We start from the raw sequence: 110472 nt of genomic DNA, 5'->3' as shown, positions 1-110472 counted from the left end.
GCCGCGAGACGCCGGTAGAGGTGGACTTCAGCCAGATCGAGGAGATCTGATCTGTCCCATTCCCAAGGCTCCCGCTTTGTGTTAGTATCAATGCGGTCGCGCTCCTGCGCGACCCTTTGGTGTGCGGACCCCGGTCCGCAGTGGGAGGGCGCGCTATCTGCGCCCGCCGTACCACACAACTTAAGGAGGAATCACCGTGGCGAAGAAGGTCACAGCGCTGATCAAGCTGGCTTTGCCGGCCGGCAAGGCGACCCCGGCGCCGCCCGTTGGCCCGGCTCTGGGTCAGCACGGCGTCAACATCATGGCGTTCTGCAAGGAGTACAACGAGCGGACCAAGGATCAGGCCGGCCTCGTGATCCCGGTGGAGATCACCGTCTACGAGGACCGCTCCTTCACCTTCATCCTGAAGACGCCGCCCACCTCCGTTCTGATCAAGAAGGCACTTGGCATTGAGACGGCCTCCGGGAACCCCAAGGCCCAGAAGGTCGGCAAGCTGACCGATGCCCAGGTTGAGGAGATCGCCAAGATCAAGATGCCCGACCTGAACGCCAACGATCTGGAGGCCGCCAAGCGCATCGTCCGCGGCACCGCCCGTTCGATGGGCGTCGAGGCCTAAGGGGCACGGCCTTGGCTTGTGGGAGGCTGCTCCCTGCAGCAGCCGAATCGCATTCAACCACAAGGAGGAAGTACGCAATGCCGAAGCGTGGCAAGAAGTACCTCAGTGCGGCGCAGCTGGTCGACCGCACGAAGCTATATGATCCGGTGGAAGCGCTCGAGCTCGTGAAGAAGACCGCCAGGGCCAACTTCGACGAGACGATTGAGGTGGCGTTCCGGCTGGGCGTCGACGTCCGCCATGCCGACCAGCAGATCCGCGGCGCCGTGGTGCTGCCTGGCGGCACCGGCAAGGAGGTGCGGGTGCTCGTCTTCGCCAAGGGTGACAAGGCCAAGGAGGCGGAGGCGGCCGGGGCTGACTTCGTCGGCGCCGAGGACCTCGTCGCCAAGATCCAGGAGGGCTGGCTCGACTTCGACGTCGCCGTGGCCACGCCTGACATGATGAGCATCGTCGGTAAGCTGGGCCGTATCCTCGGCCCGCGCGGCCTCATGCCGAACCCGAAGACCGGCACGGTCACCTTCGACGTGACCAACGCCATTCGGGAGATCAAGGCCGGTAAGGTGGAGTACCGCACCGACAAGAGCGGCATTGTCGCGGCGCCCATCGGCAAGGCCTCGTTCGACGTGGACCGGCTCGCCGCCAACTTCAGGGCGCTGGTGGACGCCCTCCTGCGGGCCAGGCCGGCGGCGGCGAAGGGCCAGTACATGAAGTCGATCACCGTCTCCTCGACGATGGGGCCCGGCATCAAGATCAACCCGGCGCGCGTCACCGCGATCGCCGAGAAGTAACCTAAAGCAAAGATCAAGGGGCCTGCCCTGCGGGGCAGGCCCTTTCGTCGTTCGCCGGGGTCTATGTCGAATCGGGTCGATAATGTATTGCAAGTGTGACATCTGCGCGATACTATCGAAAGCGATGCTGAGACGCGACAAGGCTCGCAATTTCGGTGTGCGGTACCAACGGGAGGTGTAAGGCGGACGTGGACAAGCAGGAGATTCGGCAGCGGCTGGAGAGCCTGGTCGACCGCTGGATGAAGGCCACCCCGGCCGAGCGGATGCTCATCATCCAGGAGAAGATCCGGCTGGAGGAGATGCTGGAACAGTACGAGGGCTAGACGGCTAAGCCGGAAAGATGGCCCTTGACGCAAGCGCAGCGGGTGGTTATAATTCCACCTGTGCCTGAACTCCACATGACCGTAGACAGCAGGTGCCGCAAGGCCTAAGTGGTGGCACGCCAGCCTGCCGAGGTCGGAAAGCGTACCCCCCCGGGGTGCGCGCGTCTGGGCATTGCTTGCCGCAGACCTCCGACTGGCTATGGTCGGAGGTCTTTCTTCATGTTCCGGCAAGGAGGTGAACTGACTTGCATCATGGCCGTCATCACGCCATCCGTCCCGAGAAGCAGCAGGCGGTTGCTGAACTGAAAGAGGCGATGGGCAAGGCCAAGAGCGTTGTCTTTGCCGACAACAACGGCCTGACGGTCGCCCAGGTGACCAAGCTGCGCCGCGAGCTGCGGGCGGCCGGGGGCGAGCTGAAGGTGGCCAAGAACACCCTGATCGGCATTGCCGCCAGGGAGTTGGGGATCGAGGGGCTGGATCAGTATCTGCACGGCCCCACCACGGTGGCCTTCTCCTATGAGGACGAGGCTGCAGTGGCGAAGAAGATCCGCGAGGTCTTCGCCAAGGAGCGCGACCCGAAGTTCGTCGTCAAGGCCGGCATCCTGGAGGGCAAGGTCATCGACGCCGCAGGCGTCAAGGCCCTGGCCGACCTGCCGAGCCGTGAGGTGCTGCTCGCTCAGGTCCTGGCCGGGATCCAGGCTCCCCTGCAGGGCGTGGCCGGTGCCATCAATGGCCTGCTGGCCAGCTTTGCCTATGCCCTCGATGCGCGCATCCGCCAGCTGGAGGGCGCCGAGGCGTAACCGTACAGCGGAAGTTCAATTTCATTCAAGTATAAGGAGGTTCCCCACATGTCCAAGGCTGCAGAGGTTATCGAGATTATTAAGGGCATGACCGCCCTCGAGCTCAAGGAGCTCAAGGAACTGTTCGAGGAGACCTTCGGCGTGACCGCCGCCGCTCCGGTGGCCGTCGCTGCCGCCGCTCCGGCCGCCGGCGCCGCTGCTGCCCCGGCCGCCGAGGAGAAGACCGAGTTCGACGTGATCCTGAAGGCCGCCGGCGCCAACAAGATCGCCGTCATCAAGGTCGTGCGCGAGCTGACCGGCCTGGGCCTGAAGGAGGCCAAGGACCTGGTCGATGGCGCTCCCAAGCCGGTCAAGGAGAAGGTCTCCAAGGCCGATGCCGAGGCCGTGGCCGCCAAGCTCAAGGAGGCCGGCGCCGAGGTCGAGGTCAAGTAACGCCGATCGCGAAAGGAGGGTTGGGGCCGACGCTCTGGCGTGCCCCAACCCTCTTTGTATTCTGCGTGCAGGGTCGTCATTGCTTGACAGCGGTTCCCTGGCATGGTAACATGATAACTTGCCACCAAAGCGTGGACGGGACGACTTTCTCCCGTATCCTGACTCGGCCCGCCCGGCTCCGCCCGTTGGACGCAGCCACGGAACGCAGTGCGTACGCATACCGTTCGGCGTTGCGGATACGAATAGAGAATGTCGTCCTGGAAATGCCGTCCACGGACGGCAGATCGATGTGGTGGTACTTTTTCTTTTTCGCACCGGGATACGATTTCTCCTGCTGGAGCAGGGAATCCGGCAGGGGAGTTTCACATACATCGAGCGCTTCCGCGGTGGGCACTTCCAGACGGGGAGCTTCTTGATGGCCACCAAACAGAAGTGAGGAGGCCTGGACCGCATGCCGAAGATCGTGCAAGCTGGCAGGAGACAGCGGCTCAGCTTTGCCCGGATCGATGAGATCCTGGAGATGCCGAACCTCATCGAGCTGCAGCACAACTCCTATCAGTGGTTCCTGCGCGAGGGCCTGCAGGAGATGTTCAGGGACATCTCGCCCATTCAGGACTTCACCGGCAACCTGGTACTGGAGTTCCTCGACTACAGCCTGGGCGAGCCCAAGTACTCCATAGAGGAATGCAAGGAGCGGGATGTCACCTATGCGGCGCCACTGCGCGTGCGCGTCCGGCTGATCAACAAGGAAACCGGCGAGGTGAAGGAGCAGGAGGTGTTCATGGGCGATTTCCCGCTCATGACGCCTACGGGCACCTTCATCATCAACGGCGCGGAACGGGTGATCGTCTCCCAGCTGGTCCGCTCTCCGGGCGCTTACTTCTCCGAGCAGATCGACCCGTCGGGGAAGAAGCTCTACTTCGCCACGATGATCCCGAACCGGGGCGCCTGGCTGGAGTTCGAGTCGGACGTCAACGACGTGCTCTACGTGCGCGTGGACCGCACCCGCAAGCTTCCCGCGACTATTCTACTGCGGGCGCTGGGTTATAGTTCCGATCAGGAGATCATCCAGGCACTGGGTGACGCGGAGCAGGTGCGCCGCACCCTGGAGAAGGACGGCACCGAGTCGGAAGACGAGGCGCTGATCGAAATTTACAAGCGGCTGCGCCCGGGCGAACCGCCCGCGGTGGACAACGCCCGGCAGCTCCTGGAGGCGCTCTTCTTCGAACCGAAGCGGTATGACCTGATGAACGTGGGCCGCTACCGGCTCAACAAGAAGCTTGCCCTCCGGCGGCGCATCGTGGGCACGAGCACGGTGGACCGCGTGGTGCACCCCGAGACGGGCGAGGTCCTGGCCGAGGCGGGCACCCAGATCGACAAGCGGCTCGCGGAGAAGATCGACGCCGCGGGCATTGACGCGCTGACGGTCCGGCTGCGGGACGGCTCGACGGTGCGGGTCGTCTCCAACGGCCAGCCCGACATCAAGACCAAGATCATCACCCGGCAGGATATCGTCGCCATCGTGAATTACATGATCACGCTGGCCAAGGGCCTGGGCAGCGTCGACGACATCGACCACCTGGGCAACCGGCGTGTGCGCTCGGTGGGCGAGCTGCTCCAGAACCAGTTCCGCATCGGTCTGGCACGGATGGAGCGCGTGATCAAGGAGCGCATGACCATTCAGGACGTGGACATGATCACGCCCCAGGCGCTGATCAACATCCGCCCGGTGGTCGCCGCCGTGAAGGAGTTCTTCGGCTCCTCGCAGCTCTCCCAGTTCATGGACCAGACCAACCCGCTGGCGGAGCTGACCAACAAGCGCCGCCTCTCGGCCCTGGGCCCGGGCGGGCTCTCCCGGGAGCGGGCGGGCTACGAGGTGCGCGACGTGCACACCTCGCACTACGGCCGCATGTGCCCCATCGAGACGCCTGAAGGTCCGAACATCGGCCTCATCGGCGCCCTGGCGACCTACGCCCGCATCAACGAGTACGGCTTCATCGAGACGCCGTACCGGAAGGTGGACCACGAGACGGGCCGGGTGACCAACGAGGTCGTCTACCTCACGGCGGACGAAGAGGACGAGAACGTCATCGCCCAGGCGAACGAGCCGCTGAACCCGGACGGTACCTTCGTCCGTGACCGCGTCACCTGCCGTTACCGGGACGAGATCCTCCAGGTGCCCCCGAACCAGGTGGACTACATGGACGTCTCGCCGAAGCAGGTGGTCTCCATCGCCACGGCTCTGATCCCGTTCCTGGAGAACGACGACGCCTCCCGCGCCCTCATGGGCTCGAACATGCAGCGCCAGGCCGTGCCCCTGCTGCGCACTGAGGCGCCGTACGTGGGTACCGGCATGGAGTACCGATCGGCGTTCGACTCGGGCGTCTGCGTGATCGCCGAGAACGACGGCGTCGTGCTGCGCGCCACCGCCTCGGAGATCGTGGTCCAGTACGACGACCTGCAGGTCAAGAAGTACAAGCTGACCAAGTTCACCCGCTCCAACCAGGGCACCTGCATGAACCAGAAGCCCATCGTCCGGCCGGGCCAGCGGGTGCAGAAGGGCGACGTCCTGGCCGACGGGCCCTCCACCGACAATGGCGAGCTGGCCCTGGGCCGCAACGTCCTCGTCGCGTACATGTGCTACGAGGGTTACAACTACGAGGACGCCATCATCATCAACGAGCGGCTGGTGCGGGAGGACGTCTTCACCTCGATCCACATTGAGGAGCATGAATGCGAGGCCCGCGACACCAAGCTCGGCCCCGAGGAAATCACCCGCGACATCCCCAACGTCGGCGAGGACGTGCTGAAGGATCTGGACGAGCGCGGCATCATCCGCATCGGTGCGGAGGTGCGGCCGGGCGACATCCTCGTGGGCAAGGTCACGCCCAAGGGCGAGACCGAGCTGACCGCCGAGGAGCGGCTGCTCCGGGCGATCTTCGGTGAGAAGGCCCGCGAGGTGCGCGACACCTCCCTGCGGGTTCCCCACGGCGAGTCGGGCATCGTGGTCGACGTGAAGGTCTTCACCCGGGAGAACGGCGACGAGCTCTCGCCCGGCGTGAACCAGCTGGTGCGCGTTTACATCGCCCAGAAGCGCAAGATCAGCCAGGGTGACAAGATGGCCGGCCGGCACGGCAACAAGGGCGTCATCTCGGTCATCGTGCCCGAGGAGGATATGCCCTTCATGCCCGACGGCACGCCCATTGACATTATCCTCACGCCGCTGGGTGTGCCTTCCCGGATGAACATCGGCCAGATCATGGAGATTCACCTGGGCTGGGCAGCCAAGACGCTGAACCAGTACGTGGCGACCCCGGTCTTCGACGGCGCCGACGAAAAGGACATCCGCGAGATGCTGCTCCAGGCCCACCTGCCGCCCACGGGCAAGACGGTGCTCTACAGCGGCAAGACCGGAGAGCCCTACGACAACGAGATCACGGTGGGCTACAAGTACATGCTGAAGCTGCACCACCTGGTGGACGACAAGATCCACGCCCGCTCCACCGGCCCGTACTCGCTGGTTACCCAGCAGCCGCTGGGCGGCAAGGCGCAGTTCGGCGGCCAGCGCTTCGGCGAGATGGAGGTCTGGGCGCTGGAGGCGTACGGCGCCGCCTACACGCTTCAGGAACTGCTCACCGTCAAGTCCGACGACGTGGTGGGCCGCGTGAAGACCTACGAGGCCATCGTCAAGGGCGAGAACGTGCCCGAGCCCGGTGTGCCGGAGTCGTTCAAGGTGCTGATCAAGGAGCTCCAGTCGCTCTGCCTCGATGTGAAGGTGCTGGACGAGAACGGCAACGAGATCGAGCTGCGCGAGCTGGACGACGAGGACATGACCGGCCGCGACCTCGACATCCCGACCTTGGGCGGCGAGGAGTTCCCGGCGCCCGAGGCCAAGCAGCCGGCGGCTGAGGCGGCCGAGCCCGCGGAGGAGGAGCCGGTGGCGGAGGAGAGCGAGGAAGAGGAGTTCGACGACGCGCCGCTCAACCCCGATGAGCTCGAGAAGGTGGCCGGCGCTCTGAAGAACGCGGCCCGTTCGCTCCCCGGCGACCTCGGCGGCGGTCGGGGCACGCTTCCCGAGGAGGACGACCTCGATGAGGAGGCGTTCTTCGAGGGCGAGGACGGGGTTGCTGACGAGGATGAGTTCGAGCCGGCGCCTGCTCGCCGGAAGGGCGCGGCCCGGCGCCGCCGCGGGGCGCTGGCCGACCTGGACGACGACTTCGGTGCGGATGAGTTCGATTCGGCAGCGTCCGACGACGATGAGGACGACCTCTTCGGAGGCCGGGTGCGCCGTCGCCGCCAGGACGACTTCGACGAGGACGATGAGTAGGGGAGGATGCTGAACGATGCTCGACGTCAACTACTTTGACTCCATCCGTATCGGGCTGGCCTCTCCTGAACGCATCCGGCAGTGGTCCCGCGGCGAGGTGAAGAAGCCGGAGACCATCAACTACCGCACCCTGCGGCCCGAGCGGGAGGGCCTCTTCTGCGAGAAGATTTTCGGCCCCACCCGCGACTGGGAGTGCCATTGCGGCAAGTACAAGCGGGTGCGCTACAAGGGCATCGTCTGCGACCGCTGCGGCGTCGAGGTCACCCGGGCGAAGGTGCGCCGCGAGCGCATGGGCCACATCGAACTGGCCGCGCCCGTCTCCCACATCTGGTACTTCAAGGGGATCCCCTCCCGCATGGGGCTGATCCTCGACATCAGCCCCCGTGCGCTGGAGAAGGTGCTCTACTTCGCCGCGTACATCGTGACCGACCCCGGCGACACGCCGCTGATGGAGAAGCAGCTGCTGACCGAGAACGAGTACCGGGAGTACCGGGAGAAGTACGGCAACCGGTTCAAGGCGGGCATGGGCGCCGAGGCCATCAAGGTGCTCCTGCAGAAGCTCGACCTCGATAAGCTCGCGGCCGAGCTCCGCCACGAGCTGAAGACCGTCTCCGGCCAGCGCAAGATCCGGGCCATCCGCCGGCTCGAGGTGGTGGAGGCGTTCCGCAAGTCGGGCAACAAGCCGGAGTGGATGATCCTCGACGTCATCCCGGTGATCCCGCCCGACCTGCGGCCGATGGTGCAGCTGGACGGCGGCCGGTTCGCCACCAGCGACCTGAACGACCTCTACCGCCGGGTGATCAACCGGAACAACCGCCTGAAGCGGCTGCTCGACCTGGGCGCGCCGGACATCATCGTCCGCAACGAGAAGCGCATGCTCCAGGAGGCCGTCGACGCCCTGATCGATAACGGTCGCCGCGGCCGCCCGGTGACGGGTCCCGGCAACCGGCCGCTCAAGTCGCTCTCCGACATGCTCAAGGGCAAGCAGGGCCGCTTCCGCCAGAACCTGCTGGGCAAGCGCGTCGACTATTCCGGCCGTTCGGTTATCGTGGTCGGCCCGCACCTGAAGCTGCACCAGTGCGGCCTGCCCAAGGAGATGGCACTGGAGCTCTTCAAGCCCTTCGTGATGAAGAAGCTGGTCAACGACGGCTACGCGCACAACATCAAGAGCGCCAAGCGCATGGTGGAGCGGGTGCGGCCCGAGGTCTGGGACGTGCTCGAAGAGGTCATCAAGGAGCACCCCGTGCTCCTCAACCGGGCCCCCACCCTGCACCGCCTGGGCATCCAGGCCTTCGAGCCGGTGCTGGTCGAAGGGCGTGCCATTCAGATCCACCCGCTGGTCTGCACGGCGTACAACGCCGACTTCGACGGCGACCAGATGGCGGTGCACGTGCCGCTGTCGGCCGAGGCGCAGGCCGAGGCCCGCGTGCTCATGCTGGCGGCGCACAACATCCTGAACCCCAAGGACGGCGCCCCGGTCATCACGCCGTCCAAGGACATGCTGCTGGGTTCGTACTACCTCACCCTGGCGAAGCCGGACTCCGAGCCCAAGATGCGGTTCTCCCACCCGCATGAGGCGCTCATGGCGTACAACGACGGGCTGGTGGAGCTGCACGACTGGGTCGAGATTCGCTTCCCCGAGCCCCCGAAGGACCTGGAGCCGGGCTCGGAGGAGTGGTGGGAGCATCCTGACAACTGGAACAACGCCTCCGGCAAGCGCATCAAGACCACCATCGGTCGCATGATCTTCAACGAGGTCCTGCACCCCAAGCTCCGCTACCGCAACGTGACCGTGGAGAAGAAAGAGATGGGCAAGATCATCGACGAGGCCTATCGGAAGCTCGGCACGGTGAAGACGGCGGAGCAGACCGACAAGATCAAGGACCTGGGCTTCGAGTACGCCACCCGTTCGGGCGCTACCATCGCCATCTCCGACATCCGGGTGCCGGCCAAGAAGGCCGAAATCCTGGCGGAGGCGGAGAAGCAGGTCGAGGTCGTCGAGCGGAACTACAAGCGGGGTCTGATCACCAACGACGAGCGCTACCAGCGGGTCATCGCCATCTGGTCGAGCGCCAAGGACGAGGTGACCAAGACCCTGGTGGACACGATGGACGACTTCAACCCGGTCAACATGATGATGAAGTCCGGCGCCCGTGGTAACATCTCGCAGATCACGCAGCTGGCTGGTATGCGCGGCCTCATGGCCGACCCGTCCGGCAAGATCGTCGAGCTGCCGGTGAAGGCCAACTTCCGCGAGGGCCTCACCGTGTTGGAGTACTTCCTCTCCACCCACGGCACCCGCAAGGGCCTGGCCGACACGGCCCTGCGCACGGCCGACTCGGGTTACCTCACCCGGCGCCTGGTGGACGTGGCGCAGGACGTGATCGTGCGGGAGGAGGACTGCGGTACCACGGCCGGCATCACCTGGACCGAGGAGGTCGACGCCAACGGCAACGTGATCGAGCCGATCCGGCCGCACATCGTGGGCCGTGTGGCGCTCAACGACATCGTCCACCCCGAGACCGGCGAGATCATCGTCTACGCCAACGAGATGATCGACGAGGAGCTGGCCGACGCGATCGAGGCTGCCGGCATCAAGGAGGTCACCATCCGCTCGGTGCTGACCTGCCGCACCCGCTACGGCGTCTGCCGGGCCTGCTACGGCCGGAACCTGGCCACCGGCCGGCTGGTGGACGTGGGCGAGGCAGTGGGCATCATCGCCGCCCAGTCCATCGGCGAGCCGGGCACCCAGCTTACGATGCGTACCTTCCACACCGGCGGCGTGGCCGGCGAGGACATCACCCAGGGTCTGCCGCGCGTCGAGGAGCTGTTCGAGGCCCGCAAGCCCAAGGGCCAGGCGATCATCGCCGAACTGGACGGCGAGGTCTCCATCACCGAGCAGAAGGGCCGGCGGGAGGTCACGATCACCTCGGACGACGGCGAGGCCATCACCTACTCCATCCCCTACGGCGCCCGGGTCAAGGTGCGCCAGGGGCAGAGGGTCGAGGCGGGCGATCCGATCACCGAGGGTTCGATCAACCCGCACGACCTGCTGCGGGTGAAGGGCCTGCGCGGCGTGCAGCACTACCTGCTGCGTGAGGTGCAGAAGGTCTACAACCTGCAGGGCGTGGACATCAACGACAAGCACATCGAGATCATGGTGCGCCAGATGCTGCGCAAGGTGAAGGTGGAGGACCCCGGCGATACCGAACTGCTGCCGGGCGGCCTCATCGACATCTTCGACTTCGAGGACGAGAACGAGCGGGTGATCATGCAGGGCGGCCAGCCCGCCGTCGCCCGGCCGGTTCTCCTCGGCATCACCAAGGCCTCGCTGGCCACCGACTCCTTCCTCTCGGCGGCCTCCTTCCAGGAGACGACCCGCGTGCTCACCGACGCGGCCATCAAGGGCAAGCGCGACCCGCTGCTCGGCCTGAAGGAGAACGTGATCATCGGCAAGCTGATCCCTGCCGGCACCGGCATGGGCCGGTACCGCGGCATCAAGGTGTACACCGAGGACGAGATCTACGCCGAGCACCTGGAAGGCGCGGACGACTAGGCGCTGTCATGAGGGCAATAAGGCCCGGCTGCCCACTTGGGCAGTCGGGCCTTTCCCTGTGGAGAGGGGCAGCGGGCGGCCCCTCAGCGGGACACGAAGCGTTCAGCAAACGCCAGGAGATCCTCCAGGGCAACGGTGCCGGAGTCGAACGTCACCTCCACCATCGTATCCGTATCCGGGACGGCGACATCGACGCGGGTCACGATCCAATCCTCTATCGAGGCAGACTCCGCGGTGAGCCGCCAGGTTTCATCCTCGAGCGCAGGGAAGAACGGATGCGTCTGGAGCACCTCGTCCACGCTCACGGTGGCCTCCTGCAGCAGACTCTCAGAAGGCGGACGGATGGCCAACGCAGCGTGGGCAGTCGATCCGCCAGCGTGCCGGAGTCAACCGAGATGCGCAGCGAACCGGAGAGGAGGCTCGCGAACGCATCCTGCACCGTCGGCACGGTAAAGACGCCCAGCCCGACCGCCAGCACGGCGGCTGCGATCGCAACGCGGGCGGCGACCCGGCGGCGGGCGAAAGCGCACCTCTGCGTGAGTGCAGCCCGCACGACTTCGGTGGGGCGGTCGAACTCGCGGGGAAGTGTGCAGCGTGCCCCCGCGTCAGCCAGCAGTGAACGAACGGTCTCCTCATGCACGTGCCATCCCTCCTGGAACTCCCAGCGGTCGGAGCAGGGACCGCGTGACCTGGGGTTCGCTGATTCGCTGCTCCAGCGCGCGGCGGGCCCAGTTGAGCCGGGACTTGACCGTGCCGGGGCTCACGCCCAGTACCGCCGCCATCTCGGCCTCGGTCGGCCCTTCGAAGTAGCGCAGGACGATGACGGCGCGGTGATCCGGCGCCAGTTCCTGAATCGTCGACCAGAGTTCCCTGCGCTCCTCCCGAGCCAGCAGCGCCGCCTCCGGGGTCGCGGCGTCGGCGGGATCGGGCAGGGGAAGAGCGGCTTCCCGCCTGCGCCTTCGGGTCTGGCGGATCGCTTCATTGACGACGATGCGGATGAACCACGCGTAGAATGGGCCTCCAGTCCTGAACTTCCTTAGCGACAAGTAGGTACGCACGAGCGCCTCCTGCAGCGCATCTCGGGCGAGTTCCTCCTGCTGGGTGATCAGGCAGGCGGTCCGGTACGCGCGGGGAAGGTAAGGCCGGACCAGGTAGTCGAACGCGCTCTCCGTACCCGCCCGGGCCTGCTCGAGCAGCGTGGCCTCGTCCTCCACGAACCCACCGCCTCCACTTACCCTGGTCTATGTGCGGTCACCTCATATACCCTGCTTGTGGGACCAAGGTTCCCAACAAGATGGACTCGCCCTTGCGTTCTGCGACATTTTTCGCTACCATTGCTCTGCGTTTTGGGCGGACTGTCGCCGCAGACCCTGCGACGCCGGCGGCGCTGGGCGCGCAGGGCCCTCTTGTCAGGCAAAGGAGGCGCGACTTGAGCGACCACTACTACACCCACCGTCCCGGCGCGGCGCACGATGAGACAAGCTTCGACACCACCCTGCGCGGCATGGGCTTCCGCTTTGTCACAGACGCGGGCGTCTTCTCCCGCGACCGCGTCGACTTCGGATCTCTACTATTAATAGAAGCAATGCGGGTGGGCCCGGCGGACGTGGTGCTCGACCTGGGATGCGGCTACGGTCCCATCGGTGCCGTTGCGGCCCGGCTGGCGCCGCAGGGCTACATCTACATGGTCGACGTCAACGAGCGGGCGGTGGAGCTGGCCCGGCGGAACCTGGCCCTGAACGGCATCCGCAACGCTGAGGTCCGGGTGAGCGACGGGTTGGAGGCGGTGCCGGGCATCGTCTTCGACACCATCCTGACCAATCCACCGATTCGGGCCGGGAAGCAGACGGTGTACAGACTGCTGGACGAGGCGTACGCGGCGCTCCGGCCCGGCGGTGCGCTGTGGGTGGTGGTGCAGAACAAGCAGGGCGCCCCCAGCATGAAGCGGAAACTGCAAGAGCTCTTCGGCAACGTCACCGACGTGGCCCGCAAGGCCGGATACCACGTCTTCCGGGCCGAGCGGCAGGACGTGCCGAAACTGGGCGATTGAGGGCGAGCGGACGCAGAAAAGCCCGCTGACGCTGACTGGGCGCGGGTTTTTCTTGACTCGCGTTCAGGGCCTGAGTACAATATGAAAGTGTGCCTGAGCAGGAGGTTTTTGGGGCCATGAACTTGGAGCGATTGAAAGCCGCGCACAAGAAGACCATCGGCACCAAACAGACTGTAAAGGCCATCGCCAAGGGTCGGGCCCGGGTCGTGTACGTCGCCAGGGACGCCGAGGAGCACGTGATCCGCGGCGTGATCGAGGCGGCGAGGGAGAAGGGCCTGGAGATCCAGGAGGTTGAATCGATGGTGGCACTGGGCAAGGCCTGCGGGATCGAGGTTGGCGCAGCTGCTGCCGCAATCCTGGAGGGATAGCCCGCCACCCTTCTGATGACCATCCTGATCGCGGAAGGAGGTGCGTTCTGTGCCAACCATTAACCAGCTCGTCCGTCAGGGCCGCAAGCGGGTCAGCGAGAAGTCGGCCAGCCCGGCGCTCAAGGGGAACCCCTTCAAGCGGGGCGTCTGCACCGTGGTGAAGACCACCACGCCCAAGAAGCCGAACTCGGCGCTCCGGAAGATCGCCCGTGTCCGTCTCTCCAACAACATCGAGGTCACGGCGTACATTCCGGGCATCGGCCACAACCTGCAGGAGCACTCCGTGGTGCTCGTCCGCGGCGGCCGCGTGAAGGATCTGCCTGGCGTCCGCTACCACATCGTCCGCGGCGCCCTTGACGCCGCCGGCGTGGCCAACCGGATGCAGGGCCGCTCCAAGTACGGCGCCAAGAAGGCCAAGGCGAAGAAGTAATCCGGCCGGGGGCGGCGAGAGTAACCGAGACCCTTCGGCGAAGTACGGAGACGGGATGCGTTGGAAGGCGCCCCGCCGACTCACCGCCCAGAGTTAGTGGAAAGAAAGGGGTACACCTATGCCGCGTCGCGGTCACGTACCGAAGCGCCAGGTGCAACCGGATCCGATTTACAACTCGGAACTGGTCACCAAGGTCATCAACAAGATCATGCTGCACGGCAAGAAGTCGCTTGCCCAGCGCATCTTCTACAATGCGCTCAACCGGGCCAGCGAGAAACTCGGCAAGGAGCCGATGGAGGTTCTGGAGGGCGCCCTCAAGAACATCATGCCGGTGCTGGAGGTCCGGCCCCGCCGGGTGGGCGGTGCCACCTACCAGGTGCCGATGGAGGTTCGCCCCGACCGTCGTCAGGCTCTCGGCATTCGCTGGCTGGTCAACTACGCACGCGCTCGTGGGGAGCGCACGATGGAAGAGCGGTTGGCCGCTGAGTTGGTGGATGCGTACAACAACACCGGCGGTGCTGTGAAGAAGCGCGAAGAGGTCCACAAGATGGCTGAGGCGAACAAGCCGTTCGCGCATTATCGCTGGTAACGGTTCGATGGGCATTTCGTCGCAAAGGGGGGGTGTCTGATGTCTCGGCAGGTAACGCTGGATAAGCTCCGCAATATCGGGATCATGGCGCATATTGACGCCGGCAAGACGACGACGACGGAGCGCATCCTGTTCTATACGGGCCGCACCCACAAGCTGGGCGAGGTCCATGAGGGCGCTGCCACCATGGACTTCATGGTGCAGGAGCAGGAGCGCGGCATCACCATCCAGTCCGCCGCTACAACCTGCAGCTGGAAGAACCACCGGATCAACATCATCGACACGCCCGGACACGTGGACTTCACGGTGGAGGTTGAGCGTTCGCTTCGCGTTCTGGACGGAGCGGTGGCCGTGTTTTGTGCGAAGGGCGGCGTGGAGCCGCAGTCCGAGACGGTGTGGCGTCAGGCCGACAAGTACGGCGTTCCTCGCCTGGCCTACGTCAACAAGATGGACACCATCGGCGCGGACTTCTTCCGGGTCATCCAGATGATGAAGGACCGCCTGCACGCGCGGCCGGTGCCCATCCAGCTGCCCATCGGCGCAGAGGATACCTTCAGGGGCATTGTGGACCTGGTTCGCAACGTCGCGATCGTCTACTATGACGACCTCGGCAAGGATATTCGCGAGGAGCCGGTTCCCGAGGAGATGCGGGAGCTGGTGGAGCGGTATCGCACCGAGATGATCGAGGCGGCCACTGAGGCGGACGACGCCCTGATGGAGAAGTACCTGATGGGCGAGGAGCTCACCGTCGAGGAAATCAAGACCGCCCTGCGCAAGCTGACCGTAACCTGCCAGATCACGCCGGTCTGCTGCGGTTCCTCCTACAAGAACAAGGGCGTCCAGCCCCTGCTGGATGCGGTGGTCGACTTCCTGCCTTCGCCGCTGGACATCCCGCCGATTCAGGGCGTGGACCCCGAGACCGGTGAGCCCGCCGAGCGAAAGGCCGACGACAACGAGCCTTTCTCCGCGCTCGCGTTCAAGGTGGTCACCGACCCCTATGTGGGCCGCCTGTGCTTTATCCGCGTCTACTCCGGGCGGCTGCAGGCCGGCAGCTACGTGATGAACGCCACCAAGGGCAAGCGTGAACGGGTCGGCCGCCTGGTGCGGATGCACGCCAACCACCGCGAGGACATCGACGCGGTGGAGACCGGCGACATCGCCGCCGTCGTGGGCCTGCGGGATACGGGCACCGGCGACACGCTCTGCGTGGACAGCGCTCCGATCATCCTCGAGTCGATGGAGTTCCCCGAGCCGGTCATCGAGATGGCCGTGGAGCCCAAGACGAAGGCGGACCAGGATAAGCTCGGCCAGGCCCTGATGAAGCTGGCGGAAGAGGACCCGACCTTCCGGATGTACACCAACCAGGAGACCGGGCAGACCATCATCGCCGGCATGGGCGAGCTGCACCTGGAGATCATCGTCGACCGGCTCCAGCGGGAGTTCAAGGTTGGCGTGAACGTCGGCAAGCCGCAGGTCTCCTACCGTGAGACCGTCCGGACGCGGGTCGAAAACGTCGAGGGCAAGTTCGTCCGCCAGACCGGCGGTCGCGGCCAGTACGGCCACTGCGTCATCAACCTGGAACCGGGCGAGCCGGGCAGCGGCTTCGTCTTCGAGAACAAGATCGTCGGCGGCGTCATCCCGAAGGAGTACATCGCACCGGTGGAGCAGGGCATCCGCGAGGCCATGCAGAACGGCGTTCTCGCCGGCTTCCCGGTGATCGACGTCAAGGTCGAGCTGGTCTTCGGCTCCTACCACGAGGTCGACTCGTCGGAGGCCGCCTTCAAGATCGCAGGCTCCCTTGCCTTCAAGGCCGCCGCCCAGAAGGCCCAGCCGGTACTCCTTGAGCCGTACATGAAGGTCGAGGTGACCGTGCCCGAGGAGTACATGGGCGACGTGATCGGCGACCTCAACGCCCGGCGCGGCCGCATTGAGGGCATGGAAGCCCGGTCCGGCGCACAGGTCATCCGTGCGCAGGTGCCGCTGGCCGAGATGTTCGGCTATGCGACCGATCTTCGTTCCCGGACCCAGGGCCGTGGCGTCTACTCGATGCAGTTTGACCACTACGAGGAAGTGCCTCCGAACGTGGCCAAGCCGATCATCGAGAAGGCCCAGGGCAAGGCATAGATCCCTTGACAGAACGGATGTAAGGAGGAGTATCCACCCATGGCTAAGCAGAGGTTCGAGCGTACCAAGCCGCACGTGAACATCGGCACCATTGGCCACGTCGACCATGGCAAGACCACGCTGACTGCGGCGATCACCAAGGTTCTGGCCGAGAAGGGCAAGGCCCAGTTCGTCGCTTATGACCAGATCGACAAGGCCCCCGAGGAGCGGGAGCGCGGCATCACCATCAACACCGCCCACGTGGAGTACGAGACCGAGAAGCGGCACTACGCCCACGTCGACTGCCCGGGACACGCTGACTATGTGAAGAACATGATCACCGGCGCGGCCCAGATGGACGGTGCGATCCTGGTCGTCTCCGCCGCTGACGGCCCCATGCCGCAGACCCGTGAGCACATCCTGCTCGCCCGCCAGGTGGGCGTGCCCGCCATCGTGGTCTTCCTCAACAAGTGCGACATGGTCGACGACGAGGAGCTGCTCGAGCTGGTGGAGCTGGAGGTCCGCGACCTGCTGAACCAGTACGAGTTCCCGGGCGACGAGATCCCCTTCATCCGCGGCTCTGCCCTGAAGGCCCTGGAGGGCGATCCCAAGTACGTCAAGGCCATCGAGGAGCTCATGGACGCCGTCGACAACTACATCCCGACGCCGCAGCGTGACGCCGACAAGCCGTTCCTCATGCCCATCGAGGACGTCTTCACGATCACCGGCCGCGGCACCGTCGTGACTGGCCGTGTCGAGCGTGGCAGGTGCAAGGTTGGCGACACCGTCGACATCGTCGGCCTGCGGGAGGAGAAGCGGACCACCGTCGTCACCGGCCTCGAGATGTTCCGCAAGGTGCTGGACGAGGTCGTCGCGGGCGACAACGTTGGCGCCCTGCTGCGCGGCATCGAGAAGAAGGAGGTCGAGCGCGGCCAGGTTCTGGCGAAGCCCGGCTCCATCCACCCGCACACCAAGTTCGCCGGCGCCATCTACGTCCTCACCAAGGAGGAGGGCGGCCGTCACTCCCCGTTCTTCAACGGGTACCGTCCGCAGTTCTACTTCCGGACCACCGACGTCACCGGCACCATCAAGCTGCCCGAGGGCGTCGAGATGGTCATGCCTGGTGACAACGTCGAGATCCAGGTGGAGCTGATTCACCCCATCGCCGTCGAGGAAGGCCTCCGGTTCGCCGTTCGTGAGGGCGGCCGCACCGTTGCCTCCGGCCGGGTCACCAAGATTTTCGAGTAATCAGCGGATATGCGGGCCTCGCCCGGGGGGCTGGCACTACGGCCGCCCCCCGGGTTTCGGGCCCGGGTGATTCGGGAGCAAAACGTTCCCACAGAGGAGGGAAGTCATCGTGGCCAAGCAGAAGATCCGCATCAAGCTGCGGGCCTTCGACCACAAGATCCTCGACAGCTCCGCCGCGAAGATTGTCGAGACGGCTACCCGGACCGGCGCAACGGTCAGCGGGCCGATTCCGCTGCCGACCGAGAAGAACATCTACACGATCCTGACCGCCCCCAACGGCGAGAAGGACATCCGTGAGCAGTTCGAGATGCGCACCCACAAGCGGCTGATCGACATCATCGAGCCTGGTTCGAAGACCGTCGAAGCCCTGATGAAGCTGGATCTCCCGGCAGGAGTGGACATCGAGATCAAGCTGTAAGTCGGGAGGATCGCAGCTCCCGCCAGGCCGGCAGGAAGGCCTGCGGTATCAATCATGTCGCCGGGACCGGGATGGCCTGTCCAAAGGCGGCTGGGCCGTAAGGCTGCTCCGCACGGGGTCAGCCTGACCCCGACCTCTCCCGGATCCTTGCGACCACTGATGTGGAGGTGGCTTCTGTGCAGAAAGGCATCCTGGGCAAGAAGCTGGGCATGACCCAGATCTTCGCCGAAGACGGGAAGATCATCCCCGTCACTGTGGTTGAGGCTGGACCCTGCGTCGTGGTGCAGAAGAAGACGGTGGCCACGGACGGCTACAACGCCGTGCAGGTCGGCTTCGACACCATCCGTGAGAAGCTGGTCAACAAGCCCCTGAAGGGGCACTTCGCCAAGCACCAGGTCCAGCCGACCCGTTATCTGCGGGAGCTGCGCCTGGACGATGTGGAGTCGCTCAACGTGGGCGACGTGATCAAGGCCGACATCTTCGCCGAGGGCGAGCTGGTCGATGTCACCGGTATCTCCCGTGGCAAGGGTTACGCCGGCGGCATCAAGCGGTGGAACTTCTCCCGCAGCTTCATGGCCCACGGCTCGAAATATCACCGGGGTCCCGGTTCCCTTGGCCAGCGCGCCTGGGCCCGCGTGCCGAAGGGCCGCAAGCTGCCCGGCCGGTTGGGCGGTGAGCGGGTAACGGTGCAGGGCCTGCGCATCGTCAAGGTCGACCCCGAGAAGAACATCATCCTGATCAAGGGCGCTGTTCCCGGCGCCAAGGGCTCGCTGATCACCATCCGCGACTCCGTGAAGGCCGCCAAGAAGGCCCGCTAGTCGTTCCGAAAGGAGGAGCAGACATGCCGAAAGTGGCCGTTTATAACAAGGAAGGCGCCACCGTCGGGGAGATCACCCTTTCGGACGCCGTGTTTGGGGCCGAGGTGAACCCCGGTCTTCTGCACGAGGCCGTGCAGATGTACCTCGCCAACCAGCGCCAGGGCACGCATGATACGAAGACCCGCGGCGAGGTGCGGGGTGGCGGCAAGAAGCCCTGGCGCCAGAAGGGCACCGGTCGTGCGCGGCAGGGCTCGATCCGCGCACCGCAGTGGCGGAAGGGCGGTATCGTGTTTGGCCCGCATCCGCGCGACTACGGCTGGAAGATGCCCAAGAAGGCTCGCCGGGCAGCGCTGCGGCAGGCGCTCAGCGCCAAGGTGAAGGCCGGCGAACTGATCGTCGTTGATTCCTTCGATCTGGAGGCGCCCAAGACCAAGGAGGTCGTCGCCCTCCTCAAAAACCTGAAGGCGGAAGGCAAGGCCTTTATCGTGACCGCCGAGGAGAACATCAACGTCTACAAGTCGGCCCGGAACATCCCCGGCGTGCGCGCCAACGCGGCCCGCAACCTCAACGTCTACGAGGTGCTGGCGTCCGACAAGCTGGTGCTCACCCAGGACGCCGTGGCCAAGGTTGAGGAGGTGCTGGGCTGATGGAGGCTCGTGACATCATCCTCAAGCCGCTCATCTCCGAGAAGAACATGGCCAAGATGAGCGAGGGCAAGTATGCCTTCAAGGTTCGCCTGGACGCGAACAAGACGGAAATCAAGAAGGCGATTGAGGAGATCTTCGGCGTCACCGTCACCGCAGTCAACACGATGCGCGTGAGGGGCAAGATTCGTCGCCAGGGCAAGTACGTCGGCCGCCGTTCCGACTGGAAGAAGGCCATCGTCCAGCTCAAGGAAGGCGACAGCATCAAGGTCTTCGAGGGCCTGTAAGGAGGGTACACGATGGGAATCAAGCATTATAAGCCCACCTCCCCGGGTATCCGCCAGATGACGCGGCACACCTTCGAGGAGCTGACCACGGACAGGCCGGAGAAGTCCCTGCTGCAGCGCCTCACCCGGAAGGCTGGGCGCAACGTCTACGGCCGCATCACGGTCCGGCACCGCGGCGGCGGCCACAAGCGGATGTACCGGATCATCGACTTCAAGCGCAACGAGTTCGACGGCATGCCGGCCACGGTGAAGACGATCGAGTACGATCCGAACCGGACCTGCCGCATTGCGCTCATCCAGTATCCCAACGGCGTGAAGCGGTACATTCTCCACCCGGTGGGCCTGAAGGTCGGCGACACCGTGGTCACCGGTCCGGACGCCGACATCCGGGTGGGCAACGCCCTGCCGCTGGAGAACATCCCCGTTGGCACCCTGGTGCACAACGTTGAGCTGTACCCCGGCCGCGGCGGACAGCTGGTCCGTGCCGCCGGCGCTGCGGCGCAGATCATGGCGAAGGAGGGCGGTTACGCCCTGCTGCGGCTCCCGTCCGGCGAGCAGCGCAAGGTGCTGCTCCGGTGCCGGGCCACCATCGGCCAGGTGGGCAACCTCGAGCACGAGAACATCGTGATCGGCAAAGCTGGCCGCAAGCGCCACATGGGCTGGCGTCCGACCGTCCGCGGTTCCGCCATGAACCCGGTGGATCACCCGCACGGCGGTGGCGAGGGCAAGGCGCCGATTGGCCGTCCGAGCCCGGTGAGCCCGTGGGGCAAGCCGACCCTGGGCTACAAGACCCGCAAGCCCAACAAGAAGTCTGACCGGCTGATCGTGAGCCGCCGCAAGAAGTAGGGAAGGGGTGTAAGCTGAATGGGTCGTTCACTCAAAAAGGGTCCGTACATCGACCCTTCTGTTGAGAAGAAGATCCTCGCCATGAACGCCAAGGGCGAGAAGAAGGTCTTCAAGACGTGGGCCCGTGACTGCACCATCTTCCCCGAGATGGTCGGGCATACGATCGCGGTCCACAACGGCAAGACCCACGTCCCGGTGTACATCACCGAGGAGATGGTTGGCCACAAGCTGGGTGAGTTCGCTCCGACCCGGACCTTCAGGGGTCACGGTGGGGACGAGAAGTCCAGCCGTGTGAAGTAACACCTGGCCCTTGAAAGTCTGAGTGAAGGAGGTTAACACACGTGGAAGTCAAGGCCAGCGCTCGTTATGTACGCATCGCCCCGCGCAAGGTGCGTGTGGTGATCGACCTCGTTCGTGGGAAGAGCGTGAACGAGGCCCTTGCGCTTCTGAAGTTCATTCCCAAGCGTGCTGCCGTGCCGGTCGCGAAGGTGATCGCCAGCGCCGCCGCCAACGCCGAGCACAACTACAACCTCAACAAGGATAACCTGATCATTTCCAAGGCGTTTGTCGATGAGGGTCCCACGCTGAAGCGCTACCATCCGCGGCAGCGGGGGCAGGCCTTCCCCATCCTGAAGCGCACCTCCCACATCACCGTCATGGTGAAGGAAAAGGAGGCTAAGTAGCAGTGGGTCAGAAAGTACACCCGAAGGGCCTCCGCATCGGCATCGTGAAGGACTGGGACACCCGCTGGTATGCGGATAAGAAGAACTTCAGCGACCTGCTGGTGGAGGACGTCAAGATCCGGAAGTTCATCAAGAAGACGCTGTACACCGCTGGCGTCTCCCGCATCGAGATCGAGCGGGCGGCGAACCGCATCAAGGTCATCGTGCACACCGCCAAGCCGGGCATGGTGATCGGCCGTCAGGGCCAGGGCATCGCGGATCTGCAGAGCAAGCTGGCCGCGATGACCGGCAAGCAGATCTCCCTGGACGTGAAGGAGATCCGCATGCCGGAGCTGGATGCGCAGCTGGTGGCCGAGTCCATCGCCCAGCAGCTGGAGAAGCGCATGTCCTTCCGCCGTGCGATGAAGCAGGCGATTCAGAAGGCCATGCGGCTCGGCGCCAAGGGCGTCCGCATCGTGATCAGCGGCCGCATCGGCGGCGCCGAGATCGCCCGCACGGAGCGGGCCTGGGAGGGCACCGTGCCGCTGCACACCCTTCGGGCGGACATCGATTACGGCTTCGCAGAGGCCGATACCACCTTCGGCAAGATCGGCGTCAAGGTCTGGATGTACGTCGGCGAGGCCGCGCAGCAGGCGGCGCAGGCCGAGCGGCGGGGCGACCGGCGTGAGCGCGGCGGGCGGCGCGCGGGCCGTGGCGGCCGCGGCGGCCAGGGCGCACAGCGGATGAGCCGCGAGGAGAGGGCCGCCGCAGAGCGCGCGGCGATCGCTGCGGGCCCGAAGCCCGTCAACCGGGAAGGAGGGCATAGCTAGTGCTTGCACCGAAGCGCGTCAAGTGGCGCCGCGTCCACAAGGCGGTCGCCAAGCTGAACAAGGGCCGCTCCAAGGCCGGTAACGAGATCGCTTTCGGCGAGTACGGGCTGCAGGCCCTGGAGCCTGCGTTCATCACCGACCGGCAGATCGAGGCTGCCCGTATCGCCATGACCCGTTTCATCAAGCGCGGTGGTAAGGTCTGGATCAAGATCTTCCCGCACAAGGCCCTGACCCGCAAGCCGCTGGAAGTTCGTATGGGTTCCGGTAAGGGCGCCCCCGAGGTGTGGGTCGCCGTCGTCAAGCCCGGTCGCATCCTCTTCGAGCTGGCCGGCGTGGACGAGGAGACGGCCCAGGAGGCCATGCGGCTGGCGGCGCACAAGCTGCCCATCAAATGCAAGTTCGTGAAGCGGGAGAAGCCCGCAGTGGCTGCCGCTGTTGAGACGGGTGGTGAAGCCAATGAAGGTTAAGGAAATCCGTGAGATGTCCACGGAGGAGATCAAGGCCAAGGTGGCCGCCCTCAAGGAGGAGCTCTTTAACCTCCGGTTCCAGTTGGCAGTCAACAACCTCGAGAACACCGCACGTGTGCGCGAGGTCCGCAGGGCCATCGCCCGCTGCAAGACCGTCATCCGTGAGCGCGAGCTGAAGCTGGGCGCGGGCGGCCAGGGGGAGGTTAAGGCATGACTGCAGAGCGCAATCTCCGCAAGACCCGTGTAGGCGTGGTCACCAGCGACAAGATGGACAAGACCGTCGTGGTTGCCGTTGAGACCCTGGTCCAGCACCCGCTCTACAAGAAGCGCATCCGTCGGACCAAGAAGTTCAAGGCCCATGACGAGCAGAACCAGTGCAAGGTGGGCGACAAGGTCCGCATCATGGAGACCCGCCCGCTCTCCAAGGAGAAGCGCTGGCGCGTCGTGGAGATCATCGAGCCGGCGAAGAGAGTTTAGCGTCTGAGGCCAGGTCAGCGAGGTCTTGAAGGGCGGCCGGCTCCGTGGCGGCACCGCCGGCACGGGGAGCAGGCTGACCCGGGGAGAAACCGGCTGGCTCATGAGAGGAGGTTTCGGCCATGATCCAGGTTCAGACTCGCCTCGCGGTCGCCGACAACACCGGCGCCAAGGAGCTGATGTGCATCAAGGTGCTCGGCGGGTCGTGGCGCCGTTACGCCAACATCGGCGACGTCATCGTCTGCTCCGTCAAGGAGGCCAGCCCCGGCGGCGTCGTCAAGAAGGGCGAAGTGGTCAAGGCCGTGGTTGTGCGGACCCGCAAGGGCCTGCGCCGCGAGGACGGTTCTTATATCCGCTTCGACGAGAATGCTGCCGTAATCCTGAAGGACGAGAAGGAGCCCCGGGGAACCCGTATCTTCGGCCCTGTGGCGCGCGAGCTGCGCGACCGCGAGTTCATGAAGATCATCTCCCTTGCTCCTGAGGTTCTCTAATCGGGAGGGGGTAGCAAGAGATGCATAACGGCAAGGTCCACGTGAGGAAAGACGAGGTCGTCGTCGTCATCAGCGGGAAGGACAAGGGCAAGCAGGGCAAGGTTCTGCGCGTGCTGCCCAAGGAGAACCGCGTGGTGGTCGAGGGCGTGAACATGGTCAAGAAGCACACCAAGCCTTCTGCCAAGAACCCCAACGGCGGCATCATCGAGATGGAGGCGCCGATCCACGCCTCGAACGTGATGTCGCTGGAGAAGATCGAAGCCAAGAAGGCTAAGAAGCAGCAGAAGGGCTAACCGGGAGGAGCCCGAGAAAGGAGGCTTGTGGCACTTGGCCATTCTGAAGACGAAGTACCAGGAAGAGGTCGTTCCTGCACTTCAGAAGCAGTTTAACTATCGCAATCCCATGCAGGTCCCGCGGCTGGAGAAGATCGTCATCAACATGGGCGTCGGCGAGGCCGTACAGAACCCGAAGGCGCTGGACGCCGCCGTGGGTGACATCGCTGCCATCACCGGCCAGCGGCCCGTCATCACCCGGGCGAAGAAGTCCATCGCGAGCTTCAAGATCCGCACCGGCATGCCGATCGGCTGCAAGGTCACGCTGCGGGGCGACCGCATGTGGGACTTCCTGGAGAAGCTGATCTACATCGCGCTCCCCCGTGTGCGCGACTTCCGGGGGGTCTCTCCCAAGGCTTTTGACGGCCGGGGGAACTACGCTCTGGGCCTGAAGGAGCAGCTGATCTTCCCCGAGATCGACTACGACAAGGTCGACAAGATTCGGGGCATGGACGTGATCATCGTCACGACGGCAAAGACCGACGAAGAGGCGAAGGCCCTGCTTGCGGGGCTTGGCATGCCCTTCGCTGACCGCTAGGGAGGGACGAGAGTGGCAAAGACTTCGCTGAAGGTCAAGGCGGCTCGCCCGCAGAAGTACGCCGTTCGCTCGTACCACCGCTGCAAGCTCTGCGGCCGTCCCCGCGCCTACATGCGGAAGTTCGGCATCTGCCGTCACTGCTTCCGGAAGTTGGCGCACGAGGGTCAGATCCCCGGCATCCGCAAGGCCAGCTGGTAGGAGGAGAATCGGGCAGGGGAGCCGGGCACCGGCGCCGCCCTGGTGAGCCACGGAGGCCCGGTGGATTCAGCCGGCGAGCACGCAACCTCCACGCCGGCGGTGCGAGGGGCGTTCCCTCGCAGATCTGGCTCCAACCGTCCGATCTTGAAAGGAGGAAACATACATGGTCGTCTCCGATCCGATTGCCGACCTGCTGACCCGAATCCGGAACGCCACCACGGCCTACCACGACCGTGTCGACGTTCCCGGGTCGAAGATGAAGCGGGCTATCGTGCAAATTCTGAAGGACGAAGGCTTTATCCGTGACTTCGAGTGGATCGACAACGGCCACCAGGGCACGATTCGGATCTACCTGAAGTACGGTCCCAATAAGACGAGGGTCATTTCGGGTCTGCGGCGCATTTCCCGGCCCGGCCTGCGGGTATACGCCAAGCGGGATCAGATCCCGCGCGTGTTGGGTGGCCTCGGCATCGCCATCCTGTCGACTTCCAAGGGCGTCATGACCGACAAGCAGGCCCGCCGGGAAGGCGTCGGCGGCGAGGTTCTCTGCTACATCTGGTAAGGAAGGAGGTGCTGCCGTGTCTCGCATTGGTCGGACTCCGATTCCGATTCCCGCGGGGGTGGAGGTCACCATCGACGGCTCCGTCGTGCGCGTGAAGGGGCCCAAGGGTGAGCTCACCCGCAAGTTCCACCCCGACATGAGCATTTCGATCGAAAACGGCGCCCTCCACGTGTCCCGTCCTTCCGATGAGCGGGAGCACAAGGCGCTGCATGGCCTGACCCGCACCCTGATCGCCAACATGGTGGAGGGTGTCACCAAGGGCTATTCGAAAGCGCTGGAACTGGTCGGTACGGGCTACCGTGCCGCCAAGACCGGCCAGACGCTCACCCTGACGGTCGGCTACTCGCACCCGGTGGTGTTCAACCCGCCGCAGGGGATTGAGTTCCAGGTCCCGGCCCCCAACCAGATCATCGTGTCTGGTATCGACAAGGAACTGGTCGGCCAGATTGCGGCCAACATCCGGGCCGTCCGGCCGCCCGAGCCGTATCTCGGCAAGGGCATTAAGTACGTCGGCGAGCACATCCGGCGCAAGGAAGGCAAGACCGGTAAGAAGTAGGGGGGTGACCGAGGATGATCATCAAGCAGGATCGCAACAAGGCGCGCCGGGTGCGCCAGCTGCGGGTGCGGAAGACCGTCCACGGCACGCCCGAGCGGCCGCGGCTTAATGTCTTCCGTTCGAACCAGAACATCTATGCCCAGGTGATTGACGACACGGTCGGCCGGACGCTGGTTTCCGCCTCGACCCTCGACCCCGAGGTCAAGGCCCGGCTGCAGGGCGCCAGCGGCGGCAACAAGGCTGCCGCTGCGATTGTGGGCGAAGTGATCGCCAAGCGTGCACTGGCGGCAGGCGTGACGAAGGTGGTCTTCGACCGTGCCGGGTACCTCTACCACGGCCGCGTCGCCGCCCTCGCTGAGGCCGCCCGCGAAGCCGGCCTGGAGTTCTAAGTCGAGGGAGGGAAACACGAACGTGGCTCGCAACGAGAGCAATCAGCCCGAACTGAAGGAGAAAATGGTCGACCTCCGGCGCGTCGCGAAGACCGTGAAGGGCGGCCGGCGCATGAGCTTCTCCGCCGTGATGGTCGTTGGCGACGGCAACGGGCGCGTGGGCGCCGGCCTGGGCAAGGCGGCCGAGATTCCCGAGGCCGTGCGCAAGGGCACCGAGGACGCGAAGAAGCACATGATCACGGTGCCCCTGAAGGGCACGACCATCCCTCACGAGGTCATCGGTGAGTTCGGCGCCGGCAAGGTGCTGCTGAAGCCTGCCTCTCCCGGTACCGGCGTGATCGCCGGCGGTGCCGTTCGTGCGGTGCTGGAGGCCGCCGGTGTGCGGGACATCCTCACCAAGAGCCTGGGCTCCAACAACGCGGCCAACCAGGTACTCGCCACGATCGAAGGCCTGAAGCAGCTCAAGAGCGCGGAGGAAGTCGCGAAGCTGCGCGGCAAGGCTGTTGAGGAGATCCTCGGCTAGAGGAGGGTGGAGACCATGGCTGGCACGTTGAAGATCACGCTGAAGCGCGGCCTGGCCGGGCGGAACAAGCAGGTGGTCGCCACCTGCAAGTCCCTGGGCCTGACCAAGCTGAACAAGACGGTGGAGCGGCCCGACAACCCCGCCGTGCGCGGCATGATCGCCCGCGTGGCGCACATGGTTGAGGTGCAGGAGGGCTAGGGCCACACGAAGACCAGAACGCGGACGGCGCCGGTCCGTGCCGGCGCCCCCTGTGATAGCCCAGACGAACTGAGGTGACATCGGATGAAACTGCATGAGCTGGCTCCGAACCCCGGTGCCCGCCAGGAGCGCAAGCGCAAGGGCCGCGGCATCGGTTCCGGCCTCGGGAAGACCGCCGGAAGGGGCCACAAGGGCCAGAACGCCCGCTCTGGCGGCGGCGTCCGCCCGGGCTTCGAAGGCGGCCAGATGCCGCTGATGCGGCGGCTGCCCAAGCGGGGCTTCTCCAACGCACCGTTCAAGGTTACGTACCAGGTGGTCAACGTCGCCGACCTCGAGCGGTTCGAGTCGGGCACTGTCGTTACTCCGGAACTGCTGCATGAGAGCCGAGTCTGCAAGGGTGCGGTGAAGGGCGTCAAGATCCTGGGCACGGGCGAGCTCACCAAGGCCCTGACCGTGCGGGCCCACGCGGTGAGCGAGTCCGCAAGGCAGAAGATCGAGGCCGCGGGCGGAAAGGTTGAGGTTATCGGAGAAGCCACCGAAGAGGTGAAGTAACAGCCATGAGGATGCTGGAGACGCTGCGCAGTTCGCTGCGGCTGCCGGGCCTGAGGAAGCGCCTGCTCTTCACCATCGGCATGCTCGTGCTCATTCGGATCTGCGCGCATATTCCCGTCCCTGGGGTGGACCTGGATCAGCTTGCGAGAGTGTTCGGAGCGGGCGGCCTTTTCCAGTTCTTTGACATCTTCGCAGGCGGCGCCTTCTCCAAGTTCGCGATCGTCGCGATGGGCGTGACCCCGTACATCAACTCGTCCATCATCATGCAGCTGCTCACCGTCGTGATCCCGCGGCTGGAGGAGCTGCAGAAGGAGGGCGAGGAAGGCCGGAAGAAGATCCAGCAGTACACGCGCTACGGTGCGGTGGTGCTGGGCCTCGTGCAGGCCTTCGGCATCGGTTACGCCCTGAAGAACTCTGGCGCCTTCCTCCACAACAACTGGACCACCCTCTTCGTGATCATGGTGAGCCTGACGGCGGGCACCGCCCTCGTGATGTGGATCGGCGAGGAGATCACGGAGAAGGGCATCGGCAATGGCATCTCGCTGATCATTTTCGCAAACATCGTCACCCGGCTGCCTTACTCCATTGGCAGCGAGATCCAACTGCTTCAGGCCGGCCAGCACAACATCTTCCAGCCTCTGGGCGTGGCTGTGATCGCCCTCCTCATGGTTGTCTTCGTGGTGATTATCAACGAAGGCGTACGGAAGATTCCGGTGGAGTACGCGAAGCGTGTCGTCGGCAGGCGTGTGATGGGCGGGCAGCGGACTCACCTGCCCATCCGCATCAACCAGGCCGGCGTGATCCCGCTGATCTTCGCCTCGTCGCTGATGTACCTCCCCATTACGATCGCACAGTTCGTCCCGTACTCGAAGTTCGCCATGTTTGTGGGGAAGTACTTTGATACGCGCTCTGCCTGGTTCATGCTGATCAACGCGTTGCTGATCATCTTCTTCACGTACTTCTACACGGCGATTACCTTCAACCCGGAGACCGTCGCCGATAACATCAAGAAGAACGGCGGGTTCATCCCGGGCTACCGCCCGGGCAAGCCCACCGCCGAGTACCTGGAGCGGATCTCCAACCGGCTCACCCTGGTGGGTGGTCTGTTCCTGGCGGCCGTCACCATCCTGCCGATTACCCTGATCGGTCTGCTGGGCGTCCAGAACGCGTACATCGGCGGCTCCTCGCTGCTCATCGTCGTCAGCGTGGCGCTGGAGACCGCCAAGCAGCTCGAGGCCCAGCTGGTCATGCGGCACTACCAGGGATTCATGCGCACCTAGGTACGTGTTGACGCGCAGAGGACCGGGCCGTCCCGCAGGGGACGGAACCGGTCCTCGCGGGTACGGCCGATGCCGTCCCCCGGCCCACCCGGCCCCCGGGGTGCGGGGCGGACCTGCGGGGGCGGCGCGGACCCGCCCGCAGGGGGCTCTGAGGAGGAGAGGGAACGGATGCACATTATCCTGATGGGACCTCCAGGTGCCGGCAAGGGCACGCAGGCTGCAAGGCTGGCCGAGCAGGAGGTCATTCCGCACATCTCGACCGGCGACATCTTCCGGGCCAACATGCAGCAGGGGACGCCTCTGGGCAAGCTGGCCAAGGAGTACGTCGACGCCGGCAAGTACGTTCCCGACGACGTCACCAACGCAATGGTCAAGGAACGGCTGGCGCAGCCCGACTGCGTGAAAGGCTTCATCCTGGATGGCTACCCCCGTACCCCCGACCAGGCCCGTGCACTGGAGGGGATGCTGGCCGACCTGGGGCTCACGCTCGACGCCGTGATCAACATCGCCGTCCCGGACGAACTGCTGGTGGACCGCGCCGTGGGGCGGCGGGTCTGTCGCTCCTGTGGCGCTACCTACCACGTGAAGTACAATCCCCCGTCCCGTGAGGGCGTTTGTGACCGGTGCGGCGGTGAGCTGTACCAGCGCAGCGACGACCAGGCGGAGAAGGTGGCCGTGCGGCTGAGCCTCTACCACAACCAGACCGCGCCGCTGCTTCAGTTCTACGCCGAACAGGGGCTGGTGAGGACCGTAAACGGCGATCAGCCGATGGAGAAGGTCACGGCAGACATCAAGGAGGCCGTCAAGGGCAACCGATGATCATCCGCAAGACGACCCGCGAGATCCAGCAGATGAAGGAGGCCGGGCTGATCGTCTGGCAGGTGCACCAGGAGCTGGCGCGGGTGATCGAGCCGGGAATCACCACCCGGGAGCTCGACGCCCTCGCCGAGCGGCTGATCCGCCAGGCCGGCGGCATTCCGACCTTCAAGGGTTACCACGGCTACCCGGCGTCGATCTGCGCCTCGGTCAACGAGGTGGTGGTCCACGGGATCCCCGGGGACCGGAAGCTTGCGGAGGGCGATATCATCGCCATCGACCTCGGGGTGACCTACGGCGGCTGGGTAGGCGACTCGGCGTACACGCACCCCGTCGGGAAGGTGTCGCCGGAGGCCGCCAGGCTGCTGGAAGTCACACGAATCGCGCTTGAAAAAGCGATTGCCCGGTGTTATCCTGGCAATCGGCTGGGAGACGTGGGCCACGCGGTGCAGTCGTACGTAGAGTCCCAGGGCTTCAGCGTTGTTCGCGACTTTGTGGGCCACGGCGTGGGGGCGCGGATGCACGAGGACCCCCCGGTTCCCAACTACGGCCAGCCTGGCACCGGCGTGCTGCTGCGCCCCGGGATGGTGCTGGCCATCGAGCCGATGGTGAACGTGGGCACCTGGGAGGTGCGGGTGCTCGACGACGGGTGGACCGCGGTGACAGCCGACGGCAGCTACTCGGCACACTTCGAGCACACGGTGGCGATCACGGAGAACGGCCCGGAGATTCTCACCAAGCCGTGAGGAATAGTTTCCCGGTTTCGTGCTATAATAATGATATTGCTCTCTGCGTGCGAACCCACTTTCGCTTGGGAATACGGAGGTGCACGTCGGTGGACCAACCGGGTCTAAGGCCCGGCGCCATTGTGCGATCTCTGGCCGGACGCGACCTGGGATCCTTATACGTCGTGGTGCGAGTGCTGGACGAGCGGTTCGTCGCGGTGGCCAACGGTGGGCGGCGGACGGTGGCCCGCCCGAAGCACAAGAATCGGCGGCACCTGGAGGTGCTTGGTTGGGCGGATCCCTCCCTGGCTCTCCGACTGGAACGAGGCGCCAAGGTCACCGACGAAGAGATCGCGAAGGTCCTGGACGAAATTCCTGGGGAGAGCCTGTGAGGAGGGATGATATCCGCGTATGTCCAAGGACGATGTGATCGAGGTTGAGGGCACCGTTGTGGAGCCACTGCCCAACGCCATGTTCCGGGTGAAGCTGGCCAACGGACACCAGGTGCTCGCCCACGTGTCCGGCAAGATTCGCATGAACTTCATCCGGATCCTTCCAGGCGACCGGGTGACGGTGGAACTGTCGCCTTACGACCTCACTCGTGGTAGAATCGTATACCGGTATAAATAGATCGGCCCACGGAAGGCCGGTTAACCGACTTTTCCTTTTTCCTTTTTGGTCTGCATCCCTGCGCTTGACATGGACCGCACACGGCCAGAGCGAGCGCGTAAAGAGAGGAGGGGCTGCTCGTGAAGGTTCGCCCGTCGGTGAAGCCGATCTGCGAGAAGTGCAAGATCATCAAGCGGCACGGTCACGTGATGGTGATCTGCGAGAACCCGAAGCACAAGCAGAAGCAGGGGTAGGGTACGGAGGCGTGCGCTTCGCTAACCGTACGGCGGCCCCGCAGACCAGTGAAGTTTTTGCCTGTCTTGGGCTGGCGCACCTCTTGCGGACGTAAGGGGGAGCACCGGCATTTCCGCATGGGCTCGAGGTTCGGACACTGCCGGGAGGCGTGCAAAAACCGGGCTGGAACCCGGCGGCCTCGCCGTCAGGGAGCGGCTGGTGGCCGAGGTCCCTCTTCCCTCGCCACTTTTCCTGCGGCGTCGTCGCTCCGGGACGGGTCGTGCATTTTCTTTCAACTTCGTGTTTCCGATTTGAGGAGGGTTTTTCAGGACAATGGCGCGTATCGCAGGTGTGGACCTGCCCCGTGACAAGCGCATTGAGGCTGCCTTGCCGTACATCTACGGCATCGGCTGGTCGCTTTCCCGTGAGATCCTGCAGAAGACGGGTATCGATCCGAACATCCGCGTCCGCGACCTGACCGAAGAGCAGGTGGCCAAGCTTCGCGAGGTCATCGACCACGAGTACAAGGTCGAGGGCGACCTGCAGCGTGAAGTGCAGATGAACATCAAGCGGCTGATCGAGATCGGCTGCTATCGTGGCCTGCGGCACCGCCGTGGCCTGCCGGTGCGCGGCCAGCGCACCAAGACGAACGCCCGGACCCGGAAGGGCCCGCGGCGCACGGTCGCCGGCAAGAAGAAGGCCGGCAAGTAAAGGGAGGGACACGGCTAAATGGCAAAGCGTGCCGTTCGTACCAAGCGGAAGGAGCGGAAGCACGTCGACAAGGGCGTGGCCCACATCCGTTCTACTTTTAACAATACCATCGTAACGATCACCGACATGCAGGGGAACGCCCTCGCCTGGGCGACCTCCGGCTCGATGGGCTTCAAGGGCTCGCGGAAGTCCACGCCGTTCGCTGCGCAGATGGCGGCCGAGAAGGCGGCCAAGGACGCGATGGAGCACGGCGTGCGCGAGGTCGAGGTCCTGGTGAAGGGGCCGGGGTCGGGCCGTGAGGCGGCCATCCGCCAGCTGCAGGCCGCTGGCCTGGAGGTCACGACGATCAAGGACGTGACCCCGATCCCGCACAATGGCTGCCGTCCGCCGAAGCGGCGCCGGGTGTAGGAACAGGAGGGAAGTAGCAAGACATGGCGCGATACACTGGAGCCGTCTGCCGGCTGTGCCGGCGGGAGGGCGTTAAGCTCTACCTGAAGGGCGAGAAGTGCTACAGCGACAAGTGCCCCGTTGTGAAGCGGGCGACCCCGCCCGGTCAGCATGGCGTGGCCCGGCGCAAGCAGTCGGAGTACGCCCTGCAGCTGCGTGAGAAGCAGAAGGCCCGTCGGTTCTACGGCGTGCTGGAGCGGCAGTTCGAGCGGTACTTCGAGATGGCCAGCCGCAAGAAGGGTGTCACGGGCGAGGTGCTCCTGCAGCTCCTGGAGCGGCGGCTCGACAACGTGGTGTACCGGATGGGCTTTGCCGCCAGCCGTGCGGAGGCCCGCCAGATCGTGAAGCATTCCCACATCGAGGTCAACGGCCGCAAGGTCAACATCCCCTCTTACCTGGTGCGTGAGGGCGACGTTGTGGCTGTGCGCGAGTCCTCCCGCGACCACAAGCGGCTGAAGGAGGTCGTCGCAGCCGCATCGCGCACGGTGCCGGCCTGGCTCTCGGTCGATCCCGAGGCCATGCGGGGCACGGTTCTGCGCCTGCCCAATCGTGACGAGATCGACGCGCCGGTTCAGGAGCAGCTCATCGTCGAGTTCTACTCCCGGTAATAAACGCGTCGGTTGCGCGGGCCGCGGCCCTCGTCTCGGCCGCGGCCGGGGAGCGGATCTAAGATCTGGGGCGGTGGCGTAGGGCGCTCACAAGTGAGTGAGACAGGGAATTGGGGGTATCTACCAGATGATCGGAATGGAAAAGCCCAAGATTGAGACCGTAGTGCTCGCCGAGGACAACAGCTACGGCAAGTTCGTGGTGGAGCCTCTGGAGCGCGGCTACGGCATCACCCTTGGCAACTCGCTGCGGCGAATCCTGCTCTCTTCGCTGCCGGGCGCTGCAGTTACCTCTGTGAAGATCGACGGCGTGCTGCATGAGTTCTCCACGATCCCCGGCGTGGTCGAGGACGTGACGGATATCATCCTCAACCTCAAGCAGCTGTCGCTCCGGATGCACAGCGATGAGCCGAAGATTCTCCGCATCCAGGCAGAGGGCGAGGGTGAAGTCACCGCTGGGGAGATTCATACGGACGCCGACGTGGAGATCCTCAACCCGGACCTGCACATCGCCACCCTGGACAAGGGCGGACGGCTGATTGCCGAGATCACCGTGGCCAAGGGGCGGGGGTACGTGCCGGCCGACCAGAACAAGACCCCCGACATGCCCATCGGCGTAATCCCCGTCGACTCGATCTTCTCCCCCATCCGCCGCGTGAACTACACCGTCGAGCACACCCGCGTCGGCAACCGGACCAACTTCGACAAGCTGACCCTGGAGGTCTGGACGAACGGGGCCGTTCGCCCGGACGAGGCCTGCTCGTGGGCGGCGAAGATCCTGAAGGAGCACCTTGAGCTCTTCATCTCGCTGACCGAAGACGCCGACGAGATCGAGTTCATGCAGGAGAAGGAAGACGACGACCGCAACAAGCTGATGGAGATGACCATCGAGGAGCTCGATCTGTCGGTTCGTTCCTACAACTGCCTGAAGCGCGCCGGCATCAACACGGTGGCGGAGCTCTGCTCCAAGACAGACGAAGAGATGATGAAGGTGCGCAACCTGGGCAAGAAGTCGCTGGAAGAGGTCAAGACCAAGCTGGCGGCCTTCGGCCTCAGTCTGCGGCAGTCCGACGACTAGCCCCGAAGCGCTTTCATCTGGACAGGATAGGGGTGAACGAGAAAGATGGCTCATTATCAGAAGCTCGGTCGCGATAGCTCCGCACGCAAGGCGCTGTTCCGGGCTTTGGTGACGGCCTTGTTCGACAAGGAGCGGATCGAAACGACCGAGGCCAAGGCGAAGGAGGTTCAGGCCATCGCCGAGGAGATGATCACCCTCGCGAAGCGCGGCGACCTGCACGCCCGGCGGCAGGCTCTGGCTTACATCTACGACGAGTCGGTGGTCACCAAGCTGTTCCAGAACATTGCCTCCCGGTATGCTGACCGCAACGGCGGTTACACCCGGGTGATCAAGGCCGGCGTCCGGAAGGGCGACGCAGCCCCCATGGCGATTCTCGAACTGGTCTAAGCCAACTGGTGCGATACGCCCGGGCGCGCAAGCGCCCGGGCGTTTCAACGAGACGGGAGGGAGATGTGTCGTGGCCGATCCTTACATCGTGGTCGAGCAGGTCACCTACGCCTACGGGCGGGAGGACGGCACCGACGGCGCTCCGGTTACCCTTGCACTGGACGGCGTGGACGCCGTTGTCCGGCGAGGCGAGTTCCTGGCCGTGCTCGGCATGAACGGTTCGGGGAAGTCCACCCTGGCCCGGCACCTCAACGCCCTCCTGCTGCCCCGCACCGGCAGGGTGCTGGTGGACGGCCTCGACACCCGTGAGGAGCACAACCTCTGGCCCGTTCGGGACCGGGTGGGCATGGTCTTCCAGAACCCGGACAACCAGATCGTCGCGGCCGTGGTCGAGGAGGACGTGGCCTTCGGCCCCGAGAACCAGGGGCTGCCCCCAGAGGAGATCCGGGTGCGCGTCGCCGAGGCCCTGGCGGCCGTCGGCATGACCGCCCACCGTCTCCGGCCGCCGCACCTTCTCTCGGGCGGCCAGAAGCAGCGGGTGGCCATTGCCGGGGCGCTGGCCCTCCGTCCGGCCTGCCTGGTGCTGGACGAGCCGACGGCGATGCTCGACCCTTCCGGGCGGACCGAGGTGCTCGAGGTGGTGCGCCGCCTCAACCGTGAGCTGGGCATGGCCGTGGTCTGGATCACCCACTTCATGGAGGAGGCCGCCGTGGCCGATCGGGTGATCGTCATGGCCCGGGGGAAGGTCCAGATGGTCGGCACCCCGCGCGAGGTGTTCAGCCAGGCGGAGCGCCTGCGCGAGCTCCGGCTGGACGTGCCCCCTGCCGTGCAGGTGGCCGAGCGGCTTCGGGCCGACGGGGTTCCGCTGCCGCGTACAATACTGACGCTGGATGAGCTGGTGGAGGCCTTATGCCAATTGTCTTCGAAGGGGTAAGCCACATCTATCAGCCCGGAACGCCGTTCGAGTGGAAGGCGCTCGAGGACGTCACGCTCACCATCCCCGACGGCGAGTTCTGGGGCATCATTGGTCCGACAGGATCGGGCAAGTCGACCCTGATTCAGCACATGAACGGCCTCCTCCGGCCGACCAGCGGCCGCGTGCTGGTGGACGGCATGGACCTCGCCGACCGCTCCACTGACCTGCGGAAGGTGCGGCAGCGCGTGGGCCTGGTCTTCCAGTACCCGGAGCACCAGCTCTTCGGCGAGACGGTCTTCGAAGACGTTGCCTTCGGACCGCGCAACATGCGCCTGGACGCCGCCGAAGTGGAGCGGCGCGTGCTGTCGGCCCTGGAGCGGGTCGGGCTGCCCGCCGACATCAAGGACCGTTCGCCTTTTGGCCTCTCGGGCGGCCAGGCCCGCCGGGTGGCCCTGGCGGGGGTCCTCGCCATGGAGCCGCGGGTGCTGATCCTGGACGAGCCCACGGCTGGTCTCGATCCGCAGGGGCGGGCCGAGATCCTCGATCTCGTGGGCACCTTCCCGGCGCTGGGCATGACCGTGATCCTCGTCTCTCACTCAATGGATGACGTGGCCGAGCGGGCCGACCGCGTGCTGGTGATGCACCGGGGCCGGGTGCACATGGTGGGCACGCCCCGGGAACTCTTTGCCCGCCGGGCTGAGCTGGAGGCCATCGGGCTGGGCGTGCCCGCGGCGGTGGACCTCGCGGACAAGCTCCGGGCGCGCGGCTGGGATCTGCCGCCCGACATCGTCACGCTGGACCAGGCGGTGGAGGCCATCAAGGCGGCCTTGCAGGCGAGGGGAAAGGGGGCTGACCGGCGGTGACCTTTCAGGGCGTGACCATCGGCCAGTACTTCCCGGGCAATTCCCTGCTGCACCGCATCGATCCCCGGGTGAAGATCACCGGGGTCCTGCTCCTTTCGGTGGCCATCTTCCTGCCCCGCGCCTGGCCCGGTTATCTCGCCAGCATCCTGTTTACCCTGATCCTGGTTGCCCTCTCGCGGGTCCCCCTCCGGCTGATTCTGCGGGGCCTGCGCCCCATTCTGATCTTCCTGGTGATCACCGCGGCGTTCAACCTGTTCCTTACGCCGGGCGAACCGCTCTTCCGCCTCGGGCCGCTCACGGCCACGCGGGACGGCCTGGTGATGGTGGGCGTCACCACCACCCGCCTCCTGCTCCTCGTGATCATCGCCTCGCTGCTCACGCTCACCACTTCGCCGATCCGGCTCACCGACGGGCTCGAGCGGATGCTGCGGCCCCTCCGGCCCATCGGCGTTCCGGCGCACGAGCTGGCCCTGATGATGACCATTGCCCTGCGGTTCATCCCCACGCTGGCGGAGGAGGCCGACCGCATCATGCGGGCCCAGCAGGCCCGTGGCGCCAGCTTCTCCAGCGGCTCCCTCATGGCGCGGGTGCGGAGCCTGGTGCCCGTGCTAGTGCCGCTCTTCGTGGCCGCCTTCCGGCGGGCGGATGAGTTGGCCACGGCCATGGAAGCCCGGGGGTACCGGGGCGGCGACGGCCGCACGCGGATGTACGAACTGGTTTTCGCGCCCCGGGACGGCGTCGCCCTGGCCGTGCTGGTCGGGTTCGTCGTCCTCGTCGCGGTCCTGCGCCTGACCGGCTTGGGCTAGGCTTGCCCGGGGCAGCCAGCGTTCCGCAGGGGAGGTGAGGGTGTGCAGTCGGTGAAGCTGACGATCGCTTACGACGGCACGGCTTATGCGGGCTTCCAGCGGCAGCCCAACGCGGTGACGGTGCAGGAGCGGCTGGAGGAGGCGCTGCGCGCCGTCACGGGCGAGCCGGACCTGCGCATCGCCTCCGCCGCCGGCCGCACCGACGCCGGCGTTCACGCCCGGGGTCAGGTGGTCCACGTGCGCACCCAGTCTACCAACATCCCCATCGACCGGTGGCCGGCCGCGATGAACAGCCGGTTGCCCGACGACATCGCTGTCGTGGGTGCGGCGCTGGTGCCGCCCGAGTTCCACGCCCGCTACTGGGCGCGGGAGAAGCGGTACCGGTACACCTTCCACATCTCGCCCTATCCCTCGCCGCTGACCCGCCTCTACGCCTACCACTGGCACCGCCCCGTGGATGTGGCGGCGATGCGCCGCGCGGCGGAGCTGCTGGTGGGCCGGCACGACTTCGCCGCGTTCCGCGCCACCGGGGGATCGGCCCGAACGACGGTGCGGACGATCACGCGGCTCACGCTGACGCAGGACGGGCCGTTGCTCTACCTGGATGTGACGGCTGACGGCTTCCTGTACAACATGGTGCGCATCATCGCCGGCACCCTGCTGGAGGTGGGCGCTGCCCGCCGCACCCTCGCGGAGGTCAGGAAGGCCCTGGAGACCGGCGAGCGCCGGTACGCGGGGCGCACGCTGCCTCCCCACGGCCTCTGCCTGGAGGAGGTCATCTACGGCGACGGCCCGGGCCGTCCGCCGTGGTTGGCTCAGGACGCCGATGACGAGGAATCGTCGTCTTGACGTGGTTTCGCCACCAATGTATACTAAAGGCTGTTGACCTCGCAGCCACTGGAGGCAAGGGGTTAAGACCAGGAGCGACCTGGACCTCACGCCTTCCCCCCGAGTAGGGCGTGTACGCCAGGCGCCGACCGATGCCATAGATGCCCCTCAGCGATCCATCTGCCGTAGGAGGGAATCCAGTGAGCACTACATTCATGGCCAATCCGCAGAATATCGAGCGGAAGTGGTACGTGGTTGACGCCGAGGGCAAGACTCTCGGGCGGTTGGCCTCGCAGGTCGCCGCTATTCTGCGTGGCAAGCATAAGCCGACTTTCACCCCGCACGTGGATTGCGGCGATTACGTCATCATCATCAACGCGGACAAGGTCCAGGTCACCGGCAAGAAGTTCGCCGAGAAGGTTTACCTGCGCCATTCCGGCTATCCGGGTGGCCAGAAGGCCATCACCTTCGAGCGGATGATCGCCACCCACCCCACGCGCGTCCTCGAGCTCGCCATCAAGGGCATGCTTCCCCACAACCGGCTCGGCCGGCAGATGTACCGCAAGCTCAAGGTGTACGCCGGTCCGGAGCACCCGCATGCGGCGCAGAAGCCCGAGCCGCTTGAGCTCTAATCGAGAGGAGGCGTGTTGATCGATGTCGACGCTGACGCAGTACTGGGGTACCGGCCGCCGGAAGAACGCCATCTGCCGCGCCCGCCTGGTGCCTGGCACCGGCAACTTCGTGGTGAACGGCCGCACCCTTGAGGATTACTTCGGCATTCAGACCCTGCGCATGCTGGTGGAGAGCCCCCTGGCCCTCACCGGTACGACGGGGAAGTTCGACGTGTATCTGAACGTGATCGGCGGCGGAATCTCCGGCCAGGCTGGCGCTTGCCGCCACGCCATTTCCCGGGCCCTGCTGAGGTTTGACCCGTCGCTCCGCCCCGTCCTCAAGCAGGCTGGCTTCCTCACCCGCGACCCGCGGATGAAGGAGCGCCGCAAGTACGGCCTGAAGAAGGCCCGCAAGCGCCCGCAGTTCTCCAAGCGTTAGAACCGGACAGGCCCGTGGCGCCAGATCGCCACGGGTCTTTTTCTGTCCGATGGCGGCCGCCGGGGTGGGCACCACAGGAGACGAGCATTTCAGACAAGCCGGCGCATACCTTTCTCCGCAGGGGGGAGGCTTGTGCGCAGGTCAGTGTGGACCCAGGTCCTGCTGCTGGGCCTGGTCGTTCTCGTCGTGGCGGTTGCGCTTCACTCGGCCTGGAGGGGGATGAGGGCGCTGCGCCAGCAGGCGCAGGAGCCGGAGGCGCCGGCGAAGGAGCCGGGGCCGCTGGCCGGCATGGTGATTGTGGTGGACCCCGGACACGGCGGGTGGGACCCCGGTGCGGTGGTGGACGGCGTGCGGGAGAAGGATCTCACCCTGCAGGTGAGCTTCTTGCTGAAGGAGCAGCTGGAGGCGCGGGACGCCACGGTGATCCTCACCCGCGACAGCGACCGGCACTACTCCCGCTCCGTGCGGGAGGACCTCCAGCAACGGGTGGCCCTGGTGCAGGAACACCAGGCCGACCTGTTCCTGTCGCTGCACGCCAACAAGGACCGATGCAACTGCTGGGGCGCCCAGACCTTCTACCAGAAGGGCGGACTGCCCGAGGCCAAGATCCTGGCCATGGCGATTCAGAACCGGCTCCGGGAGCTGACGGACACGACCCGCTACGCCCTGCCCGGCGACTACTTTGTGCTGCGCAACACGGAGGTGCCGGCAGCCATCGTCGAGATGGGGTTCCTCTCCAACCAGACGGAGCGGGAAAAGCTGCAGCAGCCCGAGTACCAGAAGATCGTCGCCCGCGCCATCGCCGAGGGGGTGGAGGCCTATCGCCGGCACATCACGGAGCAGCCGGGGTTGGTGCCCGAGAACCCGGCCGATCCGGGGCGGTGAGCGAAGGGCGAGTGAGCGGTGCGCACGGCAGTGAGTTGTGGGCAGCGAGAGTGGCAGTGGCTTGTGGGCGGTGTCACCCGCGGTGGGCGGCAGACGGCCCGCACGGTGAGGCGGCGGCGAAGCCGGGGTCGGCGGGGGTCGCGAGGCGCATGTGGCCACCGGGTGAGCGACGCCAGGAGGCAACCGTGGGGCGGCAGAGGGCAACGGCAACCCGTGAGAGGTGAGAGGGGCGAAGGAATCGCGGTGTGGCGCCTCGAAACCCCAATAGAAGTTGTACCAGTATCCAGGGGAGGCGCCGCCGTTGCTCCGCAATCTGAACTATGGCTGGATCGACGTGATCACCTCGGGTACCATGTACGCCGGCAAGACCACAGAGCTGATCCGACGGGTCAGGACCTACATCCTCGCCAAGCGCACCGCGGTCGTCTTCCAGCCCCGGATGGCCCGGCGGTACACTGACGAAGAGGTCGTCGAGACGCACGACGGCCTGCGCTTCGAGGCCGTCCTCACCGACAACCCGCTGGAGATTCTCTGGTACGCCGAGATGCACAGGCCCAACGTGATCGCGATCGACGAGGCGCAGTTTTACGATGAGTCGCTGGTGGACACCGTGCAGGAGCTGGCCAACCGCGGCCATTACGTGATCATCGCCGGGCTGTCGCAGACTTCGGAGGGGAAGCCCTTCGGCTGCATGCCCCAGCTGCTCGCCCTGGCCGACAGCATCACGACCCTCTACGGCGTCTGCGTGGTGTGCGGTGAGCCTGCCACCAAGCCTTTCGCCAAGCAGGCCAAGACGGAGGACGTCCTGGTCGGCGGCGGCGAACAGTATGAGGCCCGCTGCCGCAAGTGCTGGCTCGAAGGTCGCCGGCAACGGGGCGAGTTGTGACCCTGCCACCACAGGAGGCCCGCCAGGCGGGCCTCTTCTGTTGACCCTACACCGTCTTGATGAACTTCAGGCCGTACGAGTATGGCCCCACGTCGCAGGGGCCCTCGTAGTGGAACCCCGTGGCGGTGAACTCCGCCACCACGTCTTGCGGTTCGACCCGCTCGGCCAGAGGCGGCCCTTCCGGGGTCGCCTCTGTTTTCCAGTCCACCAACAGGCAGACACCTCCGGGCCGGAGGATGCGCTTCACCTCTCCCACGAACAGGGAGGCCGGGTCCACCTCGTGGTAGACGTTCACGACCAGCGCGGCGTCGCAGACCTCGGTGGGCACCGGCCATTCGTCCTCCTCCTCGGCCAGCACGGCCACGACGTTGTGCAGCCCCGCCTGCTGCACCCGCCGTGCCAGCAGTGCGAGCATCTCCGGGCTGAGGTCGATGGCATACACGCGGCCTTCCGGAGGCAACCGACGAGCCGCCTCCAGCGCAAACCAGCCCGGCCCGCAGCCCACGTCGGCCAGCGCGGTGTACCGTTCGAGGTCCAGGTGGCGGAGCACCTGCTCCGGATCTTGCCAGCGGCGCCGGCTCTCGCCGAGGAGCCGCAAGGCATCTTCGGGATCAAAGCGGCGGGCCACGGTGGATCACTCCTTGTCAAGCAGGGTGACACGGAGGGTGAGCGCCTCCGGAAAGCGGGGCTGTCGCGGCGGACCTGCGCACAAATAGCCGGATCGGCCAGCAGGCGCCGAAGCAGGTGCCCGCCTCAGCAGGAACGGCTGCAGTTTAGACGAAACTGAGGGGCAGAACAGAATGGGAGGGACTCGCATGCCTCTTTCCCCTGGCCTCACCGCCGAGGCGACGACGAAGGTGACCCCGGAGAACTGCGCCAGCGCTGTCGGCAGCGGCGGCGTTGCCGTGTTTGCCACACCCATGATGATCTCGCTGATGGAGCAGGCGGCCGCCCGGGCGGTGGCACCGCACCTGGCCGAAGGCGAGACCACCGTGGGGACGCTGGTGAATGTGCAGCATCTGGCCGCGACCCCGCCGGGGCTGACCGTGCGGGCCGTGGCTACGCTCGAGCAGGTGGAGGGCCGGCGACTGGTCTTCCGTGTCGAGGCGTTCGACGACCGGGAGCGTATTGGCGCCGGCACGCACGAACGGTTCATCGTCAACACGGCCCGGTTCCTGGCACGGGCTGGCGAGAAAGCGTTGCCTTGAACCCTTTAACGTGCTAAACTTTCACCCAAGCCGGCTCACGCTGCGGCATGGCCAAACCACGAACTCGCCACCCGCCAGACACCGCTCACCGCCGCCCGCTGCTCAAGGGCTCGCAGCTCACCACGCCCGGCTCACAACCCCAACGGGAGGTGTCTACCTTGACCGGGACTGCCTATCGAATTGCGTGTCTCCCTGGCGACGGGATCGGCCCTGAGGTGATCCGGGGGGCGGTCACGGTGCTGGAGGCAGCCGCAAAGGTCTACGGCTTCACACTCGAGTTTTCCGAGCACCTGGTGGGCGGAGCCGCCTACGACGCGGTGGGAACGCCTTTCCCCGACGAGACCCGGGACGCCTGTGACGCGGCGGACGCCATCCTTTTCGGCGCGGTGGGCGGGCCCAAGTACGACGGGCTTCCCTGGGAGTACCGCCCGGAGGCGGCGCTGCTGGCCATTCGCAAGCGCTACGACTTCTACGCCAACCTCCGTCCGATTCTGCTCTACCCACCCCTGAAGGATGCCTCGCCCCTCAAGAACGAGATCATCGGCGGCGGCGTCGACTTCATCATCGTGCGTGAGCTGGTCGGGGGCATCTACTTCGGCGAACCCCGGGGCATCACCACGCTCCCGGACGGCACGCGCCGGGGCGTGAACACCGAGGTGTACACCGACGCCGAGATCGCACGCATCGCCCGCATGGCGTTCACCATCGCCCGGGACCGGCGGCGCCGCGTCACCTCCGTCGACAAGGCGAACGTGATGGAGGCCGGCCGGCTCTGGCGGACGGTGGTCGACGAGGTGGCCCGGGAATTCCCCGACGTGGAGGTGGAGCACCTCCTGGCCGACAACGCGTCGATGCAGATCCTGCGCCGGCCTGGCGACTTCGACGTGATGCTGGCCTCCAACCTGTTCGGCGACTTCCTCTCCGACGAGGCGGCGATGCTCACGGGGTCCATCGGCCTCCTGCCGTCCGCCTCGCTGGGCGAGGTCAGGAACGCGCACGGCCTGCCGAAGGGCTTCTACGAGCCCATCCACGGCTCCGCCCCGGACATCGCGGGGAAGGGCCGTGCCAACCCTCTGGCTGCCATCCTGTGCGGCGCCATGATGCTGCGCCACTCCCTGGGACAGGCTGAGGCCGCGGCTGCCGTGGAGCGGGCGGTCGCCCGGGCGCTGGAGGAGGGCCTCCGCACCACCGACATCCGGGTGCCCGGCACGGCGGTCCTGGGCACCATGGAGATGGCCGCCGAGGTCGCCCGGCGGATCGGCTGATGAACGCAAGCAGGCCTCCCGGGGTTGCCGGGGGGCCTGCGTTGTGCCTGCGACGGGAAAGCGCCTGGCGGAGGGCCGGCTAGGCCTGCGCCGCCTCGTTCTGGGCCTTCTCCCCTTGCTTGCGTGCCTGCACCTGTTCGAGCAGCCCGGGAATCGACTCCACGATCTTGTCGATGGCGCCCCCCTTGTGCAGGGGGAGGACCGAGACGTCGCCGTCCCGGATCACGATCACCGCCCGGGCGGAGAGTCGGGCGCCACCGCCGCCACCGCCGCCGCTGCCCCCCTGCCGCTCGTCGTGGCCCTCGCCGCTGCCGGCGCCGAAGCCGAAGGTGATGTCGATCACCGGAATCAAGGTCACCGCGCCGACGGTGACGGGCTCCCCTACCACCGTCTTGGTGCTCAGGTGCTTCTCCAGGGTCTCCGTCACGACGCTCAGGAATTCCAGTGGCATGTCAGGATCCTCCTTGCATTAGGATTTGCCGAATGGGCCGGAATCGAATCTGGCCGACCAGGTAGTTCCAGATCTCCCGCCTCCGCAGTACCCGCCAGGCGATGATCAGTAACCGGAAGCCGTACAGGCTGCCGGTGAGTTCCGCCCAGCCCACCAGGCAGGGGCGGGAGAAATCGGGGCTGAGCCGCAGCGAGCGGCCGAGGCCGGTGCCCCAGCGCACGGCCTCGCAGAAGCCGGTCACGGAAGGGTCGCTGAAGCCGTAGGTCAGCTCGCCGGCCGCAGTGGTGCCGAGGGAGCGCCAGAACCGGCCGGGCAGCCGCGCCAGTTCCTGCACAACGGCCTTCAGCAGGGCGGGACTGGGGCGCCGCCCCGGCCGCCTCCGCGCTCTCCGCCCGGGCGTGCCCCGCCGCCTCCACCGGCCAGGCCGCCGCGCGGCCGCTCCCCGGCCGCCACCCTTGAGCGGGCGACCCAGCAACCGCACGTCCCACTGCACCGGCGCCCCGTGGTTCCAGGCAGCCGCCACCGCCAGGTTCAGCACCCCCCACCGGAGGCGCAGCCGGCCCTCCGCGCTGCCTGTGAGAGCATCCTCCCCGTCTGCAGCTGCGAGATCCGCCTCGGCCCGCAGGCGGAACCGCCAGGGCACGAACAGCAGCGTGAGCCCGAGCAGGGCCAGCAGACCCAGCAGCACGAGCAGGGTCCACAGCAGAACCGTCGCCAGGGTTCCGAGCAGTACCGGCAGGTCAACCTCCCCCTTCCCGCCGTAGCAGGCGCCTCAGCGCACGGTGGCCGGCCCGCAGGAGTCCGCCGGCCCCGGCGTGGCCCAGGCTGCCGACGGTCCGGAGGGGCCGGACGACCGCAGGGTTAGCCGTGAGCCAGAGCAGCGCGAGACCCAGGGCACCCCTCCCGGGCGCATGCGACGCCTGCAGCCGGCGGTGTTCCGCCAGCAACCGCTCCGCCAGCGCGTCAGGGTCCAGGGACGATGCCGGAGTCGGCTGTACGGGGCGGCTCAGGTCCCAGCAGAGGGCCTTGAAGGTGGCTGCCCTCCGGCGGCAGGAGGGGCAGGTCTCCAGGTGCGCCTCCACCACCGCCGCCTCGGCGGCGTGGAGGGTGCCGTCAATGTAAAGCTGAACCAGGTCGTCGCTGCACTGCACGGGCGGTCACTCCTCCTGGACGGCCAGGCGGGCCCTGAGGAACCGCCTGGCCCTGAACAGGTACGTCTTCACGGTGCCGACGGGAAGTTCGGTGAGGCGGGCAATCTCCTCATACGAGAGGTCCTCCTGGTGGCGGAGGGTGACCACCACCCGCCACAGGGGGGGCAGGTCCGCCAAGGCCTGCCGCAGGTCCAGCAAGGTCCAGGCTGGCTCTGATGCCGGCTCGGCCACCAGGGCCGCTTCCGGCAGGTGGTCCAGCGGCAGGTGCCCCCGCCGCTGCTTGAGCAGGGTGAGCGCCAGGTTGGTCGTGACCCGCCTCAGCCACGGCCACAGCGGGCGGGAGGCGTCGAGCGAGTCGATTGCGCGCACGGTGCGCAAGAAAACCTCTTGCGTAAGGTCCTGCGCGTCCTCCCGGTTCTGGACGAAGGCGTAGGCGGTGCGGTAGACTCTCTCCTGATAGGCTGCCACCAGGCGAGTGAACCCCGCCGCATGGCCTTGTCGGCAGAGTTCGATGATCGTCGAATCCCGGTCCATCGGCGGGCCTCCCATCTGGTGCTCTACTCTCCACTACTGTCCATCCAGCCAGAAAGTTTCAGCGGATGGGCAGCGCACCGAAGGAGTCGAAGTGAATGCTCATCGCGGTGTACCTGGCGGCGATCGTGGCCGCTAACCTGACTGTAGCCTACTTCGGGCCGTATTTCAGCATCCTCAACTCGTTCCTCTTCATCGGTCTCGACATCACCAGTCGCGACGCCTTGCACGAGCGCTGGGAAGGCCGGCACCTGTGGCTCAAGATGGCCCTGCTGATCCTGGCCGGCTCGGTGCTCTCGTGGCTGCTCAACCGTTCGGCCGGACGGATCGCCCTGGCCTCATTCGTCGCCTTTGCCGCCTCCGGTTCGGCGGACACGCTGGTCTACCACCTGTTGCGGCACCAGTCCAAGCTCCGCCGGGTGAACGGTTCGAACGTTGTCTCGGCCGCCGTGGACTCCATCGTCTTCTCCTCCGTGGCCTTCGGCACCCTCATGCCCGACGTCGTGGCGGGGCAGTTCCTGGCCAAGGTGGCAGGCGGCTACGTGTGGGCCTTGCTGCTCAGCCGGTTGCTCTGGGGTCGGGAGCAGGTCCAGGAGCGCTGATAGAACCCTAGGGCTCCCGCCCGACCGTAGGGTAGACCCCCTAGGTAGAAAGATCTACATCCCCCTCGACAGCGTGAGATTCTTCTGCTATATTTGAAAGACAACAGAATCATAACAACGGGAGAGGTGTGGGGGATGCGCTACCTGAGCGGCTGGATGTATGCGGTGGGGGCCCTGTATCTGCTCATGGCATTCCTGTTCAACCCGTTGCTCGTCTCCGTGGCCCTCCCGACCGTCGGAGTAGATCTGGAGCCTGGCGGCCAGAAAGTACTGGCAGACGGGGTCTTCTTCATCGGGGCCATCGTGGCGGTCCTGGGCGTCTTCCTGCTGCGAGGGGCGCGTCAGCCCCACCTGAACCGCGAACTGGTCAAGCTGGCCATCTGGGTCGAGTTGATCGCGGGCCTGGTGCTCAACATCTACCTCGCCCTGCGCGGGTACGGGCATCCGCTGGCCCTGGTGGCTTTCGGCCTCCTGCACGGTGCGATCGCGCTGGTGGGGCGGCATGCCCTCATCACCTGCCGCCGGCACCTCACGGCTGTCAAACCGCTCAAGCGGGCGAGCTGACCGGCTGGTCCACAGCACAGAAACGTCCCCATCACCCCCGAAGGCGTGCGGCCTTCGGGGGTTCTCGTTCCTGACGGAAAAGTCCGGTGGGCCCTCTGAAACGCGCGAAGGGCTCGCCCCCGTCTGAGGTGTAGGAGGGGATGGCCGGCGAGACGCTTGCTCGCTGCCGCGCTGCCCGCGGCTCTGCTGGCGGGATGCGGTGGTCTTGGTGCGGTCGAGCCGACGGTGCGCAAGGCCGGCCCGCCCGCGGTGGACGATCGCCTGAGTGCGGCCTCGGTGGGTGGCCTCCCCTGTGAGCGCCAGCCTGGTCCTGACCCTGATGGGCGGCGCCCGCGGCGAGACGCCGCCGTGGCGAACGCGGTCTGCGGCGGTGGCGCAGGCTGAGTTCGGAACACGGGAAGGAACCGACAGGATCAACGCCTGGGCGGCTGAGCAGACCCGGGAAAAGATTGAAAAACTACTGGAGGAGACCCGGCCTGACACGGTCATGGTCCTGGCCAGCGGGCCCTACTTCCGGAGCGCCCGGAGCGAGCCCTTCAACCCGGCGCTGCCCCGGCCCGGCACCTTTGCCCCCTCTTCGGCGACGGACGGCCCGGAGCCTGGAGGTCAGCGAGGAGGACACCGAGGCAGCCGCCGTGACCGGGGGGCATGCTGGAGAGCGAGCCGCTGCCGCTCCTGGAGGTCAACCGCCCGTTCCTGCTTGCCACACGCGATGACGAAACCGGCGCCCTGCTTTTCCTGGGCGCGGTCACGGACCCCGTGAGCCCCTGGAGTTCCACACGAAAGGCACCGCAGATCCAGCGACGGCACCGGGCCCGCGGGAGCGGCCCGGACCGGCGCACAGCCAAGGAGGTGCGATGATGATCGTCCCGATGATGCTGCGGCTACCGGCCGGGCTGGTGCTACTGGGCATCTTCCTGGCCGCCTGCGGCGGTACCCTCCCCGGTTCCGGCGGAGCAGGGATGGCCGCCCCGCCGCCCCGTCCCGAAGCCGTGGATCCGGCCCTCACCCAGGCCACCGACCAGTTTGGCATCGACCTGCTCCGGACGGTGCACACCGGGCGGCCGGAACAGAACCTGTTCCTCTCGCCGGTCAGCGCTCAGGTAATCCTCAGTCTCGCGGCCAACGGCGCCCGCGGCCAGACGCAGCAGGAGATGCTGGCCGCCCTGGGCTACGGCGAGACCGATCTGGCGACCGTCAACCAGGCCATCCGCGACCTGCGCGGCATCATGGCCCACCCGGGCGACAAGGTGGAACTCTCCACGGCCAACGGCATCTGGTACCAGAAGGGCCTGACGGTGGCGCCGGACTTCCTCACCATCGCCACGCAGCAGTACGGGGCGCAGGTGAGCGAGACCACCTTCGGGGATCCTGCCGCGGCCGCAGCCATCAACCGTTGGGTCTCGGAGCAGACCGGGGGCCGGATCCCGCAGCTGGTGGACCGCACCAGCGCAGACGACCGGATGTGGCTGGTGAACGCGCTTTACTTCAAGGGCGCCTGGCAGAAGCTGTTCGATCCCAACCGTACCCACCCGCAGCCCTTCTACCTGCCGCACGGCGGCACCGTGGAGGTTCCCTTCATGAACCAGACTGCCACCTTCGGCTACCTGAGGGATACGGGACTCACCGGCGTGCGGCTGCCTTACGGCGAGGGCGGTCTGGCGCTCTATGCCTTCATGCCGGACGAGTGGGAGGGCTTCGTGGAGGGACTCACCCCCGACCGGTACGCCGGGTGGATCGCCGCGATGGGCGAGCGGGAAATCCGCCTCTCCATGCCCAAGGTGAAGCTCACCGACCAGGCGGAACTGAGCGAGCCCCTGAATGCGATGGGGATGCGGCAGGCGTTCGTGCCTGGCCTGGCCGACCTGGGCGGTCTGTTTACGGACGGTCCGGAGCTGTACGTGAGCCGGGTGATCCAGAAGACCTTCCTCGAGCTGAACGAGGAGGGAACCGAGGCGGCGGCGGCCACCGGCGTGGGCGTGACCGCCACCAGCGCACGGCCCGACCCACCCCCGGCGGTGCTGCTGGACCGGCCCTTCCTGCTGGCCATCCGCGACGACCGCACGGGCGTTACGCTCTTCCTGGGTGCGATTGTGAACCCGCAGTAGGGGGTGTGTGGCGTGCAGCTCTTGCACCTACGGACCTGGTTGCCGGCGCTGCTCGCGGCGGCGCTGCTGGCGGGGCCGCTCCTCCAGGGCTGTGCGAGCCCCGGCCTGGCGGCGCCTCCGCCCCGCCCCAAGACGATGGACCAGGCGTTCGTGGAGGCCACTGACCGTTTCGGCATCGACCTGCTCCGGGCGGTCGCCGCCGAGCGGCCCCGGGAGAACCTCTTCCTCTCGCCCGTCAGCGCGCAGGTGGTCCTGAGCCTCACCGCCAACGGGGCCCGGGGCGAGACGCAGGCGGAGATGCTGGCTGCCCTGGGTTACGCCGGGATGGACCCCGGCGCCGTAAACGAGGGCATGCGGGACCTCTGGGGGCTCATGGCTCACCCGGGCAAGAAGGTGGAACTGGAGAGGGCAAACGGCATCTGGTATCAGACGGGATTTGCGGTGGTCCAGGCTTTCCGGGAGGTGGCCGGGGGGTATTACGGCGCCGAGCTGCACCAGACCACCTTCGGCCGGCCCCAGGCCGCCGAGGCGATCAACCGCTGGGTGGCGCGCCGTACCCGGGATCGCATCACGGACTTGATCAGCGAGACTACCCCGGATGAGCGGATGGTGCTGGTGAACGCCCTCTACTTCAAGGGGGAGTGGAAGGAGCGCTTCGACCCCGAACGGACCGAGCCGCGGCCCTTCCACCGGTTGAACGGCTCGCCGGTAGAGGTGCCGTTCATGCACCAGACCGAGAGGTTGGGATACATGGCGGAGGAAGGGCTGGTGGGCGTGCGCCTGCCCTACGGGGAGGGCGACATGGCGCTCTACGCCTTCATGCCGGACGAGTGGGAGGGCTTTCTGGAAGGGCTCACCCCCGAGCGGTACCGGGGGTGGATCGCGGCGACGGCCGAGCAGCGGGTCCGGCTGGCCTTTCCGAAGGTGCGGATGCGGGACGGGCACAGGCTGAAGGACCCGCTGAAGGCGCTGGGCATGGAGCGGGCCTTCGACTCTGAGCAGGCCGACTTCAGCGGGCTGCTGGTGGGCAGCGAGCCCCTGTACATCGACGAGGTCGTGCAGAAGACCTTCCTCGAGATCAACGAAGAGGGCACCGAGGCGGCCGCCGCCACCGCGGTAACCATGAGGACGGGGAGCGCCCCGTTCAGTGACGTTGTCGAGGTCGTTTTGGACAGACCCTTCCTGCTCGCCATCCGCGATGACCGCACCGGCATCACGCTCTTCATGGGAGCTATTCTGGATCCCAGCTAGGCGCCATACGCAAATGGCGCTCCTTCGGATCGGAAAACCGCCCGAAGGAGCGCCGCTTCTGCTTTCTGTGCTGCCTACTCGCCCACCTTCTGGGCCTCTGCGAGCACGGTGGCCGGGATGTCCAGGCCGAGGGCCTCCGCCGTCTTCGTATTGATCATCAGCGCCAGGTCCTCGTTGTACCGCACCGGCACGTCGCCGGGGTTCTTGCCCTCCAGCACCTCCACCACCGTCTGAGCGGTGAGCTTGCCGTGCAGGTAGTAATTGAGCCCGAGGGTCGCCAGAGCACCCTGCTCCACGTAGCTCTCCACCGAGGAGATGGCCGGGATTTTGCGGCCCAGGGCGATGTCGATCACCGCCGCGACGCCCTGGGCCAGGGTGTTGTCGGTGATCAGGTAAAGGCCGTCCACCCGGCCCACCAAAGACTGGGCTGCCTGCTGCACCTCGGCCGCGTTGGCCACCATCGCCTCGACGATGGTGAAGCCCAGTTCGTCGGCGGCATCGCGGATGTCCTCCACCAGGGCCACGGAGTTGGCCTCGCCGGCGTTGTAGATGACGCCCAGGTTCTTCACCTGGATGCCCAGCCGATCGAACAGCTCCATCTGCACCTTGACGGGCACCAGGTCAGAGGTGCCGGTCACGTGGCCGCCGGGCTTCTGCAGGTCCGACACCAGGCCGGCGCTCACCGGGTCGGTGACGGCACTGAAGACGACCGGAATCGGGTTGTTCTTGGTGGCCTGCACCACCGCCTGCGCGCTGCGGGTGGCGATGGCGATGATCAGGTCCTTCCGGTCAGCCACGAACTTCTCCGCGATCTGCTGCGCCACGGTAGGTTCGCCCTGAGCCGACTGGAACTCGATCTTGATGTTCTGGCCGTCCACGTAGCCCGCCTCTGCCAGCCCGTCGATGATGCCCTGCCGGGTGGCGTCCAGCGCCGGGTGCTCAACGATCTGCGTCAGGCCGATCTGAATGGGCCCCGACGGCTCGGAGGTCTGCTGCTCCGACGAACCGGCCTGCTGGCCCTCCTGGTTGCTCCCGGCGCCGGCCTGCTGGGTCTCCTGGCTGCTGGACGAGGTCGAACTGGAACTCCCTGGCTGCGAGGAAGTGCCACACCCGGCCAGGACGAGTGTGGCGGTGAGCAGCACTGCGAGCACACGACGCATTGGCGGATCGCCCTCCTCTGTGTCTTCTAAACTTCTCTCTATATGGGAACCCCCCGCAAGGGGGGAACCGCCTAGTTGGCCAGTACGGCCCGATCGTAGTTGAAGCCCTCGCCGCGCACCCGTTCGAAGGCGTTGCGCAGCCCGTCGATGGTGAGCTGCTGCTTCTCCGGGCCACTCACGGTGAAGAGGATGCGCCCCTCGTGCATCATGATCAGCCGGTCGCCCAGACGGATCGCCTGCTCGAGGTTGTGGGTGATCATCAGGGTCGTCAGGCGGAGCTGCCGCACCCAGCGGTTGGTCAGGTCGGCGACGATCGCCGCGGCCCGCGGATCCAGCGCAGCGGTGTGCTCGTCCAGGAGCAGGATGTCGGGGCGCTGCAGGGTGGCCATGAGCAGGCTCAGCGCCTGGCGCTGGCCGCCGGAGAGCAGGCCCACCCGATCATCCAGCCGGCGCTCCAGACCGAGCCCCAGTTGGGCCAGCTCCTCCTCGAAGCGGCGGCGCCTGGCGGCGGTGAGGGCCCAGCCGAGCCCCCTGGGCCTGCCGCGGGCGATGGCCAGGGCGAGGTTCTCCGCGACGGTCAGGTTCGGCGCCGTGCCCGCCAGCGGATTCTGCAGCACCCGGCCGATGCGGCGGGCCCGCTCCACCTCGGTCTGGCGCGTGATGTCGGTGCCCGCCAGCAGGATGCGCCCCCGATCGGGCGTGATCACCCCGGCCACGGAGTTCAGCAGGGTCGACTTGCCCGCCCCGTTGGAGCCCACCACGGTGACGAACTCCCCGGGTGCCAGGGTCAGGTCGATGCCCTGCAGGGCCTTCACCTCGTTGGGGGTGCCGGGGAAGAAGGTCTTGTGCAGTCCTTCGATGGTGAGACCGGTCACCGGGCCTCACCCCCTTCCGCCATCCGCAGGCTCTTCTTGATCTGGGGAATGGAGAGGGCGACCACCACCAGCGCGGCGGTGATCAGCTTCAGGTCGCTGGCCTGGAACCCCGCACGCAGGGCCAGCGCGTACAGTGCCCGGTAGACAACGGAGCCCAGCACGGCGGCGACCGTGGCCCGGGGAACGCTGGACGCGCCGAAGAGCGTCTCGCCGGTGATGAGCGCAGCCAGCGAGGCCACGATGGTGCCGATGCCCATCTGGGCGTCCGCGAAGCCGCCATACTGGGCGATGAAGGCGCCCCCGAGGCCCACGATGCCGTTGGAGAGCGTGAAGGCCAGGAGCCGCATGGAGTCGCTGCTGACGCCGAGCATCCGGACCATGGCGTCGTTGTCGCCGGTGGCCCGCATTGCCAGGCCCAGTTCCGTGCGGAAGAAGAGGTTCAGCAGCAGGATCATGGCCGCGGCGATGACGCCGAAGAGGGCGAGCTGCGCCCAATCGTCGTCGGGCACCAGCGTGGTCAGGTTGAAGAGGGCGATGTTCGACCGCCCCATGATGCGGAGGTTGACCGAGTAGAGGCCCGTCATGGTGATGATGCTGGCCAGGAGCGGCTGCACCCGCAGACGGGTGTGGATGAGTCCCGTGATGACGCCGCCGGCCGCGCCGGTGAAGAACCCGGCCAGCGTGGCGGGGACCGGATGAACGCCCATGGTCAGGAGGCGTGCGGCCGTGGCGGCCCCGGTGGTCAGAGTGCCGTCCACCGTCAGGTCGGGCACGTTGACCACCCGGAAGGTGATCCACACCCCGAGGGCAACCAGCCCCCAGACCAGGCCCTGTTGGCACACGGGCAGCAGGAAGTCGGCTACGAAGTTCATGAGTACGCCTCCAATCGGAAACGGTCTGGCGGGTCGTGGAAACGAGAAGGGCGCCCGAAAGCGCGGGCGGCCCAGAGTTGCTGTGTCGGCGTGGTGGCGGTGTGTCCCCGTGACGAGCCCCTTCAGAATTGTGATGTGCCTATCCGCAGATTTAGGGACTATGATACTTTACCAAAATGAAGTATGTCAATAGGAGCGAGGAAGCATCCCACGGAAAGGTGAAGGGGGCAGCGCTGCTGCCCCCAGTATACCAGCAAGGGAATGCGAAAAATGTCGACTATTGTTGACGCCGTCAGACCTCGACCGGCGAAGAGACGGCGATGAGGTAGCGATCGCCTGCAGGCGACCGGCGCTCCAGCGCCACCACGTACCGCCGGCCCGGAGCGAGGCCGCTGACCAGGGTCTCCCCGCCATCCAGCGAGACGTCCACGTCCTGCGCCCCGCCGCCGGCGACGTCGAACACGCGGAGCCCCGGCACCGTGGCCTGAAACCGGTCCGTTCCCAGCATCGCCTGCAGCCGCGCTTCGCTCCGGCCCCGCAGGCGCCACGTCACCCGGAGGCTCCCCTCGCCTGCCGCTTCCGCCAGCACCTCGTCCGGCTCTTCGGGCTCCACCGCTTCGGCCTGGCGGGCTTCCGCCGGCCCGGACCACCATGCCGTTGCGTCGGTCCACCGGGGTTCCGCCGCGTTGGCCCCGCCGGGCGCCGTGGCCGCCTGCGGCCGGCCGCCTGCCCCGTCGTCGCCAACCTCCCCGCCGCCGCTGCCCGGGCTGCCGCGGCCCTGCGGGTTCTCCGCCCCCGGCAGGTCCTGCGGGGCCTCCGGCTCGACCGGGGAAGGCTGCGTCAGTTCCGCAGCCGCCTCCATGTTCATCCGGGCGGAGAACGCCGCCCCGGCTCCCGTTGCGGCGGACGGGCGGCGGCCCCGCGGCGGAGGGGCCGCCAGCATGAAGAGGACGCCGGTGGCGATCAGCGCCAGCGCCACCAGCAGCGGGTATCCCATCCTCGATCCTCCTTACGTACAGGTGCCTGCCGGTTAGTATCCAACCGTTGCAAAGCGCCTATTCCAGCCGGGGCTGCCGGCAGCTGTGGAGCGCCGGAAGCGTGGGGCCCTGGCGGGGAGGAGCCGGGGACGGACGCCCGCTAGAACCGGAAGTAGATGAACGTGTTCTGATCGGGGGCCGAGAGGAGAACGATCAGCACGACCACGGCCGTGTAGGCCAGGGCCCGTACAGGGCTGGGCACCCAACGGGTCCATGCCGCGTAGAGTTCGCGCTGCCGGTGCCGGAACCAGAATTCGGCCAGGTGCAGCAGCCAGAGGAGCAGGATGATGCAAAGGTACCGGGCGTTGATGCGGGTGAGGTGCAGGTCAGCCAGCGTCAGCATCCGGCGGATCATGTGCAGCGCCTGCCGCAGGCCGTTGGCCCGGAAGAAGACCCAGCCCACGGTGGTGGCCTGGAACATCAGGAAGACCGACGCCCAGCGCACCATCCAGTCAGGCAGGGGCCAGCGGAAGCGGGTGAGCACCCGGCGCCGCCACAGCCGGTGGCCCGCGGAGAGGAGGCCGTGGTAGAGCCCCCACGCCACGAAGGTCCAGGCGGCGCCGTGCCACAGGCCCGACAGGCCCATGGCGATGAGCAGATTGAGTGCGGCGCGCACCTCGCCGCGGCGGGAGCCCCCGAGGGGGATATAGATGTAGTCGCGGATCCACCGGGAGAGGGTGATGTGCCAGCGCCGCCAGAACTCGGAGGGGTTGCCGGACAGGTAGGGGGTCTCGAAGTTGGGGGTGAGGCTGAAGCCGAAGAGGTGACCCACGCCCAGCGCCATATCGCTGTACGCCGAGAAGTCGAAGTAGATCTGGAAGGCGAAGAAGTAGGCCGCAATCCAGCACTCCAGCCCTCCCAGGGACCAGGCCTGCGCAAAGAACTGGTCGGCGTACGGTGCGATCTGGTCGGCCAGGATCACCTTCTTCACGAGGCCGATGATAAAGAGGAAGACGCCCAGCCTGAACTCCCGGGGGCTGAACCGGATCTGCGTCTCGTTCTCCACCTGGGGCAGGAAGTCTTCAGCCCGCATGATCGGACCGGCGATGAGCTGGCCGAAGAAGGCGATGAAGACCCAGAATTCCAGCAGGTTGCGGGCAGGGGCGACTCGGCCTTTGTAGACGTCCACCAGGTAGGCCACCAGCTGGAAGGTGTAGAAGCTGATGCCCACCGGCAGGAGCAGTTCGAACTGGGTGGGGTCCAGACCGAGGTGCAGCAGCCGCTCCAGGTTGCTGGCCGCGAAGGCCGTGTACTTGAAGACCCCCAGGTTGAGCAGCGCCAGCGTGACGCCGGTCACCATGAGCAACCGGGGGCGCACGCCCCGCTCGATGGCCCGGGAGAGTCCGTAGATAAGGCTCGAGATGGCCAGGAAGAGCGCCAGGTACTCGAGGCCCGAGGCGCCGTAGAAAACCAGGTTGGCCACCGCCAGGATGGGGGTGCGCGCTCGGGGGAAGCTCCAGTAGAGCAGCAGGGTGGCCAGCATGGTGAGCACGAACTCAGGGCTGTGAAACAGCACGGGCTTCCATCTCCTCCAGGGCATCCAGGATCATGCCGGCGAGCACTTCGTACCCTTCTGGCGTCAGGTGGACGTGATCCGCAAACAGGCGGTCGGGCAGGGCGCTCTCCCAGTTGTAGTAGTACGCAGGCTTGTCCGCGAACCAGGCGTCCAGGGCCCGCAGGTTGGCCTGGTACCCGGGGTCTGAGGTGTTGGCCTCCATCAGCACCTGGTTGGCCGGGGTCAGAAAGATGAGCGGCGGATGGTCGGCCGTCGCTGCCAGAATGCGCTCCAGGAAACCAATCTGTGGATTGGCCTCCGTCATGTCGAAGGGCTCGGGGTCGAACAGCTTCTGGTACTGGGCATCCTTCATCAAGTCCGGGAGGTACGGCTTCTCGTACCAGGGCTGGGTGTTGTAGACCTCCTCGCTCTGCTGGATCCGCCGGAGCAGCTGCTTCCGCAGGGTGGCCCGGTACGTCCAGAGGGAGACGTGCCGCCGCAGGAAGAGGTCGAGCCGCTCCTTCCAGGTGCGGGCCATCCGGGCTTCGGCGATCTGGAGGAGCGCCTCCCCGTATTCTGCCCAGGCCTCCGGGTCAACCTCCCGCAGGTCGTCGCCCAGCCAGTACACGATGGGCGGGTTGGGGGTGCGGGCCACGAAGCCGCCGTACATCAGGTCGATGACCACGTGGTCCGTGCTGAGGCCCCGCTTTCGGATCTTCTGTAGTACGATGTAGATGTCGCCAGCCTGCATGGCGGGCTGGGCCAGGTTGTAGGCGCGCAGGGGGCGGCCCCGTTCGGCGCTGAGCTGTTCAAGGTAGTATCCGATCGACTGTTCAGGGCCGCCGGGGCCGCTGTACATGACCGAGTCCCCGAGGAGGAACACGTAGTCCGTGATCTGCTCGCGTCGAATCTCGTCGGCGATCCGGTCCAGCGCCACATCGAGAACGTGTGGGTCGTCCTTGAAGGTTTCGTAGGGAACGCGGTACCAGTACACCCATGACGAAGGCACGACGAGACCGATGGTGAACTGCAGGATTAGCAGGTATGCCAGTACATATTTCCAAGTAGACGACAACCTGGTGGGCTCCCTTCACATGGTACGAATGAGGCGCGTGAAGCGAAAAACAACACCACGTTCACAGTATAGTGTGCATTAGATTGCTGTGCACGCGTTTTCGGGGCAGCTCATGCGCCGCAGCCGGTGGCGCCGGGCCGCTCCCGGCGGTCGGCCTGCGGCCCGAGCAAGGGGGCACCTGGCCGGCCTGAGCCACGGGCCTCCACCTTCCTGAGGGCGTCCAGGATCATGCCCGCGAGCACCTCCGTAGCCCTCCGGCGTGAGGTGGACGTGGTCGGCAAAGAGGCCGTCGGGCAGGGCGCTCTCCCAGTTGTAGTAGTACGCAGGCTTGTTCGCGAACCACGCGTCCACCGCTCGCAGGTTGGCCTGATACCCGGGGTGTGCAACGTTGGCCTCCATCAGCACCTGGTTGGACGGGGTGAGGAAGATGAGCGGCGGGCGGTCGGCGGTCAGCGCCAGGATGCGCTGCAGGAAGTCGATCTGGGGGTTGGAGGCCGTCATGTCGAAGGGGTGCGGCCTGAAGTACTGCTGGTGCTGGTCTTCCTGCATCAGCGCCGGCAGCCAGGGCTTCTCGTGCCAGGGCTGCGTGTTGTAGACCTCCTCGCTGCGCTGCAGCCACTGGAACAGACGGTCCCGGAGGGTGGCCCGGTAGGCCATCAGGGAGACGTGGCGCCGCAGGAACAGGTCAAGCCGCTGCCTCCAGGTGTGGGCCATCCGGACCTCGGGAACCTGGAGGAGGGCCTCTCGATGGCGCCTCCAGGCCTCGGGGTCGACCCGGCGCAGGTCGTCGCCCAGCCAGTACACGATGGGCGGGTTCGGGCGGCGGGCGACGAAGCCCCCGTAGAGCAGGTTGATCACCACCCGATCGGTGGCCAGCCCCCGCTCCTTCAGCTTGTGGAGCACGATGTAGATGTCGCCGGCCTGCATGGCGGGCTGGGCCAGGTTGAAAACGCGCAGCGGGCGGCCTCTCGCCGCGCTGATCTTCTCCATGTAGTAGCCAATCGACTGATCGGGGCCGCCCGGACCGCTGTACATCACCGAGTCCCCGAGCAGGAACACGTAATCGGTGATCTGCTTGCGGTGAATCTCGCGGGCGATCCGGTCCAGGGCCAGGTCGATGACGTGGGGGTCATCCTTGAAGATCTCGTAAGGCACCCGGTAGTGATACACCCACGAGGCAGGCACGACGAGGTCGAGGAAGAGTTGAATGATAACCAGGTACGCGATAACATACTTCCACGCGGACGACAACGGGTATAACTCCCTTCACACCCGTATCCGGCGCGCCGGCGCACGCAGTCCCATGCACTGAGCAAAGGGGGGACGACCGATGCCCATGAGCCGCTTCTGGTCTTCGGTGTGGACGGTGGCCGGCTTCCTGCTCCTGCTCTCGCTGCTGCAGGGGCTGGCAGACCGGGTGGTCCTGCTGTTTGGATTGCTGCCCTGGGTGGTGCCCGGCGTGGCCACCTGGGTGGTGGGCGTCAGTCATGCCGTGGTTCCCATATGGGGGGCACTCACCTACGTGGACTGGCGGTGGGGGTGGAAGTCGGACAACGCCGGTCTGCGCACTACGCCGGCGGCCTGGTTCTGGTTGCTTCCGGGTCTGGCCGGGGGCCTGGCGCTGGCCGGAGTCGGCTTCCTGGTCTCCGCCTGGGGCCGCACGCCCCAGCCCATTCTGGCGCCCGAGCCGCTGCTCCAGGCGGCACTGGCCGCGGTGGCCCTGTTTGGCGTTGAGCTTATCTTCCGCGGAATCCTGATCTCCCGATTCGAGCAGGACCTGTCGGATCAGGAGGTCCTCATCCTGGCGCTGGCAGCCCCGGTGGTATGGGGCCTGATCGCCCCCTTGCTCCAGGAGATGTTCATGCTCGGGACGGTGTATCCGGCCATCAGCGGGCCGGGCACGCTGGCCCTCTCCGTCCTCCTCAGCCTGCTCTTCCTGCAGACGCAGTCGGTGTGGCTGGTGGGAGGTGTGCACATCGGCCTGGACCTGGGCCGACGCCTGCTGGGCCTCACCTACTCCGAGGGCGCCCTGTTCCTCGCCTGTGCCGTGCCCGTAGCCGTCTTGCTCTGGATGGAGCTGAGCCGGACCCGGCGTATCCGTCGGCCCGGTCCCTGGGGCGGCTCCCGGAAACGGGTTGTGTATGGCAAGACGATCCGAGGGCCCTGGGGGATGCACTAGCGCGTGGCCTCTCGGGCTGGCAGTCCGGCCATGCGCCGGACTGCATTTTTATGCTTGCATTCTGCATAGATATGCGCTACACTCTTCTCCACGAAGTGAAGGGGAGGCGGGCGCATGAAGGTGTTGGCCTTGAAAGGACGGGATTTCATCTCGCTGCACGACTGGAGCCGGGAAGAGTTGGAAGAGGTGCTCGCGCTGGCACAGTGGCAGAAGGCCCGCCTGCAGCAAGGGATCTTGGACACGGCGCTCAAGGGAAAGCAGCTGGGCATGTACTTCGCCAAGCCCTCCACCCGCACGCGGCTCTCGTTTGAGGTCGGCATTCAGCAACTGGGCGGCCGCGGCCTGTTCCTCTCGGCGGACGACCTGCAGCTCAGCCGCGGCGAGTCCATCGCCGACACGGCCCGGGTGATGAGCCGCTTCCTTCATGGCATCATGATTCGTACGTTTGCCCACCAGGACGTGACAGAACTGGCCCGGTGGGCCACGATCCCCGTGATCAACGGCCTGACCGACGAGGAGCACCCCTGCCAGGTGATGGCGGACCTGCTCACCATCCTGGAGCGGTTCGGCACCCTGGAGGGGATCAAGCTGGCCTACGTGGGCGACGGCAACAACATGGCTCACAGCCTGATGGATGGCGGCGCCAAGTTCGGCATGCACGTCGCGGTGGCGTGCCCCGAGGGGTACAAGCCCGACCCCGCCCGGGTGGCCCGGGCCCAGGCGACGGCGGCGCGCCACGGGGCGCTGGTGGAGGTGCTCACCGATCCGGCCGAGGCAGTGGCGGGGGCGCACGTGGTCTACACCGACGTCTGGGTGAGCATGGGCCAGGAGCGCGAGGCCGAGGCGCGCTGGGCCGCCTTCCGGGGCTACCAGGTGAACAGCGCGCTGATGCGCCTCGCCGCGCCGCAGGCGGTGTTCATGCACTGCCTGCCGGCTCACCGGGGGGAGGAGGTCACCGCCGAGGTGATCGACGGGCCCCAGTCCGTCGTGTTCGACCAGGCGGAGAACCGGCTGCATGCCCAGAAGGCGATCATGACCCTGATCATGGCGGACTAGGCGGCGCCAGTCCATAGAACAAGAAAAGGTACAGCCAGCACCTGATGTGCTGGCTGTACCGTTTGGTGGGGGGGTTGTGGTTCGGGTGACTCAGGCTGGTCAGGCAGTGGCCTTTGCGGTGCTGGCCTCCCCGCCGAACAGCCGGGCGACGGCCTTCCGGTACATCGGGCGGAACCAGTAGTCCACGCCGAGGTAGCCGGCGTACGCACCGCCCAGAGCGACCAGGATGAACTCCAGGATGAGCAGGTTCGGGTTGCTGCTGATCGTGCCGCTGAGCAGGAAGGCGAAGTTCATCACCATGCCCATCGTGGCGGCGAAGATGGTGGCGAAGCCCACGATCAGCGCCAGGCCCACGAGGAACTCGCCCACGGGAACCAGGAAGTTGAAGAGGCCGACGTTGGGCAGAGCGAACTTCTCCAGGAAAGCGGCCCACCAACCCTGCACCACGGGCTTCGCCCCCTCGGAGGCGGGAACCGCCTTGGCAATGGCGCCCTTGAGGAAGCCCGAGGCATCGAACCCGTCGACGAGCTTGTGCCAGCCGGCGGTCATCCACTGATAACCAACGTACAGACGGATCACGAGCCAGATCCAGCTACCCTTTGCGCCCTTGAAGTACTCGAGCATGGGATCTCCTCCTATCAAACGGATAATTCCAGCGAGATTTCGTTAGAAAGTTGACCAGGAACTGCGAGCCGACCTCAGATTTCTTACAAACTCCTTACAGCCTCACTGTAGCATCCACACCGCCGAGTCCACCATCCGCTGTTGTGTTTATTGCGCGCTGGTACTTTCGCACTACTCGCCGGGTCCTGACGGTATCCCGCTGCGCCGGCCCGACGGTTGTTCGGCCGGATGCCTGTTCGGCTGCAACGCTCTCGCTTCATCGCCGGGACGGAATGCCGTACCGGGCCTGCACCGGAGGCGTGACGTCCCACCGGGCGGCGGCCCTACTGCGATCAAGAAGCCTTTCGCCCATGTTCGAGTGGCGATGCGCTGTGTTACGCTGGACACAGGATGAAGCAGGGGGTGACAGCCGTGCCCGGAGTGCGGCCGTTTCGGTCTCTCATGGCAGCCCTTCGCCCGCGCGCGGCTGAAGCGCCTGATGACGAGATCCGCCCCTGCCACCAGTGTCTGAGGTGTGTCGGAGCGTGTCCCTCGGCGGCCCTCACCTACGTGCGCCCGCGCTGGCGGCTGGATCTTTCCCGCTGTCTGGCGTGCCGTGAGTGCACGGAGGTCTGTCCTAACCCGCTGATCAACAACCGCTGAGCTACGAGGCCAAGACCAGCACCACCGGGTGCTGGTCTTTTTCTATTGGCGTTATCCCGATCGGATTTCTGATTGTGACCAAAATAACTAGAATTTGTCTAGTACAAAAGAAGGAGTTATCGCTAGACATTCAGAATACAATGGGCCGAATGAATGGCCATTCATTCAGACATAGGCGGGGGAAGACCCGGTTCGTCACGAGGGGGAAGGGGAGGAGTGTCGCTAGGATACGCAGACAAGCCCTGGCTCAAGGCCTATCCGCCGGAAGTGCCGCACCGCCTCACGGTGGAGAACGTGCCGCTGTACGAGTTCCTGCGGCAGTCGGCCCACCGGTACGGCGATGCGACCGCCACGATCTTCTACGGCGCCCGCCTGACCTACCGCGAGGTCTATGAGCAGGTGCGCCGCGTGGCGGGGGGCCTGATCAACCTCGGCGTTCGCAAAGGGGACCGCGTGGCCATCATGCTGCCCAACTGCCCGCAGGCGATCATCGCCTATTACGGAGCGCTGATGGCCGGCGCCGTGGTGGTGCAGGTCAACCCGCTCTACATGCCCCGTGAGCTCAGGCACCAGATCGGCGACAGCGGGGCGAAGGTGATGATCGCCGTCGATCTGGCCTACCCGAAGGTGAGCCAGCTGGGCCTGGAGCACGTGATCTACACCGGCCTGCAGGACTACATGCCGGTGCCGGTGCGCTGGATCGCCCCGCTGAAACTGAAGCCGCCGCGGATTCCGTATCGCAAGGGCGTGATGCCCTGGTCCCGCCTGCTGGCCGGGCCGCCCGTCGCGGCTCCGGTGTCCGTCGACCCGGCCGAGGATCTGGCGCTGCTCCAGTACACGGGCGCAACGACCGGACTCCCCAAGGGCTGCATGCTGACCCACCGGAACCTGGTGGCCAACGTCATGCAGACCGAGGCCTGGCTCTACCGGGCCAAGCGCGGCCCGGAACTGGTCACCCTCGCCGCACTTCCCTTCTTTCACGTCTACGGCATGACCACCCTGATGAACTTCACCATCCGCATGGGCGGGACGATGGTCCTGCAGCCCAAGTTCGAGCCGCGCGAGGCCCTCAGGCTGATTGAGAAGTACCGGCCGTCCATCTTCCCCGGAGCGCCGACGATGTACGTGGGCATCAACCACCTGCCGGAAGTGAAGAAGTACCGGCTGGACTCGATTGAGGCCTGCATTTCGGGTGCGGCACCGTTGCCGGTGGAGGTGCAGACCACCTTCGAGCGGCTGACGGGCGGCCGCCTGGTGGAAGGCTACGGCCTCACCGAGGCGTCGCCGGTGACCCATGCCAACCCCATCTGGGGTCGGCGGAAGGAGGGCTCCATCGGCCTGCCCTGGCCCGAAACCGAGTGCCGCATCGTGAACCCCGAGACGGGCGAGGACGTGCCCGTGGGCGAGGTGGGCGAGTTGGTGGTGCGGGGGCCGCAGGTGATGAAGGGTTACTGGAACAACCCCGAGGCCACCGCAGAGGCGCTGCGGGACGGCTGGCTCCACACCGGCGACATGGCCCGCATGGACGAGGAGGGCTACTTCTACATCGTCGACCGGAAGAAGGACCTGATCATCGCCGGTGGGTTCAACATCTACCCGCGCGAGGTGGAGGAGGTGCTCTACCTGCACCGGGGCATCAAGGAGGCGGTGGTGGTGGGTGTGCCCCACGAGTACCGCGGAGAGACCGTGAAGGCGTACATCGTGCCGAAGGAGGGCCACACCCTCGATCCCGCCGAGATCATGGAGTTCTGCCGCCAGCACCTCGCGGCGTACAAGATTCCTCGGATTATCGAGTTCCGTGACGAACTGCCCAAGTCCATCGTGGGCAAGGTCCTGCGCCGGGTGCTCCTGGAGGAGGAGCAGCAGCGGCGGAAGGAGGTTGGCTAGGTGGCTCAGCGGGGCGGCGACAAGTACACCGCCATCCTGGACGCCGCTCAACAGGTGATCGCCCGGCAGGGCTACCACAATGCGCAGATCTCGCGCATCGCGGCGGAGGCCGGCGTGGCTGCAGGCACGGTCTATCTCTACTTCGAGAACAAGCCCGACCTGCTGGTCTGCCTCTTCCGCGAGCGGCTGCAGCTCCTGATCGCCGAGCAACGGCAGGCCATCGCCGAGGTGACCGACCCCCGGGAGAAACTGCGGCGGATGATTGCCCAGCACTTCCGCTCCCTGGGCAGCCGGCCCGAGCTGGCCGCCGTCACGCAGATCGAGATGCGGCAGGCCGACACCGCAGTGCAGCAGCGGATCAGCCGGCTGATGAAGGGCTGGTTCGCCGTGCTTGACCAGGTGATCGCAGAGGGGCAGGCCGCGGGCCTGTTCACCGCCAGCGTTCCCGCGAAGCAGATCCGCAACCTCATCTACGGCACCCTCGACCAGACCGTAACCGCCTGGGTGCTTTCGGGCTACAAGTTCGACCTCGACGCGCTGGCCGAGCCCACCTACGCCCTGATCGCCCACGGCGTGCTGCAAGACCGAGAGGGAGGTAGACAGGCAGATGGAGATTCTGGTGCTGCTCAAGCAGACCTTTGACACCGAGGCCAAGGTGACCGTGAAGGACGGCCGCATCCTCGACGACGACGTGACGCTCGTGATCAACCCGTACGACGAGTACGCCGTGGAGGAGGCCCTGCGGATCCGTGAGGCTGTGGGGGGCACGGTCACGGTGGTCTCCGTGGGCGCCGAGCGGGTTGACGAGGCCCTGCGCCGGGCCCTGGCCATGGGCGCCGACGAGGCCGTGGCCATCACGCCGCCCGAGAATGCCGATGCGGTCGTGGTGGCCAGCCTGCTGGCCGCCTGGGCGAAGGGGAAGAACTTCGACCTGATCCTGGCCGGCAACGTCTCCGTGGACACCGGCGCCGGGCAGACGGCGCTGCGGGTGGCTGAACTGCTGGGGCTGCCCCATGTAGCGGCCGCGCTCAAGGTGGAGATCGGCGGCGGCACGGCCACGGTCCACCGCGACGCCGAGGGCGACACCGAGGTGGTTTCGGTGCCGCTGCCGGCCCTGATCACCGCCCAGCAGGGGCTGAACGAGCCTCGCTATCCGTCGGTGCCCGGCATCATGAAGGCGAAGCGGAAGCAGATTGCCCGCATCGCCGCTGCGGACCTGGGGGCCGACACCACGCCGCGGACGGCCGTCACCTCGGTCTACCAGGCCGAACAGAACCGGCTGAACAGGATGATCAGCGGCACGCCGGAAGAGCAGGCCCGCGAGCTGGTCCGCCTGCTCCGCACCGAAGCCAAGGTTGTATAGGGGAGGGCGCACACGGTATGGCACGCAACGTTCTGGTGGTCGCAGAGGTTCGCAACGGGGCGCTGCGCCCTGTGTCGTTCGAGTGCCTGGCCGCGGGCCGGACCATCGCCGAGGGCGGCAGCGTCACCGCGGTGCTCCTGGGTCAGGCGGAGGTTGACACCGCCGAGTTGATCGCCCGGGGCGCTGACCGGGTGGTGGTGGTGAAGGGCGATCATCTGAAGGACTACACCCCGGACGGCTGGCTGGGTGCCCTGCAGCAGGTTTACCTGGCGGAGAAGCCCGACGCCGTGCTGATGGGCCACACCGGCATCGGCCGTGACCTGCTGCCCCGGTTCGCCATGCGCAACGCCGCCGGCATGGTGAGCGACGCCATCGCGGTGAAGGTGGAAGGCGGCCAGGTGGTCTTCACCCGGCCCATCTACGCCGGCAAGGCCTACGCCACGCAGGTGGTGACCCAGGGCCTGATCGTCGCTACCCTCCGGCCCAACAACGTGGCCGCCCTGGAGGCGGATGCCGGCCGCAGCGGCGACGTGGTGGAGACGGCAGCCGAGCCCGTGGACCTGCGCACGGTGGTGAAGGAGATCGTGCGCAAGACCGCAGGCGGCGTGGACCTCACCGCCGCCAAGATCGTGGTGGCGGGCGGCCGCGGCGTGAAGTCGGCCGAGGGCTTCAAGCCCCTCTATGAGCTGGCCGAGGTGCTGGGGGCCGCCGTGGGGGCCAGCCGGGCCGCCGCGGACTCCGGCTTCTGCGACTACGCCCTGCAGATCGGCCAGACGGGCAAGACCGTCACTCCCGACCTCTACATCGCCTGCGGCATCTCCGGTGCGATTCAGCACCTGGCGGGCATGAGCGCCTCGAAGGTGATCGTGGCGATCAACAAGGACCCCGACGCGCCGATCTTCAAGGTCGCCGACTACGGCATCGTGGGCGACCTGTTCGAGGTCGTTCCGCTGCTCACCCGGGAGTTCAAGGCACTGCTGAGCCAGGCGTGAGACTCCCCTGGGCAGCGGGGCCCGGCGCCCGGGCCGCGTGAGCAGCGGTAGCTCCTCGGCAGACGGGCGTGCTCGCTGCGCAGGGCGCCAGGCACGTACACCAGCTTCAGGAGCCTCCTGGGCAGGGCGGCTGGCCGCCGCTGGCGCGTAGAGCCTGAACTGGCGCCAGCAACGCGGCTGCGCTCGCCCTGCCCCGGGCCCCGAGCGTTCGAAAACTGCGAATGTCCCAGACTGGGTTGAACTGCAAGGAGGGAGAGATCCGTGCCCTACGCGATCCGTAAGGCGGCGGTGCTGGGAGCCGGCGTGATGGGCGCCCAGATTGCGGCGCACCTCGCCAACGTGGGGATTCCGACCCTGCTCCTGGACATCGTCCCGCGGGAAGTCACGCCCGAGGAGGCGGCCAAGGGGCTGACGCTGGAGTCCAAGGCGGTGCGCAACCGACTGGCCACCAACGCGCTGCAGACCCTGCAGAAGCTGAAGCCCTCCCCGCTCTATTCCAAGGACGTCCTGCGGCTCATCACCCCCGGCAACCTGGAAGACGACCTGCCCCGGGTGGCCGAGTGCGACTGGGTCGTGGAGGCCGTCATCGAGAACCTGGAGATCAAGCGGAACCTCTGGCGGCGGGTGGCAGAGTACCACCGGCCGGGGGGCATCGTCTCCTCCAACACCTCGGGCATCTCCATCCGGGCGATGGTGGAGGGAACGCCCGAGTCGTTCCGCCGCCACTTCCTTGGTACCCATTTCTTCAACCCGCCCCGCTACATGAAGCTGCTTGAACTGGTGCCCACGCCCGATACGGACCCCGCGATCGTGGCCTTCATGGCCGACTTCGCCGAACGGGTGCTGGGCAAGGGCGTCGTCCTGGCCAAGGACACCCCCAACTTCATCGGCAACCGCATCGGCGTCTACGGCATGATGGTCACCCTTGAGGAGATGAACCGGCTGGGCCTCACCCCCGATGAGGTGGACGCCCTCACCGGCAAGGCCATCGGCCGGCCCAAGTCGGCCACGTTCCGCACGCTGGACGTGGTGGGCATTGACACCTTCTGCCACGTGGCGGACAACTGCCGGGCCACCATCCCCGACGCCGAAGAGGCGAAGATCTTCACCGTGCCCGAGCCGATCCGCGAGATGGTGAAGCGGGGCTGGATCGGGCAGAAAGCCAGGCAGGGCTTCTTCAAGAAGGAAGGTGACCAGATCTTCACCCTCGACCTCGAGACGATGGAGTACCGGCCGCGGCGTAAGGCCAGCTTCCCGTCGCTGGAGGCGGCCAAGGCCAACCCGGACCTCCGGAGCCGCGTTCGCAGCCTCGTCTTCGCCCAGGACAAGGCCGGCGAGTTCCTCTGGGCCGTCACGAAGCGAACCCTGCTGTACGCGGCCCGGAAAGTCGGCGAGATTGCAGACGACGTGGTCGCGATCGACAACGCCATGAAGTGGGGCTACAACTGGGAACTCGGTCCGTTTGAAATGTGGGACGCCATTGGCCTCGCGGAGTCCGTGGCCCGCATGGAGGCCGAGGGCGAGGCCGTCCCCGACTGGGTCAAGGAGGCGGCCCGCCAGGGCGGCTTCTACAGGCGGGAAGCCGGCAAGAGCTTCTTCATTAACAAGGGCGAGTACGCTCCTGTTCCCACCAGCGAGCACGTCATCGACATCGGCGCCCTGCGGGAGACCGGCCGCGTGGTGCGCGAGAAGAAGGGCGCGACGCTGCTGGACATGGGCGACGGCGTGCTGCTGATGGAGACGCACTCGCCCAAGGCCGCCATCGGCTTCGACATCATCAACATGTGCAAGGCGGCGGCCGAGGAACTGGCCAGCGGCAAGTGGAAGGGCCTGGTCATCGGCGCCCGGACGGAGAACTTCTGCGTCGGCGCCAACGTGGCGATCATGCTCATGGAGGCGCAGGAGGAGGAGTGGGACGAGCTCGAGTTCATGGCGCGTGAGTTCCAGAACGCGTTCATGGCCCTGAAGTTCGCCCCGAAGCCCGTGGTGGTCGCTCCCTATGGCATGACGCTGGGCGGCGGCTACGAGCTGTGCGCCGTCGCAGACCGGGTGGTGGCGGCGGCGGAGACCTACATGGGCCTGGTCGAGGTCGGCGTCGGCGTCATCCCGGGCGCGGGCGGCAACAAGGAGATGCTGATCCGCGGCCTGGAGCACCTGCCCGTGGGGGTCCAGGTCGACACCCAGCCCATCCTCAACCGCATCTTCGAGACCATCGCCACGGCGAAGGTGGCCACCTCGGCCAGGGAGGCCCAGGAGATGGGCTACCTGCGTCCCAGCGACGTCATCGTGGTGAACAAGGACCACCAGCTGTATGAGGCCAAGCAGGTGGTGCTGGCCCTGGAGGCTGCGGGTTACCGTGCGCCCGAGCCCGCCCTGATCCCGGTGGCTGGGCCCGAGGGCCGGGCCGTCCTGGAGATGGGCGCCTACGGCATGTTCCTGGGCGGCTGGGCCACCGAGCACGATCTGCTGATCGCCCGCAAGCTGGCCTACGTGCTCACGGGCGGCAACGTGCCGGCGGGTACGCGGGTGACCGAGCAGTACCTGCTCGACCTGGAGCGCGAGGCGTTCCTGAGCCTGCTGGGCACGAAGAAGACCCAGGAGCGCATGGTCCATCTGCTCAAGACCGGCAAGCCGCTGCGGAACTAGGGAGGTGGCGACGAGTTGCGCGAGGCTGTGATCGTGACCGGCGTCCGCACGGCGCTGGGCAAGGCCCCGAGGGGCTCGCTGCGCCATGTGCGGCCGGAGGACCTGGCAGCGACAGTTATTAAGGAAGCGATCGCGCGCACGCCCGGGCTCGACCCCGCGGCCGTGGACGACGTGGTGCTCGGGTGCGCGTTCCCCGAGGGGGAGCAGGGGCTGAACATTGCCCGCAACGCCGCCATCCGGGCGGGGCTCCCGACCTCGGTCCCCGGATTCACCATCAACCGGTTCTGCTCGTCGGGGTTGAACGCGATTGCCATCGCGGCCAGCGCCGTCGTGTCCGGCTACATGGACATTGTGGTGGCCGGCGGCGTGGAGTCGATGAGCCGCGTGCCCATGGGCGGCCACACGCCGCGGCCGCACCCCGACATGGTGCAGAGCTACCCGCAGCTCTATATGTCGATGGGCCACACCGCCGAGGTGGTCTGCGCCCGCTACGACGTGAGCCGGCAGGACATGGACGCGTTCGCCCTGGCCTCCCACCAGAAGGCCGCCGCGGCCATTGACGCAGGCAAGTTCAAGGATGAGATCGTCCCGATCACCGTGAAGGAGCGGTCCTTCGACGGCAAGCGGGCCGTCGAGCGGGAGTTCGTGTTCGACACCGACGAGGGCGTCCGCCGCGACACCTCGATGGAGGCCCTGGCGAAGTTGCGTCCGGCCTTCTCGGCCAACGGCAACGTGACGGCGGGCAACTCCAGCCAGACGACCGATGGTGCCGCCGCCGTGGTGGTGATGTCGGCAGAGAAGGCGCAGGAGATGGGCCTGAAGCCGATGGCGATCTTCCGCTCGTTTGCGGTGGGCGGCGTGGAGCCCGAGGTGATGGGCGTCGGCCCGGTGGTGGCGGTGCCGAAGGCGCTGAAGCAGGCGGGCATCACGCTGGCCGACGTGGACCTGATCGAGTTGAACGAGGCATTCGCTTCGCAGTCGCTGGCCGTGATCCGGAAGCTGGAGATGGATCCGGCCAAGGTGAACGTCAACGGCGGCGCCATCGCGCTGGGCCACCCGCTGGGCTGCTCGGGCGCCCGCCTGACGGTCACGATCATGCACGAGGCCCGGCGCCGCAAGGCGAAGTATGGGCTGGTGACGATGTGCGTGGGCGGCGGCATGGGGGCCGCCGGCGTGCTGGAGTTCGTGCACTAGTCTGCGTGGCCGGGGCAGGGCGGCTCGCGGCCGGGACTCGCAATCCCGCGCCGGCCGGGGCAGCGGGGCTCGGCGCCCCGGCCGCGTGAGCAGCGGTAATGCTCCTCGGCGGACGGGCGTGCTCGCTTCGCAGTTCGCTCCGCTGCGCCGCGCCGTCCGCCTGCGGAGCTTTGAACCGGCGGCCGGAACGCGCCATCGCCTCCGCTGCCCCGGGCCGCTGCTACCTACCGCCGGCGACCACCGGGCAGCGGGGCTTGGCGCCCCGGCCGCGTGAGCAGCGGTAATGCTCCTCGGCGGACGGGTGTGCTCGCTCTGTTGCGCCCGGGTCGGCTTCCTGCGGAGCCAGACTTTGGCCGGGGCAGGGCGGCTTGCCGCCGCTGGCGCGTACCAGCGGTAGTGCTCCTCGTCGGCCGGGCGTGCTCGCTCCGCTGCGCTCGCGCCGGCCTCCTGCGGAGCCTGAACGGGCGCCAGCCGTGCGGCTTCGCTCGCCCTGTCCGTCCAGTCCCCCGCATTCCCGCCCCGGTCCAGGGGCATCCATCGCCCACTACCCAAAACCCACTGCTCACGGCCCATGGCCCACAACTCTAAAGGAGGTAGCCTGAATGTCCGAGACTGCCAACCTGTTGAAGGGTGGTTCGTTCCTGCTCTCCACGCCTGACCCCGAGCAGGTGACCACGCCCGAGGACCTTACCGAGGAGCAGCGGATGATCGCCGGCACCGCGCGCGAGTTCTCCGAGAAGGTGCGGCCGCGGCTCCACGAGATCGAGCAGGATAAGCCTTTCCACTCCCGCCCGTTGCTGCGGGAACTGGGGGAGCTGGGCCTGCTGGGCCTGGAGATTCCCGAGAAGTACGGTGGCATGGGGCTGGACAAGGTGACGGCCACCGCCGCCGTGGAGGAGTACTCCCGGGCGGGCTCCTTCGCCATCACCATCGGCGCCCACACCGGCATTGGCACCCTGCCCATCGTCTACTTCGGCACCCCCGAGCAGAAGGCCAAGTACCTGCCCAAGCTGGCCACGGGAGAGTGGGTGGCCGCGTACGCCCTCACGGAGCCCAACGCCGGGTCCGATGCCCTCGGCGGTCGCACCACGGCCCGGCTGTCGGAGGACGGCAAGTACTGGATCCTGAACGGCACCAAGCAGTGGATCACCAACGCCGGCTTCGCGGATGTGTTCATCGTTTACGCCAAGGTGGACGGCGACAAGTTCTCCGCCTTCATCGTGGAGCGGAACTTCCCCGGCGTCTCCACCGGGCCCGAGGAGAAGAAGATGGGCCTGCACGCCTCGTCCACCTGCTCCCTGATCCTGGAGGACGCCAAGGTGCCCGTGGAGAACCTGCTGGGCGAGATCGGCAAGGGCCACCACATCGCCTTCAACATCCTGAACATCGGCCGCTGGAAGCTGGGCGCCGGCGCCGTCGGGTCCGCCAAGATGGTGCTTTCCATCTGCGCCGAGTACGCCAAGACGCGCCACCAGTTCGGCAAGCCCATCGCCGAGCTGCGGGCGATCCAGCAGAAGCTGGCCGACATGGCCGTCCGCACCTACGTCACCGAGTCCATGGGTTACCGCACCGCCGGCCTGCTCGAGTCTGTGCTGGCCGGCCTCGACCCTGACGCCGACGGCCGTGAGGCCGCCAGGCGGCTCGAGGAGTTCGCGATGGAGTGCTCCATCATGAAGGTCTTCGGCTCTGAGGCCTTCGACTTCGTCGCTGACGAGGGCGTGCAGATCCACGGCGGCTACGGCTTCATGGACGAGTACGAGGTGAGCACTGCCTACCGCGACAGCCGGATCAACCGCATCTTCGAGGGTACGAACGAGATCAACCGGCTGCTCATCCCCGGCACGCTGGTGCGGAGGGCGCTGAAGGGCCAGCTGCCCATCATGCAGGCGATGGCCAACCTGCAGAGCGAGCTCATGGAGCTCACCCCCTTCGACGAGTCGGATGAGCCGCTGGCCAAGGAGCTCTTCATGATCGACCGGGCCAAGAAGGTCTTCCTCATGCTGGCGGGCCTCGGCGTGCAGAAGTACCAGATGGCCCTGGAGAAAGAGCAGGAACTGCTGCTGGGCGTGGCGGACATCGCCATCGAGGTCTACGCCATGGAGTCGGCCGTCCTGCGGGCCCTGAAGGCCATCCGCGCCGGCCGCCCCGGCCTGAAGCCCGAGATGGCCCGCATCTACTGCCAGGAGGCCTTCGAGTGCATCGCCTCCATCGCCCGCAACCTGCTGCCCGCTGTGGAGGAAGACAGCGACACGCTGCGCACGCAGCTCTCCGTCCTGCGGCGGCTCACCCGCTACACCCCGGCCAACACCATCGCCCTGAAGCGGCAGGTCGCGGCCCGGGTGCTGGAGAAGGGCGACTACGTCTGCTAACACGCCTGTGCGCGACGAGACCAGGATGGACAGTCCCATGTCCTTCCTGGTCTCTGCGATTTGAATGGATACCGAAGAAAACATGACCAAAGCTTGCAGGTATTAGAGGTTCGGCATCGAAGTGATAGCAGGTACGGGCCGAGGGCAACCTCGAGGGCCCACCGGAAAAGGAGTACCGGTTCAACAGCACTCTCAGCCACGCGAAAAAGGCACACCCGTCGAAAGGCGGGGCCGCAAAGCCACGGGGCTACCGGAAGGAAGGATCCTTCCCACGCCAGCCGGGTTGCCGCTGTGGGCGCCGACGCGCAAAGTGTTTCCGGCGCCTGAGGGTGCTTTTCGCGTCTGCAGAACAGACTCACTCTCATGGCTTATTATTAGCAGGGACTAAAGGCGTAGTTATCGAAGTTGTATGGGAAAATGAATTGCATGCCGATGGCGGGGAGGGACAACCCGCAGGTCATCCGGCCAGGGAGGCATTGCGACCATGGAGAGTCTACTGAGCCAGGCAGAAATTGACGCATTGATAATGGCCTCGGAGACGAACATTCGTACATACGATTTTCGCCGTCCGAGCAAGTTCAACAAAGATCTCATCAGGACGCTGGTGCTGGTCCACGAGAACCTGGCCCGGTTGCTCCAGTCCTACCTGTCCGCCGGGTTGCGCACCTGGGTTCAGATCAACGTGCGCGCCACCAATCAGTTTACGTATTCCGAGTTCACCCAGCTGATGCCCAATCCCACTGTCGCCCTGTCGTTCAAGCTCAACCCCCTGCCGGGGATCTGCCTGCTGGAGATCAGCCCGAACGTCGCGTTCGCGATCGTGGAGCGCGTCTTCGGGGGTCCCGGCAGCGACGAGCAGCCGCAGCGGGAACTGACGGAGATCGAACTGGGCATCATCCAGCGGGTGGTGCGGGATACCTTCGGCCCCATGAAAGAGGCCTGGCGGAACGTGGCCGACCTCGATCCCAGCATCGAAGCGGTGGACACCAATCCCGTCTTTATCCAGACCGGCGGACCCACCGAGGCGGTGGCGGCGATCACGCTTGCGGTGGAGATCGGAGAGCACCTCGGTCACATGACCTACGCCTACCCCTACTCCACCGTGGAGCCCGTTCTCTCGCGCCTTTCGCCGCAGTCCTGGCTGGCTGATGCCAAGCTCAGGAGCCCTTCCGAGGAGGAGAGCCTTCGCCGGGCGGTGCAGGAAGCACCCCTGTCGCTGACCGCGCAGCTCGGCACGGCCCGGATCCGGCTCGGGGAGTTTTTGGCGCTGGAGGTAGGTGACATCATCCGCCTGGATACTCGTGTCGGGGCCGAACTGCCGGTCTTCGTGGGGACGAAACTCGCCTTTCACGGTCGGCCCGGAGTGGTAGGCAGCCGCATGGCGGTGCAGATCACGCGCCGGGCTTTCTGACTTGGCTAGAGTGGTGCAGCGATGAAAGCTGAGTTCTTGAACCCATTCGTGTATGCGGGCTTGAAGGTTCTGGCGTCGGAGGCCGGGATGAAGAGCGTCGTGGCCGACAAGCCCCAGATGCGCAAGGCGATCGTCACTCTGCACGCAGTCAACGTGGTGATCGGCGTGATGGGTTCGGTCCAGGGCATCGTGGTCTACGGCATGGAGCTCGCCATGGCGAAAGGCATCATCCGATCCATGACCGGTTCCGACTACCCGATCACCGACCCCATGGCCGAGTCGGCTCTGGGCGAACTGGCGAACCTCATCACCGGTTACGCCTCCGGCATGCTGGAATCCGCAGGCTGGCCCAGCCGCATCTCGCCGCCCCGCATCGTGCGGGGAACCGGCGTGCGGTTTGCGCCCACGGTGATCAACATGCTCACAGTGCCGATCATCACCGAGATCGGTCAGATCAAGATCTACCTGGCTCTCCGGGAGGTCCTGCCGAAAGTTGCGGAGGCGCCCGGTGGACAGAGCCCTACGGGAGGGATGGCAGGATGATACGGGGCATCGAAGCCTCCAGGTCCGGTATGGCGGTGGAGCAACTCCGTACGGACGTGCTGGCCGACAACATCGCAAACATGAACACCACAGGCTTCAAGCGGGCCAGCGCCACGTCCGTCGAGTTCGACCAGATGCTCCTGCACCGGATGGAGGATCCCACCGACGCCGGCCCCCAGCCCGTCGGCATACTGGGGAACGGCGCCCGGGTCGACCAGGTGGTGGTCGACGAGCGGCAGGGCGACATCTACGAGACGGGTCGGCCCCTGGACCTGGCCATCGAGGGCCCCGGTTACTTCCTGGCGCTGCGGCTTGACGGCAGCCTCTATCGGACCCGCAACGGCGCCTTCCAGCGGATGGCGGACGGCACCATCACCACCGTGGAGGGATACCCGCTCCTGGTGGAAGACGCCGAAGGTGGTCGCGCACCGCTGGTGGTGCCGGATGGGGAGCCCGCTTTCGCCGCGGACGGCACCGTGCTGGTGGGCGATCAGCCGGTCGGGCGGCTGGCGCTGGACGGTGCCACAGCCGAGACCCGGCTGCATGCCCGGCACCTGGAGGCCTCCAACGTGGACCTGGCCAAGGAGATGTCGGACCTCATCGTGACCCTGCGGGCTTACCAGGTCAACCAGAGGGCCCTGCGGGCTCAGGATGAGACGCTGGAGCGGGCGGTCACCGAAATCGGAAAGGTGTAGTGCGGGGCGAGGAGGATGATGGCAGATGATCGGGCGTGACCTTGCGGCCCGGGTCGTGGAGCAGGCGCTGAACGCGGCCTCGCTGCGCCAGCAGGTGCTGGCCCACAACCTGGCCAACGCCATGACCCCCGGCTTCAAGCGGTCGCGGGTGGACTTCGAAACCGAACTGGCCCGCGCCCTCGCCGCCGGCCAGAGCCCCGATCAGGTGCGGCCGGTGGTGGTGCAGGAGACGGACTCCATCGGGCGCAGCGACGGGAACAACGTCGACGTCGAGGCGGAGTCGGTGAAGATGGCTGCCAATCAGATCTGGTACAGCGCCCTGACGCGCCAGATCTCCGACCACTTCAACCGGCTGCGCCTGGTGATCACAGACGGGAGGGGCTAGCTGAATGCGGATGTTCCAGGCTCTTGAGGCCAGCGCCTCGGCCCTCACCGCCGAGCGCCTGCGCATGGACGTGATCGCGAACAACCTGGCCAACTACCGCACCACCCGCACCGCCGAGGGCGGGCCCTACCGCCGGCGCGTCGTGGTGGTGGAGGAGCGGCCCAACACGACCAATACCTTCGCCGAGGCCCTGGCCCGGGAGGCGGGCCGTCCGGCCGAGCCGGGGCTCGGGGTGCGGGTGAGGGAGATCGTGGAAGACCCCAGCCCCTTCAAGGAGGTCCTCGACCCCACGCATCCGGATGCCGACCCGGTAACGGGGATCGTGCGGCTTCCCAACGTGGATCTCCTGCAGGAGATCACGGACCTCATGCTTGCGCAGCGCATGTACGAAGCAAACCTTACGGCCCTGAACGCAGCCAAGTCCATGGCCATGCGGGCCCTGGAGATTGGCCGGTAGCCACCTGAGAGAGGGGAACCGAGATGGACATCCAGCGCCTGAACGCCGTGCTCTCGCTGGAGCCAACGGCAGTGCGAGAAACCCGTAACGAAGAGCGTGCGGAGACCTCCTTTGGCGACGTCCTGGCCGCCGCCATCCGGCAGGTGGAGCAGGAGCAGCGGAACGCCAACGAGATGGCGCTGAAGCTGGCCGCAGGTGAGGTGGAAGACATCGCTCAGGTCATGATCGCCTCCGAACGGGCGAGCCTGACCCTGAACCTGGCCATCCAGGTACGGAACAAGGTCATCGAGGCTTATCAGGAGATCATGCGCACGACTGTGTAGAGCAAGCGTAGTGCCAAGCACCAACCTCACCGGGGGGAAACCACTTGTCTAGCGCGGGCTCCGATCTTGTCAGGCGGTTCAAGGGTACCTGGAGCGGCATGAGCCGCACCGCGCGGTGGCTCACCATCGGCCTGCTCGTGGCCCTGGTCGTCTCGCTGGCTGTCACGTGGTTCCTGCGGCGGCCGCACTGGGAGGTGTTCTACCGGGCCACTGACCCGACGGAGGTCAGCACGCTGGTGGAGCATCTGGACGAGTTGCACGTCCAGTACCGGGTGACCGGCGACGGGCTGACCATCATGGTGCCCGCCCAGGACCGCAGTGCCGCCAACCTGGCCAAGGCGCAGGCGGGCCTGCCCTCAACTGGCCATGTGGGACTGGAGATTTTCGCCGAGCCGCAGTTCGGGGCCACCGAGTTCGACCGCCAGGTCAACTACAAACGGGCGATCGAAGGCGAACTGTCGCGCTCCCTCATGCGAATTGCGGATGTCGAGTATGCCAAAGTGAATCTGAACATCCCGGAAAAATCGGTCTTCATTCGCGACCAGGCGGAGCCCTCGGCCGCGGTGCTGGTGCAACTCAAGTCCGGCCGTACCCTTGACCCCGACAACGTCAAAGCAATCGTGAATTTCGTATCAAGTTCGGTCGAGGGGCTTTCACCGGACCGGGTGACGGTGATCGACAGCACCGGCCGGGAACTGCGCCCGGCGGACGACAACGACGCCACCCTCAGTCCCGAGGCGCTGGCCAAGCAGCGGCAGCGGGAAGAGGAGCTGACGGCCAAGTTGATGGGCGTGCTGGAGCCGGTCTTCGGCGCCGGCAACGTGGCCGCCTCGGTAACGGTTGAACTGGAGCATCAGACCACCCGCACCGAGGAGCGCATCGTCGGGCAAGGGGTGCCGGTCTCCACGGTGACCGAGCGGTCGGGTTCCCAGACCAGCGGCACCAGCGTCGAGCCCGCGGCCGCGGCGGGTACGGCGGCCGGCACGACCACGGCGGGAAGCACCGCTCCCAGCGTGCCCATCTACCAGGAGCCCGCTTCCACCACCGAGTCCGGCGAGTCCTACTCCAGCCGGAGCGAGACCAAGTACGACGTGGGTGAGAAGAACCAGGTGACGGTCTCGCCGGCCGGGGCCATCAAGCGGGTGAGCGTCGCGATCACCGTCAACCGCGACACCCTGTCGCAGGCGCAGATTGACCAGATTCGGCAGCTCGCGGCAGCCGCCACGGGCGCCCAGCTGGCGGATGTGAGCGTGGTGGCCATGTCATTTAGTCCAACTTCCGATGTGACGGTGGCTTCGCCGGTGCAGGCGGAGCCCGCGCGGCTCATCGACGCGCAAACACTGGCCCTGGCGCTGGGCATCGCCTCATTCCTGCTGATCCTTGCCGCCCTGCTCACCCGCAGACGGCGCGCGGAGCAGGAGTACGCCCTGCCCGGCCTGCCGTCCCCTGAAGCAGCGGTCGGCACCACCCTGGATGTGGCCCTGGGGCTCGAGCCGCGGCGGCCCGTCGAACAGGTCGCGGCTGCGCAGGAGGCTCCGCCGCCGCAGGCCCCTGCACCGCAGGCTCCCGTGCGGCAGCCGGCCGCCGAGGCCGCAACCCAGGCCGCGGCCGCTGCCCCCGCCCCTGCGGAGCCGACGGCAGCCGAGAGGTTCGAGGAGGTCATGCGGAGGCGGCGCCCATCCAGAGAGCCCATCAGTCCCGAGGATTTCATGGAAGACGACATTCTGGCCGACATCGACGTCCTGATCGAGCAGGCCCCGGAGGCCTGCGCCGAGGTGATCCGCCAGTGGCTGAAGGGAGGTGTGTAGCCCTTGCCTGACCGGGATCAGCGGCTGACCAGCCGCCAGAAGGCGGCGATCTTCTGCATCAACATTGGCGTCGAGCGCTCGGCCAAGATCCTGAAGTACCTGCGGGACGAGGAGATCGAGATGCTCACCGTGGAGATCGCCCAGTCCCGCAAGGTGACCCCCGAGGTGCGCGACGAGGTTTTCAACGAGTTTATCGCCATCGCGACGGCCGATAAACATATTCGCACGGGCGGCATCGATTATGCCCGTGACATGCTCGAAAAAGCGCTGGGGCCCGAGAAGGCACGGGACATTCTCACACGCCTCACCTCGCACCTGAGACGGCGGCCCTTCGACGCCGTGCGCCACACCGACCCCATCCACCTGGCCTCGCTCCTGCAGAACGAGCACCCGCAGACGGTGGCGGTGATCATGGCGCACCTGGACCCCGACCAGGCGGCCCAGGTGTTGCTGGGCCTCCCGCCGGAGCGGCAGGCCGACATCATCCGGCGGGTGGCGACCATCGACCGCACATCGCCCGAGATGCTGCGGGAGGTCGAGCGGGTTCTGGAGCGCAAGGCGTCGGCCATGGTCTCCCAGGAGTCCACCGCCGCGGGCGGCATCAACTGGGCGGTGGATGTGCTCAACCGGGTGGACCGGGCCACCGAGAAGTCCATCATGGGCCTGCTCTCGGCCGACGACCCGGAGCTGGCCAGCGAGATCTCCCAGCGGATGTTCCTCTTCGACGACATCGTCAACCTGGACGACCGTACCGTGCAGCGGGTGCTGCGCGAGGTCGACATGAACAAGGACCTGCCGCTGGCCCTCAAGGCGGCCAAGGAAGAGGTCTGGCGCAAGATCATGAACAACGTCTCGAAGCGGACCGGCGAGGCCCTGAGAGAAGCGGTGGAGTACCTGGGCCCGGTGCGCATCCGGGACGTGGAAGAGGCCCAGGCCCGCATCGTGGCCTTGATCCGGCGGCTTGAGGAGGCCGGCGAGATCCAGATCGCCCGGGGTGGTGGCGCTGATGAGTACATTTAAACCGAACAAGCTCCCGCCCGGGGTTGAGGTGAAGCCCCCGGCGTGGCCCAAACTGAAGCCCACCCCGCCGCCGCGCCGCACCCAGCCCGAACCGGTCCAGCCCGCCGCTGCGGTGCCGCCCACCCCTGCGGCACCGCCGCAGGCTCCGGCTTCACCTCCAGCCCCCGCGGCGCCCCCGTCACCCGCGGTTTCTGAGACTGCGCAGCCGCCGCAGCCAAAGGTCGATCTGGACCAGGTGCGGCTGGAGGCGGCCCGCATCCTCCAGGAGGCGGCCGAGGAGGCCGAGCGGGCGCAGGTGGAGGCCCGGAAGGAGGGCTTCGAGCAGGGCCGGAAAGAAGGTCTGGAGGCCGCGAAGGTGGAGGCGGAGGCCCTCCGCCGCGAAGCCGAACTGGCCCTGGAGAACGCCAGGCTGCAGGCCGACGCCATCCGGCAGGCGGCGGAGAAGGATGCGTCGGTGATGCGCCTGGAGGCCGAGAAGGAGGCACAGGCCGCCCTGGCCGACGCCCGCGCCGAGGCTCAGCGCATCCTGGCCGAGGCCCGGAAGCAGGCCGAGGAGGAGGTGGCCCGGCGGCTGGAGCAGTCGCAGGAGGCCCTGGTGGAGCTGGCGGTGGCCGCTGCTACCCGCCTTGTGCAGGGCCACCTGGCCATCCAGCCTCAGGCCGTGGTCCAGATGGTGGCGGCCGGGCTGCGCCTGGTGAAGGACTCGCCCGCCACCGTGCGGGTGAACCCCGAGGACCTGCCGCTGCTCGAGGCCCAGCGTTCCGCTCTGGAGCGGGAACTGGGCGCAGGCGCCCTTACGCTCACGCCCGACCCCGGGCTGCAGCGGGGCAGCTACCTGGTGCAGTCACCGGTCGGGCAGGTGGACGGCACCCTGGAGCACCAGACCGAGCGCCTGGAGGCCGCGATGCGGGCGGCCCTGGGGGGAAATGAGCGATGACCGCCACCATGCCGTGGGCTGAGCTCAAGCAGGCGGTGGCGCAGGTGCAACTGCTCAGGGTGGTCGGCCGGGTCATCGGAGCGGCCGGGCTGATCATCGAGTCCACCGGCCCCAAGGCCAAGATGAATGAACTCTGCTGGCTGCGGGGAGACGGCCGGGCGGTTCCGGCCGAGGTGGTGGGCTTCCGGGAGGGCCGGCTCCTGCTGATGCCCCTGGGCGAGACCGAGGGCCTCCGGCCCGGCTGGGAGGTGGTGGCCACCGGCGGTCCGCTCATGGCGCCGGTGGGTCGAGGGCTCCTGGGCCGGGTAATCGACGGCCTGGGCAACCCCATCGACGACAAGGGGCCGCTGGAGCACTGCGGCAGGCGGCCGGTGGTAGGACCCGCGCCGGATCCCCTGGCCCGCCAGCGGATCCACAGAGCGCTCTCCCTCGGTGTGCGGGCCCTGGACGCCCTCACGACAGTGGGCATGGGCCAGCGCATCGGCATCTTCGCCGGCTCGGGCGTGGGCAAGTCGACCCTGCTCGGCATGGTGGCCCGGGCCACGTCGGCCGACTGCAACGTGATCGCCCTGGTGGGCGAGCGGGGCCGCGAGGTGCGGGAGTTCATCGAGAAGGACCTCGGCGAAGAGGGGCTCAGGCGCTCCGTCGTGGTGGTGGCCACCTCGGAGCAGCCCTCCCTGGTCCGCATCCGGGCGGCCCTCACGGCTACCACCATCGCCGAGTGGTTCCGCGATGCCGAAGGGCTCGACGTGCTCCTGATGATGGACTCGGTCACGCGCCTGGCGCAGGCGCAGCGGGAGGTCGGCCTGGCGGTGGGTGAGCCGCCGGCGACCCGGGGCTACACCCCGTCGGTCTTCACCATGCTGCCCCGGGTGCTGGAGCGCTCGGGCACCGGGCCGAAGGGGAGCGTGACCGGCGTCTACACCGTGCTGGTGGACGGCGACGACATGAACGAGCCGATCGCCGATGCGGTCCGCTCCATCCTGGACGGCCACGTGGTGCTCTCCCGAAAGCTGGCCAACGCCGGCCACTACCCGGCGATCGACCCGCTGCAGTCCGTGAGCCGCGTGATGCCCGACGTGACGACCCCCGAGCACCGGGCCCAGGCGCAGCGGCTCAGGGCGTTGCTGGCCGCCTACCGGGAGGCGGAGGACCTGATTCAAATCGGCGCCTACCAGAAGGGCACCAACGCCCTGGTGGACGAGGCGCTGGCCAAGATGGACCGCATCAAGCGCTTCCTGATTCAGCCCTTCGACGAACCCAGCACCATGGAGGAGGCGCTGCAAGGGCTGGCGGCGCTCTGCGGGGAGGGCGCATAACCCATGAAGCGCTTCCGCTTTCGACTGGAACGGCTGCTGGAGATCCGGCAGCAGGAGACGAAGCTCGCCCGCCAGAACCTGGCCCGGGCCCGGGCGGCGGCGCAGGTGGCCGCGCACCACCTGCAGGTGGCGTCGAACCGGCGGGCGGCGTCGGCCGAGCGGCTCCTCGCCCGGCGCCAGCGGCGCATGACGGTGAATGAGTGGGTCCAGCTTGCGGAGATGCACGAGGCCCTGGTGGCGCAGGAGCGGCTGGCGGCCGAGCGGCTGGCGGCGGCCCTGCAGGAGGAAGACCGCCGGCGCCGGGAGCTCACGGAGGCCGAACGGCGCCAGAAGGTGTTGGAGCGCCTCCGGGAGCGCAAGGCCGAGGAGTTCCGACAGGCGGTTGAGGCAGCCGAGCAGGCTGCGATGGATGAGATGGCGCTGACCGTGGTGCGTGAAGGAGGTGGCTGGCGATGAGTGCTGCGGCACCGCAACCGGCCGTACAGCCGGAGGCGAAGCCCGAAGCGGAAGCCGCTCCGCCCAAGAAGCGACGGCGGCTCTTCGGCAGGCGCCGGCGCGCGGCGGAGGTGCCCGCTGAGGCGGCGGAACAGCAGCCCGGGCCGAAGCCGAAGCGGCGGCGCTGGCCCTTCGTCAGGCGCCGCCACCAGGAGGTCGAGGCGGCTCAGGAAACCGGTGAGGTCCGACGGCCCACGCCGCACGTGCGACCGCGGCCCACCCGTGCGCGGTCCAGCCCTGTGCGGCACCGCACCAGACGCCCGCCCTCCATCGCGTTCTACCTGACCCTGTTCGCCTTGCTGACGGGCGGCCTCGCCGTAGCCCTCTTCTACCATCCTGATCTGATCCCCGGCCTGGCGCCGGCGGAAGAGCAAGAGCCCTCCGGCGGGGAGGCACAGACCGGGCCCACCCCGGAGCAGCTGCAGCGGGCGGTGGAGCTGGCCCGGCAGCAGGCCGAGCTTGCGGCGCTGCAGAGCCGGCTGGAGGAGCGGGAGGAGGCCCTGACAGAGCGGGAGGCTGAGGTGAGCCAGCGCCTCCAGGAAGTGGGAACGGCGGAGCAGCGGGGAACCACCCTGAAGCGCACGGCCCGGCTGCTCGCCGAGATGCCCCCCTACAGGGCCGCACCGCTGCTGGCCGGGATGGAGAATGAGACGGCGGTTGCGATTCTGCGGCTGATGACTACCGACGAGGCAGCGACGATCCTGGCCCACATGGAGGCCGGGAGGGCGGCGGCGCTGCTGGAAGCCTACGCAGAGGAGGGGGTGCCGTGACAGCACCAGTTGTGATCCCTGGCGGAGCGCCCCTGGAGCGGGCCGGCGCAGGCCGCGGGAGCGGGCGCAAGGATGAGGCGACCCAGGCAGACGGCGTGTTCGCAGCGCTGCTGGCGGCCCTGGCGCCTCCGACGACCGGTCCGGGCACGGGTGCGGCGCCGGCAGCGGAGCCGGCCGTGGGTGCCGCTGAGCCCCTGGCAGGCGGGTTCCCGTGGCTGATGCCGCTGGTCGCTGCGGTGCCCGGAGGGGCGACTCCCGCCGGCCAGGGGCCCGCGGAGGGAGTGCCCCTGGACGGTTCCTTCCCGGAACAGCAGCCGGGCGCAGCCGGGTCGCCCGTGACGACGGACTTTGCCGCCTTCGCCCTGCCGGATGGGCCCGCCCTGACCGAGTTGGTGGTCGCCGGCCCGGAGGGGTCTCCGGCCCCCACTGGTGATCCGGGCGAGGCCGGGGCGGACGGGGCCGGGCGGCTTCCGCAGGACATGCCGGCGGTGCGGCTGGAATCGGCGCCAGCCCCGTCGCCGGTGGCCGAGCCCGAGCAGGCGGATGGGGAGCCTTCCCTCGCGCCGGAGCCCGCTGCGACAGCGGAGGAGCCGGTCACTCCGAGCATTGAAGCGCCCGGCACGGCACCTGTTCGCAGTGCCGAACCGGAAGCACCGGCCGAGCAAGACGCCGGGCAGTCGCCGGAGGCCGACGCCGCAGGGCGTACGGCAGCGGTCACCGACGACGGCGGTGTTCAGCCGGAACCGGTGACGGGACCTGCGCCCGAGGCAACCCCCGTCCAGGCGCCCGAAGTGCCGGACACGGCCGAGGCCCCGCGGGGGCTCGACCGACTGACCGCCCGGAGCCTGCAGGTGCAGCAGGTGGTGGAGGAGCTGACCCGGGCCGTGCCCGAACTGCCGGACGGCCAGTACCGCCTCACCCTGCGGCTGCACCCGGAGCACCTGGGCGAGGTGCGGCTGCAGCTGCACCTGAGCGGGCGGGAGGTCCACGCCGCCATGGAGGTGGCGACGGCCGACGCCCGCCAGGACCTGGAGAGCCGTGGCGACCAGCTGCGCCAGAGCCTCGCCGAGGCCGGCTACGTGCTCGCCGACTTTGAGGTGGCCACAGGCCAGGGGCGGCAGCCCCGGCAGGACCTGTGGGAGGGGCCCGCCGGTTGGACGCAGCCGCCGGCCCGCCGGGCGGCGTCGCCCGAGGTGGCCCCGGCGCCGGCGATCGGTCGGGTGCGACCCTCCGGCCCCCGTGGCGGGCGACTGGACACGAAGGCATAGGAGGCGTTTGCCATGAGTGTGGAAGGAGTCAGCGCCGCGCAGAGTTCCACCGGGGCCACCACCAGTACCACCTCCAGCGTCAAGCAGGCCAGCGAACTGGACAAGATGGCCTTCTTGAACCTCCTGGTGACCCAGCTGCGCTACCAGGACCCGATGAACCCGGTGGACGACAAGGAGTTCATCGCCCAGCTGGCGCAGTTCACGGCGCTGGAGCAGATGACGGAGAACGCCCGGTGGGCCCGGATGAGCTTCGCACTGAACCTGGTGGGCGCCGCGGTCCAGTATCAGGCCGAGGACGGCACGCTGAGCGAGGCGATGGTCCGGTCGGTGCGCCTGGTCAGCGGCGAGCCGCTGCTCAACCTGGGCGGCCGGGAGATCAAGCTGGATCAGGTGATCCAGGTCGCGGCACCCTCCAGCGGGGCCGACGAGTGACAAGGGGAGGTCGTAGGGCATGCGTTCCCTTTACGCCGGTGTTTCCGGAATCCGCAGCCACCAGACGCGGATGGACGTGATCGGCAACAACATCGCCAACGTCAACACGACGGGCTTCAAGAGCAGCCGCGTGACCTTCACGGACGTGTTCAACCAGACCCTCTCTTCGGGCTCGGTGCTGACCAATCCGCAGCAGATCGGCCTGGGCGTGGCCGTGGGTTCCACCGACCTGATCACCGACCAGGGTTCCTTCCAGATGACAGGTCGGTCGCTGGACCTGGCCATCTCGGGCGACGGCCTCTTCGTGGTGAAGGGCGCCGACGGCGAGATCCTCTACACCAGGCTCGGCGCCTTCGACTGGAACGCCGAGGGCTACCTGTTCTGTCCTGCCCTGGGGATGACGGTGCAGGGCTGGATGGCCGACGCCGAAGGGAACATCGGCCGCACGGACCGGGCGACCATGACCGACATCAAGCTGGTCCGCGGCGACGTCTCGCTGCCGCAGGCCACGCAGAACGCCACCTTCAAGGGGAACCTGGACGCGGCCGCCGAGGTGGGCGACACCTACATCACCACCATGACGGCCTACGACAGCCTCGGCCGGCCAATCAACATCGCCCTCCGGTTCACCAAGAACGACAACGGGTGGGTCGTCGATTACCAGCACGACTACAGCCAGCCGGTGAACAAGAAAGACCCGTCGCAGGGCCTGCGGTGGACGACCGCCAAGACGGTGAACGACGGCCCCCGCACGCTCCTCCGGTTCGACACCGAGGGCAAGCTCATCATCAACGAGAACCAGCCCCGCTCGTATCTGGCCGAGCTGGTCATCGAGGACCCGTCCGGAGCGGCTGCCCCGCTCAGGATCAAGGTGGACTTCAGCCAGCTCACCCAGGCGTACGACGCGAGCGCCGGCCCTGGCGTCTCCAGGTCCACGGTGCAGATCGACAGCCGGGACGGCCGGCCGATGGGCACGCTCGAGGCGGTCTACGTGAACGAGCTGGGCCAGATCACCGGCCGCTACACCAACGGCGACTCGCGGCTGATCGCCCAGATTGCGCTGGCGAACTTCAACAACCCCGCCGGTCTGATGAAGGAAGGCAATTCCACCTTCGCCGAGTCGCCGGCCTCGGGCATCCCGCAGATTGGCACCCCGGGCTCGGGCGGGCGCGGCACCCTGGCGCCGGGCAACCTCGAGGGCTCCAACGTGGATCTGGCGCAACAGTTCACCGAGATGATCCTGACCCAGCGGGGCTACCAGGCCTCGGCGAGACTGGTGAGCACCGCAGACGACATGCTCCAGGAGATCATCAACCTCAAGCGGTAATGAAGGCAGCTCCTGATTACGCGTAAAAGGGGATAGCTCATGAACCGAGGGCTGATCACAGCGCTCGTGGCCGCCGTGGTGATCCTCGCGGTTGGCGTGGCTGGCCTCGCCGCCTACGTCTTCCTCTTCATGCCGCAGACGGGCGGGGCCGTCGGCGCCGAGGAAACCGCCACCGTGTCGACGGGGCGGCCGGCCACCGAGGCCGCGTACTACGAACTGAACGAGTTTGTGACCAATCTGGCCGATACCGACCGCATCCGGTACATCCAGTTCAGCGTGGCGCTGGGGCTCCGCAGCACCGAGTCTGAGGCGATTGTCGAGGAGAACGAGCCGCTGGTGCGCGACGCAGTGCTCACCCAGGTCCGCGGGCTCACGTCCAAGGACCTCATCGGCAGCGATGGCAAGGACCGGCTCGCGCAGACCGTCCAGGAAGCGCTGGGCCACGCCCTGCCGGGCCATGTGACGAAGGTATACGTGACCGACATGTTCATTCAGTAGCGAGGGAGGGGCGACCGATGGCCAAGCAAGGACTCACTCAAGAGGAGATCGCCGCCCTCTTCGCCTCGGCCGGGCAGGAAAAGCGGCAGCCCCAGGCGGCCGCGTTCCCCCAGCTCAACCCCGGCGGGGAGGCGACCGGCGACCCGTCGCCCCTGGGACTCCTCGCCGACGTGGAGTTGGAGCTCACGGCCGAGCTCGGCCAGACCCGCAGGAGTCTCAGGGAGATCCTGGAGCTCGGGCCGGGCTCGGTGCTGGAGCTGGACAAGCACGCCGGTGAGGCGGTGGATATTCTCGTGAACGGCCAGCTGGTGGCGCGCGGCGAGGTCGTGGTGATCGGCGAGAACTACGGCGTGCGCATCACCGAACTGGTCAACCCCGAGGGGAGCCAGGGCCGATGAACGAGGGCGCGGCGCTGCTGCTCCGCCTGCTCGTGGGCGCCATCCTGGTGATCGTTCTGGCCCTCGTGGCCGTGCGCTGGCTGGCCCGGTGGCAGTTCCAGTTCAGCCGGGGTCGGCGCATGCGGGTGCTGGAGGGGCTCGCCGTAGGCCGGGACCGGTACCTGCTCCTGGTGCAGGTGGGGCAGGAGGTCCTGCTCCTGGGCGCAACCGATGGGTCGATTCAGCTGCTCCAGCGCTTCGATGACCCGGCGCTGGTGGCCGAGTGGACGGCGGAGCCGCCACTGGAGCGGGGAGCCTCGCCCGAGAGCCTGGCGGGCATCGAGGGGGCGGTGCGGGCGAACCTCGACCGCATGCGCAGCCTCCTGAAGCGCAAGGGGGAAGGAAGCCATGAGGAGTAGGCGCGTCCTTCGCCTCTCCCTGACGGTGGCGGCGCTGCTGCTCCTGGCGGCGCCGGCGGCCTCCGCCCAGCAGATCGCGATTCCCAGCTTTGACTTTGTGCGGCCGGCGGAAACGCCCCAGGAGGGGCTGCAGACGATGCAGCTGCTCCTGCTGCTCACGGTGCTGACGCTGGCCCCGTCCATCATCATCCTGTGCACCTCCTTCACGCGCATCATCGTCGTCTTCAGCTTCATCCGCAGTGCGCTGGGGCTGCAGCAGACGCCTCCGAACCAGGTGCTCATCGGGCTGGCGCTGTTTCTTACCGCCGCGGTGATGATGCCCACCTTCACCGAGATCAACCGGACGGCCATCCAGCCGTACCTGGCCGGGGAGATCGACCAGGTGGAGGCCATCGAGCGGGGCGCGCTGCCGCTGAAGGCGTTCATGCTGAAGCAGACGCGGGAGGCAGACCTGGGGCTGATGCTGGAGGTGAGCGGCGAGGAGGCGCCCGACGGGCCGGAGGACGTCCACTTCCTCACCGTGGTGCCCGCCTTCGCCCTCAGCGAACTCAAGACCGCCTTCACCATGGGCTTCCTCATCTACGTGCCCTTCATCATCATCGACCTGATCGTCGCCAGCCTCATGATGTCCCTCGGCATGATGATGGTGCCGCCGACCCTGATCTCGCTGCCCTTCAAGGTGCTGCTCTTCGTGCTGGTCGACGGATGGCACCTGGTGGTGGAGTCTCTGGTGGAGAGCTTTGTCGGATAAAGGGGGCGAGCGCCGTTGACGCCGGAATTTGCCCTTGACATCGCCCAGGAGGCGGTGCGCACCGCCCTCTACGTGGCGGCGCCTGTCATCGGGCTGGGTCTGCTGGTGGGCCTGCTCGTCTCACTGTTCCAGGCGACCACGCAGGTGAACGAGGCGTCGCTCCAGTTCGTGCCCAAGCTCCTGGCGGCTCTGGCGGGCCTGATCTTCTTCGGCCCCTGGATGCTGACAACGCTGATGGACTTCGCCCGGCGCATGATCGCATTGCTGCCCGAGATGGTGCGCTGACGGCCCATGGAAACGCTCTACGCGCAGCTCACGGCGCTGCTTCTGGGCGCCTCCCGGGCGATGGGCATTTTCACCGCCGCACCCGTTTTCTCGCTGCGGTTCGTGCCGTTTCAGCTCCGGGTCGCGCTCTCCTTCGTACTCGGCTTCTTTCTGATCCCCGCGATCCAGGTGGCCCCGGAGCACACCCAGGGTGCGCACCTCCTCCTCACGGCGCTCCTGGAACTGCTGGTGGGGCTGGTCATCGGCTTCCTCTGCCTGCTGGTGGTGAGCGTGATGCAGATCGCCGGGGCCGCAATCGACATGGAGATGGGCTTCGCCCTCGCCGGCCTCTTCGACCCGCTCACCGGCCAGGGGGCCACGGTGCTGGGCAACCTGTTCCAGACCACCGCCCTGGTGTTCTTCCTGGGCATCGACGGCCACCACTGGCTCATCCGGGCGCTGGCACAGAGCTACGTCCTGCTGCCGCCCGGCGGGCCCGTGGAGGCCTCCGTCACCGGGCTCTACGTGGCGAAGCTCTTCGGCCAGCTGTTGGCCCTGGCCATCCAGCTGATCCTGCCCTTCCTGGGGGCGATGCTGCTCACCATGGTGGCGTTCGCGGTGCTCAACCGGGCGGTGGCGCAGCTCAACATCTTCGCCATCGGCCTGGGCACCAAGACGTTTGTGGGGCTGCTTCTGCTCGTGCTCCTGCTGCCCTTTTACGCCCGGCCGCTGGCCGCCCTGTTCGAGGCGGGCTACACCGAGACGCTGCGCGTGCTCGACCTGATGCGGGCGGGGACGGGGGGATAGGCCATGGACCTGCAGCTCTTCGCCGAGCGCACCGAGGAGCCAACGCCACGAAGGCTCACCAAGGCCCGGGAGGAGGGCCGGGTCGCCCGGTCGCACGACCTGGTGGCCGGAATCGGGCTCGTGGCCGCCACGCTGGCCCTGCGGGGGCTGGGCGCCTCTGCCGTGGCCCAGGTGGCCGGCGGCATGACGGGCGCATTCGAGAACCTGAGCCCCGCCGAGCTCACACCGGAGAGCACCGGCGCGCTCCTGCTGGACTGGTCCCTGGTGCTGCTGAGGACAGTGCTCCCCATCACGCTGGCGCTCATAGCCATCGGCGTGGTGGTGGGAGCCCTGCAGACCCAGTTCATCTTCACCCTGCGGGCCCTGGTGCCCCGGTTCCAGACGCTGAATCCCATCACCGGTCTCACCCGCATCTTCTCGCTGCGGACGCTGACCGAGGTGCTCAAGGGCCTGATCAAGGCCGTGGCCATCGGCTACATCGCCTACCGGAAGGTGCTCGACCTGGTGCCCCAGTTTCCGAACCTGATGGCCCAGAACGTCCCGGCCGGCGTGGCGGCCGTGGCCGACATGCTCCTGGACGTGATGCTGGCCGTGGGCATCGCCTTCCTGGCGGTCGGTATCCTCGACTACGCCTACCAGTATTGGGAGTTCCGCCGGTCGCTGCGCATGACCAAGCAGGAGGTCAAGCAGGAGTACCGGGAGCAGGAGGGTGCCCCCGAGCTGAAGTCGAGACAGCGGCAGCGCATGCGGGAACTGGCCATGCGGCGCCGGGCCCTCAAGGAGGTGCCCAACGCCGACGTGGTGGTCACCAACCCGACCCACTTCGCCGTGGCGCTCAAGTACAACGCCGCCGAGGACGCGGCGCCGCGGGTGGTGGCCAAGGGCGCCGACCTGCTGGCGCAGGAGATCAAGAAGATCGCCCGGGCACACGACGTGCCCATGGTGGAGAACCGTGCGCTGGCCCGGGGCCTCTACTACGACGTTGAGGTCGGCCGGCTGATCCCACCCGAATACTACCAGGCCGTGGCCGAGGTGCTGGCCTTCGTCTATAACCTGCGGCGGCAGAGCCGCCAGGCCGGCCAGGAGAGATAACTGTCTGACACCGAGGTGAGAGAGCTGTGACCAACCAGAGCGGCGCCCCGTCGATCCGGTTCGCCGACGTCGCCGTGGCCGGCGCGATGGTGGCCATGGTCACCCTGCTCATCGTGCCCTTGCCCGAGTTCCTGGTCGACCTCCTGCTCACGTTCAACGTGGCGGTCGCCGTGGTGATCGTGCTGGTCTCCATCTTCACCAACGAGGTCCTCCAGTTCTCGTCGTTACCCACCCTGCTGCTCATCACCACCCTCTTCCGCATCTCGCTCAACGTCTCCACCACCCGCCTGCTGCTCACCACCGGCGAGGCGGGCGAGGTCATCCGTCGCTTCGGCGAGTTCGTCGTCGGCGGCAACACGGTGGTCGGACTCATCGTCTTCCTCATCCTCGTCATCGTTCAGTTCGTCGTCATCACGAAGGGCGCCGAGCGGGTCTCCGAAGTGGCTGCCCGCTTCACCCTCGATGCGATGCCCGGCAAGCAGATGTCGATCGACGCCGACCTGAACGCCGGGCTCATCACCGAGGCGGAGGCCCGGGCCCGCCGGCGGGAGATTGAGCGGGAAGCCGATTTCTACGGTGCGATGGACGGCGCCACCAAGTTCATCAAGGGCGACGCCATCGCCGGCCTGCTCATCGTTTTCATCAACCTGCTGGGCGGCTTCATCGTCGGCATGCTCCAGCAGGGCATGAGTTTCAACGAGGCCTGGTCACACTACTCGCTCCGCACCGTGGGCGACGGCCTGGTGACCCAGATCCCGGCGCTGCTGGTCTCCACCGCGACGGGCATCCTGGTCACCCGCGCGGCCGGCGAGTCCAGCCTCGGGATCGAGCTCACCCGCCAGCTGGGCGGCGACCCCAAGCTGCTGATGCTGGCGGGCGGCCTCCTGATCCTGCTGGGCTTCATCCCGGGCATGCCCACGGTGCCCTTCTTCCTGATCGGCCTGGTCATCCTGGGCACGGCGGCCCTCAGCCTCCGCTACCAGACGGCGCGGGCGGCCGCCGAGGTGCCCGAGCCCGAGCCCCTGCCCATCACCAACGAGGCCCTGCCCGAGACCAAGGTGCAGCTCACGCCCGTGGACCCGCTGGAGGTGGAGCTGGGCTACGCTCTGGTGCCGATGGCCGACCCGGCCCGCGGCGGCGACCTGCTGGACCGGGTGGTGGCGGTGCGCAAGCAGGTGGCGGCCAACCTGGGGCTCCTGCTTCCCTACATCCGGGTGCGGGACAACCTGGCCCTGGGGCCGTACCAGTACGTCATCAAGCTGCGGGGCATCGAGGTGGGCTCCTACGAGCTGCAGCCCGACCGCTACCTGGCGATGGACCCCGGCGGCCTCGACGAGACGGTGCCCGGCCAGCCCACCGTGGAGCCGGCCTTCGGCCTCCAGGCGCTCTGGATTTCCCCTGCAGACAAGCAGCGGGCCGAGCTGATCGGCTACACCGTGGTCGACCCGGGCTCGGTGCTGGTGGCTCACCTCACCGAGGTGATCAAGGAGAACGCGGCGCAGTTGCTGGGCCGCCAGGAGGTCAAGACCATGGTGGACTCCCTGAAGGAGACCCACCCGGCCCTGGTGGAGGAGCTTACCCCGCGGCTGCTCTCGCTGGGCGAGATTCAGAAGGTCCTGCAGAACCTGCTGGCCGAGGGCGTGCCCATCCGAGACCTGGTGCTGATCTTCGAGGCCCTGGCGGACTGGGCGCCGGTGACCAAGGACCCCGAGCAGCTCACCGAGAAGGTGCGGGTGGCCCTGGGGCGGGTCATTGTGCACCACTTCGAACTGGGACCGGTCATCAAGGCCATCACCCTGGCGCCCGACGTGGAGCAGCGGCTCATGGCCGCCGCCGAGAAGCGGGGCCCCGGGCCCGCCCTGGATCCGGACCTGGCCCAGGCCGTCATCAACGGCATCGCAAAGGAGGCACAGGCGATGGCCCAGCGGGGCGATGTCCCCGTCCTGGTCTGCTCGCCTGCCCTGCGCCCGGTGATCCGGCGCATCGCACAGCACACGTACCCGCGCCTCATCGTGCTCTCCTACGCGGAGCTGGATCCGAAGCTTGAGATCGAGTCGGTCGGGGTGATACGTGCATGATGCAGGTGAAGAAGTACGTGGCGCCCACCTATGCGGAGGCCTTGATCCTGGCCAAGAACGAGCTGGGCACCGACGCGGTGATCGTCGACAGCCGCAAGGTGCGGGTGGGCGGCATTTTCGGCCTCTTTGGCAAGGAGATGACGGAACTTACCGTCGCCGCGGACGAGCGGCCCGCCCCGCCGCGGGCGGCGAAACCGGCGGCGGCCCGTCCGCCGGCTGCACCCGCACCGGCCGATCCTGCCCGTCCCGTGGCTGTTGCGGCCTCCCCGGCTGCGTCGTCCCCCCGCGCCGCGGCGGTTCCGGCCCCTGCGGCGCAGGCCGCGCCGGCGGCCGCGGGCGTTCCGCTGGCCCCCGAGTTTGCGGCCCTGCGGCGCGAGATGGCCGACCTGAAGCAGGCCGTGACCCGGCTGGTGGAGAACCGGCCGGACCCGGCCGCTTTGATGGAGCTTAAGGGTTACGCCCGGAAGGTGTACGAGCAGCTGCTGGAGGCGGGGGTGGAGGAGGGGCTGGCGCTCTCCATCAGCCGCAAGGTCGGCGCCCACGCCACCAAGGGCCGGGCGCTCCTGCGGGCCGAGCTCTTCCGGCTTCTGGGCCCCGGCGCCCCGATTCAGGCCGGGCCGGGCCAGCGCCGTGTGGTGGCTCTGGTCGGTCCCACCGGCGTCGGCAAGACCACCACGCTGGCCAAGCTGGCGGCGCACTTCGCCCTGGAGCGGGGGCTGAAGGTGGAGCTGATCACTGCCGACACCTTCCGGATCGCGGCGGTGGACCAGTTGCGCACCTACGCCGACATCCTCTCCATCCCCCTCTACACGGTGGAGCGCCCCCTCGACGTGGCCCAGGCCCTGGAGGAGACCGCCGGCGCCGACCTGGTGCTCATCGACACCGGCGGCCGGAGCCACAAGGACGATGAGCGGATGGCCGAGCTGCAGGAGCTGCTGGCGGCAGCCCGGCCCGACGAGATCCACCTGGTGTTCGCGCTGAACACCAACCCGCGCGACGCCGACCGCATGCTGGAGCGCTACCTGCCCCTGGGCGTCAACCGCCTGCTGTTCACCAAGGTGGACGAGACCTCCGCCCCCGGGCTCCTGCTGAACATCCGCCTGCGGAGCGACCTGCCGGTCTCGTACATCACCGACGGCCAGTCCGTCCCCGATGATCTGCGGCCTGCCGACGCCGTCGACTACTCCAGACTCTTCATGGGGGCGTAAGCGCGATGATCGACCAAGCCAGCCGTCTGCGGGAACTGGCCGCAGCCTACCGGAGGCAGGTGACGGGTCAGGTCGGCCGGCGCTTCCAGGTCATCGCGGTGACCAGCGGGAAGGGCGGGGTCGGGAAGACGAACCTGGCGGTGAACCTTGCCCTGGTGCTGAGGCAGTCGGGCCGCGAAGTGCTGCTCATGGACGTCGACCTGGGCCTGGCCAACGCTGACATCCTGCTGGGTACGGTGCCGCCGTACCACCTGGGGCATTTCCTGCGGGGAGAGGTGGACCTGCCGCAGGTGATCCACCGGACCGCTACCGGCCTCAAGCTCATTGCCGGCGGTTCCGGCCTGGTGGAGCTGGGCAATCTGAGCGCGGGTCAGCTGCAGCCCGTCCTCCGGGCCCTGGAGCGGCTTCAGGACGAGGCCGACTACCTGGTGCTGGACACGGGGGCCGGGCTGGGCGACGCGGTGCTGGAGTTTGCCCTGGCAGCCGACCAGGTGCTGGTGGTCACCACCCCGGAGCCCACCGCGATGGCCGACGCCTACACGATCATCAAGGCGCTGGTGGCCCGCGACCCCCGCGTGAAGATCCGGTTGGCCGTCAACCAGGCGGAGCGGCTGGAAGACGCGGAGCGGGCGGCCGACCGCATCGTCACCACGGCGCGGAACTTCCTGGGGGCCGAGGTGCGCCACGTGGGGACCATCCCGCGCGACCCCCACGTGTGGCAGGCGGTCCGGCGCAAGGTGCCTGTCGTGTTGAGCTATCCCGGGGCCCCTGCCTCCCGGGCGGTGGTGGCCATGGTGAGCCGCCTGGTGGGCGAGGAGCCCCCGCGGCCGCCGGAGCCGGGTTCGTTCTTCAGCCGGCTCGCCGGCCTCTTCGCCCGCAGGGGCGGCAGCCTGTAGAGGGGGAATCACCGTGACCGTGCAGTACCAGGAACTGTGGCAGCGCTGGCGCCGGTTCCACGACACGGCCGCGCGCGACGCCCTGACCCAACGTTACCTCTGGCTGGTGCGGTACGTGGCGGGACGGCTGATGGTGGGCCTGCCCGAGCACGTGGACCAGGCCGATGTGGAGGGCCACGGCTGTTTCGGGCTGCTCGAGGCCATCGCCCGTTACGAGCCGGAGCGGGGGGTACGGTTCGAAACCTTCGCCATTCCGTGGATCCGGGGTGCCTGTCTGGAGGGGCTCCGGGCGATGCAGTGGGCCCCCGCCCTGCGCCGGCGGGTGCGGCAGCTGGAGAAGGCGCGCGACGAACTGATGGGGCTCTACGGCCGCGAGCCCACCGCCGAGGAACTGGCGGCGCACATGGGCACCTCGGTGGAAGAGGTGGAGCGGCGGCTGCAGGAGGCCGGTACGCTCGCCGTGCTCTCGCTGGACGAGTCGGTGGCCCTGGATGACGGCGAGTCCGCCCTGGGCGACCGGGTGGCCGACGACGAGGCGGTCGACCCGGAGCGGGAGAGCGAACTGGCCGAGCGGCGGGAGGTGCTGGCCCGGGCCATCGCCTCGCTCTCGCAGCAGGAGCAACTGGTGATCTCGCTCATCTACCAGGAGGGGCTGATCGCGAAGGAGGTCAGCGAGGTGCTGGGGGTCTCGCAGGCGCGGGTCTCGCAGGTGCACAGCAAGGCGATCCTGCGGCTGCGGGGGAAGCTGTCGCGGCTGAAGCGCGATCTGGTGTCGTGAACGGTGACTCGCACTGTGCCCGCCCGGCTGCGTCTGGAACGGCCGGGGCGGATCGTTTTGTCGCTCGGAGCGCATGAGGGGGCGAAGCATGGAAACTGTTGCATACCTGCTGCTGGGTCTGGCGGTGATCGGGGCCCTGATCTACGCGTTCTACCAGGTGAACAGACGTCAGCAGCGCGTGATGGCGGAGCTCACACGCCTCGAGCGGCTCACCGCGGAGGTGGCCATGAACGCCGAGGCGGTCTTCGACGAGGTGGACCAGCGGTTGGAGCGGCTCCGGCAGATGGCCGCCGCGCTCGAAGAGAGGGCTGCCCGGCAGCTGCAGGCCGGGCCCCGGCCGCAGTCGTCGTCGGCCGTTCCCGCCCAGGGCGGGGCAGGCCCGCAGTCGGGGACGGATGCAGAGGCCGGAACCCCTGAGCAGCCACGGTACCCGGTGCCGCCGCCGGCACAGGTGCAGCCGGGGGCCCGCATCCAGCCGGAGAAGCCGCCGGTCCATCCCCAGTCGGCCGTGCGGGCGTACGAGGCGCTGCAGCGGCTGGCCCAGCCGGAGCTCCGACCGCCCGGCGATGCCCGGACGCCGATGGTGAGTCAATCCCCTGAGGCCACAGCTCGGCATGCGCCGGCGGACGGGAAGGGGCCAGTCCCCAGCGCGCCAGAGGCAGCTGGCTCCGCAGAACCGCCCCAGCCGGAGGAGCCGGAAGAGATGGCCGCGGCGGTTCCGCTTCAGCAGGCGGCCTCCCCGGCCGACCGGTACGAAGCCTTGCGGCAGGAGGCCTGGCGCCTGGCTGACGAGGGCAAGGACGCGGTGGAGATCGCCGGGGCGCTGGGCCTGCCCCGGGGCGAAGTGTTGCTGATGCTGAACCTGCGGGGCAGGCGAGCGCCCCGCTGAATTTGGGTGCAACGGAGCGAAAACGGGTCTGAGAGCGCCCTAAGACGCGCAGACCGGCCCCGGTTTCCCTTAATTTTCGGCGCCCGCAGCGCCATGCAAGAAGTATCAGATCGGGGGGGTTGGGACGCACATGAAGATTGACGGGCGAGAGATTGCGGGCCTGCCGGGTGTGCCGAGGCCCGGTTTCGCGCGCCCCGGGGACCGGGTGCGGCGCAGCGCCGAATCGTCAGGTGCCCAGCCGCCCGATCAGCTCTCGCTCTCCGACCGCACGGTGCGGGTGAGTGACTTGCAGCCGGCGCTCTCCGCCCTGCCGGCGGTGCGGGCGGAGCTGGTGGCGCGGCTGAAGGAGCAGATTGCCCGGGGCGAGTACCAGGTGGATCCGCACCGCCTAGCCGACCGGCTGCTGAGGGCGGGGGTGATCGCCGAATGAGCGCGTCGGCCCTGCTCCGGGAGATGATCGACCTTACCCGGCTCCAGGTGGAGCGGGTGATCCGGCGGGACCACCAGGGGCTCATCGAGGGGGCGCGGCAGCAGGAGGCGCTGCTGACGGCCCTGGAGAGCGCCGAGATCGACGGCTCGCCCGAGGAGATGCGGGCGCTCTACGATGAGCTCGTGCGGGAGAAGAGGAAGCTGCAGAGCCTGCTCGAGTCGGAGAGCCAGCGGGTGGACTTCCTCATGCGCCTGCTGCTGGGCGGCCCCGAGCAGCAGAGCGTCGGCTATCCGCCCAGCGTGCGGAAGCGCGCCGGCGGCCGCATGCTGAACAAGAAGACGTAAGGGGGGAGCGGCCGTGATCCGCGGGATCAGTTCTGGTTTCTACACGGCGACGCGGGCCCTGCAAACCTCCCAGTGGGCCACGCACATCTACCTGCAGAACATCGCCAACGCCAACGACCCCAATTACACCCGCCGCACCCTGGAGAACCGGATGGATCCGTTCGGCCGCCTGCCGCAGGTGGTGCGGTACCGGGACCTGTTCGTGGACGACCAGTACCGCCGGGCGCAGGCCAGCGCGGGGCGCGCGTCGACCCGGGCCGACATCCTGGCCCGGGTGGAGGACATCTTCGGCGACCCCATTGAGGGCGGCCTCGGCAAGGCGATCGAGAAGTTCTTCGACGCGTTCAAGGCGGTGTCGGAGGACCCGGCCGACGAGGTGCTGCGCATCGAGGCCATCGAGGCCGGGCGGCGCTTCGTGCAGCACATCCACGAGGCCATGACGCAGCTGACCCAGATCCGGGGCCAGGTGAACGAGCGCATCACCGGGGCCGTCACGGAGATCAACGCTCTTCTGCAGAACCTGCACAACCTGAACGGCCGCATTGCGGCCATGGTGGGCTCCTCCGAGTCGGCCGCCGACCTGTTGGACCAGCGGGACAGGGTCCTCGATGAGCTGGCCAACCTCACCGGTGCCCGGCCCGTCTACCTGGACGACGGCACGGTGCGGCTGATGATCGGCTCGGTCCCGGCGGTGGACGGGCTCAGCCTGAGGCTGCTGGAGGTCGTGGAGGGAGAAAACGGCCCGCAGGTCCGGTGGCAGGGGTCGGACGTGCCGACTTACTCCGGCGACGGCGTGCTGCCGGCGCTGCTGGAGATGCGCGACGGAGACCTGCAGGACGTCATCACCACCATCGACCAGCTGGCCAAGAACGTGGCCCGGGCCGTCAACGATCTGCACCGGCAGGGCTATGACCTCGACGGCAACCCGGGCGGGGACTTTTTCCTGATCCAGGACCAGGTGCCCGGCGGGATCTACGTCCATCCGGAACTGGAGCCGCGCAAGATCGCGGCGGCCTCAGCGAAGCCGGTGCTGGAGTCGGACGGCGTGAACGCAGACAAGATCTACCAGCTCTCCAACGGGCTCCAGCCCATCCCCGGCACCGATCCGCCGGTGGCGGACAAGAGCACGAGCCCGATGACGCTCTACCGCAACCTCGTGGGCCTCATCGGCTCCCGGGGGAAAGCGGCGATTGAGGACAACGAGATCGCCGAGGCACACATCCAGGTGAGCCTGGAGCAGCGCTCCTCCAAGTGGGGCGTCTCCGTCGACGAGGAACTGGCCCTGATGACGGCGGAGCAGAAGGCCTATGCCGCGGTGGCGCGAGTGTTGAATATCATGGACGAGATGCTCGAGACCCTGATCAACGCGGTGTCGTAGGGGTGATCGCATGCGAGTGACCAACTGGATGTTGCTGAACACGGCCGTGCGGGAACTGGACGACCTCCGTTCGCAGTACGCCAAGGCGCAGAAGAAGGTATACGGCCGCTCGCTGGAGCGCCCGTCTGACGACCCGCAGCGGATGGTCGAGGCCATCGACCTCACGGCGATGAAGGTGAAGCTGGAGCGGGCGCAGCGAGCCGCCACGGACGCCAAGGAGTGGCTCTCCATCGCCGAGACGAGCCTGACGGCCATGGCGGAGGACCTGCAGGCGGCGCAGGAGACGATGATCCAGTTCGGCTCGCCGGCTAACCAGGAGCCGTCGGCCAAGCAGAATCTGGCCCTGCAGATCGAGGCGCTCCGGGATGCCATCAAGCGGGAGATGAACGCCCAGCACCGCGGTCGCTATCTCTTCGCCGGATGGGCGACAGATCAGGTGCCCTTCGTGGACGACGGTGCAGGCGGCGTGACGTATCAGGGCAGCAGCCACAAGATCGAACGGGAGATCGCCCCCGGGTACAAGGTCACGATCAACGTGCCCGGCGATCAGCTGCCGGATGGGATCATCGCCACCCTGACGGAGGCGGCGGCGGAGATCCGGGCGGGCAACGTCTCTCGGGTAACGGGCGAACTCCTGGGCAAGGTCAAGGACGCCGCGGATGTCCTGCTGGCCCGGCGCTCCGAGGTGGGGCTGGCTTACCAGCAGGTGGAGCAGTTCGAGGGCTACTCCCGGGACGGCTTGATCACGGTGGAGGAGCGGCTGGGGGAGATCAGCGGCGGCGATATCGCCGATGCGGTGATGCAGATGACGCAGGCCCAGCAGGCCTACCAGGTGGCGCTGTCGGCCTTTGCCATGGCCCTGCCGAAGACGCTGATGGACTACATGTTCCGGTAATCTCCTTCCGAGGGGGCGTACGGAGATGAACGTGACACCGCCCGTCAGCGCTGCGCGCCCGGCGCCGGAGCGCCCGGTGACCCCGCAGGAGAAAGTGGCCGCGGGGCAGCCGCAGGCGCAGGAGGAGCAGCCGAAGACGCAGCCGCTTACGAAGGAAGAGGCTGAAGGACTGGCCGAGAAGATGAACGCCGCGGCAGAGCTATTCAACAAGGCCGTGGAGTTCAAGGTGTTCGAGGGGAACCGGATCATCATCCGGGTGATCGACAAGACCACTGACGAGGTGCTGACAGAGTTCCCACCGGAGCGGCTCCTGGAGGCGCTGCGGTCGATGGAGCGTTCCCTCGGGCTCCTGATCGACGAGAAGGTGTAAGGGGGTGGTCGGGTGAGCAGCATGCGACTCGGCGGGCTCATCTCCGGCACCGATACCGAGACGCTCATCTCCGCATTGATGGAACTGGAGCGGACCCGTATCTACCGGCAGGAGAACCAGCAGGTCGAGCTGCAGCAGAAGCAGAAGGCGTGGCGCGACGTGCGCTCCTTGATCCAGAAGGTCCAGGACAAGCTGGATCCGCTGCGCCTCCCCACGATTTTCCGGTCCCGCAAGGTGACGGTGAGCGACGACTCCGTCCTCTCGGTTACTGCCGAGCCGGGGGCTGCCCAGACCAGCTACACGATCAAGGTGAACAAGCTGGCTCAGAGCCATATGGTCGCGAGCAGGGCAATGGGCCTGGAAGACACGTTGTCCGCCGGCAGGTTCCAGATCGGGGATGATCCGGCCAACGTGATCGAGGTCGAGGCGGAGGATACGCTCAGCACCCTGGCAGCCAAGATCAACCGGCTCAACGCCGGTGTCACGGCCCACGTGGTGTCGGCGGGGAACGACCAGTACCGCATCGTGTTGACGAGCACCAAATCCGGTGCGGCGCACCGGATCCAGCTGTCGCAGCTGGACGGCGGCGCCACGCTGCAGGATCTGGAACTCGTTGCCGATGCTGAAGGGGAGTTCCGCCACACCATCTCTGCCGCACAGGACGCCGAGATCGAGCTGAACGGCGATCCCAAACCCTACACGAGTTCTACCAACACGTTCAGCAATATCTTGCCGGGCATCACCATCACGGTGAAGAAGCCCAGTTCCGAGGCCGTGACGGTCACGGTGGATATGGACGCCGGCAAGGTGGTTCAGGCGGTGAAGGACTGGGTGTCTGCGCTCAACACGCTGCAGGATCAGCTGAAGACGCTGAGCGCGTACGACAGCGAGAAGAAGACCGCAGGCATCCTCAACGGCGACAGTCTCGTGCGCAGCATCCAGTTCAACCTGCGCGATCTGCTCTCCAGGAAGGTTGAAAGCCTGCCTGAAACGCTGAACATGCTCAGCCAGGTGGGCATTGGCTACGGGGCCTACGGCTCGGCCGACTACGGCAAGATCGTGGTCGACGAGACGAAGCTCAAGGCTGCGATCGAACGGGACCCGGAGGCTGTGGCCAAGCTGTTCAACGCCGAGACCGGGCCGATCGCGGAGATGAACGCCTATATCAAGACGCTGCTGGACAGCCAGGAGGGCCCGTTCAAGGTTCGGGATGAGAGCCTGACCAAACAGATCAACCGAATCACGGAGACGATCGAGCGGCTCGAGTACCAACTGGAGCTGCGCGAGCAGACCCTGCGCCGGCAGTTCCAGCAGATGGAAGAGGTCATGGCGAAGCTGCAGAGCCAGGGCAACTACTTCATGATGCAACTGTTCGGCGGCATGTTCCAGTCGCAGTAGGCAGGCGGCCGGGGGTGAAACAGTGAACGGACTCAACCAGTACAAGTCGTACCAGGTGAACACGGTCACGCCGGAGGAGCAGATCGTCCTGCTGTACGAGGGGGCGCAGCGGTTCATCGACAGGGCGGCGCAGGCCCTCGAAGCGCACGACTACGCCGGCGTGAGCCACAACGTTGGCAAGGCGCAGCAGATCTTTGCTGAACTCTCCGCATCGCTCAACTTCGAAGCAGGAGAGATCGCCCAGAACCTGGCCCGGCTGTACGACTACTGGTCCTGGCGCCTGAGCCAGGGACTGATTCACAGGGACGTCAACGCCTTCCGGGAGGTCTCCGCCACCGTGGGGGATATGGCTGGCGCCTGGGCCGAGGCGGCCCGGCAGGTCCGCGCTCAGCGCGGGGTTCGGGCCAGTGGATAGGCACGCGGATTTGAGGGCCGCCTACGACGAGGCCCTGGCCGCGGGGGCGGAGCTGCTCGACCTTCTCCGCGCACCGGCCGCCGAGGCACCGGCGGAGCGCATCCAGCAACTTGTCGACCGGCGGGACGCGGCAGTGCGGGCCGCCGTCGCCCTGTTTCGCCCGGGCGACCAGGAGGCGCTGCGGGACGTGCTGGAGGCCCTGGTGGCACAGCAGAGGGCGCTGGAGGACGCCTTGGACAGGGCAATGGGCGAACTGCGGCGGCGTCTGCAGGAAGTGGAGGCTGTGAAGGCCACTGCTCGCCGTTCCCGCCAAGTGATGGACGCCGGCAGGCGGGGCCGCCTGCTCGACCAGCGGCGATAGGTTGAGGAACGCGGAATCGGAAGCTTTTCGGCGGAAGAACGCAAAATCCGGGGAGATCCGGAGAGGAAAAGGTCAGGTTACCGTTAAGTCCAGGTCAACATATACCCATTCATATATTGTCCAACCAGATGGGGGCAACTGGACCGGCCGGCAGGGATGACGCCGCCCATCTGGCTGGGCAGAGCACAATAAGAGCAGGGAGGCTACTTAACGTGCGTATCAACACCAACATGGCCGCGCTGAACGCGTGGCGGGCGCTGACGGTCAACAACGAGGCGATGACCAAGTCCCTGGAGAAGCTTTCCTCGGGCTACCGGGTGAACCGGGCGGCCGACGACGCCGCCGGCCTGGCGGTCTCGGAGAAGATGCGGGCGCAGATCCGCGGCCTCAACATGGCCGTGCGCAACGCGCAGGACGGCATCTCGATGATCCAGACCGCTGAGGGCGGCGCTACCCAGATTCAGAACATGGTGCAGCGCATGCGTGAGCTGGCGGTTCAGGCGGCCAACGGGACGCTCACCCCGGAAGACCGCGGGCAGCTGCAGAAGGAGTTCGCCCAGCTTCAGGAAGAGGTCTCCCGCACCGCGGTGACCACTACGTTCAACGAGCAGAGACTGCTCAATAGGGCGGCCTTTGTTACCGCTAGCGACGACGTGAAGGGCAGGCATCTTGCGATTACCCTGGACCAGACGAAGGAGTACGCAGACGGAGAGTACACCGTAGTCTACCTCGGGACGGATGCTGGTGGCAACCACCAGTTCCAGATCGAGGACGCTGACGGCAACGTTGTTCAGGGTGCAATCTTTGATGCCTCCAACTTCGATGCCACCGACCTGAATGCGGGTGATGAGGTGGGCTCCATCACCATCACGGTCGCGGGCACTCGTATGATTGAGCTGCAGGCCGGTGTCGGCGCTGGTGGGCACGACAAGCTTACCGTCAACATGGAAGCGCTGGACGCCACTGCCCTGGGAATCGATGTCCTGAGCATCGATACGGCTGAGAATGCACGCTCGGCCATCACGTCGCTCGACAAGGCCCTGGAGACCATCAGCGGGGCTCGCGCTACCCTCGGCTCCTATCAGAACCGGCTCGAGAGCGCGATCCAGACGCTGCGCATCCAGTCCGAGAACCTGACCGCCGCCGAGAGCCGCATCCGCGACGTCGACATGGCGCAGGAGATGGCCACCTTCACCAAGTACCAGATCCTGCAGCAGGCGTCGACCGCCATGCTGGCCCAGGCCAACATGTCCACTCAGAGCATCCTGTCGCTTCTTCGGTAGTTACGTCAACCAGGTTTCTTGGGTCTACGGATAGACCTACGCTTGGGAAAGCAAGGAGGCTGCTGACGTGCGTATCAACACGAACATGGCCGCGCTGAATGCGTGGCGGGCCCTGACCGTCAACAACGAGGCCATGACCAAGTCCCTGGAGAAGCTCTCCTCGGGTTATCGGGTGAACCGGGCGGCCGACGACGCCGCCGGCCTGGCGGTTTCCGAGAAGATGCGGGCCCAGATCCGGGGTCTGAACATGGCCGTACGCAACGCGCAGGACGGCATCTCGTTGATCCAGACCGCTGAGGGCGGCGCTACCCAGATTCAGAACATGGTGCAGCGCATGCGTGAGCTGGCGGTTCAGGCGGCCAACGGGACGCTCACCCCGGAAGACCGCGGGCAGCTGCAGAAGGAGTTCGCCCAGCTTCAGGAAGAGGTCTCCCGCACCGCGGTGACCACTACGTTCAACGAGCAGAGACTGCTCAATAGGGCGGCCTTTGTTACCGCTAGCGACGACGTGAAGGGCAGGCATCTTGCGATTACCCTGGACCAGACGAAGGAGTACGCAGACGGAGAGTACACCGTAGTCTACCTCGGGACGGATGCTGGTGGCAACCACCAGTTCCAGATCGAGGACGCTGACGGCAACGTTGTTCAGGGTGCAATCTTTGATGCCTCCAACTTCGATGCCACCGACCTGAATGCGGGTGATGAGGTGGGCTCCATCACCATCACGGTCGCGGGCACTCGTATGATTGAGCTGCAGGCCGGTGTCGGCGCTGGTGGGCACGACAAGCTTACCGTCAACATGGAAGCGCTGGACGCCACTGCCCTGGGAATCGATGTCCTGAGCATCGATACGGCTGAGAATGCACGCTCGGCCATCACGTCGCTCGACAAGGCCCTGGAGACCATCAGCGGGGCTCGCGCTACCCTCGGCTCCTATCAGAACCGGCTCGAGAGCGCGATCCAGACGCTGCGCATCCAGTCCGAGAACCTGACCGCCGCCGAGAGCCGCATCCGCGACGTCGACATGGCGCAGGAGATGGCCACCTTCACCAAGTACCAGATCCTGCAGCAGGCCTCAACCGCGATGCTGGCCCAGGCCAACATGTCCACCCAGTCCATCCTGTCGCTGCTGCGGTAAGCGCCGCTATAGCGCACACCGGGGACGCCGTCCCCCCGGACGGGGGGACGGCGCCTTTGCAGCAAGCGGGCACTGAGGAGGGAGTCTCTTGGACCTCGCAACGATCGGCGGGTTGCTGTTCGCGATATTCGCCATCGGCATCGGCGCATACCTGGAGGATGTGACCCTGGGCTCACTGCTCGGCAAGAGCGCCGCCCTGATCGTCATCGGCGGCTCCATCGGCGCCACGATCATCTCCCATTCGACCGAGGACCTGAAGGAGGTTCCCCGGGGTCTGAAGATGGCCTTCTCGCCGCCGAAGCGCGACTACCAGGGGATGATCGACTTCCTCGTCGGCCTGGCCGAGAAGGCCCGCCGCAACGGTCTGCTCTCGCTGCAGGAGGACGCCGAACAGGCCGTGAACCCCGTGGTGAAGCGGGGGCTCACCATGGCCGTGGACGGCGCAGATCCGGAGCAGGTGGTCGAGGTGATGGAGGCGCTCAGCGAGGAGCAGGTGAACCAGATCAACCGGAGCGCCGGGGTCTTTGAGACCGCAGGGGGCTACGCGCCCACCCTCGGCATCATGGGCACCGTCATGGCCCTGGTCACCATCATGGGCAACCTGAGCGACGTGGATAACCTCGGCCCCTCCATCGCGGTCGCCTTCCTGGCGACTCTCTACGGCCTCGGTTCGGCGAACCTCTTCTTTCTGCCCATGGGCTCCAAGATTAAGTCGATTGCGAAGCAGGAGCGGCATTTCAACCAGATGATCATCGTGGGGATCGAAGGCATTCAGGCCGGAGAAAACCCCCGAAACTTGCGGGAGAAGCTGTCGATCTACCTGCCCAACTCCGGCGGCAGCCGTGCGCGTTCCGCCGCGGGCGCTCCCGCACAGGAGGGGGCGTAGCTGAATGGCCCGGACGATGAAGCCACCGCAGGAAGAGCAGGGCGGAGGGGGCGGGGGCCACGGCCCGGCGAGTGGCGTCAACCGCTGGATGGTCTCCTACGCTGACTTCATGACGCTCATGTTCATCGTGTTTGTGGTCATGTTCTCCTTCACCCGCGTCGACACGGTGAAGTATGAGCGCCTCGCTCGCTCCTTGAACCAGGTTCTCGGTGCGTCAGGAGGCGGTTTCCTCGCGATCTCGGGTCGAAGCCAGTCCAATATCCAGGCGCCCATCACTTCGCTTGAACGCTTCCGGAGTCTGGAAGACGTACCCGACTGGCCGGCGTACCTCATCGCGGCGCCCGCGGCGGAGCCCGTGGAGATCGCGCCCGAAACCGAATGGGTGCCGGAACCGGTGACGGAGGTCGAGGTCCCGCCAGTGGAGGAAGAGCCGGTTTCCGAGCCTGCTGTCGTGGAGAGCGCACCGGAACAGGTGCCGTCCCCGCCTGAGGCGGTGGACCCGATGCAGGAGGTGGCCGACGTCTTCCGCGGCATGCCCGGTGTGAAGAGCGGCTTGCTCTCTGTCGCCCTGGAAGAACGCGGCATCGTGCTCAGCGTGGCCGGCAGTTTACTGTTCAACCCCGGCGAGTACCAGATTCGCCCCGAAGCGTACACCACGTTGGATGAGATTGCCGCCAAGTTGGCGGACGTCGAACTGCCCATCATGGTCACCGGAACCGCGGATACGACCCAGGACGCTGGCAGTGCCGAAGCCTTCGAACTGGCCGCCCTCCGGGCCGGAGCCGTAGTGCGCTACTTCACGGAGAACTGGGGCATCCCCGGCGGCAACTTCGTCTATTTCGGCTACGGTGATAGCCAGGCGGCTTCCGACCGGGTGACCATCATCGTTGCGCGGAAAGAATAGGGGGCTTCCAGGTTTCTGCACGATACGTTGCTAGCTAAGCGGTACGCGGAAGGAGTCTGGCACGATGGGGGGTACGACGGGCTCGCTGATGCAGAGGCTGCTGGACCCGAGTTACATGCGGCGCTTCTCGTTCATTGCCTGCAACTGCGAGGACATGTGTTGTCGGGGATGGCGGGTGGACATCGATAGAATCACGTACCACACCTATCGGGCTGTTAACCTCCCCAAGTGGAGGTCGGCATTTCGGAAGCACCTGGTGCGAAACCATGAGAATCCAAGTCCAGCCCAGTGGGCTTACATCAAGCTGGGCAGCGAGAAAAAGTGTCCATTTCTCACAGAAGAGGGTTTCTGCGGCGTTCAACTGGACATGGGAGCGCAAGCCCTCTCGTACGTCTGCGCTACCTACCCACGTGGTTACAAACGTCTCGGCGGAGTTTTGGAGCTGACGACAACGCTGTCGTACCCTGAAATTGCCCGGCTGGCCCTCTTGGACCCTGATGGAATCGAGTTTGATGATACCGTCCAACAAATGGACAGACGTTTTTGCGCAATTAATAGGTGAGGTTAAGCAGAACGGTGACCTCTGGCCGGCGCGATTACCTGCGATTCAAGTCTTACAGGACCGCCGGTACAATGTCTCCGAAAGACTCATCGGTCTTGGATTGCTTTGTAGGGAACTGGAAGGACTGGGGACAGATCGGCGAGAGGCAGATGTTCTGGGCATCGTAGAACGATTTGCCCGTCTTGCGGCCAGCGGAGCACTGAAACATCCCGTGTCATACGATGAGAGGCATGACCGGCTCCAGATGGCCATGTTGACAGCCCTGCTGATATCCGGCTACCACGGGTCCTTGCTGCCACGGCAGCGCCAACTGGTTGACGAGTTCCTCGCCGGCATTCAGTACGTTGATAAGATGCCCGTAGCCGAGCTGGCTGCACGAGTCAGAAGTCTCCGTGAGCACTACTGGGCGTCGTTCGAGCGGTCTTACAGCTACATTCTGGAGAACTACCTCGTACACGAGGCTTATCGAATCGGCCTGCCGTTGAGACCAGGACCGTTCGATTCGTATGCGCGGCTTGTGTTGACTTTCGCCCTGTTCGTTTTCCAGTTGATCGGTCTGAGCGGAATCCATCATGAGATCACGCCCGAGCTGGCGGTACGTGTGGCGCAGTGCGAGGCGCGCAAGGTTCAGCACGGTGGAGACACGGTGCAACGAATGGCCGACTGGCTGAGGGCGAATGAGAGCTACAATCTGGCCACGCTGGTGATCCTTGCTCACTAATCGCCTCATCCCCTCATCGCCGCGCGCTTCCGCGGGCAGTGGTTGACATGTCCCCGCCCCTCCCCCCATATCCTCCTATGAGCCCGTCCACGGGCGCACAGGGGGGAGCCTGCATTGGAATGGAAGTCCGCGCTCGCGACCTTCCTCGTTATCTTCCTCGCCGAACTTGGCGACAAGACCCAACTGATGGTCATGTCCCTCTCGGCTCGCTCCAAGGCCCCGCACATGATCTTCCTGGGCGCCGCGGCGGCGCTGGTCGCGTCGTCCCTCCTCGCCGTGGTGGCGGGCGACAGCCTCCTTCGCCACGTTCCGGTCCGCGTCATCCGCCTCGCCACCGGGACGATGTTCATGTTTGTTGGCGGGATGCTGGTGCTCCGTGCCATTAGGTGACTTCGTTGGTATCGCAGTAGTCAGAAGGCAAAAGTCGGCACCTCCTTATGTACAGCAAAATCTGCCGCAGCGTCGGCAGGTTTTTCTATGGGTTCGGCGAACGCATGTATGGGAGAGGGGGGACAGTGTTGGCGAAGCAAACACACGAGATTCGCGATCCCATTCATAATTTCATACGTCTGGATTCAGACGAAAGGAGAGTGCTAGATTCTAGACCGTTTCAGCGACTGCGCTACATTCATCAACTGGCAATGTCATACCTGGTCTACCCAGGTGCTACACACAGAAGGTTTGAGCATTCTCTTGGCGTAATGGAGTTGGCAAGTCGCATTTTTGACGTTGTGACCCATCCTGCTAATGTAACTGACGAGATAAGGGAAATTCTGCCAGAAATAACACAAACTCATCAGCTTCCCTATTGGCGTAGAGTGGTACGAATGGCGGCTCTGTGCCACGATATTGGGCACCTTCCCTTCTCCCACGCCGCTGAAAAGGAGCTCTTACCTGGGGGGTGGGACCACGAACGCTTGACCAAGGAGCTCATCCTCAGCGAAGAAATGCGTGAAATCTGGCAACACATGACTCCGCCTCTGCGTGCTGAGGATGTTGCGAAAATCGCAGTCGGCCCAAGGAAATACCCTGAGCAACAGTTCACTAACTGGGAGGCAATTCTGTCTGAGATTATCGTGGGCGATGCGTTCGGTGCAGACCGGATGGACTATCTACTGAGAGACTCTTATCATGCAGGTGTGGCATACGGCCGATTCGATCATTTCCGCCTAATAGATACCCTTCGACTTCTCCCTTCGACGCCGACAGATGATCAAACAGGTATACCTGAGCCAGCACTGGGGGTCGAAGAAGGTGGCCTTCAGTCAGCTGAGGCCCTACTCCTTGCCAGGTATTTTATGTACTCGCAGGTCTACCTGCACCCGGTGCGGCGTATTTATGACATACATCTGAAGGATTTTCTTAGAGAATGGCTTCCTAATGGCAGGTTTTCAACAGATCTCGATCAACATCTTCTCATGACAGATAACGAGGTCATTAGTGCCATTAGGAAGGCAGCCGAGGACGCACAGGCGCCTGGTCATGATCCTGCGATGCGAATTGTACAGCGGAAACACTTTAGGGTGTTGTACCGCCGTCATCCAGGGGACGTTGAAATCAACCCTGAAGCCGGTAGGGCTGTGTATTCTGCGGCTGTCAAGGAATTTGGTTCGAATGCGGTCCGACATGATCAATACACACAAAAGGGTAGTGCACCTGACTTTCCGGTACTAATCTACCCGAACATGATTGTGTCAGCTTTCTCACTGTCACCGGTGCTACGGGGTCTGCCCGTATATGCTATTGACTACGTTTTCGTTGATCCAGACAAGCTCGTGGAAGCTGAACGTTGGTTACGAAACAACCGAGAGAAGCTCATACAGTTTCCATACGAGGGGGAGGCGGAATGAGAAGGCTGGAGCGAGCGGCTCTGTTGGCCACTCTGGCTGAGAAGCTTATCAAGCACGGTAGCTGGTGCGGAGAAACCCACCTTCAGAAGGCTACATATTTTCTGCAAGAGATGTTTGGAGTCTCGTTGGGATACGAATTTGTGCTTTATAAACACGGCCCGTTTTCTTTTGAACTCCGAGATGAACTCACATCACTTCGTGCAGATGGAGTGCTGGAGTTAAGGCCGCGGCCTTACCCATATGGGCCAAGCCTATATCCTTCTGAGTCAGGGCGCAAGTTGGCTGCGAGGTTCGCGAACTTGACGGAACAATATGATCGGGAGATTAGCCTTGTCGCGACGTACTTTGGCGACAAGGGAGTTGCAGAACTCGAACGATTGGCGACGGCCCTTTACGTGCGAAAAATGGACCCGAGCCTGTCCCAAGAGCAACGGGCCAAGCGAATCTGTGCCCTGAAACCTCACGTTCATTTCGGCGCAGCATATGAAGCCGTACGATCTGTCGACGAACTATATGAAAATCTGCAATCTTGATCGACTGGCCTGATGTAACAAAACTGGGCAGTTCCCAGTGGCCGTTTTCGCGTATCTGCTCATCGTGGTGGCGGGCGACAACCTCCTCTGCCACGTCCCGGTTCGCGTCCTCCGCCTGGGCACTGGTACGATGTTCGCGATCATCGGCGGGATTTTGGTTCTCCGTGTAGTTCGTTGACGTATATCGTTTCTGGCCACTGAACGGCGCCTATGGCGCCGCACAGTGGCCATGTAGCTTCTGGGGGTAGCTCTCCTGCGCAACCGTCCGAACGCCGGTGCACTTGCGAAACCTCTTTATCCCACGGGGAAGGATTTCGGCCCGCTCAGAGCGAACATTTGTATGTAGGAGGGTGATCTCCGTGGCCACCATGCTCGCGGCCGAACCACTCGCGGAATACAGGATCAGCTTGCAGCGCACATTAGCTTACCCGCGTCTGCGATACATGGGGAGCAAGTATCGGGTTGTACCGTACCTGGTCCAAGTTTTTAACGGCCTGCATTTCGACACCGCTCTCGATGCCTTTTGTGGCAGCGGTGTCGTTTCCTATGCGCTCAAGGAAATGGGCAAGCAGGTCACGGCCAATGATTTCCTCAACTGGCCAGCGACGGTGGCGCGCGCGGTCATTGAGAACCCGGGTGTCACTCTGTCAGAGGCTGACCTTGAGCTGATCCTGTCGCCGTCCGCTGACGGTCGCGACTTCATATCGGAGACGTTTCAGGGTCTGTACTTCCCCGCTGATGACCTCGCTTTTCTCGATGCCGCCTGGTCTCACATCGACGGCCTCCCCCCCTATAAGCGAGACGTTGCCATCGCAGCCCTCTGCCTCGCTGCTGCGCGCAAGCAGCCTCGGGGCGTGTTTACAGTTACCAGCTTCCGTTACGACGATGGCAGACGCCAGCTACGGATGCCACTCCGGGACCTCTTCTTGGAGGCTGTAACAGAATACAATGCCGCCGTGTTCGATAATGGCCGTGCAAATCGGGTCATGTGCCAGGACGCGCTCCTCCTCGACCCCGATGGCTACGACCTCGTCTATTTCGATCCGCCTTACGCCCCTCCGTCAGATGACGCTGACTATATCAAGAGATACCATTTTCTAGAGGGTCTCTCCGTTTATTGGAGGGGCCTGACCATCATGCAGAACACCAAGACCAAGAAAATCCCCAAGCGGTTCACCCCGTTTGCCTACAAGACCAAGGTCCGGCACGCCCTGCGTGAACTCTTCAACCGCTTCCGCAAGAGTATCATCGTACTCTCATACAGCAGCAACTCCGTCCCCGACGAGCATGAACTCTATCGCATGCTCCGTGGTGAGAAGAGCGAGGTTACCGTCTATTCAGTGCCCCACGTGTATACGTTCGGTACCCACGAAGCAGCGCAGCGCCGAAAGGTCAACGAGTACATATTCGTGGCAAGGTGATGCAAGTGGCCGCGATCCCGTTCGACGAGTTCTTCGAGTCTCTGACCGACCTCGGTGGAGTCGTGCGTGAAGACCCAGCCTTGAAAGATGAGATGGACAAGGTCGTAAAGGGGCTGCGCGCGATCGGCCAGATTTCTCGTGAGAGCCTTGCCCAGTTCGTCTGCGAGCATCCCGAGGCGTTTCCGGCCCTCGTCTCTTGTGTGGGCCTGGGGCAGGAGCAGTTGAAGAATCAGCTAAAGTATCGGTTTGGAACATCTGGGTGGATCACACTGGCCCGGAAGCGCCCCGATGAACTTGTGGCTGAGTTTGATCGGGCGTTCGGCCTCGTTGAGAAGGTCCGAACGCAACTCAATACCCGATGGACCTTCGCCGATGTCCTTGCGGAGAGGAGTCTCTGGTCTCGTCGCACCGGTTCCAAGGCGGTGCACCAGGGGCGCAATCTTGAGGACGAGGTTGAAGCACTCGTCAAGTCACTTGGTTTCAGGTACCAGATGCGGTGTCGGTTCGTCGGCCTGGGGAACCAGGATGCGCCGTGTGATCTGGCCATACCGGCCGGCGGCCGGGAAGCCCAAATCGTCATCGCCCTGAAGGGCAACAACTCCACGGGCAGTAAGCAGGGAGATGCGGTCAGGGAAATCGAGGACATGGCGAACAAGCGCCTCCCGACCCAGTTCGTGTATGCCGTTTTCGACGGAATCGGCTGGCTGTCGCGCAGGCGTGACCTCGAACGGGTGTATCAGCTCTGGGAAACGAACCGCATCGACGGGCTTTACTCGCTCGCATTCCTTGATCGCCTGGCACAGGATCTCCTGCTTGCCGCGCAGAGGTTGAATATTCCGCGCAACATAGAAGCATGAGGGGGCCGATGGCCCCCTTTCGCTTCCGCACGAACCTGACCTTGCCATTCTCGCGTCTCCCTTTACGAAGGGGTGATCGCAACCATGGAAAAGCTCATCGGCATCATCCTGATCCTCATCGGCCTCCTGGCCCTGTTCCGCTTCACCATGTCCGGCGCCTGGCTCTTCCTGCTGATCGCCGCGGGGCTCGCCCTGGCGGTGAAGGCCGGCTGGCTCGGCCGGGCGGCGTACGCCGCCGCCGTTCTCTTCGCCCTGCTCGCCGTCGCCGGCCTCGCCCTGCGCACCGTAATCTGGGGTCTGGCCATGCTCTTCAAGCTGGCCCCGCTGATTCTCCTGGTGCTGGG

General features: G+C 66.4%; 133 protein-coding genes, 2 pseudogenes, 1 riboswitch and 1 other annotated feature (1 of these 137 only partly in view). Of the genes and pseudogenes, 119 read left to right on the top strand and 16 right to left on the bottom strand.

Features of this window, described 5'->3' with window-relative positions; genetic code table 11:
• From nusG to rpoC, 8 genes and pseudogenes are all read left to right on the top strand, one after another.
• On the top strand, positions 1 to 50 hold the end of the coding sequence (gene nusG / locus AB2385_RS00675; RefSeq protein WP_367652974.1) for a transcription termination/antitermination protein NusG. 481 nt of this gene lie to the left of the window's left edge; only the last 50 of its 531 coding nucleotides appear in the window; the start codon falls outside the window, past its left edge; it ends in the stop codon at positions 48 to 50.
• A gap of 146 nt (positions 51 to 196) precedes the next feature.
• Positions 197 to 616, top strand: coding sequence for a 50S ribosomal protein L11 (gene rplK, locus AB2385_RS00670; RefSeq protein WP_367652973.1), 420 nt, complete (start codon positions 197 to 199; stop codon positions 614 to 616).
• A gap of 77 nt (positions 617 to 693) precedes the next feature.
• Positions 694 to 1401, top strand: a complete 708-nt coding sequence (gene rplA / locus AB2385_RS00665) for a 50S ribosomal protein L1 (RefSeq protein WP_367652972.1) — start codon at positions 694 to 696, stop codon at positions 1399 to 1401.
• A gap of 188 nt (positions 1402 to 1589) precedes the next feature.
• Positions 1590 to 1724, top strand: a complete 135-nt coding sequence (locus AB2385_RS00660; protein WP_367652971.1) for a hypothetical protein — start codon at positions 1590 to 1592, stop codon at positions 1722 to 1724.
• Between the two features lie 61 nt (positions 1725 to 1785).
• Positions 1786 to 1949 (top strand) — a sequence feature (ribosomal protein L10 leader region).
• A 20-nt stretch (positions 1950 to 1969) separates the two neighbouring features.
• Positions 1970 to 2524, top strand: coding sequence for a 50S ribosomal protein L10 (gene rplJ / locus AB2385_RS00655; RefSeq protein ID WP_367652970.1), 555 nt, complete (start codon positions 1970 to 1972; stop codon positions 2522 to 2524).
• A 48-nt stretch (positions 2525 to 2572) separates the two neighbouring features.
• Positions 2573 to 2956 (top strand): 50S ribosomal protein L7/L12, encoded by a 384-nt coding sequence (gene rplL, locus AB2385_RS00650; RefSeq protein WP_367652969.1) that lies wholly within the window; start codon positions 2573 to 2575, stop codon positions 2954 to 2956.
• Positions 2957 to 3407: 451 nt separating this feature from the next.
• Positions 3408 to 6809: pseudogene (gene rpoB / locus AB2385_RS00645) on the top strand (DNA-directed RNA polymerase subunit beta); the annotation flags it as partial.
• Between the two features lie 490 nt (positions 6810 to 7299).
• Complete coding sequence (gene rpoC, locus AB2385_RS00640) at positions 7300 to 10839, top strand: DNA-directed RNA polymerase subunit beta' (RefSeq protein WP_367652968.1); 3540 nt, start codon at positions 7300 to 7302, stop codon at positions 10837 to 10839.
• Positions 10840 to 10922: 83 nt separating this feature from the next.
• On the opposite strand, the gene AB2385_RS00635 is transcribed toward rpoC, so the two are convergent.
• The 3 genes from AB2385_RS00635 to AB2385_RS00625 are packed head-to-tail and all read right to left on the bottom strand — an operon-like array spanning position 10923 to position 12053.
• Complete coding sequence (locus AB2385_RS00635; protein ID WP_367652967.1) at positions 10923 to 11138, bottom strand: hypothetical protein; 216 nt, start codon at positions 11136 to 11138, stop codon at positions 10923 to 10925.
• Positions 11139 to 11140: 2 nt separating this feature from the next.
• Positions 11141 to 11479, bottom strand: a complete 339-nt coding sequence (locus AB2385_RS00630; protein WP_367652966.1) for a hypothetical protein — start codon at positions 11477 to 11479, stop codon at positions 11141 to 11143.
• Complete coding sequence (locus AB2385_RS00625) at positions 11472 to 12053, bottom strand: RNA polymerase sigma factor (RefSeq protein WP_367652965.1); 582 nt, start codon at positions 12051 to 12053, stop codon at positions 11472 to 11474. Before AB2385_RS00625 ends, AB2385_RS00630 begins: the two co-directional genes overlap by 8 nt.
• Before the next feature lie 215 nt (positions 12054 to 12268).
• On the opposite strand from AB2385_RS00625, the gene AB2385_RS00620 reads away from it, so the two are divergent.
• The 46 genes from AB2385_RS00620 to AB2385_RS00395 all read left to right on the top strand — a co-directional run bounded on the left by AB2385_RS00620 (position 12269) and on the right by AB2385_RS00395 (position 40538).
• Positions 12269 to 12889, top strand: coding sequence for a class I SAM-dependent methyltransferase (locus AB2385_RS00620; RefSeq protein ID WP_367652964.1), 621 nt, complete (start codon positions 12269 to 12271; stop codon positions 12887 to 12889).
• A 116-nt stretch (positions 12890 to 13005) separates the two neighbouring features.
• Entirely contained in the window at positions 13006 to 13257 is a 252-nt protein-coding gene (locus tag AB2385_RS00615; RefSeq protein WP_367652963.1) for a ribosomal L7Ae/L30e/S12e/Gadd45 family protein, read from the top strand.
• A 49-nt stretch (positions 13258 to 13306) separates the two neighbouring features.
• Entirely contained in the window at positions 13307 to 13687 is a 381-nt protein-coding gene (rpsL, locus tag AB2385_RS00610; protein WP_367652962.1) for a 30S ribosomal protein S12, read from the top strand.
• Between the two features lie 118 nt (positions 13688 to 13805).
• Positions 13806 to 14276 carry a 30S ribosomal protein S7 gene (gene rpsG, locus AB2385_RS00605; protein ID WP_367652961.1) on the top strand — a complete coding sequence of 157 codons (471 nt, stop codon included), beginning with the start codon at positions 13806 to 13808 and terminating at the stop codon, positions 14274 to 14276.
• A 39-nt stretch (positions 14277 to 14315) separates the two neighbouring features.
• Positions 14316 to 16400 (top strand): elongation factor G, encoded by a 2085-nt coding sequence (fusA, locus tag AB2385_RS00600; RefSeq protein WP_367652960.1) that lies wholly within the window; start codon positions 14316 to 14318, stop codon positions 16398 to 16400.
• Positions 16401 to 16439: 39 nt separating this feature from the next.
• A complete protein-coding gene (gene tuf / locus AB2385_RS00595; protein WP_367652959.1) occupies positions 16440 to 17627 on the top strand; it encodes an elongation factor Tu in 1188 nt (395 codons plus the stop codon).
• Positions 17628 to 17736: 109 nt separating this feature from the next.
• Entirely contained in the window at positions 17737 to 18045 is a 309-nt protein-coding gene (rpsJ, locus tag AB2385_RS00590; RefSeq protein WP_367652958.1) for a 30S ribosomal protein S10, read from the top strand.
• A 176-nt stretch (positions 18046 to 18221) separates the two neighbouring features.
• Entirely contained in the window at positions 18222 to 18863 is a 642-nt protein-coding gene (gene rplC, locus AB2385_RS00585; protein WP_367652957.1) for a 50S ribosomal protein L3, read from the top strand.
• A 23-nt stretch (positions 18864 to 18886) separates the two neighbouring features.
• Positions 18887 to 19510 (top strand): 50S ribosomal protein L4, encoded by a 624-nt coding sequence (rplD, locus tag AB2385_RS00580; RefSeq protein WP_367652956.1) that lies wholly within the window; start codon positions 18887 to 18889, stop codon positions 19508 to 19510.
• On the top strand, positions 19507 to 19794 hold the full coding sequence (gene rplW, locus AB2385_RS00575; protein ID WP_367652996.1) for a 50S ribosomal protein L23: 288 nt from the start codon (positions 19507 to 19509) through the stop codon (positions 19792 to 19794). Before rplD ends, rplW begins: the two co-directional genes overlap by 4 nt.
• A 12-nt stretch (positions 19795 to 19806) precedes the next feature.
• Positions 19807 to 20640: a 50S ribosomal protein L2 gene (rplB, locus tag AB2385_RS00570; RefSeq protein WP_367652955.1), complete on the top strand. Its 834-nt coding sequence runs from the start codon at positions 19807 to 19809 to the stop codon at positions 20638 to 20640.
• An 18-nt stretch (positions 20641 to 20658) separates the two neighbouring features.
• Complete coding sequence (rpsS, locus tag AB2385_RS00565) at positions 20659 to 20940, top strand: 30S ribosomal protein S19 (RefSeq protein ID WP_367652953.1); 282 nt, start codon at positions 20659 to 20661, stop codon at positions 20938 to 20940.
• Between the two features lie 41 nt (positions 20941 to 20981).
• Positions 20982 to 21323 carry a 50S ribosomal protein L22 gene (gene rplV / locus AB2385_RS00560; protein ID WP_367652952.1) on the top strand — a complete coding sequence of 114 codons (342 nt, stop codon included), beginning with the start codon at positions 20982 to 20984 and terminating at the stop codon, positions 21321 to 21323.
• A gap of 2 nt (positions 21324 to 21325) precedes the next feature.
• Positions 21326 to 22132 carry a 30S ribosomal protein S3 gene (gene rpsC / locus AB2385_RS00555; RefSeq protein WP_367652951.1) on the top strand — a complete coding sequence of 269 codons (807 nt, stop codon included), beginning with the start codon at positions 21326 to 21328 and terminating at the stop codon, positions 22130 to 22132.
• A complete protein-coding gene (rplP, locus tag AB2385_RS00550) occupies positions 22132 to 22599 on the top strand; it encodes a 50S ribosomal protein L16 (protein ID WP_367652950.1) in 468 nt (155 codons plus the stop codon). Before rpsC ends, rplP begins: the two co-directional genes overlap by 1 nt.
• Positions 22589 to 22813, top strand: coding sequence for a 50S ribosomal protein L29 (gene rpmC / locus AB2385_RS00545; protein ID WP_367652949.1), 225 nt, complete (start codon positions 22589 to 22591; stop codon positions 22811 to 22813). The genes rplP and rpmC overlap by 11 nt, the downstream gene beginning before the upstream one ends.
• Positions 22810 to 23076, top strand: a complete 267-nt coding sequence (gene rpsQ / locus AB2385_RS00540; protein WP_367652948.1) for a 30S ribosomal protein S17 — start codon at positions 22810 to 22812, stop codon at positions 23074 to 23076. Before rpmC ends, rpsQ begins: the two co-directional genes overlap by 4 nt.
• A gap of 119 nt (positions 23077 to 23195) precedes the next feature.
• Positions 23196 to 23564 carry a 50S ribosomal protein L14 gene (gene rplN, locus AB2385_RS00535; protein ID WP_367652947.1) on the top strand — a complete coding sequence of 123 codons (369 nt, stop codon included), beginning with the start codon at positions 23196 to 23198 and terminating at the stop codon, positions 23562 to 23564.
• 20 nt (positions 23565 to 23584) lie between these two features.
• Positions 23585 to 23857, top strand: a complete 273-nt coding sequence (gene rplX / locus AB2385_RS00530) for a 50S ribosomal protein L24 (protein ID WP_367652946.1) — start codon at positions 23585 to 23587, stop codon at positions 23855 to 23857.
• A gap of 34 nt (positions 23858 to 23891) precedes the next feature.
• Entirely contained in the window at positions 23892 to 24434 is a 543-nt protein-coding gene (gene rplE, locus AB2385_RS00525) for a 50S ribosomal protein L5 (protein ID WP_367652945.1), read from the top strand.
• 12 nt (positions 24435 to 24446) lie between these two features.
• Positions 24447 to 24632, top strand: coding sequence for a type Z 30S ribosomal protein S14 (locus AB2385_RS00520; RefSeq protein ID WP_367652944.1), 186 nt, complete (start codon positions 24447 to 24449; stop codon positions 24630 to 24632).
• 163 nt (positions 24633 to 24795) lie between these two features.
• Positions 24796 to 25194, top strand: a complete 399-nt coding sequence (gene rpsH, locus AB2385_RS00515; protein WP_367652943.1) for a 30S ribosomal protein S8 — start codon at positions 24796 to 24798, stop codon at positions 25192 to 25194.
• Positions 25195 to 25210: 16 nt separating this feature from the next.
• The gene (gene rplF / locus AB2385_RS00510; RefSeq protein WP_367652942.1) at positions 25211 to 25750 is read left to right on the top strand and encodes a 50S ribosomal protein L6; all 540 of its coding nucleotides are present in this window, start codon (positions 25211 to 25213) and stop codon (positions 25748 to 25750) included.
• 14 nt (positions 25751 to 25764) lie between these two features.
• Entirely contained in the window at positions 25765 to 26139 is a 375-nt protein-coding gene (rplR, locus tag AB2385_RS00505; RefSeq protein WP_367652941.1) for a 50S ribosomal protein L18, read from the top strand.
• A 22-nt stretch (positions 26140 to 26161) separates the two neighbouring features.
• Positions 26162 to 26662 carry a 30S ribosomal protein S5 gene (rpsE, locus tag AB2385_RS00500; RefSeq protein WP_367652940.1) on the top strand — a complete coding sequence of 167 codons (501 nt, stop codon included), beginning with the start codon at positions 26162 to 26164 and terminating at the stop codon, positions 26660 to 26662.
• 15 nt (positions 26663 to 26677) lie between these two features.
• The gene (gene rpmD / locus AB2385_RS00495; RefSeq protein ID WP_367652939.1) at positions 26678 to 26860 is read left to right on the top strand and encodes a 50S ribosomal protein L30; all 183 of its coding nucleotides are present in this window, start codon (positions 26678 to 26680) and stop codon (positions 26858 to 26860) included.
• An 84-nt stretch (positions 26861 to 26944) separates the two neighbouring features.
• Positions 26945 to 27412, top strand: a complete 468-nt coding sequence (rplO, locus tag AB2385_RS00490; RefSeq protein WP_367652938.1) for a 50S ribosomal protein L15 — start codon at positions 26945 to 26947, stop codon at positions 27410 to 27412.
• A gap of 11 nt (positions 27413 to 27423) precedes the next feature.
• Entirely contained in the window at positions 27424 to 28692 is a 1269-nt protein-coding gene (gene secY, locus AB2385_RS00485) for a preprotein translocase subunit SecY (protein ID WP_367652995.1), read from the top strand.
• Between the two features lie 168 nt (positions 28693 to 28860).
• Positions 28861 to 29511: an adenylate kinase gene (locus tag AB2385_RS00480; RefSeq protein ID WP_367652937.1), complete on the top strand. Its 651-nt coding sequence runs from the start codon at positions 28861 to 28863 to the stop codon at positions 29509 to 29511.
• Positions 29508 to 30254, top strand: coding sequence for a type I methionyl aminopeptidase (map, locus tag AB2385_RS00475; protein WP_367652936.1), 747 nt, complete (start codon positions 29508 to 29510; stop codon positions 30252 to 30254). The genes AB2385_RS00480 and map overlap by 4 nt, the downstream gene beginning before the upstream one ends.
• A gap of 164 nt (positions 30255 to 30418) precedes the next feature.
• Positions 30419 to 30625 (top strand): hypothetical protein, encoded by a 207-nt coding sequence (locus AB2385_RS00470; protein ID WP_367652935.1) that lies wholly within the window; start codon positions 30419 to 30421, stop codon positions 30623 to 30625.
• 19 nt (positions 30626 to 30644) lie between these two features.
• Complete coding sequence (infA, locus tag AB2385_RS00465; protein WP_209465094.1) at positions 30645 to 30863, top strand: translation initiation factor IF-1; 219 nt, start codon at positions 30645 to 30647, stop codon at positions 30861 to 30863.
• 119 nt (positions 30864 to 30982) lie between these two features.
• Entirely contained in the window at positions 30983 to 31096 is a 114-nt protein-coding gene (gene rpmJ / locus AB2385_RS00460; RefSeq protein ID WP_066237970.1) for a 50S ribosomal protein L36, read from the top strand.
• Between the two features lie 313 nt (positions 31097 to 31409).
• Complete coding sequence (rpsM, locus tag AB2385_RS00455; RefSeq protein ID WP_367652934.1) at positions 31410 to 31787, top strand: 30S ribosomal protein S13; 378 nt, start codon at positions 31410 to 31412, stop codon at positions 31785 to 31787.
• Between the two features lie 18 nt (positions 31788 to 31805).
• A complete protein-coding gene (gene rpsK, locus AB2385_RS00450) occupies positions 31806 to 32195 on the top strand; it encodes a 30S ribosomal protein S11 (protein ID WP_367652933.1) in 390 nt (129 codons plus the stop codon).
• Between the two features lie 23 nt (positions 32196 to 32218).
• The gene (gene rpsD / locus AB2385_RS00445) at positions 32219 to 32842 is read left to right on the top strand and encodes a 30S ribosomal protein S4 (protein ID WP_367652932.1); all 624 of its coding nucleotides are present in this window, start codon (positions 32219 to 32221) and stop codon (positions 32840 to 32842) included.
• Positions 32843 to 32969: 127 nt separating this feature from the next.
• Entirely contained in the window at positions 32970 to 33917 is a 948-nt protein-coding gene (locus tag AB2385_RS00440) for a DNA-directed RNA polymerase subunit alpha (RefSeq protein ID WP_367652931.1), read from the top strand.
• 45 nt (positions 33918 to 33962) lie between these two features.
• Positions 33963 to 34304, top strand: a complete 342-nt coding sequence (rplQ, locus tag AB2385_RS00435; RefSeq protein WP_367652930.1) for a 50S ribosomal protein L17 — start codon at positions 33963 to 33965, stop codon at positions 34302 to 34304.
• 70 nt (positions 34305 to 34374) lie between these two features.
• Positions 34375 to 35238 (top strand): energy-coupling factor transporter ATPase, encoded by an 864-nt coding sequence (locus AB2385_RS00430; protein ID WP_367652929.1) that lies wholly within the window; start codon positions 34375 to 34377, stop codon positions 35236 to 35238.
• Positions 35214 to 36083 (top strand): energy-coupling factor transporter ATPase, encoded by an 870-nt coding sequence (locus tag AB2385_RS00425; RefSeq protein WP_367652928.1) that lies wholly within the window; start codon positions 35214 to 35216, stop codon positions 36081 to 36083. Before AB2385_RS00430 ends, AB2385_RS00425 begins: the two co-directional genes overlap by 25 nt.
• Positions 36080 to 36889 (top strand): energy-coupling factor transporter transmembrane protein EcfT, encoded by an 810-nt coding sequence (locus AB2385_RS00420; RefSeq protein ID WP_367652927.1) that lies wholly within the window; start codon positions 36080 to 36082, stop codon positions 36887 to 36889. The genes AB2385_RS00425 and AB2385_RS00420 overlap by 4 nt, the downstream gene beginning before the upstream one ends.
• A 42-nt stretch (positions 36890 to 36931) precedes the next feature.
• Positions 36932 to 37738: a tRNA pseudouridine(38-40) synthase TruA gene (gene truA, locus AB2385_RS00415; RefSeq protein ID WP_367652926.1), complete on the top strand. Its 807-nt coding sequence runs from the start codon at positions 36932 to 36934 to the stop codon at positions 37736 to 37738.
• Between the two features lie 140 nt (positions 37739 to 37878).
• Positions 37879 to 38349: a 50S ribosomal protein L13 gene (gene rplM, locus AB2385_RS00410; RefSeq protein ID WP_367652925.1), complete on the top strand. Its 471-nt coding sequence runs from the start codon at positions 37879 to 37881 to the stop codon at positions 38347 to 38349.
• A 22-nt stretch (positions 38350 to 38371) separates the two neighbouring features.
• Positions 38372 to 38767 (top strand): 30S ribosomal protein S9, encoded by a 396-nt coding sequence (rpsI, locus tag AB2385_RS00405; protein WP_367652924.1) that lies wholly within the window; start codon positions 38372 to 38374, stop codon positions 38765 to 38767.
• A 132-nt stretch (positions 38768 to 38899) separates the two neighbouring features.
• Positions 38900 to 39652: an N-acetylmuramoyl-L-alanine amidase gene (locus AB2385_RS00400; RefSeq protein ID WP_367652923.1), complete on the top strand. Its 753-nt coding sequence runs from the start codon at positions 38900 to 38902 to the stop codon at positions 39650 to 39652.
• Positions 39653 to 39953: 301 nt separating this feature from the next.
• Complete coding sequence (locus tag AB2385_RS00395) at positions 39954 to 40538, top strand: thymidine kinase (RefSeq protein WP_367652922.1); 585 nt, start codon at positions 39954 to 39956, stop codon at positions 40536 to 40538.
• A gap of 46 nt (positions 40539 to 40584) precedes the next feature.
• Here AB2385_RS00395 and AB2385_RS00390 read toward each other — a convergent pair whose 3' ends face one another.
• Positions 40585 to 41166 (bottom strand): class I SAM-dependent methyltransferase, encoded by a 582-nt coding sequence (locus AB2385_RS00390; RefSeq protein ID WP_367652921.1) that lies wholly within the window; start codon positions 41164 to 41166, stop codon positions 40585 to 40587.
• 187 nt (positions 41167 to 41353) lie between these two features.
• On the opposite strand from AB2385_RS00390, the gene AB2385_RS00385 reads away from it, so the two are divergent.
• Both AB2385_RS00385 and leuB read left to right on the top strand, forming a co-directional pair.
• A complete protein-coding gene (locus AB2385_RS00385) occupies positions 41354 to 41746 on the top strand; it encodes a thioesterase family protein (RefSeq protein ID WP_367652920.1) in 393 nt (130 codons plus the stop codon).
• A 149-nt stretch (positions 41747 to 41895) separates the two neighbouring features.
• Entirely contained in the window at positions 41896 to 43011 is a 1116-nt protein-coding gene (gene leuB / locus AB2385_RS00380) for a 3-isopropylmalate dehydrogenase (protein ID WP_367652919.1), read from the top strand.
• Between the two features lie 79 nt (positions 43012 to 43090).
• On the opposite strand, the gene AB2385_RS00375 is transcribed toward leuB, so the two are convergent.
• Genes AB2385_RS00375 through AB2385_RS00360 form a run of 4 tightly spaced genes read right to left on the bottom strand, consistent with a single transcriptional unit; the run spans position 43091 to position 45147 of the window.
• Positions 43091 to 43462, bottom strand: a complete 372-nt coding sequence (locus AB2385_RS00375; RefSeq protein ID WP_367652918.1) for a GerW family sporulation protein — start codon at positions 43460 to 43462, stop codon at positions 43091 to 43093.
• Position 43463: 1 nt separating this feature from the next.
• The gene (locus AB2385_RS00370) at positions 43464 to 44150 is read right to left on the bottom strand and encodes a hypothetical protein (RefSeq protein WP_367652917.1); all 687 of its coding nucleotides are present in this window, start codon (positions 44148 to 44150) and stop codon (positions 43464 to 43466) included.
• Positions 44151 to 44202: 52 nt separating this feature from the next.
• On the bottom strand, positions 44203 to 44613 hold the full coding sequence (locus AB2385_RS00365; protein WP_367652916.1) for a zf-HC2 domain-containing protein: 411 nt from the start codon (positions 44611 to 44613) through the stop codon (positions 44203 to 44205).
• A 6-nt stretch (positions 44614 to 44619) separates the two neighbouring features.
• Entirely contained in the window at positions 44620 to 45147 is a 528-nt protein-coding gene (locus AB2385_RS00360) for an RNA polymerase sigma factor (protein ID WP_367652915.1), read from the bottom strand.
• 95 nt (positions 45148 to 45242) lie between these two features.
• Here AB2385_RS00360 and AB2385_RS00355 point away from each other — a divergent pair, with 95 nt between their 5' ends.
• From AB2385_RS00355 to AB2385_RS00330, 6 genes and pseudogenes are all read left to right on the top strand, one after another.
• Entirely contained in the window at positions 45243 to 45746 is a 504-nt protein-coding gene (locus AB2385_RS00355) for a VUT family protein (RefSeq protein WP_367652914.1), read from the top strand.
• A gap of 135 nt (positions 45747 to 45881) precedes the next feature.
• Positions 45882 to 46310 carry a BphX family protein gene (locus AB2385_RS00350; RefSeq protein ID WP_367652913.1) on the top strand — a complete coding sequence of 143 codons (429 nt, stop codon included), beginning with the start codon at positions 45882 to 45884 and terminating at the stop codon, positions 46308 to 46310.
• A gap of 319 nt (positions 46311 to 46629) precedes the next feature.
• Positions 46630 to 46881: pseudogene (locus AB2385_RS00345) on the top strand (serpin family protein); the annotation flags it as partial.
• A 77-nt stretch (positions 46882 to 46958) separates the two neighbouring features.
• On the top strand, positions 46959 to 47171 hold the full coding sequence (locus AB2385_RS00340) for a serpin family protein (protein WP_367652912.1): 213 nt from the start codon (positions 46959 to 46961) through the stop codon (positions 47169 to 47171).
• The gene (locus AB2385_RS00335) at positions 47171 to 48418 is read left to right on the top strand and encodes a serpin family protein (protein ID WP_367652910.1); all 1248 of its coding nucleotides are present in this window, start codon (positions 47171 to 47173) and stop codon (positions 48416 to 48418) included. Before AB2385_RS00340 ends, AB2385_RS00335 begins: the two co-directional genes overlap by 1 nt.
• A gap of 12 nt (positions 48419 to 48430) precedes the next feature.
• Positions 48431 to 49669 carry a serpin family protein gene (locus AB2385_RS00330; protein WP_367652909.1) on the top strand — a complete coding sequence of 413 codons (1239 nt, stop codon included), beginning with the start codon at positions 48431 to 48433 and terminating at the stop codon, positions 49667 to 49669.
• Positions 49670 to 49743: 74 nt separating this feature from the next.
• Here AB2385_RS00330 and AB2385_RS00325 read toward each other — a convergent pair whose 3' ends face one another.
• The 7 genes from AB2385_RS00325 to AB2385_RS00295 all read right to left on the bottom strand — a co-directional run bounded on the left by AB2385_RS00325 (position 49744) and on the right by AB2385_RS00295 (position 57434).
• Positions 49744 to 50829 carry an ABC transporter substrate-binding protein gene (locus AB2385_RS00325; RefSeq protein WP_367652908.1) on the bottom strand — a complete coding sequence of 362 codons (1086 nt, stop codon included), beginning with the start codon at positions 50827 to 50829 and terminating at the stop codon, positions 49744 to 49746.
• Positions 50830 to 50900: 71 nt separating this feature from the next.
• Positions 50901 to 51704 carry an ABC transporter ATP-binding protein gene (locus tag AB2385_RS00320; protein WP_367652907.1) on the bottom strand — a complete coding sequence of 268 codons (804 nt, stop codon included), beginning with the start codon at positions 51702 to 51704 and terminating at the stop codon, positions 50901 to 50903.
• Positions 51701 to 52576: an ABC transporter permease gene (locus tag AB2385_RS00315; RefSeq protein ID WP_367652906.1), complete on the bottom strand. Its 876-nt coding sequence runs from the start codon at positions 52574 to 52576 to the stop codon at positions 51701 to 51703. The genes AB2385_RS00320 and AB2385_RS00315 overlap by 4 nt, the downstream gene beginning before the upstream one ends.
• Before the next feature lie 292 nt (positions 52577 to 52868).
• A complete protein-coding gene (locus tag AB2385_RS00310; RefSeq protein ID WP_367652905.1) occupies positions 52869 to 53573 on the bottom strand; it encodes a hypothetical protein in 705 nt (234 codons plus the stop codon).
• Positions 53574 to 53713: 140 nt separating this feature from the next.
• Complete coding sequence (locus tag AB2385_RS00305; RefSeq protein ID WP_367652904.1) at positions 53714 to 55129, bottom strand: MBOAT family protein; 1416 nt, start codon at positions 55127 to 55129, stop codon at positions 53714 to 53716.
• Entirely contained in the window at positions 55110 to 56183 is a 1074-nt protein-coding gene (locus AB2385_RS00300; RefSeq protein ID WP_367652903.1) for a hypothetical protein, read from the bottom strand. Before AB2385_RS00300 ends, AB2385_RS00305 begins: the two co-directional genes overlap by 20 nt.
• A 78-nt stretch (positions 56184 to 56261) precedes the next feature.
• Positions 56262 to 57434: a hypothetical protein gene (locus tag AB2385_RS00295; RefSeq protein ID WP_367652902.1), complete on the bottom strand. Its 1173-nt coding sequence runs from the start codon at positions 57432 to 57434 to the stop codon at positions 56262 to 56264.
• Positions 57435 to 57513: 79 nt separating this feature from the next.
• Between AB2385_RS00295 and AB2385_RS00290 the strand changes: the two genes are divergently transcribed.
• Positions 57514 to 58362, top strand: a complete 849-nt coding sequence (locus AB2385_RS00290; RefSeq protein ID WP_367652901.1) for a CPBP family glutamic-type intramembrane protease — start codon at positions 57514 to 57516, stop codon at positions 58360 to 58362.
• A 114-nt stretch (positions 58363 to 58476) separates the two neighbouring features.
• Positions 58477 to 59418: an ornithine carbamoyltransferase gene (argF, locus tag AB2385_RS00285; protein ID WP_367652900.1), complete on the top strand. Its 942-nt coding sequence runs from the start codon at positions 58477 to 58479 to the stop codon at positions 59416 to 59418.
• A gap of 99 nt (positions 59419 to 59517) precedes the next feature.
• Here the strand turns inward: argF and AB2385_RS00280 are convergent, their stop codons facing one another.
• Positions 59518 to 60042, bottom strand: coding sequence for a DoxX family membrane protein (locus AB2385_RS00280; RefSeq protein ID WP_367652899.1), 525 nt, complete (start codon positions 60040 to 60042; stop codon positions 59518 to 59520).
• 390 nt (positions 60043 to 60432) lie between these two features.
• Here AB2385_RS00280 and AB2385_RS00275 point away from each other — a divergent pair, with 390 nt between their 5' ends.
• The 55 genes from AB2385_RS00275 to AB2385_RS00005 form a co-directional block, all read left to right on the top strand.
• The gene (locus tag AB2385_RS00275; RefSeq protein ID WP_367652898.1) at positions 60433 to 60684 is read left to right on the top strand and encodes a 4Fe-4S dicluster domain-containing protein; all 252 of its coding nucleotides are present in this window, start codon (positions 60433 to 60435) and stop codon (positions 60682 to 60684) included.
• A 216-nt stretch (positions 60685 to 60900) separates the two neighbouring features.
• Entirely contained in the window at positions 60901 to 62571 is a 1671-nt protein-coding gene (locus AB2385_RS00270) for a long-chain fatty acid--CoA ligase (protein WP_367652897.1), read from the top strand.
• The gene (locus tag AB2385_RS00265; protein ID WP_367652896.1) at positions 62572 to 63213 is read left to right on the top strand and encodes a TetR/AcrR family transcriptional regulator; all 642 of its coding nucleotides are present in this window, start codon (positions 62572 to 62574) and stop codon (positions 63211 to 63213) included. It begins immediately after the preceding gene.
• On the top strand, positions 63179 to 63934 hold the full coding sequence (locus AB2385_RS00260; RefSeq protein WP_367652895.1) for an electron transfer flavoprotein subunit beta: 756 nt from the start codon (positions 63179 to 63181) through the stop codon (positions 63932 to 63934). Before AB2385_RS00265 ends, AB2385_RS00260 begins: the two co-directional genes overlap by 35 nt.
• Before the next feature lie 17 nt (positions 63935 to 63951).
• Positions 63952 to 64926 carry an electron transfer flavoprotein subunit alpha/FixB family protein gene (locus AB2385_RS00255; protein WP_367652894.1) on the top strand — a complete coding sequence of 325 codons (975 nt, stop codon included), beginning with the start codon at positions 63952 to 63954 and terminating at the stop codon, positions 64924 to 64926.
• A 261-nt stretch (positions 64927 to 65187) separates the two neighbouring features.
• Positions 65188 to 67572: a 3-hydroxyacyl-CoA dehydrogenase/enoyl-CoA hydratase family protein gene (locus AB2385_RS00250; protein WP_367652893.1), complete on the top strand. Its 2385-nt coding sequence runs from the start codon at positions 65188 to 65190 to the stop codon at positions 67570 to 67572.
• Between the two features lie 15 nt (positions 67573 to 67587).
• On the top strand, positions 67588 to 68766 hold the full coding sequence (locus AB2385_RS00245) for an acetyl-CoA C-acyltransferase (RefSeq protein WP_367652892.1): 1179 nt from the start codon (positions 67588 to 67590) through the stop codon (positions 68764 to 68766).
• A 602-nt stretch (positions 68767 to 69368) separates the two neighbouring features.
• On the top strand, positions 69369 to 71135 hold the full coding sequence (locus AB2385_RS00240) for an acyl-CoA dehydrogenase family protein (protein WP_367652891.1): 1767 nt from the start codon (positions 69369 to 69371) through the stop codon (positions 71133 to 71135).
• A gap of 198 nt (positions 71136 to 71333) precedes the next feature.
• Positions 71334 to 71426, top strand: a riboswitch (cyclic di-GMP riboswitch).
• 193 nt (positions 71427 to 71619) lie between these two features.
• The gene (fliM, locus tag AB2385_RS00235; protein ID WP_367652890.1) at positions 71620 to 72546 is read left to right on the top strand and encodes a flagellar motor switch protein FliM; all 927 of its coding nucleotides are present in this window, start codon (positions 71620 to 71622) and stop codon (positions 72544 to 72546) included.
• An 87-nt stretch (positions 72547 to 72633) separates the two neighbouring features.
• Positions 72634 to 73089, top strand: a complete 456-nt coding sequence (locus AB2385_RS00230; protein ID WP_367652889.1) for a chemotaxis protein CheX — start codon at positions 72634 to 72636, stop codon at positions 73087 to 73089.
• Positions 73086 to 73784 carry a flagellar hook-basal body protein gene (locus AB2385_RS00225; RefSeq protein WP_367652888.1) on the top strand — a complete coding sequence of 233 codons (699 nt, stop codon included), beginning with the start codon at positions 73086 to 73088 and terminating at the stop codon, positions 73782 to 73784. The genes AB2385_RS00230 and AB2385_RS00225 overlap by 4 nt, the downstream gene beginning before the upstream one ends.
• A 25-nt stretch (positions 73785 to 73809) precedes the next feature.
• On the top strand, positions 73810 to 74169 hold the full coding sequence (locus AB2385_RS00220; RefSeq protein ID WP_367652887.1) for a flagellar basal body rod protein FlgB: 360 nt from the start codon (positions 73810 to 73812) through the stop codon (positions 74167 to 74169).
• 4 nt (positions 74170 to 74173) lie between these two features.
• Positions 74174 to 74626, top strand: a complete 453-nt coding sequence (flgC, locus tag AB2385_RS00215) for a flagellar basal body rod protein FlgC (protein ID WP_367652886.1) — start codon at positions 74174 to 74176, stop codon at positions 74624 to 74626.
• A 23-nt stretch (positions 74627 to 74649) separates the two neighbouring features.
• Positions 74650 to 74949 carry a flagellar hook-basal body complex protein FliE gene (fliE, locus tag AB2385_RS00210; protein WP_367652885.1) on the top strand — a complete coding sequence of 100 codons (300 nt, stop codon included), beginning with the start codon at positions 74650 to 74652 and terminating at the stop codon, positions 74947 to 74949.
• Between the two features lie 44 nt (positions 74950 to 74993).
• The gene (gene fliF / locus AB2385_RS00205) at positions 74994 to 76757 is read left to right on the top strand and encodes a flagellar basal-body MS-ring/collar protein FliF (RefSeq protein ID WP_367652884.1); all 1764 of its coding nucleotides are present in this window, start codon (positions 74994 to 74996) and stop codon (positions 76755 to 76757) included.
• 3 nt (positions 76758 to 76760) lie between these two features.
• Complete coding sequence (fliG, locus tag AB2385_RS00200; protein ID WP_367652883.1) at positions 76761 to 77777, top strand: flagellar motor switch protein FliG; 1017 nt, start codon at positions 76761 to 76763, stop codon at positions 77775 to 77777.
• A complete protein-coding gene (locus tag AB2385_RS00195; RefSeq protein ID WP_367652882.1) occupies positions 77764 to 78714 on the top strand; it encodes a FliH/SctL family protein in 951 nt (316 codons plus the stop codon). The genes fliG and AB2385_RS00195 overlap by 14 nt, the downstream gene beginning before the upstream one ends.
• Positions 78711 to 80033 carry a FliI/YscN family ATPase gene (locus AB2385_RS00190; RefSeq protein ID WP_367652881.1) on the top strand — a complete coding sequence of 441 codons (1323 nt, stop codon included), beginning with the start codon at positions 78711 to 78713 and terminating at the stop codon, positions 80031 to 80033. The genes AB2385_RS00195 and AB2385_RS00190 overlap by 4 nt, the downstream gene beginning before the upstream one ends.
• 3 nt (positions 80034 to 80036) lie before the next feature.
• Positions 80037 to 80489, top strand: a complete 453-nt coding sequence (gene fliJ, locus AB2385_RS00185; protein ID WP_367652880.1) for a flagellar export protein FliJ — start codon at positions 80037 to 80039, stop codon at positions 80487 to 80489.
• Positions 80486 to 81298 (top strand): MotE family protein, encoded by an 813-nt coding sequence (locus AB2385_RS00180; RefSeq protein ID WP_367652879.1) that lies wholly within the window; start codon positions 80486 to 80488, stop codon positions 81296 to 81298. The genes fliJ and AB2385_RS00180 overlap by 4 nt, the downstream gene beginning before the upstream one ends.
• The gene (locus AB2385_RS00175; RefSeq protein ID WP_367652878.1) at positions 81295 to 82566 is read left to right on the top strand and encodes a flagellar hook-length control protein FliK; all 1272 of its coding nucleotides are present in this window, start codon (positions 81295 to 81297) and stop codon (positions 82564 to 82566) included. The genes AB2385_RS00180 and AB2385_RS00175 overlap by 4 nt, the downstream gene beginning before the upstream one ends.
• A 12-nt stretch (positions 82567 to 82578) precedes the next feature.
• Positions 82579 to 82998, top strand: coding sequence for a flagellar hook capping FlgD N-terminal domain-containing protein (locus AB2385_RS00170; protein ID WP_367652877.1), 420 nt, complete (start codon positions 82579 to 82581; stop codon positions 82996 to 82998).
• 19 nt (positions 82999 to 83017) lie between these two features.
• Positions 83018 to 84325 (top strand): flagellar hook protein FlgE, encoded by a 1308-nt coding sequence (locus tag AB2385_RS00165; protein WP_367652876.1) that lies wholly within the window; start codon positions 83018 to 83020, stop codon positions 84323 to 84325.
• 39 nt (positions 84326 to 84364) lie between these two features.
• The gene (fliL, locus tag AB2385_RS00160; RefSeq protein ID WP_367652875.1) at positions 84365 to 84823 is read left to right on the top strand and encodes a flagellar basal body-associated protein FliL; all 459 of its coding nucleotides are present in this window, start codon (positions 84365 to 84367) and stop codon (positions 84821 to 84823) included.
• A gap of 17 nt (positions 84824 to 84840) precedes the next feature.
• Positions 84841 to 85221: a flagellar motor switch protein FliN gene (gene fliN / locus AB2385_RS00155; protein WP_367652874.1), complete on the top strand. Its 381-nt coding sequence runs from the start codon at positions 84841 to 84843 to the stop codon at positions 85219 to 85221.
• A complete protein-coding gene (gene fliO, locus AB2385_RS00150; protein ID WP_367652873.1) occupies positions 85218 to 85619 on the top strand; it encodes a flagellar biosynthetic protein FliO in 402 nt (133 codons plus the stop codon). The genes fliN and fliO overlap by 4 nt, the downstream gene beginning before the upstream one ends.
• The gene (gene fliP / locus AB2385_RS00145) at positions 85609 to 86370 is read left to right on the top strand and encodes a flagellar type III secretion system pore protein FliP (RefSeq protein ID WP_367652872.1); all 762 of its coding nucleotides are present in this window, start codon (positions 85609 to 85611) and stop codon (positions 86368 to 86370) included. The genes fliO and fliP overlap by 11 nt, the downstream gene beginning before the upstream one ends.
• A 15-nt stretch (positions 86371 to 86385) precedes the next feature.
• The gene (gene fliQ, locus AB2385_RS00140) at positions 86386 to 86655 is read left to right on the top strand and encodes a flagellar biosynthesis protein FliQ (RefSeq protein WP_367652871.1); all 270 of its coding nucleotides are present in this window, start codon (positions 86386 to 86388) and stop codon (positions 86653 to 86655) included.
• A gap of 6 nt (positions 86656 to 86661) precedes the next feature.
• Positions 86662 to 87441, top strand: coding sequence for a flagellar biosynthetic protein FliR (locus AB2385_RS00135; RefSeq protein ID WP_367652870.1), 780 nt, complete (start codon positions 86662 to 86664; stop codon positions 87439 to 87441).
• A gap of 3 nt (positions 87442 to 87444) precedes the next feature.
• On the top strand, positions 87445 to 88533 hold the full coding sequence (gene flhB / locus AB2385_RS00130) for a flagellar biosynthesis protein FlhB (RefSeq protein ID WP_367652869.1): 1089 nt from the start codon (positions 87445 to 87447) through the stop codon (positions 88531 to 88533).
• A 26-nt stretch (positions 88534 to 88559) separates the two neighbouring features.
• Positions 88560 to 90611, top strand: coding sequence for a flagellar biosynthesis protein FlhA (gene flhA / locus AB2385_RS00125; RefSeq protein ID WP_367652868.1), 2052 nt, complete (start codon positions 88560 to 88562; stop codon positions 90609 to 90611).
• The gene (gene flhF, locus AB2385_RS00120) at positions 90608 to 91819 is read left to right on the top strand and encodes a flagellar biosynthesis protein FlhF (RefSeq protein WP_367652867.1); all 1212 of its coding nucleotides are present in this window, start codon (positions 90608 to 90610) and stop codon (positions 91817 to 91819) included. The genes flhA and flhF overlap by 4 nt, the downstream gene beginning before the upstream one ends.
• A 5-nt stretch (positions 91820 to 91824) precedes the next feature.
• A complete protein-coding gene (locus AB2385_RS00115; RefSeq protein ID WP_367652866.1) occupies positions 91825 to 92715 on the top strand; it encodes a MinD/ParA family protein in 891 nt (296 codons plus the stop codon).
• Positions 92716 to 92728: 13 nt separating this feature from the next.
• Positions 92729 to 93493 carry a FliA/WhiG family RNA polymerase sigma factor gene (locus AB2385_RS00110; protein ID WP_367652865.1) on the top strand — a complete coding sequence of 255 codons (765 nt, stop codon included), beginning with the start codon at positions 92729 to 92731 and terminating at the stop codon, positions 93491 to 93493.
• 88 nt (positions 93494 to 93581) lie between these two features.
• A complete protein-coding gene (locus tag AB2385_RS00105) occupies positions 93582 to 94382 on the top strand; it encodes a hypothetical protein (RefSeq protein ID WP_367652864.1) in 801 nt (266 codons plus the stop codon).
• A 130-nt stretch (positions 94383 to 94512) separates the two neighbouring features.
• Positions 94513 to 94812, top strand: a complete 300-nt coding sequence (gene flgM, locus AB2385_RS00100) for a flagellar biosynthesis anti-sigma factor FlgM (RefSeq protein WP_367652863.1) — start codon at positions 94513 to 94515, stop codon at positions 94810 to 94812.
• Positions 94809 to 95156 carry a hypothetical protein gene (locus tag AB2385_RS00095; RefSeq protein WP_367652862.1) on the top strand — a complete coding sequence of 116 codons (348 nt, stop codon included), beginning with the start codon at positions 94809 to 94811 and terminating at the stop codon, positions 95154 to 95156. The genes flgM and AB2385_RS00095 overlap by 4 nt, the downstream gene beginning before the upstream one ends.
• Positions 95157 to 95169: 13 nt before the next feature.
• The gene (flgK, locus tag AB2385_RS00090) at positions 95170 to 96534 is read left to right on the top strand and encodes a flagellar hook-associated protein FlgK (protein WP_367652861.1); all 1365 of its coding nucleotides are present in this window, start codon (positions 95170 to 95172) and stop codon (positions 96532 to 96534) included.
• Between the two features lie 10 nt (positions 96535 to 96544).
• Positions 96545 to 97429: a hypothetical protein gene (locus tag AB2385_RS00085; protein ID WP_367652860.1), complete on the top strand. Its 885-nt coding sequence runs from the start codon at positions 96545 to 96547 to the stop codon at positions 97427 to 97429.
• A 25-nt stretch (positions 97430 to 97454) separates the two neighbouring features.
• Positions 97455 to 97799, top strand: a complete 345-nt coding sequence (locus AB2385_RS00080; protein ID WP_367652859.1) for a flagellar protein FlaG — start codon at positions 97455 to 97457, stop codon at positions 97797 to 97799.
• 21 nt (positions 97800 to 97820) lie between these two features.
• Positions 97821 to 99197 (top strand): flagellar filament capping protein FliD, encoded by a 1377-nt coding sequence (fliD, locus tag AB2385_RS00075; RefSeq protein WP_367652994.1) that lies wholly within the window; start codon positions 97821 to 97823, stop codon positions 99195 to 99197.
• Positions 99198 to 99219: 22 nt separating this feature from the next.
• Positions 99220 to 99612, top strand: a complete 393-nt coding sequence (fliS, locus tag AB2385_RS00070) for a flagellar export chaperone FliS (RefSeq protein WP_367652858.1) — start codon at positions 99220 to 99222, stop codon at positions 99610 to 99612.
• Positions 99605 to 99973: a hypothetical protein gene (locus tag AB2385_RS00065; protein WP_367652857.1), complete on the top strand. Its 369-nt coding sequence runs from the start codon at positions 99605 to 99607 to the stop codon at positions 99971 to 99973. Before fliS ends, AB2385_RS00065 begins: the two co-directional genes overlap by 8 nt.
• 212 nt (positions 99974 to 100185) lie before the next feature.
• The gene (locus tag AB2385_RS00060) at positions 100186 to 101256 is read left to right on the top strand and encodes a flagellin (RefSeq protein ID WP_367652856.1); all 1071 of its coding nucleotides are present in this window, start codon (positions 100186 to 100188) and stop codon (positions 101254 to 101256) included.
• Positions 101257 to 101323: 67 nt separating this feature from the next.
• Positions 101324 to 102394: a flagellin gene (locus tag AB2385_RS00055; protein ID WP_367652855.1), complete on the top strand. Its 1071-nt coding sequence runs from the start codon at positions 101324 to 101326 to the stop codon at positions 102392 to 102394.
• 88 nt (positions 102395 to 102482) lie between these two features.
• Complete coding sequence (locus tag AB2385_RS00050) at positions 102483 to 103280, top strand: flagellar motor protein (RefSeq protein WP_367652854.1); 798 nt, start codon at positions 102483 to 102485, stop codon at positions 103278 to 103280.
• Between the two features lie 4 nt (positions 103281 to 103284).
• The gene (locus AB2385_RS00045) at positions 103285 to 104184 is read left to right on the top strand and encodes a flagellar motor protein MotB (RefSeq protein WP_367652853.1); all 900 of its coding nucleotides are present in this window, start codon (positions 103285 to 103287) and stop codon (positions 104182 to 104184) included.
• 64 nt (positions 104185 to 104248) lie between these two features.
• Positions 104249 to 104746, top strand: coding sequence for a flagellin lysine-N-methylase (gene fliB / locus AB2385_RS00040; RefSeq protein ID WP_367652852.1), 498 nt, complete (start codon positions 104249 to 104251; stop codon positions 104744 to 104746).
• Positions 104747 to 104990: 244 nt separating this feature from the next.
• Positions 104991 to 105467: a hypothetical protein gene (locus AB2385_RS00035; RefSeq protein WP_367652851.1), complete on the top strand. Its 477-nt coding sequence runs from the start codon at positions 104991 to 104993 to the stop codon at positions 105465 to 105467.
• 114 nt (positions 105468 to 105581) lie between these two features.
• On the top strand, positions 105582 to 105857 hold the full coding sequence (locus AB2385_RS00030; RefSeq protein WP_367652850.1) for a TMEM165/GDT1 family protein: 276 nt from the start codon (positions 105582 to 105584) through the stop codon (positions 105855 to 105857).
• A 47-nt stretch (positions 105858 to 105904) separates the two neighbouring features.
• Positions 105905 to 107317 carry an HD domain-containing protein gene (locus AB2385_RS00025; protein ID WP_367652849.1) on the top strand — a complete coding sequence of 471 codons (1413 nt, stop codon included), beginning with the start codon at positions 105905 to 105907 and terminating at the stop codon, positions 107315 to 107317.
• Positions 107314 to 107850 (top strand): hypothetical protein, encoded by a 537-nt coding sequence (locus AB2385_RS00020; protein WP_367652848.1) that lies wholly within the window; start codon positions 107314 to 107316, stop codon positions 107848 to 107850. The genes AB2385_RS00025 and AB2385_RS00020 overlap by 4 nt, the downstream gene beginning before the upstream one ends.
• A gap of 368 nt (positions 107851 to 108218) precedes the next feature.
• Positions 108219 to 109271 carry a DNA adenine methylase gene (locus AB2385_RS00015; RefSeq protein WP_367652993.1) on the top strand — a complete coding sequence of 351 codons (1053 nt, stop codon included), beginning with the start codon at positions 108219 to 108221 and terminating at the stop codon, positions 109269 to 109271.
• Positions 109271 to 110128 carry a hypothetical protein gene (locus AB2385_RS00010; RefSeq protein WP_367652847.1) on the top strand — a complete coding sequence of 286 codons (858 nt, stop codon included), beginning with the start codon at positions 109271 to 109273 and terminating at the stop codon, positions 110126 to 110128. The genes AB2385_RS00015 and AB2385_RS00010 overlap by 1 nt, the downstream gene beginning before the upstream one ends.
• A gap of 84 nt (positions 110129 to 110212) precedes the next feature.
• Positions 110213 to 110472, top strand: a 260-nt coding sequence (locus AB2385_RS00005) for a hypothetical protein (RefSeq protein ID WP_367652846.1), incomplete at its 3' end; no start/stop codon positions are given.

The organism is Symbiobacterium sp. (assembly GCF_040797425.1).
Taxonomy (GTDB): domain Bacteria; phylum Bacillota; class Sulfobacillia; order Symbiobacteriales; family Symbiobacteriaceae; genus Symbiobacterium.
The sequence above is the reverse complement of the archived record's forward strand: the minus strand, read 5'-3'. Positions and strand labels throughout refer to the sequence as shown.

What these genes read in the sequence shown, in the direction of transcription:
- rplA (WP_367652972.1), top strand. Translation starts at nt 694, where the DNA reads ATGCCGAAGCGTGGCAAGAAGTACCTCAGTGCGGCGCAGCTGGTCGAC.
- rplL (WP_367652969.1), top strand. Translation starts at nt 2,573, where the DNA reads ATGTCCAAGGCTGCAGAGGTTATCGAGATTATTAAGGGCATGACCGCC.
- rpoC (WP_367652968.1), top strand. Translation starts at nt 7,300, where the DNA reads ATGCTCGACGTCAACTACTTTGACTCCATCCGTATCGGGCTGGCCTCT.
- AB2385_RS00615 (WP_367652963.1), top strand. Translation starts at nt 13,006, where the DNA reads ATGAACTTGGAGCGATTGAAAGCCGCGCACAAGAAGACCATCGGCACC.
- rpsG (WP_367652961.1), top strand. Translation starts at nt 13,806, where the DNA reads ATGCCGCGTCGCGGTCACGTACCGAAGCGCCAGGTGCAACCGGATCCG.
- fusA (WP_367652960.1), top strand. Translation starts at nt 14,316, where the DNA reads ATGTCTCGGCAGGTAACGCTGGATAAGCTCCGCAATATCGGGATCATG.
- tuf (WP_367652959.1), top strand. Translation starts at nt 16,440, where the DNA reads ATGGCTAAGCAGAGGTTCGAGCGTACCAAGCCGCACGTGAACATCGGC.
- rplD (WP_367652956.1), top strand. Translation starts at nt 18,887, where the DNA reads ATGCCGAAAGTGGCCGTTTATAACAAGGAAGGCGCCACCGTCGGGGAG.
- rplB (WP_367652955.1), top strand. Translation starts at nt 19,807, where the DNA reads ATGGGAATCAAGCATTATAAGCCCACCTCCCCGGGTATCCGCCAGATG.
- rpsS (WP_367652953.1), top strand. Translation starts at nt 20,659, where the DNA reads ATGGGTCGTTCACTCAAAAAGGGTCCGTACATCGACCCTTCTGTTGAG.
- rpmC (WP_367652949.1), top strand. Translation starts at nt 22,589, where the DNA reads ATGAAGGTTAAGGAAATCCGTGAGATGTCCACGGAGGAGATCAAGGCC.
- rpsQ (WP_367652948.1), top strand. Translation starts at nt 22,810, where the DNA reads ATGACTGCAGAGCGCAATCTCCGCAAGACCCGTGTAGGCGTGGTCACC.
- rplN (WP_367652947.1), top strand. Translation starts at nt 23,196, where the DNA reads ATGATCCAGGTTCAGACTCGCCTCGCGGTCGCCGACAACACCGGCGCC.
- rplX (WP_367652946.1), top strand. Translation starts at nt 23,585, where the DNA reads ATGCATAACGGCAAGGTCCACGTGAGGAAAGACGAGGTCGTCGTCGTC.
- rpsH (WP_367652943.1), top strand. Translation starts at nt 24,796, where the DNA reads ATGGTCGTCTCCGATCCGATTGCCGACCTGCTGACCCGAATCCGGAAC.
- rplR (WP_367652941.1), top strand. Translation starts at nt 25,765, where the DNA reads ATGATCATCAAGCAGGATCGCAACAAGGCGCGCCGGGTGCGCCAGCTG.
- rpmD (WP_367652939.1), top strand. Translation starts at nt 26,678, where the DNA reads ATGGCTGGCACGTTGAAGATCACGCTGAAGCGCGGCCTGGCCGGGCGG.
- rplO (WP_367652938.1), top strand. Translation starts at nt 26,945, where the DNA reads ATGAAACTGCATGAGCTGGCTCCGAACCCCGGTGCCCGCCAGGAGCGC.
- secY (WP_367652995.1), top strand. Translation starts at nt 27,424, where the DNA reads ATGCTGGAGACGCTGCGCAGTTCGCTGCGGCTGCCGGGCCTGAGGAAG.
- AB2385_RS00480 (WP_367652937.1), top strand. Translation starts at nt 28,861, where the DNA reads ATGCACATTATCCTGATGGGACCTCCAGGTGCCGGCAAGGGCACGCAG.
- map (WP_367652936.1), top strand. Translation starts at nt 29,508, where the DNA reads ATGATCATCCGCAAGACGACCCGCGAGATCCAGCAGATGAAGGAGGCC.
- infA (WP_209465094.1), top strand. Translation starts at nt 30,645, where the DNA reads ATGTCCAAGGACGATGTGATCGAGGTTGAGGGCACCGTTGTGGAGCCA.
- rpsM (WP_367652934.1), top strand. Translation starts at nt 31,410, where the DNA reads ATGGCGCGTATCGCAGGTGTGGACCTGCCCCGTGACAAGCGCATTGAG.
- rpsK (WP_367652933.1), top strand. Translation starts at nt 31,806, where the DNA reads ATGGCAAAGCGTGCCGTTCGTACCAAGCGGAAGGAGCGGAAGCACGTC.
- rpsD (WP_367652932.1), top strand. Translation starts at nt 32,219, where the DNA reads ATGGCGCGATACACTGGAGCCGTCTGCCGGCTGTGCCGGCGGGAGGGC.
- AB2385_RS00440 (WP_367652931.1), top strand. Translation starts at nt 32,970, where the DNA reads ATGATCGGAATGGAAAAGCCCAAGATTGAGACCGTAGTGCTCGCCGAG.
- rplQ (WP_367652930.1), top strand. Translation starts at nt 33,963, where the DNA reads ATGGCTCATTATCAGAAGCTCGGTCGCGATAGCTCCGCACGCAAGGCG.
- AB2385_RS00425 (WP_367652928.1), top strand. Translation starts at nt 35,214, where the DNA reads ATGCCAATTGTCTTCGAAGGGGTAAGCCACATCTATCAGCCCGGAACG.
- rplM (WP_367652925.1), top strand. Translation starts at nt 37,879, where the DNA reads ATGCCCCTCAGCGATCCATCTGCCGTAGGAGGGAATCCAGTGAGCACT.
- rpsI (WP_367652924.1), top strand. Translation starts at nt 38,372, where the DNA reads ATGTCGACGCTGACGCAGTACTGGGGTACCGGCCGCCGGAAGAACGCC.
- AB2385_RS00385 (WP_367652920.1), top strand. Translation starts at nt 41,354, where the DNA reads ATGCCTCTTTCCCCTGGCCTCACCGCCGAGGCGACGACGAAGGTGACC.
- AB2385_RS00375 (WP_367652918.1), bottom strand. Translation starts at nt 43,462, where the DNA reads ATGCCACTGGAATTCCTGAGCGTCGTGACGGAGACCCTGGAGAAGCAC.
- AB2385_RS00360 (WP_367652915.1), bottom strand. Translation starts at nt 45,147, where the DNA reads ATGGACCGGGATTCGACGATCATCGAACTCTGCCGACAAGGCCATGCG.
- AB2385_RS00355 (WP_367652914.1), top strand. Translation starts at nt 45,243, where the DNA reads ATGCTCATCGCGGTGTACCTGGCGGCGATCGTGGCCGCTAACCTGACT.
- AB2385_RS00350 (WP_367652913.1), top strand. Translation starts at nt 45,882, where the DNA reads ATGCGCTACCTGAGCGGCTGGATGTATGCGGTGGGGGCCCTGTATCTG.
- AB2385_RS00340 (WP_367652912.1), top strand. Translation starts at nt 46,959, where the DNA reads ATGCTGGAGAGCGAGCCGCTGCCGCTCCTGGAGGTCAACCGCCCGTTC.
- AB2385_RS00335 (WP_367652910.1), top strand. Translation starts at nt 47,171, where the DNA reads ATGATCGTCCCGATGATGCTGCGGCTACCGGCCGGGCTGGTGCTACTG.
- AB2385_RS00325 (WP_367652908.1), bottom strand. Translation starts at nt 50,829, where the DNA reads ATGCGTCGTGTGCTCGCAGTGCTGCTCACCGCCACACTCGTCCTGGCC.
- AB2385_RS00315 (WP_367652906.1), bottom strand. Translation starts at nt 52,576, where the DNA reads ATGAACTTCGTAGCCGACTTCCTGCTGCCCGTGTGCCAACAGGGCCTG.
- AB2385_RS00310 (WP_367652905.1), bottom strand. Translation starts at nt 53,573, where the DNA reads ATGGGATACCCGCTGCTGGTGGCGCTGGCGCTGATCGCCACCGGCGTC.
- AB2385_RS00290 (WP_367652901.1), top strand. Translation starts at nt 57,514, where the DNA reads ATGCCCATGAGCCGCTTCTGGTCTTCGGTGTGGACGGTGGCCGGCTTC.
- argF (WP_367652900.1), top strand. Translation starts at nt 58,477, where the DNA reads ATGAAGGTGTTGGCCTTGAAAGGACGGGATTTCATCTCGCTGCACGAC.
- AB2385_RS00280 (WP_367652899.1), bottom strand. Translation starts at nt 60,042, where the DNA reads ATGCTCGAGTACTTCAAGGGCGCAAAGGGTAGCTGGATCTGGCTCGTG.
- AB2385_RS00275 (WP_367652898.1), top strand. Translation starts at nt 60,433, where the DNA reads ATGAAGCAGGGGGTGACAGCCGTGCCCGGAGTGCGGCCGTTTCGGTCT.
- AB2385_RS00260 (WP_367652895.1), top strand. Translation starts at nt 63,179, where the DNA reads ATGGAGATTCTGGTGCTGCTCAAGCAGACCTTTGACACCGAGGCCAAG.
- AB2385_RS00255 (WP_367652894.1), top strand. Translation starts at nt 63,952, where the DNA reads ATGGCACGCAACGTTCTGGTGGTCGCAGAGGTTCGCAACGGGGCGCTG.
- AB2385_RS00240 (WP_367652891.1), top strand. Translation starts at nt 69,369, where the DNA reads ATGTCCGAGACTGCCAACCTGTTGAAGGGTGGTTCGTTCCTGCTCTCC.
- fliM (WP_367652890.1), top strand. Translation starts at nt 71,620, where the DNA reads ATGGAGAGTCTACTGAGCCAGGCAGAAATTGACGCATTGATAATGGCC.
- AB2385_RS00230 (WP_367652889.1), top strand. Translation starts at nt 72,634, where the DNA reads ATGAAGAGCGTCGTGGCCGACAAGCCCCAGATGCGCAAGGCGATCGTC.
- AB2385_RS00225 (WP_367652888.1), top strand. Translation starts at nt 73,086, where the DNA reads ATGATACGGGGCATCGAAGCCTCCAGGTCCGGTATGGCGGTGGAGCAA.
- AB2385_RS00220 (WP_367652887.1), top strand. Translation starts at nt 73,810, where the DNA reads ATGATCGGGCGTGACCTTGCGGCCCGGGTCGTGGAGCAGGCGCTGAAC.
- flgC (WP_367652886.1), top strand. Translation starts at nt 74,174, where the DNA reads ATGCGGATGTTCCAGGCTCTTGAGGCCAGCGCCTCGGCCCTCACCGCC.
- fliE (WP_367652885.1), top strand. Translation starts at nt 74,650, where the DNA reads ATGGACATCCAGCGCCTGAACGCCGTGCTCTCGCTGGAGCCAACGGCA.
- AB2385_RS00195 (WP_367652882.1), top strand. Translation starts at nt 77,764, where the DNA reads ATGAGTACATTTAAACCGAACAAGCTCCCGCCCGGGGTTGAGGTGAAG.
- AB2385_RS00190 (WP_367652881.1), top strand. Translation starts at nt 78,711, where the DNA reads ATGACCGCCACCATGCCGTGGGCTGAGCTCAAGCAGGCGGTGGCGCAG.
- fliJ (WP_367652880.1), top strand. Translation starts at nt 80,037, where the DNA reads ATGAAGCGCTTCCGCTTTCGACTGGAACGGCTGCTGGAGATCCGGCAG.
- AB2385_RS00180 (WP_367652879.1), top strand. Translation starts at nt 80,486, where the DNA reads ATGAGTGCTGCGGCACCGCAACCGGCCGTACAGCCGGAGGCGAAGCCC.
- AB2385_RS00170 (WP_367652877.1), top strand. Translation starts at nt 82,579, where the DNA reads ATGAGTGTGGAAGGAGTCAGCGCCGCGCAGAGTTCCACCGGGGCCACC.
- AB2385_RS00165 (WP_367652876.1), top strand. Translation starts at nt 83,018, where the DNA reads ATGCGTTCCCTTTACGCCGGTGTTTCCGGAATCCGCAGCCACCAGACG.
- fliL (WP_367652875.1), top strand. Translation starts at nt 84,365, where the DNA reads ATGAACCGAGGGCTGATCACAGCGCTCGTGGCCGCCGTGGTGATCCTC.
- fliN (WP_367652874.1), top strand. Translation starts at nt 84,841, where the DNA reads ATGGCCAAGCAAGGACTCACTCAAGAGGAGATCGCCGCCCTCTTCGCC.
- fliO (WP_367652873.1), top strand. Translation starts at nt 85,218, where the DNA reads ATGAACGAGGGCGCGGCGCTGCTGCTCCGCCTGCTCGTGGGCGCCATC.
- fliP (WP_367652872.1), top strand. Translation starts at nt 85,609, where the DNA reads ATGAGGAGTAGGCGCGTCCTTCGCCTCTCCCTGACGGTGGCGGCGCTG.
- AB2385_RS00135 (WP_367652870.1), top strand. Translation starts at nt 86,662, where the DNA reads ATGGAAACGCTCTACGCGCAGCTCACGGCGCTGCTTCTGGGCGCCTCC.
- flhB (WP_367652869.1), top strand. Translation starts at nt 87,445, where the DNA reads ATGGACCTGCAGCTCTTCGCCGAGCGCACCGAGGAGCCAACGCCACGA.
- flhF (WP_367652867.1), top strand. Translation starts at nt 90,608, where the DNA reads ATGATGCAGGTGAAGAAGTACGTGGCGCCCACCTATGCGGAGGCCTTG.
- AB2385_RS00115 (WP_367652866.1), top strand. Translation starts at nt 91,825, where the DNA reads ATGATCGACCAAGCCAGCCGTCTGCGGGAACTGGCCGCAGCCTACCGG.
- AB2385_RS00105 (WP_367652864.1), top strand. Translation starts at nt 93,582, where the DNA reads ATGGAAACTGTTGCATACCTGCTGCTGGGTCTGGCGGTGATCGGGGCC.
- flgM (WP_367652863.1), top strand. Translation starts at nt 94,513, where the DNA reads ATGAAGATTGACGGGCGAGAGATTGCGGGCCTGCCGGGTGTGCCGAGG.
- AB2385_RS00095 (WP_367652862.1), top strand. Translation starts at nt 94,809, where the DNA reads ATGAGCGCGTCGGCCCTGCTCCGGGAGATGATCGACCTTACCCGGCTC.
- AB2385_RS00085 (WP_367652860.1), top strand. Translation starts at nt 96,545, where the DNA reads ATGCGAGTGACCAACTGGATGTTGCTGAACACGGCCGTGCGGGAACTG.
- AB2385_RS00080 (WP_367652859.1), top strand. Translation starts at nt 97,455, where the DNA reads ATGAACGTGACACCGCCCGTCAGCGCTGCGCGCCCGGCGCCGGAGCGC.
- fliD (WP_367652994.1), top strand. Translation starts at nt 97,821, where the DNA reads ATGCGACTCGGCGGGCTCATCTCCGGCACCGATACCGAGACGCTCATC.
- AB2385_RS00045 (WP_367652853.1), top strand. Translation starts at nt 103,285, where the DNA reads ATGGCCCGGACGATGAAGCCACCGCAGGAAGAGCAGGGCGGAGGGGGC.
- fliB (WP_367652852.1), top strand. Translation starts at nt 104,249, where the DNA reads ATGGGGGGTACGACGGGCTCGCTGATGCAGAGGCTGCTGGACCCGAGT.
- AB2385_RS00035 (WP_367652851.1), top strand. Translation starts at nt 104,991, where the DNA reads ATGGCCATGTTGACAGCCCTGCTGATATCCGGCTACCACGGGTCCTTG.
- AB2385_RS00025 (WP_367652849.1), top strand. Translation starts at nt 105,905, where the DNA reads ATGTACAGCAAAATCTGCCGCAGCGTCGGCAGGTTTTTCTATGGGTTC.
- AB2385_RS00020 (WP_367652848.1), top strand. Translation starts at nt 107,314, where the DNA reads ATGAGAAGGCTGGAGCGAGCGGCTCTGTTGGCCACTCTGGCTGAGAAG.
- AB2385_RS00015 (WP_367652993.1), top strand. Translation starts at nt 108,219, where the DNA reads ATGCTCGCGGCCGAACCACTCGCGGAATACAGGATCAGCTTGCAGCGC.
- AB2385_RS00010 (WP_367652847.1), top strand. Translation starts at nt 109,271, where the DNA reads ATGCAAGTGGCCGCGATCCCGTTCGACGAGTTCTTCGAGTCTCTGACC.